This window comes from Streptomyces sp. PH10-H1, from assembly GCF_030063355.1.
In the GTDB taxonomy this organism is placed as follows: Bacteria; Actinomycetota; Actinomycetes; order Streptomycetales; family Streptomycetaceae; genus Actinacidiphila.
In genome coordinates this window covers 1-97,932 of the sequence record NZ_JASISZ010000021.1, presented here as the reverse complement: position 1 = coordinate 97,932, position 97,932 = coordinate 1, and the positions used below count along the sequence as shown (strand labels likewise).

Genomic DNA, 97,932 nt, shown 5'->3' with positions numbered 1-97,932 from the left:
TCGCAACCCGGTACGACAAGACCCCGGAAAGCTACCTCGCCGGCGTCCACCTCCGCGCCTCGATGATCTGGATCAAAGACCTCACCCGGACTGCCAATTGATCACAACCAAATACGCGCCCTAGGCGCGGCTCTGGCGCGTGCGGCCCGCCGGCCGGGGGCCTGGGACCGGCCCCCGGTGGAGGGGCTGACCGCGCTGCGGACCTGGTTCGCCCGCGAGGCGGGCGTCGGGCCGGCCCAAGTGCTGATCACGGCGGGCGGGCAGGCCGCGCTCACCACCGCGCTGCGGGCACTCGCCCCGCCCGGTTCCGCGCTGCTCGTCGAGTCGCCGACCTACCCAGGGGTGCTCGCCGTGGCCCGCGCGGCCGGCCTGCGGCCGGTACCGGTGCCGACCGACGCCGACGGCGTACGCCCGGAACTGCTCGCCGACGCCTTCGGAGCCACGGGGGCGCGGGTGTTCTTCTGCCAGCCGCTCTTCCAGAACCCGACCGGCGCCGTCCTCGCCCCGGGGCGGCGCGCGCAGGTGACCGAGATCGCCCGCGCGGCCGGGGCGTTCGTCATCGAGGACGACTTCGCCCGGCGGCTGGGCCACGGCGGTCCGCTGCCCGCGCCGCTCGTCGCCGATGATCCGTACGGCACGGTCGTGCACGTCACCTCGCTGACCAAGCCCACCTCGCCCAGCCTGCGGGTCGGCGCGCTCATCGCCCGCGGCCCGGTCGTGGAACGCCTGCGCGCCATCCAGGTCGTCGACAGCTTCTTCGTCCCGCGCCCCCTCCAGGAAGCGACCCTGGAACTCGTCGGCGCGCCCGCCTGGCCGCGCCATCTGCGGGCCGTCGCGACGGGTCTTCGGGAGCGGCGCGACGCCATGCTGGCCGCCCTGCGGCGCGAGCTGCCGGACCTCGTTCCCGACCGGATCCCCGCCGGCGGCTATCAGTTGTGGCTGCGGCTGCCCGACGGCACGGACGAGACGGCGCTGGGCACCGCCGCCCTGCGCGCCTCGGTCGCCGTCGCGGCCGGACGCGCCTATTTCGCGGCCGAGGCCCCGGCACCGTACATCCGCGTCAGCTTCGCCGACACCAGCGGCACCGAGGAGATCGACGAGGGCATCAGGCGGCTCGCGACCGCCTGTGCCGAGGTCAGGGCCGGTATCTGATCGGATGGTCCGCCGGCACCTCCACCACGACGATCTCCAGCCCGTCGGGATCCACGATCCACATCTCGACCAGCCCCCACGGCTCCTTCACGGGCGGCCGGAGCACCGTGACGCCGCGGCCCGCCAGCTCCGTGTGCGCCGCCGCGATGTCCGGGACCTGCAGCCAGATGCGGAGCGCCGAGCTCATCGGCGCCCCGGAGCGCCCGGAGACCTCCAGATAGCCGCCGCCGAGGAAGAACACGGTGCCGCGCTCCGGTCCCGTGCCGAACTCCCGGTAGACCGCCAGCCCGAGATCATCCCGGTAGAAGGCCCGGGAGCGCTCCAGGTCGGTCGGCTGCAACAGGATCCGGCTGCTCACCACATTCACCATGAGGTGAAGCTACCCAGCCCCGGCCACGGCGCACGGGAAGGCACCCCGGGTAGCCTCGGCCCCATGGACACCAGCGAGCGCACCGCGCAGCCGATCTTCCGCACCGCCACGGCGGCCGACGTTCCCGCCCTCGTCGCCCTCATCGAGTCCGCGTACCGGGGCGACGCGAGCCGGGCCGGCTGGACGACGGAGGCGGACATCCTTGAGGGGCGGCGTACGGATCCCGAAGGAGTCGTCGCGGTCATCGAGGGCGCGGACAGCCGGCTCGTCGCGGTGGAGCGCGCGGGCGAGCTGATCGCGTGCTGCCAGCTCGAACGCCGCGGGGACAACGCGTACTTCGGGATGTTCGCCGTCCGCCCCCAGGCGCAGGGCGGCGGCCTCGGCAAGACGGTCCTCGCGGAGGCCGAGCGCTTCGCGGCCGGCGAGTGGAACGCGTCCGAGATGCACATGACAGTGATCACGGCACGTGATGACCTCATCGCCTGGTACGAGCGCCGCGGCTACGTCCGTACCGGCGAGAAGCACCCCTTCCCCTACGGGGACGAGCGGTTCGGGCTGCCGCAGCGCGACGACCTGGAGTTCGAGCTGCTGGTGAAGAAGCTCGGCTGAAGAAGCTCAGCGGCGACCGGAACCGCTGAGAGCCGAGCGGCGCTAGAGCCGTCCGGCCTCCACGAAGCGCCGCAGGAACCGCTGGGTGCGCTCCTGTGCCGGCGCGCCGAACACCTCCTTGGGCGTCCCGCGCTCCAGCACCACCCCGCCGTCGAGGAAGCACACCTGATCGGCGACCTCGCGGGCGAAGCCCATCTCATGGGTGGCGATGACCATCGTCATGCCCTGTTCCTTGAGATCGCGGACGACGCCCAGCACCTCGCCGACCAGCTCCGGGTCGAGCGCCGCGGTGATCTCGTCGAGCAGCAGCAGCCGCGGCTGTCCCGCCAGTGCCCGGACGATCGCGACGCGCTGCTGCTGGCCGCCGCTGAGCCGGTCGGGGTACTCCCCGGCCTTGTCGCCGAGGCCGAGCCGGCCGAGCAGTTCGCGGGCCCGCTCCTGCGCCTCGGCCCGCGCGACCTTGTGCACCCGGCGGGGCGCCAGGGTGATGTTGTCGAGCACGGTCATGTGCGGGAACAGGTTGTACGCCTGGAAGACGACACCGATGCGGCGGCGCACCGCGTCCGGGTCGACGCGCGGATCGGTGATGTCCTCACCGTCCAGCAGGATCGCCCCGTCGTCGATCTCCTCCAGCAGGTTGGCGCAGCGCAGCAGCGTGGACTTTCCGGAGCCGGAGGCGCCGATGAGCGCGGTGACGGTGTGCGGGGGGACGACGAGGTCGACGTCGCGGAGCACGACCGAGGAGCCGAACGTCTTGCGTACGGAGTCCAGCCGCAGCACCGGTGTCGTGGCCGTGCCGGCACTCATACGGTTCCTCCCTGGGACTGGCGGCGGTTCATCCGGGCGGTGATCCAGTCGGTGAAGCGCGTCATCGGGATGGTGAGCGCGACGAAGATCAGGCCGGCCACGACGTACGAGGTGTAGTTGAAGGTCTTGCCCGCGAAGATCTGCGCCGCGTACACCGCGTCGACCGCGCCGGCGATCGACACCAGGCCGGTGTCCTTCTGCAGCGAGACCAGGTCGTTGAGCAGCGGGGGCACCACCCGCCGGACGGCCTGCGGCAGCACCACGTGCCGCATGGTCTGCGCGCTGCTCAGCCCCAGGGAACGGGCGGCGGCGCGCTGGCTGGGATGGACGGTCTCGATGCCGGCCCGGAACACCTCGGCGACATACGCGGAGTAGGTGAGGACCAGCGCCACCCCGCCCAGCACCACCGGATCGGAGGTGACGCCCTGCAGTCGCAGCGCGGGGACGCCGAAGACCACGCCGAGCAGGCAGATGATCAGCGGCAGGCCGCGGAAGAAGTCGACATAGGCGGTGGCGAGCGCGCGCAGCGGGAAGAACACGGGACCGCGCAGAGTGCGGGTGATGGCGAGCAGCAGTCCGATGACGAGAACGACCGCGCCGCACACCACCATCAGCTGGAGGTTCAGCCAGAGCCCGTCGAGGATCTTCGGCAGCGACTGGCGCGCGTAGTGCGCGTTGAAGAACGTCTCGCGGGTGCGCGGCCAGCCGGGGGAGCCGACGATGAGCCCGATGAGCAGTGCGGCGGTGGCCAGCGAGCTAACGGTGGCGATGGTCACCGCGCGGCGGGTGCGGGTGCGCCGGAAGCGCTCCCGTTCGATCCGCCGCGCGGACGGCCGGTAGGTGTCCGGCCGGGCGTCCTCCAGGGTCACTTCAGCACCGGCGCGTCGACGGCCTCGGACAGCCACTTCTTCTCCAGCCCGGCCAGCGTGCCGTCCTTGCGCAGGGCGTCGACAGCCTTGCTGACGCACGGCGTGAGCTTGCTGCCCTTGTCCAGGACCAGGCCGAACTGCTCCTGCTTGGCGCCGCCGGTCTCGAACTGGCCGACGACCTTGGCCTCGGGCACCTCGGCGCCGGTGATGTAGAACGCGGTGGGCAGGTCGACGATGATGCCGTCCACCTGGCCGTTCTTCAGGGCGCTCTTGGCGAGGTCGTTCTTCTGGTAGACGGCGGGCGGCTGGGTGGGCTTGATGACGTCGTTCAGCACGTCGAGGCTGGTGGTGCCGACCTGGGCGCCGAGCTTGGCGTTCTTCAGGTCCGCGATGGTCTTCGCGTTCGCGATCTTCGAGGTCTTGAGCGCGATGACGGCCTGGCGTACGTCGTAGTAGCCGGACGAGAAGTCGACGGCCTTCTTGCGGTCGTCGTTGATGGAGACCTGGTTGATGTCGAAGTCGAAGCTCTTCACGCCGGGGGCGAAGGCGTTGTTGAAGGCCACGGTCTGCCAGACGACATCGGCGGGGGCGTATCCGAGCTGCTTGGCGACGGCGTAGGTGACGGCCGATTCGAAGCCCTTGCCGTTGGCGGGCTTGTCGTCGGAGAACCAGGGGTCGTACGCGGGGGTGTCCGTGCCCACGGTCAGCCGGCCCGCCGTGCGGGTGGCCAGGCCGGCGGGGGCGCAGCTCGCGGCGGACGTCCCCGACGGGGACGCGGTGCTGCCCGTGGAGGTGTTCTCCTGGGGGGCGCAGCCGGCGGCGGCGAGGGTGAGCAGGGCGGCCGCGGCGATGGCGGCGAGGCGCGGGGACAGCAGATTCGCGGAACGCATGGCCGGACATTGGCACCGGCCGGGGGAATCTGTCCAGGCCCGGGGCGTATACGTCCGAATGCCGGACGTTTGTGGCCGGAGTGTTGCCGCCGGTTGTCCCGACCAGGCCTGGTGAAGGAAGCAACCGGGCCTGCGCCCCGCTTCGCGGCCGGCCCTGCCGGCCTCTTCTCAGGCCCGCCCGGCGAGCTCGGGCATCGTCCGCCCGTCGATCGAGGGCAGGTCCGTCACGATGCCGTCCAGTTCGAACGCGCGCGCAAGGGCCAGTTCCTGCGGGGTGTTGACGGTCCACGCGATCACGTCGATGCCCGCGGCCCGGCACTGTCGCACCACGCCGAGGCTGATCCGCGGCAGTTCCAGGCTCACCATCCGGGCCCCCACCGCCCGTGCGCGGGAGACCAGGTGCCGGCCCGGGTCGTCGGCGACCAGCACTCTGTGTGACTCCGGCAGCAGCTGGTGGATCTCGCGGAGCGCCTCGTCATGGAAGGACAGCACGCTCACCCGGCCCACCGCGGCCCGCTCGCGCAGTACCCGCGCGAGCACCCGCGCGGCGGCCACGTCCTTGATCTCGGCCTGGACCGGGCGGGTCACCGCGTCCAGTACCTCTTCGAAGACCGGCACACGTTCGCCCAGGCCCGCGTCCAGTTCCCGCAGTTCGTCCAGGGTGAGGTCGCCGATGCGGCCGCTGCCGTCCGTGGTGCGGTCGACCTCGGCGTCGTGCATGACGACGAGCGCGCCGTCCTTGCTCAGATGCAGGTCAAGCTCGATCTGGTCCAGTCCCTCGCGCTCGGCGCGAGCGAAGGAGCGCAGGGTGTTCTCGGGCTCCACGCCCATGACGCCCCGATGGCCGACGGTGAGGAAGCTCATGGACGCCACCTTAGCGACGGGCGGTGACAGCGGGTGGAACGTGGTGTGACGGCACGGAGTGCGGGGAGCGGACACCGGCCGTGCCGAGGACGAATCCGGTGATCAGGGCGGCGACGAGGACAGCGCGGGTGCTCGCGACCCTCTCTCCTACCGCCGCCGGACGCCCGCCGGACGGCTCCGTCACTCGTGCGAGGGCGGGCCGTCCGCCAAGGTGCCGTCCATGCCGCCGCACGGCCGGCCGGCGAAGCGATCGCGCGGGCCGGGAAGCTGAGCGAGACTGAAGCGAGGCTGTTTTGGAGCAATTCGGCTGAATTGTTCGCACGCTCTGCACCGGCATGACGCAACTAACAAAAGTCATCGTGAAAATGGCGCATGGCAGGAAAATGACCGGTCTCATCGGGGGTCGAGCAGGATAATCTGCTCCGACCCCCCTTGAGCGGAGGAAGCCCGTATGGATACGCTTCCTTAGCGGATCAAGCGAGTTTCTTCTGTGAAGGAGGGGTCATGAGTGAAAATCTTTCAGCTGTAGTGGCTGACGGGACCGGGATATCCGGCGACAGCATCGCCTCACATCCGGCGTGGGTCGTACTGAAGCAAGCCGTGGAAGCCATCAGGCCCTGGCAGCAGAAGGACGGCTCGATCGACTTCTCCGCCGAGGTCGTACCGCCCCTGGCCGAGGTGGAACGCACCCTGGAGAGCGTCGTCGAGGCGATCGAGCGGCTCTCCCCGCTGGTCCCGCACGACACCGCCTACCACCAGGCGCTCGTCGCGGACCTGCGCCGCTGGGCCGACGGCGGCTTCGGCGTCCCGGACTTCCTTGACTCGCTGCTGGCCTTCCAGCCCGCCGCCGACCGGCGCGACGGCCTGCAGCACCTGGTCGTCTTCCCCATGTACACCCAGAACGGCAACCCGGACCGGAACCTGGAAGCCGTCGCGCTGCGCGTCGTCTGGCCGGACTGGCTCGCCGAACTGGAGCGCACCCGCTACGACAACCCGCTGTTCGTGCCGATCACCTTCCAGGACTTCACCCCCGGCTACGACACGAACTCCGCCGTGCTGTTCCCGGAGACCGTGGCCGTCCGCAAGGCGCCCGAGCGCTGGACCTGGGGCGGCATCTTCTGTGACCGCGAGGCCGCCCGCTTCCGGGCCGTGACCGCCGCCGCCGTGGACACCCTCGGCGTGGAACTGCCCGGGGACGCCGCCCGGCTCATCGCGGACCAGGAGCTCTCCCAGCAGACGTTCGTGCTGTGGGACATGATCCACGACCGCACCCACAGCCACGGCGACCTGCCGTTCGACCCCTTCATGATCAAGCAGCGGGCGCCGTTCTGGATGTACGGCCTCGAAGAGCTGCGCTGCGACCTGACGACGTTCAAGGAGGCCGTGAAGCTGCAGGCCGAGGGCCACCCGATGGGCCTGGGCGTGCAGTACGCGATCCTCTTCGACCGGCTGTTCCGCTTCCCCGTCACCGGCGAGCGGGTCCGCAACTACGACGGCCTGGGCGGCCAGCTGCTCTTCTCCTACCTGCACAAGCACGACGCCGTACGCTGGACGGACAACACGCTGCACATCGACTGGGAGCTGGCCCCCCAGGTCACCAACCAGCTGTGTGCCGAGATCGAGAAGCTGTACCGCGACGGCATCGACCGGCCCAAGCTCGTGCACTGGTTCGCCGCCTACGACCTGGTCGCGACCTATCTCTCGCCCCACCCCGGATCGGTATGGGCCAAGGGCCCGGACGCCCTCGACCTCTCGCTGCCGCCGCGCAAGCTCGTGGACGAAGTTCTCGTCGACGAGTTCCCGCTGAGCATGTTCTATGAGGCACTCGCGAAGAAGCTGCGCGATGTGATCGCCTCCACCAAGGGGATCACCGGCCACGGCGCCGTCAGGACGGCGGCGTGAGCGCCTCGGCCGAGGAGGCGAAGATGACGAACGGGACCGATACCCAGGGGTCGCTCCAAGGAGCGGTCATAGCGGTGGCGGGGGCCGGCGGACCGGCCGGCCGCGCCACCCTCCAGCGGCTCGCGAAGGCCGGCGCGCATGTCATCGCCGCCGACGCGAACCCCGAACGGCTCGCACAGGCCGTGGACCAGGCCCGTTACGACGCGGGCGGCGCGGACATCACCGGCGACATCGTGGACCTGCTGGATCCCGCAGCGACCCGCGAATGGGCCGAGCGGATCGAGAAGGACCACGGTCCGGTCGACGGCCTGGTGCACCTGGTCGGCGGCTGGCGCGGTTCTGCGTCCTTCATCGAGACCGATCTGGCCGACTGGGACTTCCTGCACAATCTGCTGGTCCGCACCGTCCAGCACACCTCGCTGGCCTTCCACGACCCGCTGTTGCGCAGCACCCGCGGCCGCTATGTGCTGATCAGCGCCGCCGGCGCGAGCAGCCCCACCTCCGGCAACGCCGCCTATGCCGCGTCCAAGGCCGCGGCCGAGGCATGGACGCTCGCCATGGGCGACTCCTTCCGCAAGCTGGCGGGCGCGGACCCGCTGACCGCGGCGGCCACCGTCGTCGTCATCAAGGCGCTGGTGCACGATGAGATGCGGGCACAGCGCCCGAACGCGAAATTCGCCGGTTTCACCGATGTGACGGACCTCGCCGAGGCCATCGCCGACATCTGGAACCGGCCCGCCGAGGAAGTGAACGGAACCCGACTGTGGCTGACGCCCCAACCGTGACCGAGCAGCTCGCCACCGACGCCGTCCGGCGCCACGACCCGGACGTACGCGGCTTCGCCAGCGACAACTACGCCGGCGTGCACCCCGAGGTGCTGACCGCTCTCGCCCTCGCCAACGGCGGCCATCAGGTCGCATACGGCGAGGACGACTACACCGCCCATCTGCAGGACATCTTCCGCGGCCACTTCGGCCCGCGCGCTGAGGTCTTCCCGGTCTTCAACGGCACCGGCGCCAATGTCACGGCGCTGCAGTCCGTCACCGAGCGCTGGGGCGCTGTCATCTGCGCGGCGTCCGCACACATCAACGTGGACGAGTGCGGCGCTCCGGAGCGCGTCGGCGGCCTCAAGCTGCTGGCCGTCCCGACGCCCGACGGCAAGCTCACCCCCGAGCTGATCGACCGCGAGGCGTACGGCTTCGACGACGAGCACCGGGCCCAGCCCCAGGTCGTCTCGATCACCCAGACGACCGAGCTGGGCACCTGCTACACCCCCGACGAGATCCGGGCGATCTGCGACCACGCCCATCAGCACGGCATGGCCGTCCACCTGGACGGTGCGCGGATCTCCAATGCCGCCGCCACCCTCGGTGTGCCGCTCGCCGCGTTCACCACCGACGCCGGGGTCGACATCCTCTCCTTCGGCGGCACCAAGAACGGCCTGCTGATGGGGGAGTGCATCGTCGTGCTCAGCCCCGAGCGGGTGCGCGCCATGAAGTATCTGCGCAAGCTGTCCATGCAGCTCGCCTCCAAGATGCGCTTCGTGTCGGTGCAGTTCGAGGCGCTGCTCGCCGGTGATCTGTGGTTGCGGGGCGCGCGCCACGCCAATGCGATGGCGCGTCGGCTGGAAGCAGCCGTCCAGTGCGTCGACGGCGTGACGATCGTCCGTCCCGTCCAGGCCAACGCCGTCTTCGCGATCCTGCCGCGCGAGGTCAGCGAGCGGCTGCAGAAGCACTACCGCTTCTATTTCTGGAACGAAGGCACGGGCGAGGTGCGCTGGATGTGCTCCTTCGACACGACGGAGGACGACGTCGACTCGTTCGCGGCGGCCATCACCGCGGAGATGGCCGGACGGTAGGCCGGCGCCAGGCCCGGAACCAGCCAACTTCCGCTGCTGTCACAACCGTTGACTTCATTGCACACCGGCGGGTATGACACGTACACATGCGCATCGGCGCACGCCTCATCACCGGGAGTGGGGGGCCTGCTATGTACGACGATCAGCCCGCCTTCGGCGCCAGCCGGCGATCGGTGGCCGGGACCACCGTGGTCGAGCTGTCGGGAGAACTGGACCTCCTCGCTTCGGCGGGGCTGTCCCCCTATCTCGATGCGCTCGCCCGGGTGAGCCACTCCGACTTCATCATCGACCTGCGAGCCGTGACGTTCATCGACTGCAGCGGTCTGTCGCTGCTCTGCCGGTTCCGGATGCGCGCCCTGGAGAACGGGGGGCGCGTCCGGATCGTCAGCGCCGATCCGTCCTTCGCGCGGCTGTTGCGGCTCACCCGGCTGGCCCGGGTCTTCGAGGTCCATCCCGATCTGGCGTCCGCGCTCGCCCGGCATGCGGGTGAGGCCGGGCCTGGCGCCACGAACGGTGCGATCGCCTAGCCCGCAGCCTGCATGAATATGCGTCGTATCGTATTTAGATTGATCGACGGCGTGATCGTGCCTAGGCTCCTGTACATGGAACTCATCCAGGACGTACCCGGTCCAGCGGCCTATCTCGCCGTCGGCGACGCCATCGACCACGGGCATCCGCTGGTGCGCGAGACGGCGGACCGGCTGCGTGCCACCACCACCGGACCGTATGACTATGCCCGGACGGCCTTCGAGTTCGTCCGCGACACCATCCCCCACTCCCACGACGCCGATGACCCGCGGGTCACCTGGCGGGCCTCGGACGTTCTCGCCCAGCGCACCGGCATCTGCTACGCCAAGTCCCACGCGCTCACCGCGCTGCTGCGCGCCGAGGGCATCCCGGCCGGCCTGTGCTACCAGCGCCTGGCCGACGAGGACGGGGGGAATCCGGTGATCCACGGCCTGATCGCCGTCCTGCTCCCGGGGGAGTCGCGCTGGGCGCGCCAGGACCCGCGCGGCAACAAGCCGGGCGTGGACGCGCAATTCTCCACCGACGGGGAGCGGCTTGCCTGGCCGGTCCGCCCAGGGGCCGGGGAGACCGACTACCCGACGCTCTACGCGGCGCCGCCGCCATCCGTGCTGGAATCGCTCCAGCGGGCCACCGACCGCTCGCAGTTGTGGCGGCTGCTGCCCACCGCACTGTGAACGCCGTCCGCTCCCCGGTTCCGGTCCCGTCCCCGGTTCGGGTCCAAGGTCTCCGATCCCAAGGTCTCCCATGCCCGCACTGAACGCCGCACCGCCCCTGAAGATCACTGTCGCCCCGGAGGTGCACGACCTCGCGCCCGGTTTCGTCCCGCTCGTGGTGGAGGCCCGCGGCCTCACCAACGGGCCGAGCGACGAACGCAGCTCCGCGCTGCTGGACGACGCCGTACGCCGGCTCACCGGGCGGCTCGCCGGCCGCGCGCCGCACGAGGACCCGCACCTCATCGCCTGGCGGGAGGCGTACACCGCCTTCGGCGCCAAGCCGTCCCGTACCCGCAACTCCGCCGAGGCACTGGCCAGACGCGCCGTCGCGGACGGCGGCCTGCCGAGGATCAATCTCCTCGTCGACCTCTACAACGCCGTCAGCGTGGCCCATCTCCTCCCGGTCGGCGGGGAGGACACCGACCACATCCACGGCGGCATGCGGCTGGTGCGGGCGAACGGCGCCGAGACGTTCGAGACCGCGGCCGGCGGTGAGCCCGTCATCGAGCACCCCGAGCCCGGCGAGGTCGTCTGGCAGGACGACACGGGGGTCACCTGCCGCCGCTGGAACTGGCGTCAGGGCGTCCGCACCCGGCTGACCGGGGATTCCGTCAACGCCGTCTTCCTGCTCGAACGGCTCGCGCCGATGCCGCTCGACGCGCTGCACGCCGCCGGGAACGAACTCGCCGAGGGCCTGCGCCAGCTGTGCCCCGCCGCGAAGGTGACGGTCCGCGACGCCGGCTGACGACCCGATCCGCTCCCTACCGCACACCAGGTCATGAGGACGGCCGGGCGGCGCCGCGGGTCAGCGCTTCGCCGCCCGCTCGTCCCGGTCCGCGCGGTCCAGCTGCGCGGCCTCTTCGGGGGTGGGTGCCGTGCCGCCGAGGTGGGTGGGCAGCCACCACTTGTCGTCAGGTCCGCTGGGCTTGCCCGGGTACGCGCGCTGCGCGTCCTCCAGCAGCTCCTGGACGCGGAGCCGCAGCCGCCGGGTGAGCGCGCCCGGCTTCTCGCCGTCGTTGGCCCGCATCGGCTCGCCCACCCGCATCGTGATGGGGAACTTGTGGCGGCCGAGATGGCGCGGGTGGCCCTTGGTCCACAGCCGCTGGGTGCCCCACAGGGCCATCGGCAGCAGCGGTACGCCGGCTTCCTCGGCGAGCCGTGCCGCGCCGGACTTGAACGACTTCAAGGTGAACGACTGGGAGATCGTGGCCTCCGGAAAGACCCCGATGATCTCGCCGGCCCGCAGTGCGTCCAGCGCGTGGGCGTACGCGTGCATGCCTTCCGAGCGGTCCACCGGGATGTGCTTCATCGCCCGCATCAGCGGACCCGACACCTTGTGCCGGAAGACCGACTCCTTGGCCATGAAGCGGACCAGCCGCTTGGACGGGAGAGCCGTCAGGCCGGCGAAGACGAAGTCCAGGTAGCCGATGTGGTTGGAGACCAGCAGCGCCCCGCCCTTGCGCGGTACGTTCTCCGTGCCACCGATGTCGAAGCTCAGCCCCTGCACTCGGAACATGGTGCGGGCGACGCCGATGACCGGCGGGTAGACGAGTTCAGCCATGTCCGGGTACCTGCTCTCTCCGGGGGTGGCTCTCCCGGCGGAAGTTACGCGCCCGTAGGTTCCGGTCGCTGATGGATCGTGCACCGACAACGTGCCCCGTGTCACCTTGCGTGCCCACGATCCCGGGAGATTCTCGTCACGTCATCCCGTCGCGCGCCGGAACAAGAGGTACATCTCGCATCCCAGGCAGTACCCGAACGCCGCGTTGAGAAACGCCGCGGCCAGCGCGCAGCCGGTCGCCGCCATGCCCAGCCACAGCGGTCCGGCGAAGTAGCCTGTCAGGCCGATGAGGGCGAAGGCCAGGCCCACCGCCTGCGCGAAGCGCGGTGGCGCCGGGTCCTCGGTCTCCGCCGGCGGTCCGAGCCGGGGCCGGACGAAGGTGGCGAACAGCCAGCCGTAGGGTGAGCGGCGCATCCCGGCGGCGGCGCCGACCGCGAAGACCGCGGCCTGCGCGGCGAGCGGCCAGCCACTCCCGGTGACGAGTACGGCGGCCAGCACGATGGTGGTGAGGACGGCGCCGAACCGGGGTCCTCGTACGTCCAGGCCCTGGATTTGCGCGGGGTTCGCGGCATTCATGGCGTTCATGGACCAGATGATCCCGGACCGTGGCGCACCCAGCTCCACGGGAATCATTGCGGTCGCGTGAACGCTGCAGCGCTGCGGGAGGAAAAACATGACCGGATTGATGGTGTGCCTCGCTGTCCTCGCGGCGGCGGGCGCGTTCGGCCTGGTGCACCAGCGCCGGAACGGGAGAGTACGCGTGCGGACGAAGGACGGCCAGGAGCGGCTGACGGCTGCAGAGATCGGCGGGCCGCTCGGCGCGCGCGCCACGCTGGTGCAGTTCTCCAGCGCGTTCTGCGCCCCATGCCGGGCCACCCGGCGGACGCTCGAGGAAATCGCCGCCATGGTCGACGGGGTGGCCCATGTCGAGATCGACGCGGAGGCCCATCTGGACCTGGTCCGCCGGCTGGCGATCCTCAAGACGCCGACCGTCCTGGTGCTCGATGCGAGCGGCTCGGTGGTCCGCAGGGCGGCCGGCCAGCCGCGCAAGGCGGATGTGATCGCCGCACTCGGCGCCGCGGTATGACGGCCGGCGGCGCGGCCGTCGATCTTGTGACGGGGATCCCAAATCCTGGGCCGCTCTTGACGAGGCGCACCCGCCATCGTCACTCTGACGTTATGTCGCGAGACCCCCTTCTGCACACGCGCGCGGATGTCGACCTCGGTCGTCATCCGAGTGCGCGCTGTCCGAGTTGTTGAGTGCCCCAGACGACCATTCGCCTCCGGCCCGACCGCTCCAGAAGGACAACTCCATGACTGCCCTGACCGACCTCGGCACGCCCGCCGGAACCGCCGCCGGCTTCGATCCGGCCGTGTTCGATCCATTCGATCCAGCTGTCTTCCGCTCGGTGTTCCGCCGCCACGCGGCGGGCGTCGCGGTGATCACCGCGGCCGGCGACCGGCCGGTGGGTTTCACGGCCACCTCGCTCACCTCCGTATCGGCCGAACCCCCGCTGCTCTCGTTCGGCATCAGCACCGGATCCTCCAGCTGGCCGACCCTCGCCGAGGTGCCGTTCGTCGGCGTGCATGTGCTCGGCGAGCACCAGGAAACGCTGGCGGCGACCTTCGCGCGCAGCGGCGCCGACCGTTTCGGCCCTGCCACCGACTGGCGCGAGGGGCCGCACGGCGTACCGGTGCTCGGCGAGGTCTCCGCCTGGCTGGTGTGCCGCGTGCTGGCGCGGATACCCGCGGGCGACCACCGGATCGTGGTGGCGCAGGCCGTCGCGGGCGATCCGGCGGGCCCCGGCAGCCCCCTGCTCTACCACCAGGGCGGCTTCAAGGGCCTGCGCCACTGAGCCGCTCCCGCTCGTGGCGTCGGCAACGTCACAGCTCATCACCCTTGCATACGGGTGATGAGCTGGGTGTACTGGCGAGTAACCTTCTGGTGGAGCGCTGACGCGTGCCGGTGGGGGGCCGCCCCGTTGAGGCGCCTATGCTGCCTGCAAGGGCAGTTGACGAGACTAAGCAGTAGGAGAGCAGGCGTGAGCTTGAGGATCGTTGTCTGTGTGAAGTACGTGCCCGACGCCACGGGCGACCGTCACTTCGCCGAGGACCTGACCACTGACCGCGACGCCGTTGACGGTCTGCTGTCCGAGCTCGACGAGTACGCGGTCGAGCAGGCGCTGCAGATCGCCGACGCCGCTGACGATGCCGAGATCACGGTGCTGACCGTCGGTCCCGAGGACGCCAAGGACGCGCTGCGCAAGGCGCTGTCGATGGGCGCCCACAAGGCCATCCACGTCGAGGACGACGCACTGCACGGCACCGACGTGTTCGGTACCTCGCTGGTGCTCGCCAAGGCCATCGAGCACGCCGGTTTCGACCTGGTCGTGTGCGGTATGGCCTCCACCGACGGCACCATGGGCGTCCTGCCGGCGATCCTCGCGGAGCGCCTCGGCGTCCCGCAGGTGACCCAGCTGTCCGAGGTGTCCGTCGCGGACGGCAAGGTGACCGGCCGCCGTGACGGCGACGCGGCGAGCGAGCAGCTCGAGGCGTCCCTCCCGGCCGTGATCTCCGTGACCGACCAGTCGGGCGAGGCCCGCTACCCGTCGTTCAAGGGCATCATGGCCGCCAAGAAGAAGCCGGTGGAGTCCCTGGACCTGTCGGACCTGGACATCGACGAGGCCACGGTCGGCCTCGAAGGCGCCTGGTCCGCGGTGAACGAGGCCACGCAGCGCCCGGCGCGCACCGCCGGCACGATCGTCAAGGACGAGGGCGAGGGCGGCAAGCAGCTGGCCGAGTTCCTCGCGAGCCAGAAGTTCATCTAGCGGGGGTACGGGGGTCGCCCCCGGAAAGCCACCGCATCTGAGCCGCGAACCCGCTGCCCCCGCCCCTTCAGAATTCGCAGGAGACCAGATCCATGGGTGAAGTCCTCGTCCTCGTCGACCACGTGGACGGTGCCGTCCGCAAGCCGACTCTCGAACTGCTGACCCTGGCCCGCCGGATCGGCGAGCCCGTCGCCGTCTTCCTCGGCGCCGGCGTCGACACCGCCGCCCCCGTGCTCGCCGAGTACGGCGCGGTCAAGGTGCTGGCCGCCGACGCGGCCGAGTTCGCCGACTACCTCGTCGTACCGAAGGTGGACGCGCTGCAGGCCGCCGCCAAGGCCGTGGAGCCGGTGGCCGTCCTGGTGCCGTCCTCCGCGGAGGGCAAGGAGATCGCGGCCCGCCTCGCGCTGCGCCTCGGCTCCGGCATCATCACCGACGCCACCGACGTCGAGCCCGGCGACGACGGCCCGGTCGCCACGCAGGCGGTGTTCGCCGCGTCGTTCACCACCAAGTCACGGATCACCACCGGCGTGCCGGTCATCACCGTCAAGCCGAACTCCGCCGCCCCGGAGGCCGCCCCGGCCGCCGGCACGGTCGAGCAGCTCGCCGTCTCCTTCGGTGAGCTGGCCACCGGCACCAAGGTCCTCGCGCGCACCCCGCGCGAGTCCACCGGCCGCCCGGAGCTGACCGAGGCCGCGATCGTGGTCTCGGGTGGACGCGGCGTCAACGGCGCCGAGAACTTCCACATCATCGAGGCGCTCGCCGACTCGCTCGGTGCCGCCGTCGGCGCCTCCCGCGCCGCGGTGGACGCGGGCTGGTACCCGCACACCAACCAGGTCGGCCAGACCGGCAAGTCGGTCTCGCCGCAGCTCTACATCGCCAATGGCATCTCCGGCGCGATCCAGCACCGGGCCGGCATGCAGACCTCGAAGACGATCGTCGCCGTCAACAAGGACGCCGAGGCTCCGATCTTCGACCTGGTCGACTACGGCGTGGTCGGCGACCTGTTCCAGGTCGTCCCGCAGCTGACCGAAGAGGTCATCGCCCGCAAGGGCTGACCGACGGGTCCGGCTTCCGACGGCCCCCGCACGCCTCAGGCGCGCGGGGGCCGTCGTGCGTTCCGGCGAGGACCGGGACCCGTTCGGGGGCACCGGGAGACCCGTCCCATGTCCCGTTTTCCCGCGACATCGAGCCGCTGGGGTGTTGACCCGGTCCGGCGGCGCGGATAGCTTCCCTTCAACGGTTTGTTGAAGTTCGGGAGGCTGGCACATGACGCAGGGTGAGACGGTCGGCACGACGTGGGCGGACGCGGTACGAGAGAGCATCGGTGCCTCGCTCGCCGCGACCGACGCGGAGCTGGCCCGCCGCTACCCCGGGGACCCGGGCACCCGGCAGCCGGTGCACACCGTCTACGTCCCCGCCGACGCCTTCGCCGCCGACACCGTGAGCAGCTGGGGCCGGCAGGCGCTGGCCGCGCTCGACGAGCACGCCCCGGACGCGGAGGCCCTCGCGCGGGTGCTGGGTCTGAGCGACGACCTCGCGCAGCCGGTCCACGACCGGGTGCGCGCCAAGCTGGAGCGCGAGCCCGTCGAAGACCTGCGGATCGACTTCGAGGACGGCTACGGGCCGCGCCCGGACGCCGAGGAGGACGCCGCGGCCGTGGCCGCCGCGCGGATCGTCTCGGCCGCCGTCGCTGGGGGCACCTCCGGGCCGGAGGTTCGGGGAGGCAGCACGCCCCCGTACATCGGCATCCGCATGAAGTGCATGGAGGCCGCGGTCCGCGACCGCGGCATTCGCACCCTGGACATCTTCCTCAGCACCCTCATGGATACCGGCGGCCTGCCGGACGGCCTGGTGCTGACGCTGCCGAAGGTGACGTTCCCCGCGCAGGTCTCGGCGATGGTCCGGCTGTGCGAGGAGTTCGAGAAGGCCCGCGGCCTGGAGTCCGGCCGCATCGGCTTCGAGATCCAGATCGAGACGACCCAGTCGATCCTGGGCCCCGACGGCACCGCCACCGTGCCCCGGCTCATCGACGCCGCCGAGGGCCGCGCCACCGGGCTGCACTACGGCACCTTCGACTACAGCGCCTCCTGCGGGGTCAGCGCCGCCTACCAGTCGATGGACCACCCGGTCGCCGACTACGCCAAGGCCGTCATGCAGGTCGCCGCTGCGGGCACCGGCGTCCGGCTCTCCGACGGTTCCACGAACGTGCTGCCCGTCGGCCCGACCGCCCAGGTGCACGACGCCTGGCGGCTCCACTACGGCCTCGTCCGCCGCTCGCTGGCCCGCGCCTACTACCAGGGCTGGGACATGCACCCCGGCCACCTGCCCACCCGCTACGCCGCCGTCTACGCCTTCTACCGCGAGGGCCTGGACGCCGCCGCGGCCCGGCTCGCGGCCTACGTGGCCAAGGCCGGCGGCGATGTGATGGACGAGCCCGCCACCGCCAAGGCGCTCAGCGGCTATCTGCTGCGCGGCCTGGACTGCGGTGCGGTCGACCTCGAAGAGGTCACCGCCCGCACCGCGCTCGGCCGTACGGAACTGGACGCCCTGGCCGGCCGCTGAGCCCCGGGGGCGGGCCGTGACAGGCCCGCCCCCGCCTCGACCGCGCCCGGCCGGCGCGCCGTGACCGCGCCCCGGCCGGGCGCTACAGCGCCGGCGGGATCTCGCCCGAGCCGCGCACGATCAGCCGGGCGGGCAACTCGATCCGGCGCGGCCGGTCCGACCCGCCGTCCAGCCGGCGGAAGAGCAGCTTCGCCGCCGCCCGCCCGAGCCCGGCCGCGTCCTGTGCGATCACCGTCACCGCGGGGCGCAGCAGGTCGGCGAGCTCGAAATCGTCGAACCCCACCAGGGCGACCGGGCGCAGCTCGCCGTTCAGGACCCGCACCGCGGTGACGGTGACCCGGTTGTTGCCGGCGAACAGCGCCGTGACCGGCTCAGGCCCCGAGAGCATCGCCGTCAGCACGGCGCCTACCCGCTCGGGCGCGGTGGACCCCATCGAGATCCACTCCGCGCGCACCGGCAGCCCCGCGGCGGCCATCGCCTCCCGGTAGCCGCGCAGCCGCTCGGTCGCGGTGTGGATCCGCGGCTGGTCGCCGATGAAGCCGATCCGGCGGTGGCCGTGCGCGATCAGGTGGGCGACGCCCGCACGGGTGCCGCCCGCGCTGTCGGTGAGGACGACATCGGCGTCGATCCCGCCGGCCGGCCGGTCCACGAAGACGGTCGAGACGCCGGCGTCGATCTCCGGTTCCAGATAGCGGTGGTCGTCGCTGGCGGGCACCACGACCAGACCGTCCACCCGGCGTGCGCAGAAGGCGAGGACCAGCTCCTGCTCGCGCTCGGCGTTCTCGGCGCTCGAACCGGTGAACAGCAGGGTGGAGTGCGCGCGGGCGACCTCCTCCACGGCCCGGCTCAGCGGCGAGTAGAAGGGATCGGCGAGGTCCTCGAGCACCAGCCCGATGCTGGCCGTCCGCCCGGTGCGCAGCAGCCGGGCGCTGTCGTTGCGCCGGAAGCCGAGGGCGTCGATCGCCTCCCGCACCCGCTGGACGGTGTCCGGGGTCACGCCCGGTTCCTCGTTGACCACCCGCGAGACCGTCTTGAGACCGACTCCGGCCCGCGCCGCTACGTCCTTCATGGTGGGGCGGGGGGTATGCCCCGGGGTGTGGGTCACTGTCGCGATATTCCTTGCCGCAATGAATGGACAACGTTGTCAGAGAAAGGAAACACTACTCCTGACCCCGTGCGACGTGCGGGTATCCGGCCAATGAGAGGGAGAACGGAACCCGATGCACTCCGACCGCGCCGCAGGCTCGCTGATTGCCGCTCTGGACATCGGTGGAACGAAGATCGCCGGCGCCCTGGTCGACGCGAGCGGCCGACTGCTCGTGCGCGCGCTGCGGCCGACCCCCGCCAAGCAGGACGGGGCGACCGTGATGCGCGCCGTCGCGGAGGTCCTCGGCGAGCTGCGCGAGGACGGCCGGTGGCAGCGGGTGGTGGCCGTCGGCATCGGCAGCGCGGGACCGGTGGACGCTTCCCGCGGGACCGTCAGCCCGGTCAACGTCCCCGGCTGGCGCGACTTCCCGCTGGTCGGGCAGGTGTCCCTGGCGGTGGACGGGCTCCCGGTCGTCCTGACCGGCGACGGCGTCGCGATGACGGCGGCGGAGCACTGGCGGGGCGCCGCCCGGGGCTATGACAACGCGCTGTGCATGGTCGTCTCCACGGGTGTCGGAGGCGGGCTCGTGCTCGGCGGCACGCTGCTGCCGGGCCCTACCGGCAACGCGGGCCACATCGGCCACATCAGCGTCGACCTCGACGGCGACTCCTGCCCCTGCGGGTCGCGCGGCTGTGTGGAGCGGCTGGCCAGCGGACCGAACATCGTCCGCCGGGCGCTGGAGAACGGCTGGCTCCCGGAGGGCGGCGCCGAGCCGACGGCCGCCGCGGTGGCGCAGTCCGCACGCGCCGGTGACCCGATCGCGCTGGCGTCGTTCGACCGGGCCGCGCAGGCGCTTGCGGCCGGGATCGCCGCCACCGCGACGCTGGTCGAAGTGCGGGTCGTGGTGATCGGCGGGGGCGTGGCGGGCGCGGGGGACGTGCTCTTCGGGCCACTGCGCGAGCACTTGAGCCGCTACGCGACCCTGTCGTTCGCCGCGGGGATCGAGGTGGTTCCGGCGCTGCTGGGCACCGACGCGGGCCTGGTCGGCGCCGCGGCCGCCGCCGCGCAGGTCCTCGGTCTCACGGAGTTCTCGCCCGAGTTCGCACGGGAGGGCTGAACGGGAGGGCTGAACAGCGCTCCGATCACTGGTCGTTGCGGGGGTACGGGTGGCATGGCGGCAGGTGCGCCCCGGGCTCGCGCGCGACCGGTGTCACGCAGCGTTATGCCCTGATGGGGGCGGTCGTTTACGTTAGAAGCTGTTGAAGGTTGTTGGAAGAGATCCGGTAACTGTTGTTCGTTATCTCGTCAGAAACCTTGACACCGCCCCCGCCTGGAGGTGAGATCGCACCGCTCGCGTTCGGTTGTGTTCAGTTTCACCCACGAGGAGGGGGACATGGCGCAGTCATCGTTCAGTGGTCGGCCCGCATTCAGGGAATCGGCCGGACATCGGATCTCCCGCCGAAGTCTGCTGCGAGGTGCAGCGATCAGTGCGGGAGCGGTAACCCTTCCCTCGCTGCTCGCCGCCTGCAGTAGCGGCCCTTCCGGGGACAGCAAGACGGTTACTCTCGGTTCCAACGCCTCGGACGCCGTGCCGAAGGCGGCGTTCCAGAAGGCGTTCGACGCCTATCAGACGCAGTCGGCGAAGACGGTGAAAGTCAACGCCGTCGATCACAACACCTTCCAGGAGAACATCAACCGCTATCTGCAGGGCAGCCCGGACGACGTCTTCATGTGGTTCGCCGGCAACCGGATGCAGTTCTTCGCGGAGAAGGGCCTGCTGACCGACATCAGCGATGTGTGGTCGGGGTTCAAGGGCTTCTCCGACGCGCTGAAGGCCCAGTCCAGCGGGCACGACGGCAAGCAGTACTTCGTGCCCTACTACTACTATCCGTGGGCCGTCTTCCACCGGAAGAGCGTGTTCCAGCAGCACGGCTACCAAGCGCCGAAGACGTTCGACGAGTACACCGCGCTCGCCAAGCAGATGCAGAAGGACGGCCTGACCCCGATCGCCTTCGGCGACAAGGACGGCTGGCCCGCCATGGGCACGTTCGACTACATCAACATGCGGGCCAACGGGTACGACTTCCACGCCTCGCTGATGGCCGGCAAGGAGTCCTGGACGGACACCAAGGTCAAGCACGTCTTCGACCTCTGGCGCAGCCTGATGCCCTATCACCAGAAGGGCGCCAACGGCCGCACCTGGGAGGAGGCCGGGCAGAGCCTGCAGCAGCGCAAGACCGGTATGGCGGTCTTCGGGCTGCCGCACCCCGGCACCCAGTTCCCCGAGGCCGAACACGCGGACCTGGACTTCTTCCCCTTCCCGGAAATCGACCCGGCGCACGGGCAGGACTCGGTCGAGGCCCCCATCGATGGCTTCCTGATGTCGAAGAAGGCCAAGAACAAGGACGCGGCGCGCGACTTCCTGAAGTACCTCGCCACCCCGGCGGCCGAGGACGCCTACCTCGCCGGCGACCCGAACAACGTCGGCGTGAACTCCGGTGCCTCCACCGCCAAGTACACCGAGCTGCAGAAGAAGTCCGCGGAACTGGTCTCCGGAGCCAAGCACATATCCCAGTTCCTGGACCGCGACACCCGCCCCGACTTCGCCTCGACCGTCATGATCCCGGCGCTGCAGACGTTCATCAACAAGCCGGACGACATCGACGGGCTGGTCAACAGCATCGAGAGGCAGAAGAAGACCATCTTCGCCGCCGCCGACTAGGAGTACACGCTGTGCCGCAGATCATCACGCGGCGCGCCGGACGGCGGGGCCCGCGGAGGTTCACCCCCCGCGACCTCGCCGTCCTCGGTGTGCTGCTCGGGATACCCATCCTTCTCGAAATCGCCCTCATCTGGGGTCCCACACTGGCCTCCATCGGGCTGTCGTTCACCAGCTGGGACGGTGTCGGCAGTATCCACTGGGTCGGTACCCGCAACTACGACAACCTGTTCACCGGCTATCCGCCGTTCTGGCGGGCCGCCCGCAACAACCTTCTCTGGCTGGGCTTCCTGGGCCTGATCGCCACGCCCTTCGGGCTGCTGCTCGCCGTACTCCTCGACAAGAACATCCGCTTCAGCCGCTTCTACCAGAGCACCCTCTACATGCCGGTCGTGCTCTCGCTGGCGGTGGTCGGTTTCATCGCGCAGCTGGTCTTCTCCCGGGACCAGGGCGCTCTCAACGCCGTCCTGTCGAACACCGACAATCCGACCGACTGGCTGGGCGACCCCTCGCTGAACATCTGGGCGATCCTGCTCGCCGCGGGCTGGCGGCACACCGGCTATGTGATGATCCTCTTCCTCGCCGGACTGAAATCCGTGGATCCCGCCCTCAAGGAGGCCGCGGCGATCGACGGGGCCAGCGAGGTGCAGGCGTTCTTCAAGGTCGTGCTGCCCACGCTGCGCCCGGTGAACGTCATCGTCGCGGTGATCACCGTCATCGAGGCGCTCAGAGCGTTCGACATCGTCTACGCCGTCAACCACGGGCGCAACGGCCTGGAACTGCTCAGTGTGCTGGTCACGGACAACATCATCGGCGAGGCCAGCCGGATCGGCTTCGGATCGGCGATCGCCGTCGTACTGCTCACCATCTCGCTGGGATTCATCGTGACGTATCTGGTCCAGGAGATGCGCGAGGAGAAGAAGACATGACATCCGCCGTTTCCGCCCGGCCCTCCCAGCACGCGAGCGCCGCCGCCGGAGGCCCGCCGGCGCGGCGCCGGGTCCGGCCCGCGCGGCTGGGACTCCACACGTTCCTGATGGTCGTGTCGCTGGCCTTCCTCGCCCCGCTGCTGCTCGCGGTCTACGCCTCCTTGCGGCCCTACCAGGAGACCGCCAAGTACGGGTACTTCTCCCTGCCCCGGCACCTGTCGTTCGACTACTACAAGCAGGCGTTCACCCAGGGGGAGATGAGCAAGTACTTCATCAACTCCCTGATCATCGCGGTGCCGGCGCTGCTGCTCACACTGTTCTTCGCGTCGTTCGTCGCGTTCGCGGCGTCGCGGATCCAGCTCCGGGGCCGGGTCTTCCTGCTGATCATGTTCACCGCGGGCAACCTGCTGCCCCAGCAGGTGATCGTGACCCCGCTGTACGTCCTCTTCAACCGGATTCCGCTGCCCTACTGGATGTCCGACTCGTTGACGATGTACGACTCGTACTGGGCCGTCATCGCCGTGCAGGTGGCCTTCCAGACCGGCTTCTGTGTATTCGTTCTCGCCAACTTCATGCGCACCCTGCCGATGGAGATCATCGAGGCGGCGATCGTCGACGGCGCGGGGGTGTGGACCCAGTACTGGCGCATCACGCTCCCGCTGTGCCGGCCGGCCATCGCCGCGCTCGCCACGCTGCAGTTCACGTGGATGTACAACGACTTCCTGTGGGCGCTGGTGTTCATGTCCTCCGGGGACAAGCTGCCGATCACCTCGGCGCTGAACAACCTCCGCGGCCAGTTCTTCACGGACTACAACCTGCTAGCGGCCGGATCGGTCCTCGTCGCGCTGCCCACGATCCTGGTCTTCATGATCCTGCAGCGGCAGTTCATCGCCGGGCTCACCCTCGGCGCGAGCAAGGGGTAGGGGGCAGGGCGGCGAGGGGTCCCGCCGCCGCTTCGGCTGTGGGACCGGCTGTGGGACCGGCTGTGGGACCGGCGGTGGCTGTTGGGGGCCGGCACCGGGTGTCAGCGGGCGGACCGGCGCAGGACCGGCACGAGGACCGCGGCGACGGCGCCGTGGACCAGGCAGAGGGCGATCCTGGTCGCCGTGGTGGCCTGCTCGGCGAAGATCGGAAGCACCGACAGCAGCAGCACCGTGATGGCGAGCGTGGTCCACGCGGTGCGGGCGTGCCGGGTGAAGCGCTCCAGCAGGGCCAGGGTGCCCCAGCCGAGGAGAGCGAACAGCAGGCTGAAGACTGCCACGACCGGCAGGTTGATGACCGCCTCGCCCATCGAGTCGGCGAGCCTGAAGTCGGCGCCCAGCGCGCGGCCGGCCGCCCAGACCGCGCAGGCGGCGAGTACCGAGCCGGCCACGCCGGCAGCCCTGACACGCTGCCGCCGGACGGCGGTGAGGGCGGGCCGGCGCCGGGCCACGGACGGGCGGGACGCGGCCGGGGACACGGGGTGGGTCGTGGTCATGACGTACTCCTGTGGTGTGAGAGAGGCGGGCGGCCCGCGTGTTCCGGCGCTTCGATCCGGCCGGACCTTGCCTCTACTCATGCGTCGAACGGCAGGGAGCCGGATCGACACAGCGGGAAAGCTTTCTTCCGGCCGGGCCGCCGAGGCGGCGAGTACGAGCCGATGGCGGTCGGTTCGCGTTTGCCGGTGGCGATGATCCGGGCAATTCGTAGGGGGCTACGGAGAAGGGGGCACCGTGATCGTCTGGGTGAACGGGGCATTCGGCGCGGGCAAGACAAGCGCCGCGCGCGAACTGCTGGATCTGCTGCCGGGCAGCACTCTCTACGATCCGGAGGTCGTCGGCGCGGGGCTGGGGCAGCTGCTTCCCGAGAAACGGCTCCAGGAGGTGAGCGACCTCCAGGACCTGCAGATCTGGCGGCGGCTCGTGGTCGACACCGCTGCCGCGCTGCTCCAGGAGGTCGGGGGAGTGCTGATCGTTCCGATGACGCTGCTGCGGCAGGAGTACCGCGACGAGTTGTTCGGCGGTCTGGCCTCGCGCGGGATCGCGGTGCGGCATGTGCTTCTGGACCCGGGGGAAACGATCCTGCTGGAACGTCTCGCCAGGCGGGAGGAGATGGCTGAGGACGCGGCGGACCACCTTACGGCCTACCTGGACGCGCTGTACTGGCTCAGCACGGACGCGTACGTGATCGGGACCGCGGGGCTGACCCCCCGGCAGACCGCGGAGCGGATCGCCGAAGCGCTGCGCCAGGGGGTGGGGCGGTGCGACATCGTGCAGACCCCGGAGCCCGCGGCGGAGACGGTCGCGTCCGGAGTGCTGCTCTTCGACGAGCAGGACCGGGTGCTGCTCGTCGATCCGACCTACAAGCCGGGCTGGGAGTTTCCCGGCGGGGTCGTGGAGCGCGGCGAGGCGCCCGCGCAGGCGGGGCTGCGGGAGGTCGCCGAGGAACTGGGGATCGAGCTCGCCGTGGTGCCCAGGCTGCTGGTCGTCGACTGGGAGCCACCGGCGCCACCCGGCTTCGGGGGGATGCGGCTGCTCTTCGACGGCGGACGAATACCCGCCGCCGACGCGGACCGGCTGGTGCTCCCGGGGGCCGAACTGCGCGGCTGGCGCTTCGTCACCGAGGACGAGGCCGCCGGACTCCTTCCGCCGGTCCGGCTGAACCGGCTGCGCTGGGCGCTGCGGGCCCGGGAGCGGGGCGTCCCGCTGAACCTGGAAGCAGGCCGGCCCGTCGAATGACCCGGCGGGCGGGGGCCCGCCGACAGGGCGGGACCCCGCCGGCTCACACGGACTTGGACGCGGCGTAGTTGCCCAGGAACAGCGCCTCGGCCAGTGCCAGGCGTTCCAGCTCCTGCGGGGAGACGCTCTCGTTCACCGCGTGGATCTGGGCGTCGGGCTCGCTCAGGCCGATCAGCAGGATCTCCGCCTCGGGGTAGATCGTGGCCAGGGTGTTGCACAGCGGGATCGAGCCGCCCATCCCCGCGATCTCCAGCTCCTGGCCGTACGCCACGCGCATGGCATCCGCCATCGCGGAGTACGCCGGGCTGGAGGTGTCCGCGCGGAACGGCTGGCCGCTGCCGCGCTGGGTGACCTCGACCCGGGCGCCCCAGGGGGCGGCGGCCTTCAGGTGCTCGATGAGAGCGTCGGCGGCCTGCTGGGCATCGGCGCCCGGCGGCACCCGCAGACTGACCACCGCACCGGCGCTCGCCTGGACGGACGGGGTCGCGCCCACGACCGGCGGGCAGTCGATGCCCAGTACGGTCACGGACGGCCGGGCCCAGAGCCGGTCCGAGATCGTGCCGGTGCCGACGATGGCGACGCCGTCGAGCACCTTGGCGTCCTTGCGGAAGTCGCCTTCCGGATACTGCAGGCCCTCCCACTGACCGCCGGAGTCCAGCCCGTCGATGGTGGTGGTGCCGTTCTCGTCGCGCAGGGTGCCGAGCATGTGGATGAGCGCGGCGAGCGCGTCGGGGGCCGCGCCGCCGAACTGGCCCGAGTGGAGGTTGCCCCCGAGGGTGTCGACCTTCACCTCGACCATCGCCATGCCGCGCAGGGTCGCGGTGACCGTCGGCAGCCCGACCCGGAAGTTGCCCGCGTCACCGATGACGATCGCGTCGGAGGTCAGCAGCTCGGGGTGCGCCTCGACATAGCGCTCCAGGCCGCCGGTGCCCTGCTCCTCGGACCCCTCGACGATGACCTTGATGTGCACCGGGGAGCCGCCGTGCTCGCGCAGCGCGCGCAGTGCGGTGAGGTGCATCAGGATGCCGCCCTTGCAGTCCGCGGCGCCGCGCCCGTACCAACGGCCGTCCCGCTCGGTCAGCTCGAACGGCGGGGAGATCCAGGCGGCTTCGTCCAGTGGCGGCTGCACGTCGTAGTGCGCGTACAGCAGCACGGTCGGCGCGCCCTGCGGCCCGGGGAGATATCCGTAGACCGACTGGGTGCCGTCCGGGGTGTCCAGCAGCGCCACGTCCTGGAAGCCGTCGGCACGCAGTGCGTCGGCGACCCAGCCGGCGGCCTTCTCGCACCCGGCCTTCGGGAACTGGCGCTCGTCGGCGACCGACGCGTACGACACGAGTTCGGCGAGTTCTGCGCGGGCGCGCGGCATGAGCGAGGCGACGGTTTCGGAGAGTGGTACGGCCGGCATGGGCGCTCCTAGCGGGTGCGGTGGTGTGTTCGTGCGCACAACTGGACGTTGCCGATGGTGCCACAGCGGTCCTGCCGGGCTTCGCGCCATAGGATGCGGCTGAGCAGGGGCGACGAGAGTCGGCGGGTCGAGCGGGAGCGGAATCACACGTGAGCAGCGAGCAAGCGGCGCAGGGCAGCGGTTCGGCGGACGACGGAGCGGACGACACGGTCTGGGATGTCGTAGTGGTCGGTGCCGGCCCTGGTGGTGCCTCGGCCGCCTACGCGGCGGCCGCCGCCGGCCGCCGGGTGCTGCTGCTGGAGAAGGCCGAACTGCCGCGTTACAAGACATGCGGCGGCGGCATCATCGGCCCGTCCCGCGACTCGCTGCCGCCCGGCTTCGAGCTTCCGCTGCGCGACCGCGTGCACGCGGTGACGTTCAGCCTCAACGGCAAGCTGTCCCGCACCAAGCGCTCGCGGCAGATGCTGTTCGGTCTGATCAACCGCCCCGAGTTCGATGCCGCGCTGGTCCGCACGGCGCAGGACGCGGGCGCCGTGCTGCGTACCGGCGTGACCGTCTCGCGCGTGGAGCAGCACGGGCCGGCCGTGCCCGACCGGCGGACGGTCGCCGTCGTGCTGAGCGGCGGGGCGACCGTGCTCGCCCGCGCCGTGGTCGGCGCCGATGGCAGCGCCAGCCGGATAGGAGCCCATGTCGGGGTCAAGCTGGACCAGGTCGACCTCGGTCTGGAGGCCGAGATCCCGGTACCGGAGGCGGTGGCCGAGGACTGGGCCGGCCGGGTGCTCATCGACTGGGGCCCGCTGCCCGGCAGTTACGGCTGGGTGTTTCCCAAGGGCGACTCGCTCACCGTCGGGGTGATCTCCGCGCGCGGAGACGGCGGTGCGACCAAGCGCTACCTCGAGGACTTCATCGCGCGGCTCGGGCTGGCCGGCTTCGAGCCGAGCATCTCCTCCGGGCACCTCACCCGCTGCCGGTCCGACGACTCCCCGCTGTCCCGGGGCCGGGTCCTGGTGTGCGGCGACGCGGCGGGGCTGCTGGAGCCGTGGACCCGTGAGGGAATCTCCTTCGCGCTGCGTTCCGGACGGCTCGCGGGGGAGTGGGCGGTCCGGATCTCCGAGGCGCACGACGCGGTCGACGCCCGCCGGCAGGCGTTGAACTACGCCTTCGCCGTCAAGGCGGGACTCGGCGTGGAGATGGGAGTGGGGCGGCGGATGCTGGCCCTGTTCGAGAAGCGTCCCGGTCTGCTGCACGCGGTCCTCACCACCTTCCCGCCCGCCTGGCACGCCTTCGCGGGGATCACCCGCGGTAAGGGCACACTCGCGGACCTGGTCCGCAACCACCCGCTGGCCCGCCGCGCGCTGTGGGCCCTGGACCGTTCGTAACCACGCCTCGTACATTCGTAACCACGCCTCATACAACGGCACTTCAGGGGAAGACGGCTTCTCAGGAGGTGGCGTCGACATGGTGTTGCGCGACAATGCGGGCCGGATGCCGTGGTGGGCAAAACTGACCGCCACGGTGGTGGTCCTGGCCGGAATGTTCTTTCTGTTCGCGAAGGCCAATCTGCTGCCGGGACTCCCCAATCCGTTCGGTGAGAAGACCAAGGACCGCAGCGGTCCGGTGGTGCTGAAGTCGATCCAGGACATGAGCCGCTTCCAGGGCGCCACCGGGAACTTCCAGGTGGTGGTCGATCTGCAGAAAGACGCGGCCTTTCTCCCCGCCTCGGTGAAGGGCAAGCGGACGTTGTACGTCGGCGCGGGCAGCGTGGACTCCTATGTGGACCTGGGCAAGGTCGGCAAGGACGCGGTCACTGTCTCCGCCGACCGCACCTCGGCGACCATCCGGCTGCCCCGCGCGGAGCTGGAACGCACCGCCCTCGACCCGAAGAACTCCTATGTCGTCTCCCAGCAGCGCGGGTTCTTCGACCGGCTCGGCGACTTCCTGGGCAACAACCCGGGCAACGAGAAGCAGCTGAACGAACTGGCCGCGCAGAAGATCCAGGACGCGGCCAAGGCGACCGAGCTGGGCAAGCGCGCGGAGGCCAACACCCAGTCCATGCTGCAGCGGTTGCTGACCTCGCTCGGTTTCACTCAGGTCGAGGTGACCTTCAGCCCGTCATCGTGACCCGGAAGACGGGGTGCTTGGGCGCTATCGCGCGCAGCTCCTCGTCGGTCGAATCGGGGCCGACACCGTCGAAGAAGACACCGACCTCGGCCTTCCAGCGCTTGAGGTAGGCGCGCAGCAGCACCGGCTTGTCGTCATCGGCGATCTCGCTCGCGGTGAACTCCTCGGTGTTCTTGCCGAGGATCAGCTGCCCGCCGCCGGCGGCGCGCATGTTGTGCGTCCACTGGACGTGGCCGCGCGGTGCGACGAGGTACTGCTCCCCGCCGACGGTCAGCAGATTGACCGGGGTGCGCCGCCATTCGCCGCTCTTGCGGCCGCGCACGGCCAGCACCCGCGATCCCCAGATGCTCACGCCCCGCCGCGTCAGCCACGCGACCGTGCGGTTGAAGACGTTGACGGTGAACCAGCCGGGCTTCTTGACGTGGTCGCGGTCGGACATGGTCGATGCTCCCTGGAGAATGTGGAGAGCGGTGCTCTCGCTTGAGATCAGCCTGCCATCCACGGCGGAAAAAAACAAGAGCGCTGCTCTCGTTGTTGGCCGATGCTCCGGAAGATGGCAGACTGGACGCCATGAGTGTGATCCGTGGAGCCAGGGAACGGGCCCGAATCGAAGTAACCGCCGCCATAAAAGAGGAAGCCAGGCGGCAGCTGGCCGCCGAAGGCGCGGCCCGGCTCTCCCTGCGTGCCGTGGCGCGCGAACTGGGCATGGTCTCCTCCGCCCTCTACCGCTACTTCCCGAGCCGGGACGATCTGCTCACCGCGCTCATCGTCGACGCCTACGACGCGATAGGGGCCGAGGCCGAGGACGCGCTGGCCCGCACGGCCGGCGATCCCCCGCACGCGCGCTGGGTGACCGTCTGCCGCTCCGTGCGCGACTGGGCCCTCGCGCGCCCACATGAGTACGCCCTCATCTACGGTTCGCCGGTGCCCGGCTACGCCGCGCCGCAGGACACCGTGGGTCCCGCCCAGCGCGTCCCGTTCGCCCTGATCGCCGTGGTCAGGCAGGCGCATGCGGCCGGCCTCCTCGGCGAGCCGTAGGGCTCGGCGCTGGCGGCGCCCGTCCGGGCGGATGCCGCCCGGCTCGCGGCGGAGCTGGCCCCGGAGCTCCCGGTGCCGGTGATCGCCGCCCTGGTCAGCGGATGGGCCCAGCTCTTCGGGCTGGTCAGCTTTGAGATCTTCGGCCAGTTCAACCGCGTGGTGCACGCCCGCGGCGAGTTCTTCGACCAGGCCGCGGGCGCGCTCGCCCGCCAAGTCGGCCTGCAGCCGGCCGCCGTACTCCCCACGGAGTAGCCGTGATGACCACGGACAGCGGACGACGGTCACCCGGTCACCGGTCTAGCGTTGCGGCATGACGCACCAGGAGTCGCCCGCGGCATCCCGGGCCCATGCCATCGCCGCCCGCTTTCCCTGGATCTCCTCGCTGGCCGTGGCGTTCGTGCAAGTGGTCGGCTCCAACGGGGCGGCGCACAACCAGTCGGGCCGGGTGCACCTGGACGCGGCGGCCTATGTCCTGCTGCTGGCCGGCCCGGCACTGCTGCCGCTGCGCCACCGCGCGCCCGTGCTCGTCGCCGCCGGCACCGCGGCCATCGCCATGGGGTATCTCGCCCTCGGCTATCCGTACGGACCGGTCATCCTCAGCATGGTCGTGGCCTTCTTCGCCGCCATCGGAGCGGGCCGCCGCCGGGCCGTACTGACCATCGCGGGCGTGGTGTACGCCGTCGAGCTGCTGGTCGGCCAGTGGCTGTACCGCTGGCTGCCGCCGGAGGGCGACGGGCCGTCGCCCTGGATGGCCGCGTCCGGCATCGCCGCGTGGCTGCTGGCGATCCTGGCCGGCGCGGAGCTGTACCGGGCCCGCCGCGAGCGGATCGCGCGCGAGCGGCGCGATCACGAGGAGGCGGAGAGCCGGCGCGCCGACGAGGAACGGCTGCGGATCGCCCGGGAGCTCCACGATGTCCTCGCGCACAGCATCTCGGTGATCAATGTGCAGGCGGGTGTCGCGCTCGCGCTCATGGACGAGCGCCCCGAGCAGGCGCGTTCGGCCTTGATCACCATCAAGGCCGCGAGCAAGGAGGCGCTGGGCGAGGTCCGGCAGGTGCTGAGCACCCTGCGGGCGCCCGGTGACGCGCCGCGCTCGCCCGCCCCCGGTCTGGACCGGCTGTCCGAACTCGCCGAGCAGGCGGCCGGCGCCGGTCTGAAGGTGGACATCACCACCGAGGGAGCTCGCTTCCCGCTGTCGCCCGGCGCGGATCTCGCGGCCTTCCGCATCATCCAGGAGGCGCTCACCAACATCGTCCGGCACTCGGGCGCCCGCACCGCGCGCGTGCGGCTGGAATACGGGCCGGAGGGCGTCGAGCTGAGCGTGGACGACGACGGACCGTCGTCGCTGCGAGCCGAGGGCGCCGCCGAGACCGGTGGTGGCAACGGCCTTCTCGGGATGCGGGAGCGGGCCGCGGCGCTTGGCGGCTCGGTCGAGGCCGGACCGCGCCCCGGGGGAGGCTTCCGCGTGCTGGCCCGGCTGCCGCGCAGCACGGCCGGTACCGTGGCGGGCGCCACTGAGGGAGAAGGCCGATGATCCGCGTACTGCTTGCCGATGACCAGGTCCTGGTAAGGGCCGGATTCCGGGCGCTGCTCGACGCCCAGAGCGACATCGAGGTGGTCGGCGAGGCCGGTGACGGGGAGGCGGCGCTCCGCCTGGTGCGCGAACTCTCCCCGGACGCCGTGCTGATGGACATCCGTATGCCGCGCATGGACGGCCTCGAGGCCACCAGGCACATCACCGGGGATCCGGCGCTCGCCAAAGTCAAGGTGGTCATACTGACCACCTTCGAGCTGGACGAGTACGTCTTCGAGGCGATCCGCGCCGGGGCCTCCGGATTCCTGGTCAAGGACACGGAACCGGAGGAACTGCTGCGGGCCGTGCGGGCGGTGGTGGAGGGGGACGCGCTCCTGTCGCCCGGTGTGACCCGCCGGCTGATCGTGGAGTTCGCGGCCCGGTCGAAGGAACCGACGACCGTCGCGGGCCTGGAACACCTCACCGACCGCGAGCGTGAGGTGATGGCGCTGGTGGGCATCGGCCTGTCGAACGACGAGATCGCCCGCAGGCTCGTCGTCAGCCCGCTCACCGCCAAGACGCATGTCAGCCGCGCCATGATCAAACTGGCGGCCCGCGACCGGGCCCAACTCGTCGTCCTGGCCTATGAGTCCGGCCTGGTACGGCCCGGCTGGCTCGGCTGACCGGACCCGCTAGCGGGGATCCTCCCGGCCGGGCGCTCCCCGGCCGGTTCGCGTTCCGCGCTCGTGGTGGCGCAGCACGCCGATGACCCGGCCGCGGAAGGCCACCACTGCCACGACGGCGGCCGCGGTGAGCCAGCTGTCGCGGGCGGCTCCATGGGCCCGCCCCGCGAGCACCGGGCTCACCACGACGGCGAAGGCGAGTGCGGCGAGGAGCACCCCGGTCACCGCCGCGTACATCATCTCGACGGTGGCGGCGTCCCGTTCCGCCTGTGTGCGGGCCCGGCGCATCCGGCCGCTCCGCCCCTGGACGGCAGCAGTGCGGTCAGTCTGGCACGGGGCCCTGAACGACGGTCCGATTCCCGGGTGGTGCGGGTTCTGCGGCTGTACGCGTGCGGCTGTGCGGCTGTACGGGTCCGCGGGTGGGGTGCCGCGGGGTTCGGTCAGTCGCGTACCGCCACCGGCTGCGCCTCCTTGGCGGCCGGCTGGACGTCGGCCGAGGGCACCGACGAGGCGACGATGATCTCGGTGGCGGGACGGCGCTCGCGCAGCCCGGTCAGCGTGAGCAGCAGTCCCACCAGTCCGATGACGGTGACGACCACCAGGCCGGGCCGGTAGGTGTCCAGGACTGCCTGCGGTGTGCGGGGGCCGTCGGTGCCACTCGCGGTCACCACCGCGGTCACGATGGCCAGGAAGATCGCCCCGCCCACCTGGAAGGAGCTGTTCAGCAGGCCGGAGACCATGCCCTGCTCATGGTCGCCGACCCCGTTGGTGGCCTGGATGTTGAGCGACGAGTAGGCGAGGGTGAAGGCGGTGCCGAGCAGCAGCATCGACGGCAGGATGTCGAGGGCGTAGTTCGGCGACAGATCGACGCGGAGGAAGAGCGTGTAGCCGATGACGAGCGAGGCGAAGCCCGCCGTGATCACCCGCGGTGTGCCGAACCGGTCGACCACCGGCCCCATCCGGGGCGACGCGACGGCCACCAGCGCGCCGGCCGGCAGGAAGGCGAGTGCGGTGTGCAGCGCGGACCAGCCGAGCAGCGACTGCATGTACTGGGTGACGAGGAACTGGAACCCGATGTACGAACCCATGAAGGTTGCGCCGCCCAGATTGGCGCGGATCTGGTTGGGAGAGCGCAGGATGCCGAGCCGGATCAGCGGGTGCGCGGAGCGCCGTTCGATCGCGATGAAGCCGGCCAGCAGCGCGGCGACGGCGGCGAACGAGACCAGGGTGCGGGCGGATGCCCAGCCGGCCTGTCCGGCTTCGACCACGGTGAAGACCAGCAGCAGCATCGCGGCGGTGCCGGTGAGGGCGCCCGGCAGGTCGTAACCGCGGCCCGCGCCGTCCTCGCGGGGGCTCTTGGGGATGAGCTTGAGACCGATGACGAGGGCGATCAGGGCGACCGGGGCGGGCAGCAGCATCGTCCAGCGCCAGCCCACCTCGGTGAGCAGTCCGGAGAGCACGAGGCCCATCGAGAAGCCCGTCGCGCCGCAGGAGGCGTAGATCGTGAGCGCCCGGTTCCGGACCGGGCCCTCGGCGAACGAGGTGGTGATGATCGACAGTCCGGCGGGCGCGGTGAAGGCGGCGCTCAGGCCCTTGATGAACCGGGTGGCGATGAGCAGCTCGCCCGAGTCGACGATGCCGGCGAGCAGCGAGGCGGCGGCGAAGACGCCGAGTGCGATCAGGAAGACGCGGCGGCGTCCCAGCAGGTCGGCGGCGCGGCCGCCGAGCAGCAGCAGACCGCCGTAGCCGAGGATGTAGCCGCTGACGACCCACTGCAGGGAGGCGGTCGTCAGGTCGAGGTCGTGGGCGATCGACGGCAGGGCGACACCGACCATCGATACGTCGAGCGCGTCGAGGAACAGCGCCGCGCAGAGCACCAGCAGGGTGCCCCACTGCCGGGCGTTCCAACTCGTTTCGGTACTGGGGACGGTGGAGGACGGAGAGGTCATACGCAGCAGAATACATGCGCATGCATTCAATGTAAGAGCATTTAATGCCCGTGCATGAAGGTCGGTTTCTCTGCTACCGTGCAGATATGACCGGCGACAAAGGTGAGCGGACGCTCGTGGACGAATGGCGGGGGATCCTCGCCGTACACGCGCGAACGGCGTGCGAACTCGACCGTGAACTGCATCAGCACGGTCTCGGGGCCAGCGACTTCGAAGTCCTCGACGTGCTCACCGGCGAGGATCCGCAGGACGGCGGCTGCACCTTCCGTGTCCAGGAGCTGGCCGACCGCGTGCATCTGAGCCAGAGCGCGCTGTCCCGGCTGGTGGCCCGGCTCGAGAAGGACGGCCTGGTCCTCCGCGGGATCTGCGACGAGGACCGGCGCGGCGTACGGGTCGGGATCACCGACCTCGGCCGCGCCCGGTACGAGGCGGCCAGGCCCGGCCAGCGCGCCGTACTGGAGCGCATGCTCGGCGGCGGCGCGTAACCGCCGTCCCTTCCCGCGCCGGACCCGGCACCTCGCCCCGTCCCATCTCGTCAAACCTCGCCTCGCCTGCTAAAATCTCGCCTCACACGATGGGGGAGGCGCGCTTCCACAGCTCCACCAGCTCCGCGTCCCCGGACACCTCGAGCCGGTCGTACGGCCCGCGGTTCCACAGCGCGAGGTACAGGTCGGCGGCGGATCCGCGCACGGTGCAGTCGGCGTCGCCGCGCGCGGCGCGTTCCACCCGGGGGGCCTCTCGCGAGATGTGGACCTGCCAGTCGGCCGTCCCGTCGGGCGCGTCCAGCGCCTGGACGCGCAGGGTGCGCGGCAGTTCACTGCGCACCCTGCTGCGGGAACGGGTGTGGAAGCCGGCCAGCAGTTCGTCCACACCGTCGGTCGCGAAAGCGGCGGTCACGGGGGAGGGTGCCCTGCCGAGCGCGGTCTCGGCGTCCACCCGGTGGACCGCCGTCTCGTGCGCCTGGCGCCGCGCCCAGAACTCCAGTGATGAGGGGGCGGAGAAGAAGTGCCAGCACCGCAGGTCCGCCGGGGCGGCGGTGAGCGCGTCCACAAGGCGGGCGTGCGACTCGCGGTACCAGTCGAGCAGCGAGCCGTCGTCCGGCACTTTGCCCTCTATCGGCGCGGGCTCCATACGGCCTTCGACGATGAATCCGGTCGCCCATCGGTGGACGGTGCCGGTGTGCTGTACAAGGTCTCGCACCTGCCAGTCGGGACAGGGGGGCACCGGTGCGTCCAGGCCGGCCTGTTCGGCGGCGGTGGCCAGCAGTGTTCCGTCGTGACGCAGGTTCTCAATGAACTCATCCGTCTCCATGGCGGGATTGTGACATCCCGTCGCGGCGCTCGGTACGTCCTCGCAGAACGCGTGCGCACACTCCGAGCAGCAAGGCGTTGACCGGCGCCGACACCAGTGCCGCCGCGAGGGCGATCGCGTACCCGGCCCAGCCGAACTCGACGTCGGAGCCGCTGGTCCCCGCGACCGCCGCGAGGAGCGACGCGAACAGCGGCGACCAGGGGAGGGTGAGCAGCATCAGCCACACCCGGGAGAACGAGGCGTCCTGGTGGGAGAAGAAGGCCGTGTCGGCCAGCAGGAGGACGAGGGCCGCCGCCACCAGGAGAAGGTAGACGCGCGAGACCCGCTCGCGCAGGACGGCGCGGACGGCGGCCGGGATCCAGGGCGGCAGGCGGTGCATGGTGGCTCCTCGCGGGTGGGCGGCTCGGGACCATGATGGCCCCGGGCGGCGGGTATCCGGAGGTCTGTGCGTCACAAGTTCGTACGGGTGCCCATGTTCCGTACCGCATACGCGATGGCGGAGGCCGCGGCCGCCAGGAGCGCGACCGTGGTCAGTGCGGCCGGCAGTCCGAAGGAGTCGGCCAGGAAGCCGATGGAAGGCGGGCCGAGCAGCATGCCGCCGTAGCCGAGGGTGGAGGCCGCCGCGACCCCGCTGGGCCCGGCGAGTTCGCCCGCGCGGGCGATGGCGACCGGGAACAGGTTGGCCAGCCCGAGGCCGGTCACGGCGAATCCGGCGACCGCCAGCCACACAGACGGGGCGAGCGCGCCGAGCAGCATGCCCGTGCAAGCGGTCAGTCCGCCCAGTACCAGGGCCCGGGTCTGGCCGAGGCGCTCCAGCAGCGCCGTGCCGGACAGCCGCCCGAGTGTCATCGCGAATGCGACCGCCGCATATCCGGCCGCCGCGATCCCCTGGCCTCCGCCGAGGTCCTGCTGGATGTGCAGCGGTCCCCACTCCGCGAGCGCCCCTTCGCCGTAGGCGGTGCACAGCGCGATCAGACCGAAGACGGCCACCAGCGGGGCGGTCCGGCGCACGGGCGGTACAGGCGGTTCGGCGGACCGTCCGGCGGGCCGGTCCGCGCGCACGTCATGGTCCGCAGGGACGAGAACCTCCGCAGGGACGAAGGCGTCCGCCGGCGGGGTGACCCGGTGTGCGAGGAGTGTCCGGCCGGCGACGGCCGGGACCAGCAGGCCGACCGGCGTGAGCAGCAGGAGGTGGGTGGTGGGCGACAGATGGGGGGCAAGCAGGCCGCCGAGGCCCGCGCCGAGCAGCCCGCCGAGGCTGTACGCGGCATGGAAGCCGGACATGACGGGACGGCGCAGCGCCGCGACCAGATCGACGGCGACGCTGTTGATCGCTACGTTCATCCCGCCGTACGCCGTTCCGAACACCAGCAGCACCAGGCCGAGGGCGAGAGCCGAATGGGTGAGCGGCGGAAGCGCGATACTCAGCGACATCAGTACACCGGTCACGACCGTGATCCGGCGGCTGCCGAAGCGCCGGCACAGCCCTCCGGTCAGCACCATCGTGGCGACGGCGCCTGCCGAGACGCCGAGCAGGGCGAGCCCCAGCTCGCTTGCGGAGGCGCCCACTTGCGCCTTGATGGCCGGAATGCGGACCACCCAGCCCGCGAAGATGAAGCCGTCGAGGGCGAAGAAGGTGGTGAGGGCGACACGAAGCGGGGTGAGTGAGGGGTCGGGCGGGTCGCGGCGGGACGCCGTCAGGGCCATCCCTATTTTGTTTAGCGTCGGCACAAAGTCAGAATAGGGGGGTGACCCAGATTCGGACAAGGCTCGAGCGGGGCCGAGGCGCACTCGGCCCGGCCCTCGCACTCGTGCACACCGGCCGCGCGCCGACCCGCGCCCTGCTCACCTCGGAACTCGGTGTGACCCGCGCCACGGCGGGCGCGGTCGCCGCCGAGCTCGAGGCGCTGGGCCTCATCCGGGTGGACACCCGGCCCAATGGCGCCTCGGGGGCCCAGGGCAGGCCCTCGCACGGGCTCACCGTCGACCCCGGGGGCCCGGTGGTCCTCGCCGCCCAGGTGCACTCCGACGGATTCCGCGCGGCGCTCGTCGGGCTCGGCGGACGGATCGTCGCCACCGTTCCCGGCTGTATGACCGTGCCGGCCGATCCTGCGCACGTCCTGGGCGCGGTCGTCGAGGCCGGGGCGGAGCTGCTGCGCGCCTCGGGACGAGTCTGCCTGGGCGCGGGGCTCGCCGTACCGTCCGCCGTCGCGGAACCCGAGGGCACGGCACTGAACCCGCTGCACGTCGCCTGGCCCGCCGGCTCCCCCGTACGCGAGGTCTTCGCCGAGCAGATCGCCCGGGCCGGCATCACTCGCCCCGGCGGTGCGCCGATGGCCTCCTTCCTGGGCAATGACGTCAACGTCGCCGCCCTCGCCGAACACCGGCACGGCGCAGGACGCGGCGCCGACCAGCTGCTGGTCGTCGCCACCGGCCACCGCGGCGTCGGCGGAGCGCTCGTGCTGGGCGGACGGCTGCACACCGGGAGCTCCGGACTGGCCCTCGAAGTGGGCCACTTGACGGTCAACCCCGACGGCCGCCCCTGCCACTGCGGCAGCCGCGGCTGCCTGGACGTCGAGGTCGATCCGCTCGCCTTCCTCGAAGCCGCGGGACGCCCGCCGGGACCGGAGGTCTCCCTTCTGGAACAGGCCCGCGACCTGCTCCGCGATGAGTACGCCGACCCCGGCGTCCGCGCCGCCGCCCACACCCTCATCGACCGCCTCGGCCTCGGGCTCGCCGGCCTCGTCAACGTCCTCAACCCCGACCGCATCCTCCTCGGCGGACTGCACCGCCACCTCCTGGACGCCGATCCGGAGCGGCTGCGCGCGGTCGTCGCCGACCGCAGCCTGTGGGGGCGCAGCGGCAGCGTGCCGCTGCTGGGCTGCGCCCTCGACCACAACAGCCTGGTCGGCGCCGCCGAACTGGCCTGGCAGCCGGTGCTCGACGACCCCCTGACGGCACTCGGCGGCTGACGGACGGGCGGCCCCAGCGGGTGGTGTGAAGCGGGCGGTGGCCCTCCGGGACGCGCCGCCCGCCGATGCTCCGCGACCCGCGAAACGGTGACCTGACGCTGAACAGTGCGGGGCGGGCGGCGGAATTTCCGCCGCCCGCCTACCGCCTCCCCGGGCCTCCCAGCCACCGGCCGCACCCGTGTGCGAACTCGCCGCAACCCCCGTGTGAGCAGGCGATATCCCGGAATGCGCGAGCACCGCCCGGGGGTGGTTCCCGGGCGCGGCGAGGGGGTGATTCCGTGGAACCAGAACGTCAGGTCGCGCGTATATGGTGCGCCTCAATTGATGGCGCGACCGTCGGCGGGACGGGGTTCCGTGCGGGCGTCGGGGTCGGAAGAAGTGGAGCCCAACGGTGGCCGGTTGGCTGCGGAAGCGGGTGTCGGCGTGGGCCGGTGCCCGTACGGTCTGGACGCTGGCCTTCGCCACGTTCCTCACGCTCATGAGCGCGTGGGCCCTGGCCACACCCATCACCGCGCCCCCCGACGAAGCCGCCCACATGGTCAAGGCCGCCGCCGTCGTACGGGGTGGGCTCGGCGGTGAGCAGCGGATCACGGAGACCCACCACGTCGGGGTCAATGTCTCGGTCGGCTACACCGCGGTCCGGGTGCCCGCCGGATACCGTGACCTGGACGTCACCAACGGCGCCTACCGGTGTTTCCGCAATGACGACAAGCTCTCCGTCGCCTGCCGCGGCACCGTCGCCACGTCCGGCGACACCGCGATGGTCCTCACCAGCGCGGGCACGTACGGCCCGGGGTACTACCTGCTGGTCGGCTGGCCGAGCCTGTGGCTCACCGGCGAGGCCGGCCTGTACGCGATGCGCCTGATGAGCGCGCTGCTGTGTGCCGCGCTGCTGGCGAGCGCCGTCGTGGCGGTTCACGAGGGAGCGACCGGGGGGTACAGCGGCCGGATCGCGCTGACCGGCGTGCTGACCGCCGCCACCCCGACGACCGTCTACTTCGGCGCCGTGGTCAATCCGAACGGCCCGGAAATCGCGGCGGCGGTGCTGGCCTGGGCCGTCGTCGTACGGCTGGCGACCGACCGGGACGGCCTGCCGCACCTGCGCAGACGGCTGGTGCGGCTCGGCGCCGCCTGCGTCCTGCTCGCCTCCATGCGGGCGCTGGGTCCGCTGTGGATCGCGCTGATCCTGGCCGCGGGACTGCTCCTGGCGCGCCCGGGACGGCTGCGGCGACTGGCCCGGCTGCGCCCGGTGTGGCTGTGCCTGGCGGTGACGGGCGCCGCGGGACTGGCCGCCGTGGTCTGGACCCTGACCGCCGACACCCTCGCGCTCCCCGACGAGACCCTGTCGCGGTACGCACCGCTGGCGTCCGCCCTCAAGGCGGTCTTCGACCTCCTCCCGTCCTATCTCCACCAGATGATCGCGATATTCGGATCGCTGAACGTCGACGCCCCCGAACTCACCTATGTGCTGTGGTGGGTGATGACCGGCTGCCTCGTCGTGCTGTCCCTGGCGGTGGGAAGAAGGCGCGAGATCCTCGTCCTGGCGGCGCTGATGGCGGGCAGCGCCTTCGGCCCGATGGCGCTCATGGCACCGCAGGCCGCGCACCTGGGACTCATCTGGCAGGGCCGCTATCTGCTGGCCGTCGCCGTCGGCGTCCCGGTACTGGCGGCGGTGGTACTCGGCGACCGCTGGAACGCTCTACCGGAACGGCTGCGGACGCGGGTGCCCCGGCTGTTGACCGGCTGCTGGGCGCTGGCGCAGGCCGGCGCGTTCTGCTGGGCCGCGCTGCGGTACGCGTTCGGCAGGTCCCGCCAGTTCTCCGGAGGCGCGCTGGAATGGGGGCCGCCCGTCGTGGGCTGGCCGACCGCCCTCTGCCTGCTGCTCCTTTCCTGCTTCTTCCTGCTCCTCCTGGCGGTCAAGTCCGGTGAAGGGGAAGGGGCGGCAGGGGATTCGCCGGCCGGCACCGTACTGCGGGCCGATGCGCGGGAGGAGACCAGCGGGACGGAGAGCAATGGGACGGAGAGCATGCGGCCTGAGGCCAGGGAGCCCGAGCCCAGCCACGGGTGATCGGGGTCCCTGTCGGGCCCGGGTGATCCCGGACGGGCCGCGGGATCCGGGGAGTTCAGAAGTGCGGCTCGGAAACGTCCCCGGACAGGGATCCGGGGAGTTCAGAACAGTGGCTCGGGAACGTCCCCGGGCCGGAGCACGGGAGCGGTGGGAGCCGCGGCCTGCGATCCGGGGGCGGGACCGGTCAGCGGCCAGCCGGAGACGAGGCGGGCGTCGAGCAGGAGCCGGCCGCCCGGCCCATCCAGGTACAGATCGCTCCCGGCTACCGCCCGCACGGTGCCGGTGACCGACGTTCCCGGCGCCAGGGCGGTGATCCGGGCCACCGGTCGGGGCGGATCCGGCTCCAGACCGAAGAGTTCGGCATGATCGACCAGGGCGTACGGCAGCCGTTCCAAGGTGTCCGGCACCTCGGTCACGGCCTCGTACAGGGCGCGGAGTTCGGCCGCCCGCTCCCCGGCGGACGGCAGCGCCCAGCGCGCCGCCCGCTTGGCGCCCGCCGACACGCGGTCGGGAATCCCCAGCGCGGCCCCGAGGGAGGCCTCGGTGCGCCGGGCGGCCATCAGCGGCCCGCGCCCGAGAAAGCTGAAGCAGACCGCCGCCTGCTCCACGAGCCGGGTCGCGCCCCGTTCCACCGCGGTGATGCCGACCTTGGTCAGACCCGGCCCGAAGTACGCCAAGTACACCGAGTACGGCCGGGGATCGTCGGCCATGGTGTCGGCGGCGACGGAGGAGAGCTGGTCCAGCGCGGCGCAGTCGTCGCACTGGTCCCGGCGGGCCGTGGCGCTCAGCTCCGTGGCGCGCGGGCACACGATGTGACGGCCGGCACGCCGTACGCCCGCACAGCGCCGTACCGCACCGGCGCCCACCGCCAGGGCCAGCGACCGGCCGATCCGGACCGGGCTGCTCCGGTCGCCGTACCGGGGATGCGACCACTCCCAGGAGGGCTCCCACACGGTGGGACCGCCCCTCCAGCGCAGTCCGGTGCACCGCCATGTCTCCACAGTTCCCCATGTTATTGCGGTGACCGCATCGGTTCGCCGGGCCCGCCCGGCAGCCGGTTCGTCCGGTGGCGGAGGCCGGCGTGGCCTGAGAGACACGCAACCCGGTGAGCCCTGCCGGTCACGGCACCGGGCGGCGCCGAGTACTCTCCGCTTTCATGGTGCCCGACGAGATCGCCCGCAGCCCGTACGTCAGTCTGACCACCTATCGCCGCAGCGGCGACGCGGTGTCCACCCCCGTGTGGGCGGTCAGGGACGGGGACGACCTGCTCGTGTGGACGAAGGACGACACCGGCAAGGTCAAGCGGATCCGTAACAGCGGCCGGGTGACCGTCACCGTGTGCGACGCGCGCGGCCGGGTCGCCGACGGGGCCGCGACCGCAGGGGGAACGGCGCGGTTGCTGGACGCGTCGGGACTCGACCGGGTCCGCAAGGCCATGACGGGCAAGTACGGCCTGCGCTTCCGGTTCCTGGACGTGGGCGGCGCGCTCGTGCGGCTCGGCAAGCGGCCGCAGGTGGGTATCGCGATCACCTTCTGACCGCAGCGCCTTCTGGCCGCGGGACCGCGGCGCCGGACGTATCCGCGGCAGGCTCCCGTACTCCCCACGTGGTACGCGGAGTGCCGCTGGCCGTACGACGACCTGGCGGCGCTTTCGGACCAGGCTCGGTGATGTCGGGATGCATCTCGCATCGCGGCATCACCGAGGAGACGATTCGGATGAACGTCATCGCATGGCACGACGGCGGGCCCGGCCCGTGGATCCTGTTCTTCCCGCTCATCTGGGCGGTCATCGTGGTCGGCGTCGTGCTGCTGCTGCGCCGCACCGTATGGCGCGGCCGTGGCTGCGGCCGCGGACCATGGCAGTGGCGCGCCGCGAACGGCGAGCATTCGCCGGTGGCGATGCTCGGCCGCCGGTATGCCTCGGGCGAGATCGACGAGGCCGAGTACCGCAGCAGGCTCGCCGTCCTGAACGAACAGTTCGGACCGCACGGGCAGGACGAGAAGAAGTCCGGCACCAAGGGCGGTGCCCGATGACCACCCTGACCCCTGTCAGCACCTCCGCCGCCCGCGTCGTGGACGCCTACAAGGTCTACGGCGCGGGGGACGCGGAGGTCCGCGCGCTCGACGGCGTCACCGTCGAGTTCCCGGCGGCGCGCTTCACCGCGATCATGGGCCCGTCCGGCTCCGGCAAGTCCACCCTGATGCACTGCGCCGCGGGCCTGGACACGCTCAGTTCGGGCTCCGCCTTCATCGGCGCCACGGACCTGGGCGCGCTCGGCGACCGCGACCTGACGCTGCTGCGCCGGGAGCGGATCGGGTTCGTCTTCCAGTCCTTCAACCTGGTGGGGACGCTGACCGTCGCCGAGAACATCACCCTGCCCCTCGACCTGGCGGGCACCCGCCCTGACACCGAGTGGGTGGACGCGCTCATCGACGTCGTCGGCCTCGGCGACCGGCTGCTGCACCGCCCGAGCGAACTGTCCGGCGGCCAGCAGCAGCGGGTCGCGGTGGCCCGCGCGCTGGCGGGCCGGCCGGATGTGGTCTTCGCCGACGAGCCGACCGGCAACCTCGATTCGCGGTCCGGCGCCGAGGTACTGAACCTGCTGGGGCGCGCGGTCCACGAGATGGGCCGCACCGTGGTCATGGTCACCCACGACCCGGTGGCCGCCGCCCACGCCGACGAGGTCGTCTTCCTCGCCGACGGTCGGCTGGAGGACCGGATGACCGGCCCCACCGCGGAGAGCTCGACCGGATGAAGGCGTTCGACGGCCTCGCCGCCGCAGGAGCGCGTTCCGCGGCGGGCTCCGGCGCGGGCAGGGGGGCGACGTCATGAGCGATGCGCGCACATCGCTGCGACTCAGCCTCGCCTCGCTGCGGGCCCACAAGCGGCGCTTCGCCGGCACCTTCCTCGCGGTCTTCCTCGGGGTGTCCTTCCTGGCCGGCACGATGGTCATGGGCGACACCCTCAAGGCCAGCTTCGACACCCTGTTCACCGACGCCAACCGCGGTACGGACGCGGTCGTCCGCAGCGCCGACGTCATCACCGTGCCGGGCGGCGGGCAGGGTACCCGCCAGCCCGTCGACACTTCCCTCGTCCAGCGGATCGAGGCGGTTCCCGGCGTGGCCGCGGCCGCCCCGAACGTCCAGGGGGTCGGCCAGCTCGTCGGCGGTGACGGCAAGCCGGTCGGCGGGAAGGGTCCGCCCACGATCGCGGGCAACTGGATCGACGACGCGAAGCTCAACCCGTACACGCTCACCGAGGGCCGCGCTCCGAAGGCGTCCGGCGAGGCTGTCATCAACAGGGGCGCGGCCAAGGCCGGGAGCCTGCACATCGGTGACACGGCGGTGCTGCGCACTCCCGATCCGGTCAAGGTGACGATCGTCGGCGTGGCCGCCTTCGGCGGCGAGGACGGTATGGGCCAGACGACGTTCACCGGTCTCACCCGCGCCGACGCGGAGCGGTATCTCACCCCGAAGCCGGGTCAGGCGTCGTCCATCCAGGTGCGCGCGGGACCTGGCGTCAGCCAGCGGGAACTCACCCAGCGGCTCGCTCCCGTCCTGCCGAGGAGCGTCGAGGCCATCACCGGACAGCAGGCCACCGACGAGAACATCACTATGGTCTCCGGCACCTTCCTGAAGATCTTCACCTCGCTGCTGATGGTCTTCGCGGGCATCGCCCTGCTGGTGGCGACCTTCAGCATCCACAACACCTTCGCGATCGTGGTCGCCCAACGGACCCGGGAGAACGCGCTGCTGCGGGCGCTCGGCGCGTCGCGCCGCCAGGTGCTCGGCTCGACGCTCGTCGAGTCCGCGGTGGTCGCGGCTGTCGCCTCGCTCGCCGGACTCCTCGGCGGTATCGGCGTCGCGGCCGGACTCCAGGCGCTGTTCCCGGTGGTCGGCTTCCCGTTCCCCAACGGACCCCTGGTGATCGGGGCGACCGCGCTGGTACTGCCCTTCGCCGTCGGCCTGGTGGTGTGCGTGGGCTCCGCGCTGCTGCCCGCCGTACGGGCAGGGCGCACGGCGCCGCTGGCCGCGCTGCGGGAGACGGCGGTGGACACGTCGGGCGCCTCGCGCAATCGGGCCGCACTGGGCCTGGCCGGGGCGGTGGCGGGCATCGCCCTGACCGTGACGGGCGCGGCCGGCGCGCCGAACGTCTGGCTGACGAGCGGCGGCGCGGTCCTCACCCTGGCCGCGTTCGTCGTCCTCGGCCCGGTCGCGTCCTCGTACGCCGTACGCCTGCTCGGCGCGCCGCTGGCCCGGCTGCGCGGGGTGACCGGGGGACTGGCCCGGCGCAACGCGCTGCGCAGCCCGAAGCGGACGGCCGCCACCGCGACCGCGCTGATGATCGGCGTGGCGGTCGTGTCCCTGTTCACGGTCTTCGGTGCCTCGCTCAAGGCGACCATGGACCAGACGGTGTCCCGGTCCTTCGCGGGCGATGTCGCGATCAGCATCCCCAAGTTCGGCGGCAGCGGGCTCAGCCCGAGGCTGGCCCCCGCCGTCGCGGGGCTGCCCGAGGTGCGGACGGCGGTGGGGCTCGGGAAGGGCGTCGCGAAGGTCGACGGCGGCGGACGCCAGCTGACCGTCACCGACCCGGCGGCGCTCTCCTCCGTTCTCGACCTCGGCACCGTCGACGGCTCGCTCACCGGCCTCGGCGCCCACGGCATCGCTGTGGCCAGGGGCGAGGCGGACAAGCACGGATGGAAGGTCGGCAGCACGGCGGCGCTGGTCTTCGCCGACGGGAAGCGGCTGCCGTTCACCGTGGCGGCGGTGTACGAGCGGGCGGATCTGGCGGGCGACTACGTGATCACCCGTGAGGCGTGGGCCCCGCACCGGGTGCAGGACGCCGACACCCTCATCGCGATCGCGTTCAAGGACGGTGTGCCGGCCGGTGATGGCAAGGCGGCTGTCAGCAAGGTGGCGGCGGCGTACGGCAATCCGGAGGTGCAGACCCGCGCCGAGTACGCCAAGTCCTCCGCGTCGGCGATCGACATGATGCTGACCCTGGTCTACGCGCTGCTGGCGCTCGCCGTGGTCATCGCGCTGCTGGGGATCGCCAACACCCTCACCCTGGCGGTGCACGAGCGCACCCGGGAGCTGGGACTGCTGCGCGCGGTCGGCCAGACCCGGTCGCAGCTGCGGGCGATGGTGCGCTGGGAGTCGGTGCTGGTCGCCGCCTTCGGTACGGTCGGCGGCCTCGGCCTGGGCGCGTTCCTCGGCTGGGCGCTGGTGAAGGCCACCGACAGCGCGGGAACCAGCGCGTTCGCGGTGCCGCCGGTGCAACTCGGGGTGGTCCTGCTGGTCGGGCTGATCGCGGGGGTCCTCGCGGGATGGCGGCCGGCCCGCCGGGCGGCCCGGCTGGACGTGCTGCGCGCCATCGCCACCGAGTGAGCCCGGAAGGCCCGGACCGCTGATTCCGGACCGGACATGACCCGGCCGCCGCGTCCCGCACGGGGGGACACGGCGGCCGGGGTTGTGGGGACCGGGCTGCGGGGGTCAGGCGACGGCGACGGCGGGGGCCCGTCTCGCCGGGCGTCTTCGCGGTGCCGGTGCCGGGGCCTCGACGTGCAGGCTGAACCAGACGATCTTGCCGCCACCCGGTACCGGGTCGGCTCCCCAACTGTCGCTGAGCGCCGCCACCATGGCGAGCCCGCGCCCGCAGGTGGCCATCGGCTCGGAGGGCCGGACCTGGGGCAGATGGGGATCGCTGTCCAGCACGGAGACGGTCAGCCGGCCCGAGACGAGGGTCAGTTCCACCGCGCAGTGCTTGTCGGCCCCGGCATGCCGGTGAACGTTCGCCAGCAATTCGGTGATGCCCAGCAGGGCGGTATCGAGGAGCGGGTCGAGATGCCAGTAGCGCAGCTGCGCTGAAACGATTCTGCGGACCTGCTGGATGCGGGACGGCAGTGCGTCGAGTTCCAGGGTGCACTGTCTGTCGGCTTGCATGATCACGGCTGCGACTCCCTCCGCGGCGAGGGCCGGCCGCCGTTCGGAAGCCGGGTCCTGCACCGCTCGGAATGGGAACACCTGAGCGAAAATGCGTAGAGTGACTGCTGCAGTACTCCGTGATGTGACTTCAGGGTCACCCCGCGTGGCGGGATCCGCAACCCGCATGGCGGGGCGCACTGTCCGTCGCGCCGCCCGATCCGCTGTCCGTCGCCCTGAACTCCGGCTCCAGCGGCCCGACTGCGGCCAGTCTGCTCCGCCCGGGGATCGCACACCAGGGGGCATTTGAGCGCGTTCATCTGCTATCGGCCGCTTATGATCGGAAACGGCTCCGGCGTGCCGCCGGAGGTCCGGCATGAGCGGGAGGCTGGCGCGGTGGGCACGATCGAGCAGGCGGAGAACAGCGGCTGTACCCGCACGGTGGACGTGGACCGTACCGACCACGCCTACCGGGACTGGCTCAAGGAAGCGGTACGCAAGGTCCAGGCGGACTCCAACCGCTCGGCCGACACCCATCTGCTGCGCTTCCCGCTGCCCCTGGAATGGGGCATCGATCTGTATCTCAAGGACGAGTCCACGCATCCGACGGGTTCGCTCAAGCACCGGCTGGCCCGGTCGCTGTTCCTGTACGGGCTCTGCAATGGCTGGATCCGGCCGGGCAAACCGGTGATCGAGGCGTCCAGTGGCTCGACGGCGGTCTCCGAGGCGTACTTCGCGACGCTCATCGGCGTCCCGTTCATCGCGGTGATCCCGCGGACCACCAGTCATGAGAAGCAGCGGCTGATCGAATTCCACGGCGGGCAGTGCCACTTGGTGGACGATCCGCGCACCGTGTACGAGGTCTCCGCGCGGCTCGCCGCCGAGACCGGCGGGCATTACATGGACCAGTTCACCTACGCCGAACGAGCCACCGACTGGCGCGGTAACAACAACATCGCCGAGTCGATGTTCGAGCAGCTGTGCCTGGAGCGGTATCCCGAGCCGGCCTGGATCGTCGCCACCGCGGGGACCGGCGGCACCTCCGCCACCATCGCCCGCTATGTGCACTACACCCAGCGCGACACCCGGCTGTGCGTCGCCGACCCGGAGAACTCCTGCTTCTTCGACGGCTGGGTGACCGGCGACCCGGGCGTGACCAGCGACGTGGCCTCGCGCATCGAGGGCATCGGCCGGCCGCGGATGGAGCCGAGCTTCGTGCCGGGCGCCATCGACCGGATGATGAAGGTGCCGGACGCCGCCTCGGTGGCGGCGGTGCGGGCGCTGGACGGGGCGATCGGCCGCAAGGCCGGCGGCTCGACGGGCACCGGCCTGTGGAGCGCCTTCAAGATCATCGCGGAGATGGTCGAGGCCGGGGAGACCGGCAGCGTCGTCACCCTGATCTGCGACCCCGGCGACCGCTACCTCGACAAGTACTACTCCGACGACTGGCTCGCCCAACAGCGCCTGGACATCGGCCCGTACGCGGCCGCCATCAAGGGCTTTCTGGCCACCGGCAGCTGGCCGCACTGAACGCACTGGGTGTCGCAGGTGTGCCGAGTGCGCCGAGTGTGCCGAGTGCGCCGAGTGCGCCGAGTGCGCCGAGCGCCTCGGGCGCTTCGGGCGTGGCGATGAGGGTCAGTCCACCATGGCGTCGTCCGGAGAGCCGGCGGCGATCTCCGCGAGGGTGCCGAGCGCCGAGGACAGCGTGCCGGGCGGCGGCGAGGCGAGTCCGATGCGTACCGCGTTGGGCGCGCGGTGCGGACCCACGGCGAATGCCGCGGCCGGGGTGACCGAGATGCCCCGCCGGGCCGCGGCGGCGACGAACGTGTCGGCGCGCCAGGGCTCCGGCAGCTCCCACCAGGCGAAGTAGCAGGACGGGTCGGTGCGCACCGAGAACCCGGCGAGCCGTCGGCCCGCGATCTCCTGGCGCAGCGTCACATCCTCGCGCTTGGCCCGGCCGATGGCAGCCACGGTCCCGTCCGTGATCCAGCAGGTCGCCGCGTCGAGGGCGAAACCGGCCGACGTCCAGGCGCCGGAGCGCAGCGCGGCCGCGACGCGGTCGCTGAGCCCCGGGGGCGTCACGGCGAAGCCGGCGGTGAGGCCCGGCGCGAGACGCTTGGACAGGCTGTCCACCACGATGGTGTGCTCCGGAGCCCAGGCGGCCAGCGGGGCCGGCCCGTCGCTCAGGAAGGCCCAGATGGCGTCCTCGACCGCGTGCACCCCGGTGCTGTGCAGCGCGGCGGCGAGTTCGGCGCGGCGGCGCTCCGGCATCGTCGTCGTCAGCGGATTGTGCAGCGTCGGCTGGAGGTAGACGGCGGCCAGCGGGGCACTGCGATGAGCGGCCAGCAGGGCGTCGGGCAGCAGCCCGTCCTCGTCCTGGGCGAGCGGGACGAGGGTGACGCCGAGCCGGGTGGCGATGGCCTTCACCACCGGATAGGTGAGCGCTTCGACGCCGAGCCGGCCGCCGGTGGGCACCAGCGCGGCGACGGCGGCGGCGATCGCCTGCCGGCCGTTGCCGGCGAAGAGCACCCGCGCCGGATCCGGTGCCCAGCCGGCCCGCGTGAGCAGTGCGGCCGCCGCCTCGCGCGCCGCGGGAGTTCCCGCGACGCCTGCCGGCCGCAGGGAGCCCTCCAGCACATCGGGCCGCAGCAGCCGGCCGAGGCCTTCGCCCAGCAGGGCGGTCTGCCCCGCCACCACCGGGTAGTTCAGCTCCAGGTCGACCCGCGCGACGGCCGGCTCGGCGAGCGCGGGCCCCGGCCGTTCCGGGGCGGCGCGCACGAAGGTGCCCCGGCCGACCTCACCCACCACCAGGCCGCGCCGGGCCAGCTCGCGGTAGACCCGGTTCGCCGTCGAGTTCGCGATGCCGCGGTGGCGGGCGAAGGCGCGCTGGGTGGCGAGCCGGTCGCCCGGCCGCAGCCGCCCGGCCTCGATGTCCGCCGCGACCGCGTCGGCGACCGCCCGGTAGTCCTCCACCACTCGGTGGACCTCCCTCGTACTTCTCGCCCATCCAGATATTGCACCGAGTGCAATATAAAGATTGCACTCGCCATTGTCCAGCCATAACATCGCGGAGAGAACCCGGCACGGGGACCGGGTGTGAGGGACAAATCAAGGGGATGGCACTGGTGGGGACCGCGAAAGTCAACGGAATCGCAATCGGGTACGACGATGCGGGCGACGGCGATCCGCTCGTCCTCATCCACGGCCACCCCTTCGACCGCTCGATGTGGGCACCCCAGGTCAGTGCATTCGCCGTGCAGGGATGGCGTGTCGTCTCCCCCGATCTTCGTGGCTACGGCGAGACCACCGTCGTCCCCGGCACGACCCCGCTGGAGACCTTCGCCCGCGACATCGCCGCCCTGCTCGACCACCTCGGTCTCGACCGGGTCGTCATCGGGGGCCTGTCGATGGGCGGCCAGATCGTCATGGAGTTCTGCCGGCTCTTCCCCGACCGGGTCCGCGGCCTGCTGCTCGCCGACACCTTCCCGGCGGCCGAGACCCAGGACGGCAAGCGCGTACGGCGCGACATGGCCGACCGGCTGGTGCGCGAGGGGCTGAAGGGGTACACCGACGAGGCGCTGTCCAAGATGGTCGCGCCGTACAACCTCGAGGCGCTGCCCGCCGTCGCCGATCATGTGCGGGGCATGATGTACGGCGCGCCGCGCGAGGGCGCGGCCGCGGCCCTGCGGGGGCGCGCCGAACGTCCCGACTATGTGGAGCTGCTCGGCCGGATCACCGTGCCCGCGCTCGTCGTGGTCGGCCGGGACGACGAGTACACCCCGGTCGCCGACGCGGAAGCCATGCACCGGCGGATCGCGGGATCCGAGCTGGTCGTCATCGAGGGCGCCGCCCACCTGCCGAACCTCGAACGGCCGGCAGAATTCAACGCGGCCGTCACCCGCTTTCTGTCCAGAGTTATGACGAAAGCCTGACGTCCGGGCTCCGTCCCTGGCCAGGCGCCGCCGGGCGTGCTCGAATCGTCTCATGCAAGAGCCCCGTGATGACGACCCCCTCAGGGACCCGAGGAAGGACAGCGAGCCGCGCGGTGCGCCGGTGGGACGGCGTGTCGTGCTGGGAATGCTGGGGCTGGGCGCCGCGGGGGTCGCCCTGGGCGGTTCCGTGCAGGACCGCCTCGACTCGGTGCTCGCCGAGGCGAGCGCCAAGGACCCCACCGGACTGACCGGGCTGCTGCCCGGCGGCGGGGGTTTCCGCTACTACTCGGTCACCTCCTCCGTGCCCAAGCGCAATGCCGATGACTACCGGCTGACGGTCGGCGGGCTCGTCGACCGTCCCGCGACGTACACGCTCGCCGATCTGCAGGCCATGCCGCAGCAGCGGCTGGTGCACGACGTGCAGTGCGTCACGGGCTGGCGGGTGCCCAAGACCGCCTTCGCCGGAGTGCGGCTTTCCGCGCTCCTCGCCGCCTCGGGGGTGCGGCCGGAGGCGACCGCCATCCGGTTCGACTGCTTCGACGGCGCCTACACCGAGAGCCTCACGCTGCAGCAGGCCCGCCGCGATGACGTCATGGTGGCGCTGCGGATGCAGGACAAGCCCGTCACCCACGCCCACGGCGGCCCGGTGCGGCTCTACGCGGCGCCGATGTACTTCTACAAGTCCGCGAAGTGGCTGTCGGGGATCACCCTCACCAAGAACGTCGAGCCCGGCTACTGGGAGAAACTCGGCTACGACGTCGACGCCTGGGTCGGAAAGTCGAACGGACGGTCCGATGACCCGACTTCCTGACGGGGCGGCCGCCCGCACGGCCCCGCGGCCCCCGGCGCGGCGGCTGCGCCGCTTCAGCCGCGCCGAACGCTGGGTGCACCGCTGCACCGCCTGGCTGATGGGCATCTGCGTCTTCACCGCCGCCTGCCTGTATCTGCCGCCGCTGGCCGAACTCGTCGGCAGACGGCGGCTGATGGTGACCGTCCACGAATGGTCGGGCCTGGTGCTCCTGGCGCCCCTGCTGGCGGGCATGTTCTTCCGCGCGCTCCGTGCCGACCTGCGCCTGCTCAACCGCTTCGCACCGTACGACTGGAAGTGGCTGCGCACCGTGGTGCGCAAGCGCAGCAAGGAGGGAGTGCCCGCGGGCAAGTTCAACGCGGGGCAGAAGCTGTACGCGGCGTTCACCGCCGGAGCGGTGCTGGTGATGACCGGCACGGGGCTGATGATGTGGTTCACCCATCTCGCCCCGGTGCTCTGGCGGACCGGCGCCACCTTCGTCCATGACTGGCTGGCGCTGCTGCTCGCCGCCGCCATCACCGGGCACGTCTGGATGGCCGCCAAGGACCCCGAGGCGCGGCTGGGCATGCGGACGGGGAGCGTGGCCCCGTGGTGGGCGCGGCGCGAACACTCGCTGTGGAAGCCGGACGACAAGGACTGACGGCGGCGACGCATTTCGCCGGCTGCTCGCCCTGATCACCGCGCAGCAGCGCCGTGCCGAGGTCAGCGGCCTGGTGCGACAGCTCGGCGCCGACCCCGGCCAGGGCGACCGGGTGCGGTCCCTGCTCGACGCGCTCGGCCGTTATGACGACGCCAGCGCCCGCTCGTCCCACGTGGACGAGAGCCAGCCCGGCCGTGCGGCGGGAAACCCGCTGCTCGCCGCCACGGGCGCCGCCGTCGCCATCACCCTGTCCGGCTCCCTGGCTTTCGCCTCGGCAGCGGCCGACATCAGTGCCGCGGGACAGGAGGGCCTGCGTCCCTGGTCCCGGCTGGCCGAGGCCCGCGAGGTCGCAGCGGACTCCGCCGCCACGCAGACGCTGGTTCGTCCACGACGCGGACTCCGCCACCATCCAGCGTGACCGTTTCGACGCCCTCACCCACCGCCTGGACGAACTCCTCGCCCCCGCCTCGTACGCGACGCCCGCCGAACGCCCCGCCTACCAGGACGTCCTCACCCGCTACGGCCACTTCCGCGCCGACGACGGCCATCTGCGCGCCCTGCGCGCCGCCGGGCGGGTCGACGAGGCCGTCGTCGTCCTCACCGAAGTCGGCCGCGACCAGGTCGCCTTCGACTTCTGGGACTTCGCCACCACGCTCGACGCGCTGGCGGCCCACCAGCGGGGCGACTTCGTCCTGCACACCGACAGCGCCTGCTCGGCACTCGCCGGCTGGCCCGCCGTCCCCGCGTCCGCCCTGGCATCCGCGGCGGCCCTCGTCCTGCTGGGCGTCCGCCCGCGACTGGCCGAATACCGCTGACGAAGGCGCCGCCGATTACCCGGCCGGCGGACCGGTGCTGGCGCGGGCCACGAGGCGGGGCAGGTCGTCCTGGATCTCGCGGGCGGGGTTGCCGTCGAGCAGGCTGAGGAGCTGCTCGGCGGCGTGCCGGCCGAAGCTGCTGGTGTCGCGGACCAGGGCGGTGAGGGCGGGATGGGCGCTGCGGCACAGGACGGAGTCGTCCCAGGCGACGAGGGAGAGGTCGCCGGGGACGGCGAGGCCGCGTTCGTTGGCGACAGCCAGGCCGGCCATGGCGAGGACGTCGTTGTCGTAGACGATCGCGGTGGGCGGCCGGGGGCGGGCGAGGGCGCGGCGGGTGGCTTCGGCGCCCTCGGTGTCGGAGTAGTCGGTGCTGATGGAGTGGACGTCGGGCAGCCCGCGGCGGTCGGCCTCGGCGCGCAGTGAGCGCACCCGGCGCTGGGTGTGGGCGAGATGGGGGAGACCGGCGATGTGCAGGATCCGGCGGTGGCCCAGACCGTGGAGGTGGTCGACGATGGAGGCCATGGCGCCCGCGTCGTCGGCCCACACGGTGGAGATGCCGGGGTGGCCGGGCGCGCCCGGCGCGAGGGCGCCGATGATGACGGCGGGCAGGCCGAGTTCGTCGAGCAGTTCCGGGCGGGGGTCGTCGAGACGGGGGTCGACGACGAGCAGGCCGTCGACCCGGCGTTCGGCCCACCAGCGGCGGTAGACCGCGCACTCCTCGTCCAGATCCCCGACGACCTGGAAGAGCAGCCCGAGATGACGCTGCGCCAGCACCTCCTGTATGCCCGAGACGAGTTGCAGGAAGAACGATTCGACGCCGAGCGTGTGCGCGGGCCGGGCGAGCACCAGGCCGACGGTGGCGGCTCCTTCGCCGGACAGCGCGCGGGCCGCGGTGCTGGGGCGCCAGCCGAGCTGCTCCGCGACGCGGCGGACCCGGTCGCGGGTGGCGGGGGAGACACCGGGGCGGTCGTTGAGCGCGAAGGACACGGCGCTCTCGGAGACGCCCGCGCGCTGCGCGATGTCCTTCATCGTCGGTCGGCGGGCCGGAGTGCGGCGCACGGGATCCATGGCTGGATTATGTCCTACTCCACGGCGCGCTGCGCCTCCAGCTACTAATGCGCTTGAGTCAATCAACACTAAAGCGCATTAGTTTTTCTGTCGAAACCGATCTGACCTGCAGGTATATGAGGACTCTTGAATTCATTGCGCGAGAACCGTTGACGATGCGGCGGACGCGGGTGCAGCCTTACCCAGCCCCCCCTCCTGGCCCGAGCGAAGGAGCTTGTCAGCCATGTCCGTATCCCGTGGAAGATTCCGTGGCACCGCCCGTGGAACCACTCGTAGAACGGCCATCACGGTCCTGCCCCTCCTGTTGTCCGCGCTGACGCTGACCGCCTGCGGCTCCGGCGGTGACAGCGGCGGGAGCAGCGCCGACGGCAAGATCGAGGGCGACATCAGCTTCCAGACCTGGAACCTGCGGGCGAACTACAAGGACTACTTCGAGGGCCTGGCCAAGGACTTCGAGAAGCAGAACCCCGGCGTCCATGTGAAGTGGCTCGACCAGCCCGCCGAGAACTACGCGGACAAGCTCAGCGCGGACGCGGCCGGCGGAACGCTCCCCGACGTCGTCAACGTCTCGCCCGACCTGTCGTACCCGCTGGCCAAGGCGGGCGTGATCATGAGTCTGGACAAGGAGCCCGCCAGCGCCAAGTTCAAGGGCGACTACACGCCGGAGGCGTGGAAGGGCAATGAACTGCCGGGCCTGGAGGGCTCGTACGCCTTCCCCTGGTACCTCAACACCGGCCCGCTGTTCTACAATAAGACGCTGTTCCAGCAGGCCGGACTCGACCCGAACAAGCCGCCGAAGACCTACGACGAGCTCTTCGCGGACGCCAACACCATCGCGGTGAAGTCCGGCGGGAAGACCGCCACCCTCGCGGGCACCCCGTCCATCGAGGACTTCGGCCGCTACGGCGTCCCGCTGATGAACGCGGACGCGACCAAGTTCACGTACAACGACGCCAAGGGCGTGGAGCTGCTCACCAAGTACCAGGAGCTGTTCAAGAACGGCGGTCTCGACTCCCAGGCGCTGACCAGCGGACCGGACGCCGTGGGCCAGAAGTTCCTGCAGCAGAAGGTCGCGATGAACCCGGGCAGCGCGCACGACCTGGGCACCTTCAAGCAGAACGCGCCCGACCTGTACAAGAACCTCGGCATCACCGACGCGCCCAACAACACCGGCCACCCCAACATGTATGTGATGGGTATGGCGGTGAACAGCCAGAGCAAGCACAAGGCGGCCGCCATCGCCTTCGCGCACTTCATCACGGATAAGCAGAACCAGGAGTCCTTCGCGCACAAGGTCGCGATCTTCCCGAGCACCGCCGGATCGCTGGACCAGGAGTACTGGACGAAGGACGACGGCACCGACGAGGGCCGGGTCCGGGTCGCCTCCGCGCGGCTGCTCAAGGGCGCGGTGAACTACACGCCGGTGGTGATGACCGACGAGATGAAGACCATCCTCAAGAACGAGGTGGCCAAGACGCTGCAGGGCAAGAAGTCGCCGCAGCAGGCTCTGGACGACGCCGTCAGCCAGAGCGACAAGCTGCTCAAGCAGAGCTGAGCGGGCGGAACCGACATGAGTGCACGGACCCACCGGGCCGCCAGCCCCTGGCTGTTCCTGCTGCCCGGCCTGGTGATCATCGCCGCGTTCAGCCTCTACCCGTTCATCAGCACGGTCGGCACGGCCTTCACCGACGCCCGCACCCTGACCCCCGGCCACTGGGTGGGGCTGCGGAACTTCCAGGACATGCTGGACGACGAGCAGTTCTGGACGGGGCTGCGCAACAGCGGTCTGTATGTGCTGCTCGTGGTGCCCTGCACCGTGCTGCTACCGCTCCTGCTGGCCCTGCTCGTCCAGAAGCAGGTCCCCGGCATCGCGTTCTTCCGCTCCTCCTTCTACACCCCGGTCGTCGCCTCGGTCGTCGTGGTCGCGCTGATCTGGGTGTGGATGCTGGACGACCGCGGGCTGGTCAACGGGATCCTCGGCTACTTCGGGACCGGCCCGGTGGAGTTCCTCAGCAACCAGTGGCTGCTGCTGTTCAGCGCGATGGCGCTGACGGTGTGGAAGGGCCTCGGCTACTACATGATCATTTACCTGGCGGCGCTGACCAACGTGCCGAAGGAGCTGCACGAGGCGGCCGCCGTGGACGGCGCGGGAGCGGTCCGCCGTTTCCTCAGCATCACCGTCCCGGCGGTCCGCTCCACCATGGTGCTGGTCGGCGCGCTGTCGTCGGTGGCGGCCTTCAAGGTCTTCACCGAGGTGTATCTGATGGCCGGTCCGACCGGCGGACCGGCCGGCGAGGACACCACGATCGTCATGCTGGTCCAGCGGGTCGGCACCGGGCTGTCGGGGCGTACCGGATACGCCTCCGCACTCTCCGTGGTGATCTTCGCGGTCACCCTGGTCCTGATGCTGCTGGTGCTGCGCGCCGACCGCAAGGACGGTGAGTGACATGGGCAGCCGCATGCGCCGCTGGGAGATCGTGCTCCGGTACCTCCTGCTGCTCGGGGTACTGGCCGCCACCGTCGGCCCGTTCCTGTGGCAGCTGAGCACCTCGCTCAAGGGCCCGACCGAGGACATGTACAGCTACCCGCCGAAGCTGCTCCCCGAGCATCCGACGCTGGACAACTACTCGGGCGTCGCCGACATCATCCCCGTCTGGGACTACGCCCTGAACTCGCTCAAGGTCGCGGTCGCCAGCGTCGTCACCAACTGCGTGGGCGCCTCACTCGCCGGCTACGCGCTCGCCCGGCTGCGCTTCCGGGGGCGGAAACTCGCCGGCACCGCCTTCGTCATGGCGCTGCTCGTGCCGTTCGAGTCCATCTTCATCGCGCAGTTCACCACCATGCGTGATCTGCAGCTGAACAACACCCTCGTCGCCGTCGTGCTGCCCGGCTGCATCGGCGCGATGAATGTGCTGCTGATGCGGAACGCCTTCAGCCACCTCCCGTACGAGATCGAGGAGGCCGCCGTCATCGACGGAGCCAATGTCTGGCAGCGCTTCGTACGGATCGCGCTGCCCTCGGTCAAGGGCACGCTGGCGGTCGTGGCGATCTTCTCGTTCATGGGCGCCTGGGACGACTTCCTGTGGCCGCTGATCGTGCTGTCCGACCCGGACAAATACACGCTGACCGTCGGGCTCAACTTCCTGCACGGCACGTTCGCCAACAACCCCAGGCTCGTCGCCGCCGGGACCATCATCGCTGTAGCCCCGCTCATCGTCATGTTCGCCTGCCTGCAGCGGTACTTCTTCCGCGGCGTGGGCGAAGGCGCCGTCAAGGGCTGAGCCCCGCTCCCCATCACGAGGACACCGCACCGGATGAACGCAATGCGCTTCGGCGTCAATTACACGCCCACGCACGGCTGGTTCCACCACTGGCTCGACTTCGACCTCGACGAAGTCCGCGCCGACCTGGACTCCATCGCCGCCCTCGGCCTCGACCACATCCGGGTCTTCCCGCTCTGGCCGGTCTTCCAGCCGAACCGCACCTTGATCCGGCCGCGCGCCGTCGAGCAGCTGGTCCAGCTCGTGGACGCGGCAGCCGAGCGCGGACTCGACACCGCCGTGGACGGACTCCAGGGCCATCTGTCCAGCTTCGACTTCATCCCCTCCTGGACCACCACCTGGCACCGCCGCAATCTCTTCACCGACCCCGACGTCATCGACGGCGAGGCCGACTACCTGCGCACCCTCGCCGCGGCGCTCGCCGGCCGGCCCGGTTTCCTGGGCATGACCATCGGCAACGAGATCAACCAGTTCTCCTCGGGTCCGCACCCCGACCCCGACCGGATCACCCCCGCCCAGGCCGAGTCCTGGCTGCGGCGGGTGCTGGGCGCGTGCGAGGAGGGCGCGCCGGGCAAGTTCCATCTCCACGCGTCCTACGACGCCGCCTGGTACCAGGACGACCACCCCTTCACCCCCGGCCACTCCGCCCGGCTGGGTGCCGCGACCGCCGTTCACTCCTGGGTGTTCAACGGCACCGCGCAGCGCCACGGCCGTACCGGCACCGCCACCGAGCAGCACGCCGCCTACCTGATCGAGCTGTCGAAGGCCTGGGCCACCGAACCGCACCGCCCGGTGTGGCTGCAGGAAGTGGGCGCGCCCGCCCCGCACATCCCGGCCGGGCACGCCGCCGAGTTCACCACGGCCACCATCGAGGCAGCGCTGGACTGCCCGGACGTCTGGGGCATCACCTGGTGGTGCTCCCACGACGTGGACCGCGCGCTCGCCGACTTCCCCGAGCTGGAGTACAGCCTGGGCCTGCTCACCACCGACCGGAAGGTCAAGCCCGCGGGCGAGGCCGTCGCCCGCGCCGTCGAGCACTGGCGGGGGCGCGAGCACCGCCCGGCGCCGCGCACCACCGCGCTGGTGGTGGACGTGGGGGACAGCGTGAGCGCGCCGGCCCGGTCGGTGTGCGCGCCCGGCGGGGCCTTCTTCGAGGCATGGATGCGACTGGCGGCCGACGGCGCCCGCCCCACCGCCGTACTCGCCGAACTCGCCGGTGACGCCGCTCACCTGGCGGCCCGCGGCATCACCGATGTCTTCACCGTCGAGCAGGTCGAACACCTTTAGGGAGCGCACGATGACCGAGCACAGCAGCTCTGCCGACTCCGCCTCCGGCCCCCTCACGTCCGACCGCCCGGGCCCGACACGGCGCCGGGTCCTGATCGCCGGGGCGGGCACCGTGGGCCTCCTGCTGGCACCCGGTGGCCTGCCGGGGGCGGCCGCCGCGGCCGGCGCGGCCCGGAACCTGCAGCCCTACGCCTCCTACTGGTTTCCCGACAGCCTGCCCTCCGGAACCCCCGGTGACGGCATCACCTGGCGCAGCCTCAAGGCCTGGACGCCCGAGACCGACCCCGATCTGGCGTTCAACACATCGAGTGTCCCGCTCGCCGGGCGCTTCGCGCCCACGCCCGCCAACACGACCGCGCGCACCGGCCAGGCGCGGGTCTCGGGCCTGGCCGCGTTCGACCACACCGCGGGCAACCCCTCCCAGGGCTCCGCCACCGCCGACTACTACGCGCTGACGCACTGGGCGTACCTGGACGAGCTCGTGTTCTGGGGCGGCTCCTCGGGCGAGGGCCTGATCCTCGCGCCCAACGCGCCCGTGGTGGACGCCGCGCACCGCAATGGGGTCCCCGTACTCGGCACCGTCTTCCTGCCCCCGGCCGCGTACGGCGGCGACCTGCGCTGGACCCGTGACCTCGTCCAGCGCGACGCCGACGGGCGCTTCCCCATCGCGGACCAGCTGATCCGGGTCGCGCGGGTCTACGGCTTCGACGGCTGGTTCCTCAACGCCGAGACCGGAGGCGGGGACGCACCGCTCGCCGCCGCCATGCGGGACTTCGTCGAGTACCTGCGCGACCACGGCCACGGCCTGCGCGTCACCTGGTACGACGCGATGACCGACACCGGAGCCGTCGACTGGCAGAACGAACTCAACCCCCGCAACCAGGAGTTCTTCAGCGCCGCCGACTCGATGTTCGTCAACTTCGACTGGAGCCGGGCAGGCCTCGCCGCCTCCGGCAGCCTCGCCGGACAGCTGGACCGCAGCCGCTACGAGGTGTGGGCGGGCATCGATGTGGAGTCGCGCGGCTGGGACACACCGGCCGACTGGGACGCGATCGTCCCCGCCGGCCGGCCGCATGTCACCTCGTACGGCTTCTACCGCCCCGAATGGACCTGGACCAGCCTTCCGGCGGACCGGCGCGCACCCGGCGACTTCCATCTGCGCGACGACCGGTTCTGGACCGGGCCGTCACTGGATCCCTCGGCGCCGCAGAGCGGCACGGGGGACTGGCGGGCCCCCGCCGAATCCGTCGCCGACCGCTCCACCCTCACCGCGCTGCCCTTCGCCACCACGTTCAACACCGGTCACGGACTGCGCTGGTACGAACGGGGCGCACCCGTCTCGGACACCGCCTGGAACCACCTCGGGCTGCAGGACCGGCTGCCCGGACGCCGCTGGGTGGTGCGCAGCACCGGCACCCGCCCACGGGCGGGCTTCGACTTCGCCGACGCCTGGCGCGGCGGCAGCAGCCTGCTGGTGGACGGCGTGCTCGACGCCCCGGCCACCGTCGAGCTGTTCGGTGCCAGGCTGCCGCTGACCGGCGGCGCCGTGGCGGAGCTGACCCACCGCACCGACCCCGGCTCCGGCCCGGTCCGGGTGGACGTGGCCGTCGCCCTGGACGAGCCCGGCGCGCCGGGGAAGCCGCCGCGCTTCACCTACCTCCCCGCCGGCGCCCTCCCGGCGGGCGGCTGTGGCTGGACCACGGCGACCGTGCGCTTGCGGCAGCCGCGCGGCAGCGTCATCCACGTCCTGGGAGTGCGGCTGACCGGATCCGGTGGCACGGCGGTCCGCTGGCGGCTCGGCGGTCTCGCGGTGCGTGACGCGGCCGCGAAGGCGCCCGGCCGCCCCGGCGCGCTCACCGTGACCGGCGCGCTCCCCGCCGCGGACGGTGCCACGGCCGCCCTGCGCATCCGCTGGGGCCGCTCGCCCGGTCCGGTCCGCCACTACGAGGTGCACCAGGTGCTGCCCGGAGGCGGCCGGCGCTTCCTCGGCGGGACGTGCGGTACGGCGTAGTACGTGCCGGCGCTGCGGCGCACGGCGGGCGAGCCCGCCACCCGCCTCGAAGTCCGCGCCGTCAGCGAGCTGTTCACCTCCTCGAACCCGTCCGCTGCCGCGTTCACCTGGAACTAAGGAAACCCACCCTCATGCACAGCAACCGCACCGTCACCGAGGACCGGCTCAAGCGGGTCCTCGACGAACGCATCCGCCCCGCCGTCTACCCGCAGTCGGTTCCGCTGGACATCGGGATCTGGAACGCCCCCGGCGAGCCGGTCCCGGTGGCCGAGGGCCTGGTGGCGCCGCGTACGCCCATCGAGACCGGCGAGCCGTGGGGCCCGCCGTGGGGCACCAGCTGGATCACCGTGACCGGAGTCGTGCCGGACGAGTGGGCCGGCCGGACCGTCGAGGCGCTGCTGGACCTCGGGTTCGACGAGAACATGCCCGGCTTCCAGTGCGAGGGCCTGGTGTACCGGGCGGACGGCTCGCCGGTGAAGGGGCTCAACCCGCGCAACCAGTGGATCCGGATCGGTGCGCCCGTCGCGGGCGGCGAGAGCGTGGAACTGCACATCGAGGCCTCGTCGAACCCCGTGCTGCTCGACTACCACCCCTTCCTGCCCACCGACCTCGGCGACACGGACACCGCGGGCGACGAGCCGCAGTACAAGCTCGCCCGGATGGATCTCGCGGTCTTCGACCCGACGGTGTGGGAGCTGGTCCAGGATCTGGAGGTGCTCGGCGGGCTGATGGCGGAGCTGTCCACCGACTCACCGCGCCGCTGGGAGATCCTGCGGGCCGTGGAGCGGTCGCTGGACGCCGTGGACCTGCAGGATGTCGGCGGCACGGCGGCCGCCGCCCGCGAGCGGCTGGCGGAGGTCCTCGCCGCGCCCGCCCACCAATCCGCGCACCGCATCAGCGCGGTGGGCCACGCGCACATCGACTCGGCGTGGCTGTGGCCACTGCGGGAGACCGTGCGCAAGGTCGCGCGCACCATCTCCAACATGACGGCGCTGCTGGAGGAGGAGCCGGAGTTCGTCTACGCCATGTCGCAGGCGCAGCAGTACGCCTGGATCAAGGAGCACCGGCCCGAGGTGTACGCACGGGTCAAGAAGGCCGTCGCGGAAGGCCGGTTCGTACCGGTCGGCGGCATGTGGGTGGAGTCCGACACCAACATGCCCGGATCCGAGGCGCTCGCACGGCAGTTCGTGCACGGCAAGCGGTTCTTCCTGGAGGAGTTCGGCATCGACACCGAAGAGGTGTGGCTGCCCGACACGTTCGGCTACTCGGCCGCGCTCCCGCAGATCGTCAAGCAAGCCGGCGCCAAGTGGTTCCTGACCCAGAAGATCTCCTGGAGCGAGACCAACAAGTTCCCGCACCACACCTTCTGGTGGGAGGGCCTGGACGGCACACGGGTCTTCACCCACTTCCCGCCCATCGACACCTACAACGCCCAGCTGTCGGGCAAGGAGGTCGCCCACGCCGTCCGCAACTTCCAGGAGAAGGGCTCCGCGACCCGGTCGCTGGCCCCGACCGGCTGGGGCGACGGCGGTGGCGGCACCACCCGCGAGATGCTCGCGCACGGCAAGCGGCTGGCGGACCTTGAGGGCTCGGCGAGGGTCGTCTTCGAGACTCCGTCGGCGTTCTTCGAGAAGGCCCACGCCGAGTACCCGGACGCCCCGGTGTGGGTGGGGGAGCTGTACCTGGAACTCCACCGGGCCACGCTCACCAGTCAGGCCCGTACCAAGCAGGGCAACCGCCGCAGCGAACACCTGCTGAAGGAGGCCGAGTTGTGGGCGGCCACCGCGGCCGTGCGGGTCGGATTCCGCTATCCGTACGAGGATCTGGACCGGATCTGGAAGACGGTGCTGCTGCTGCAGTTCCACGACATCCTCCCCGGCTCGTCCATCGCCTGGGTGCACCGTGAGGCGGAGGCGAAGTACGCGGCCGTCGCCGGGGAACTGGAGCGGATCATCGGTGACGCGCAGGCCGCGCTCGCCGGGGACCCGGCCGCCGGCACCTCCGTGCTGTTCAACGCGGCTCCGCACACCCGCTCCGGCGTCCCGGCGGGCGGCGCCGTCGTCGCGGTGCCCTACACCGGTGCTCCGGTCACGGCCGCGCCGCGCGAGGGCGGCGGTTTCGTGCTCGACAACGGGCTGCTGCGGGTCGCCGTCGACCAACGCGGACTCGTCGTCTCGGTCTACGACACCGCGGCCGGCCGGGAGACCATCGCGCCGGGCTCCGCCGCCAATCTCCTGCAGCTGCACCCCGACTTCCCCAACCGCTGGGATGCCTGGGATGTCGACACGTTCTACCGCAACACGGTCACCGACCTCACCGATGTCGACATTCTGGAGCTGGACGCGGTCGGCGGTGCCGCGGCCGCCGTCCGGGTGACCCGCGGCTTCGGGTCCTCCCGGGTGGAGCAGGTGCTCACCCTGCGGGCGGGAGAACGCCGGCTGGACATCGCCACCGAGGTGGACTGGCACGAGACCGAGAAGTTCCTCAAGGCCGCGTTCCCGCTCGATCTGCACGCCGACCGGACCGCCGCCGAGACCCAGTTCGGCCACCTCTACCGGGCTACCCACACCAACACCAGCTGGGACGCAGCGAAGTTCGAGGCATGCGCCCACCGGTTCGTCCATCTGGAGGAGCCCGGCTGGGGAGTCGCCGTCGTCAACGACTCGACGTACGGCTACGACGTGACCCGCACCGTGCGCCCGGATGCCGAGACCTCGCTGACCGGCGGTACCACCACCACCGTCCGGCTCTCCCTGCTGCGCGCCCCGCGCTTCCCCGACCCCCACACCGACCAGGGCACCCACCGCTTCCGCTACGCACTGGTGCCCGGCGCCGCGATCGGCGACGCGGTGCGCGAGGGCTACCGGATCAACCTGCCCGAGCGCCGGGTGCCGGGCGGCACGGCGGTCGCGCCGCTGGTGTCCGTCGACCATGACGCGGTCGTGGTGACGGCCGTGAAGCTCGCCGACGACGGCAGCGGTGATGTGGTGGTGCGGCTGTACGAGTCCGGCGGCGGCCGGGCCAGGGCCCGTCTCACCACGGGGTTCGCGATGGCGTCGGCCACGGTGTGCGACCTGCTGGAACGTCCCACCGGTGAGGCCGCCACCCGTGGCTCCGACGTCGAACTGGCGCTGCGCCCCTTCGAGATCAGGACCCTGCGGCTGTCGCGCGAGGCGTAGATCCCGGGTCTGAACCGGAGCCTGAGCCCGGGAAGGGGCCCGGACTCGGGCTCGGGTTCAGGCTGGGTTCAGGCCGTAGCGAGCCGTCTGTCGAGGGTCTGGACCGCGCCGCGGAAGGCGCGGCCCAGACCCGGACGCAGGACGCGCAGCATCAGCCGCAGCGGCGCGGGGCCGTCCATGGCGAAGGTCCACTGGACGAGGCTGCCGGCGGCGGCCGGCTCCACCCGCCACTCCTCCAGCAGGGCCCGCAGCCCGGGCGCGTTGCAGGTGTCGGCCCGGTAGACATAGCGCCTCGGCGCGTCGGCGACCAGCACCGTCTCCTCGAAGCGGACGCCTCCGGCGAGCGCGATGTCACGGCCCGCCTCGGTCGGCCGGGCGGACTTCACCGCGTCGAACCAGGCCGGCCAGTCCCCGGTGTCCTCGGCCAGGGCGCGGTACACCGCCTCGGGCGGCGCCGTGATGGCGTGGGCGAAGACCAGGCGTACGGGCGCGGTGTCGAGGAAGTCCGTGTCGACGGGGCGCAGGGGGCGCGATCGGCGGGCCATGCGCGCACCCTACGTGACGACGCGTCAGCTGTCTGCGGAGGAGCCCGTCTCACCCGCGACGACCAGGTCCGACAGATACTCGGAGATCTCCGCGCGCAGCACCTCGGGGATGCCCGCGTCCGTCACCAGCGTGTCCACGTCCTCTAGCGAGGCGAACGAACTCAGCCCCACCGTTCCCCACTTGGTGTGGTCGGCGATCACCACGACCCGGCGGGCCGACCGCACGAACTGCCGGTTGGTCTCCGCCTCCGCCAGGTTCGGCGTCGACAGTCCGGCCTCGACCGAGATCCCGTGCACACCCAGGAACAGCATGTCGAAATGGAGCGAGCCGATCGCCCGGTCCGCGACCGGACCCACCAGGGAGTCCGACGGCGTTCGCACACCGCCGGTGAGCACCACCGTCGCCGCGCCGTCCCGGCTCTGCGCGCCCGGGCGCCGCTGCGCCGTGTGAAAGACATCGGCGACCCGCACCGAATTGGTCACCACGGTCAGGTCCGGCACATCCAGCAGGCGGTGGGCGAGTGAGTACGTCGTCGTGCCGCCCGACAGGGCGATGGCGCTGCCCGGCGTCACCAGCCTGGCGGCGGCCCGTGCGATGGCCTCCTTCGCGCCCAGTTCCAGGCTCGACTTGGCCTCGAAGCCCGGCTCATGGCTGCTCGCCTCGATCACCGGCACCGCGCCGCCGTGCACCTTCTCCACGACCCCTTGCCGGGCCAGCGCGTCCAGATCGCGGCGAACCGTCATATCCGAGACGTTCAGCTTCCGGGTGAGTTCATTGACCCGCACCCCGCCGCGTCGCCTGACCTCGTCGAGAATCAGGGCGCGCCGCTGCTCCGCGAGGAGATTCTGGTTGTCGCTCACCCGAGGCCCTTTCCCATCGTCTCATCCGTCTCGTTGACCGCCATCGAACCACGGTCATCCTTCCATGCGGGAGGGCCAAGGGTGTGCGGCGGGTGACTGATACCGCACCGTGCGTTCTTGTCACGATTTCGGGTCACCTTCCGCACGGAGGGCTGCGCCCGCCCGCCGGGACCCCGATCCTGGGACGGCAGGGCAGCACGGCAGCACGCAGCACGGTACGACGGGGGGACATGTGAACCTGCACCCTGGACCTGAGGCCGCGGACACGCGGGCACTCGCACTCGAACTGCTCGTTCACGGCGTCGGCGGCGCCACGCCCGAGCGGATGCTCGGCGATCCGCGCACCGTGCGGGTGGCGGGCGACGACACGGCCGGGATCTACCGCCGCACCGTGGACGCCGACGCCGAGCTCCACCCCGGCGCCCACCAGGAAGCGCCGGTACCGGAGGCGTACACCTGGTGCAATTTGACCTCGGGCAACGGCAGCCGGGCCATGTGGCTGCTCCTGCTGCCCTTCATGGTCGCCAACCTCGCCCACTGGATGCGGCCGCCGACCGGCCGGGCGGGTCTGAACCGCGCCTATGACGTGCTGGTGCGGCTCATCGCGCTCACCTTGACGCTGGCGCTGGTCGCGGCCGTCTGCGAGGTCGCGATGGACCTGGTCGGCTGGCAGTGCGCGGGCACCGCCGGCTGTGTCCGGGGCAAGTACTGGCTCGGCTTCGCCGCCGCGTACGGGGGCGGCTGGTGGTCAGAGCCGGGCCGCCGCCTCGCCCTCTCCGCGCTGGTGCCCGGCGCGCTCACCGCACTGCTGTGGTGGCTGTCCCACCGGACCTGGTACGCCTACGAGTCGCAGCGCCCGGCCGCCGACAACCGGCCCCGGCCCGGCGCGCCCGCCCTCGCGCTGCCCGGCTTCTGGTACGGCCGCCGCCTGGTCGCCCGGCTCCGTTCCGCGCACACGGCCGCAGGCGCCCTCACCGCCGCGACGGCGCTGCTGGTGCCCACGCTCCACTACGACCACGAGCGCGGGCAGGGCGCGCTCGGCGTCATCGGCTGGGCCCTCGCCGGGCTGCTCGCCGTCCTCGCCGCCGCCACGGTCACCGAGATCTGCCGCGCAGGGCGCAGCGAGACGGAACGGGACGAGGCCACGGACCACCACACCGCCCACCTTCTGCTGGGCGGCGGCCCGGCCGCCCTGGTCGCCGCCGCCCTCTACGCCGGCTGGCACCGCCCCGGATGGACCTCCACCGGCCGCCTCCCGGCCGCCGCCACCTTCACCGCCCTCACCCTCCTCCAGGGCGCCCTGATCGCCGCCCTGGCCGTGACAGCGGCTCTCATGCACCGCGCGGCCGACAGCCCGCGCGCGGCAGCCCCGGCGGTCCCGCACCAGACCGCCGGGTCATCGACGAACGGGCTGCCGACCGGCCGGGGCGAAGGGGAGGGTCCCGCCGAGCACGTGGAGGACGGCCATGCCCCCGGTGGGCACCCGGGGCGGGCGGTGCTCCACGGGCTCGGCGGGCCCGCGGTGGCGCTGCTCGCGTGCGCGCTGGGCGGGGTGCTGTCGGGCGGTGCCTGCCAGCGGATAGCGGACTGGCTGGACCGGGGGGCGACGCCGGGGCAGGACGGCGGACCACTGCAGGGGCCGCCGGTGCTGCTGACGTGGCAGGCGTCGATCATTCCCGTACTGCTGGTCGTCCTGGCGGGAGTGGTGGCCGTCGGGGCGTGGCGGCTGTGGCGGGAGCGGGTGGCCATCGGCAAGGAGATGGCCGGGCTGTACCCGGGGGAGAGCCGGCAGCCGGCCCGTACCCGGCAGATCGCCGGGGCGATCGCACGCGCCGGGCTGACCGACTCCCTCGCGCTGCTGGTCGCGGTGGTCTGCACGGTGGCGTTCCTGCTCGGCGCGGGCGCGGTCGTGGGTGCGTGGACCGGCGGGGCCGGTCCCGGGGAGGCGGCGAAGGGGACTCCGGGGCCGCTGCCGGACGTGGCACAGCAGGCGCAGGCGCTGGGGTCATGGCTGGTCGGTGCGGGCGTGGTCGCCCTGCTGGCGCTCGGGCGGCGCGCCTACCGGGACGCCTCCGCGCGCCGGACCGTCGGCATCCTGTGGGACGTGGGCACGTTCTGGCCGCGCGCCGCCCACCCGTTCGCCCCGCCCTGTTACGCGGAACGGGCCGTGCCCGACCTCACCTGGCGGATGGCCACCTGGACCGCCCGCACCGGCGGCCGGATCATCCTGTCGGGTCACTCCCAGGGCAGCGTCCTCGCGGCGGCCGCCGTCTGGCAGCTGGACCCGGCGACCCGGCGCCGTATCGCGCTGCTCACCTACGGCTGTCCGCTGGAGCGGCTCTACGGCCGGTGGTTCCCCGCGTACTTCGGCCCGCCGCAGTTACGGTCGCTGCACCGTGAGCTGAGCGCGTGGCGCAATCTGTGGCGCCGTACCGACCCGATCGGCGGCGCGGTGCGGGTCGCGGAGGGCCCGGTGGTGGACTGCGGGCCGCTCAAGGACCCGGTCGCGTACGGCCGTACCCCGGAGCATCCGCTGCCCGAGCCGGTCCTGGGCCACTCCGGATTCCAGGCGGACCCGGCGTTCGCCGCCGAACGGACCGCCCTGCTGCGCCGGCTGCTGGAGGCGGAACTCCCGGTGCTGCCTGCCTCGTCCTGTCAGCCCGTATCGCCCACGCCACCCGGCCTGCCCGTTCAGGGCAGTTCGGGCAGGTCCTCCGGGTAGAGCAGCTGCAGTTCGTCATGGCTCGGCTCGGTGACGTGCGCGAGGCGTCCCGCGTGCCGTTCGACCATGGCCTCGAACGTCTGGCGCGCCGTGCGGCCGTTGCCGAAGCCAGGTCCCCGGGGGAGCGCGTTGAAGTACTTGAGGATCGCGTCGCCCGCGTCGTCGCCGAGCTGGTACTCGTGCTCGATCGCCTGCGCCTCCACGATCCGCAGCAGCTCCTCGGCCGTGTAGTCGCCGAAGGTGATGGTGCGTGAGAAACGCGATGCCACACCGGGGTTGGAGGCCAGGAAGCGCTCCATCTCGGCGGTGTACCCGGCCACGATGACCACCACCGCGTCGCGGTGGTCCTCCATGAGCTTCACCAGCGTGTCGATCGCCTCGCGGCCGAAGTCCCGCCCGGAGTCCTCGGGCGACAGCGCGTACGCCTCGTCGATGAACAGCACCCCGCCGCGCGCCCGGTCGAACGCCTCCTGGGTGCGGATGGCGGTCGAGCCGATGTGCTCGCCGACCAGGTCCACCCGGGCCACCTCGACCAGATGCCCGCGCTGCAGCACCCCCAGCGCGGCGAGGATCTCGCCGTACAGCCGCGCCACCGTGGTCTTGCCGGTGCCGGGGGAGCCGGTGAAGACCAGATGTCTGCGCAGCGACGGGGCCTTGAGCCCGGCCTCCTGCCGGCGCCGGCCGACGGCGATCAGGTCGATGAGGGTGCGCACCTCGCGCTTGACGCTGTCCAGGCCGACGAGCGCGTCGAGTTCGCCCAGCACGTCGTCCGAGGCACGGATCGACGGCGCGGGCTCCGGTTCCGCGGGCTCCGCGGGACCCTGCTTGGGCACCCCGCCCAGCAGCCCGAACGACTGCACGCCGGCCACCGCGGTCACCTGCTGCCCGGCGTCGGGGGTGTACTCGGCGGCCTTGTCGCTGGTGCAGTCCTTGGTGACCGGGCCCGGCTCGGCGAACTCGTAGCCCCCGCGCGCGCAGCGCTCGGTGCGGCAGCGGGTCAGGGTGGTGCGGCAGCCGTCGATGACATGGAAGCCGTAGCCGCGGCTGCCGGTGACCCGGCAGCCGGTGAAGGTGCCGCGGCCCTCGGCCGAGACATAGAAACCGGCCTCCGCGGGATTGGTGACCGTGCAGTTCTCCAGCGCCGGATCGGCGCCCTTGGTGACGATGACACCGGTCGCCGTGTCGTCGATCGTGACCTGCGCCAGCGTGCCGCCGCTGCCGTGGTCGCGGAACCAGGCGCCGGTGGCGGCCTCACGGATCCGGCAGTCGTCGAGCTGGACGGTCGCGCCGTCGCTCACCGACACCGCCGTGTTGCGGACCTGGGAGAAGTCGCTGTCCACCACATCGGCCCGGGAGCCGCGGTCGAGCACGAACAGGGCGTCGGGCACGTCGTGCACCCGGCAGGAGTCCAGTACGGCCGCGGCCCCGTCGCTCACCCAGACCGCCGGGTAGTCGCCCGTACTGTCGTGGATCTCGCACTGGTTGGCGTCCACCCGGGTACCGGGGTCCCACACCGAGAGGCCGTTGCGGCCGAAGCGGCGCACCGTGGAGCGGGTGAGGGTGAGCACCGAACGGGCCCGCAGGTCGATCGCGTTCTCGGGGATGTCGTGGATGTCGCAGTCGGACAGGGTGAGCACCGCGTCGGTGTCGAGGGTGATCCCGTCGCCGGTGGTGCGGTGCACCTGGCAGTCGGTGAAGCGCCCGGTGGCGCGCGAGGCGACCTGCACGCCGGTGCCCTTGATCTCGTAGACCTCGCAGCCGACGGCCTCGGCGGAGGTGCCCTCGTCGGTGAGCGCCAGGCCCGCGCCGGAGGTGTGGTGGATGCGGCAGCGCTCCAGCCGGGGCGAGGCGCCACCGCGTACCGAGACGCCGGTCTGCCCCGCGCAGACCACTTCGCAGTCCTCGAACAGCCCGCCGGCCGACTCCAGGACGCTGATCCCCAGGCCCGCCGGATTGTCCACGGTGCAGTGCCGGACGGTGGGCCGGGCGCTGTCGCGCACCTCTATCCCGACGGCCGATCTGGTGCTGACCCGAAGCCCGGTCAGTTCCGGCGCGCAGCCCTCGATGAGCAGGGCGGCCACCGAGGTGTCCTGCCCCTCGACGGTCAGGTGCTGCAGGAGTGCTGCCGCGCGTATGGTCAGCGCCACCCCGCCGGCGGGGGCGATGCGCACCGAGCCCAGGCCTTCCGCGGCGCGCAGCGTGACGGCCCGGCTGACGACGAGATTCTCCCGGTAGGTGCCCGGCGCGATCGAGAGGACGTCCCCGTCACCGGCCGCTTCCAGGGCCGCGGCCAGAGTCTCGTACTCTCCCGTTCGGCGGCGCCACCGCGAGCTGCTCGTGCTGGTCACCTGCACCACGCCATGTGCCATCGGGCTGCCCTGCCCCCACCTCTTGCGTATAGCCGACCGGGGGCTCCACCGTAGCGTGCGTGGGGCGCACTCCATGACGAGTCAGGCTGACGACCACCCACTCCCCATCGAGGGCAGGCCGTCAGCCGCCGGCCCCGGCCCGCCCCCAGTCCTGGCCGACGCGTGCCCATTCGCGCTCCCATTCGAGCAGCCGGCGGCGCATCAGCCGCCGCAGCAGCAACTGCCGTGCTGCCACCACCCCCACGCCCGCCACGGCCGCCGAGCCGAATCCGGCCAGCGCCGCGTGGGCGGCGGCGGTGGCGTGGTCCAGCGGCGGATCGACCGGCTGCCCACTGCGGTCGGTCCAGATGTGCAGCCGGCCGCCGACGCGCTGCTGGGCCTCCACCCGGACGGTGCCGCTCCGCGCGGAGCCGTCCGGCGCCGTCCAGCTCAGTACGGCGCCGTGCCGGCGGTCGCGCCCCCGTCCGGAGTCGGCGTCCGCTCCCGCCGCCGACCGGGGTGCGGTCCCGAGCACGGCGGCGGGCACCAGGCCGCGCTCGGCCAGCTGGTGGCGAACGGTGCGCTGCAGCCCGCGGTTCGTGGCCTGGCCGGTCAGCCAGCCGGCCGCGGCCACGGCACAGAGCAGCAGGATCACGGTGGCCAGGCCGATCCACGCCTCGGCCAGATCGGATCTCCGGCGCAGCGGATTGCGCCGCCATCGCCACAGCCGCACCTTGGAGCCCATGGAGCAGCACCCCCTTCCACCGTCCAAATACCTCAAACGGCGCGACACATGCGCGGAGTCATCCGTGCGGGGTCGCAGGAGCGATGCCTTGACGCCTCACTCCAGGATGGTCAACGGGTCGCCGACCCGCAGGGTTCCGGGGTGCTCCGGTATCAGGTTCTGGCCGAAGATCGTCGCGCCGTCGATCCGGTGGTGCCTGGCCAGGCTGCGCAGCGGCTCCCTGCCGCGTTCCGCCGTCTCCTGGTTCGTGGTCGGTACGGCGCAGCGCGCGCAGGACCTGGCGACGCGGAAGGAGACCTCGCCGATCCTGATCCGCCGCCAGCCGTCCTCGGCCCACGCCTCGGTGCCGTCCACGACCGCGTTCGGCCGGAAGCGGTTCATCGGCACGGGCCCCTCGGACGAGTGGTCGCCGCGCGCGATATGGGAGTTGAGGGCGTCGAGGGAGGCGGTGGTGGTGACGAGCAGCGGATAGCCGTCGGCGAACGTCACGGTGTCGCCGGGGATGGAGTATTCGGGGTTGACCGGGCGGCGCACCGACGGGTCGTCCATGTGCATCAGCCGCGACCGCGCGCCGAGGTAGTCGCTGAACCAGGAGTCGGCCGCGGTGTCCGCGTGCACGGCCTCGACCTTGTCCTTGAAGATCAGCACCGGTTCCGTCGTCCCGGGTCGGGGCACGGCCACCCGCAGGGCCTGCCGGCCGGGCGCGGTGAACCGCAGCGAACCGCCCCCCGACGGTTCTGCGGTCACCAGTGCCAGGCGCGGCTGCTGCCGCTGGGTGACGACACGCCCGTCCGCGTCCACCAGCATCCACCTGCGGTCTCCGGCAAGCCCCCACGGCTCCACGTCCGCCACCTCGGGGGTGAGGCCCCGAAGTGATTTGACCGGGTAGATGTGCAGGGCGCTGAGCAGGGCGTTCGTCGACATAACGGCATCCTGCCAGGACAGGCTGACATCGGTACAGCGACCATCCACAGGCGGCGCCGACGGTCAGCCCTGGTAGTAGCCCTGGTTCCCCTGGCCGAGCGGCCGGCGCTGGTAGGGATCCTCCGCATAGCCGTTCGGCACCTGGCGGGGAGGCACGGGGCGCGCCGGCACCGGGCGCGCGGACTCGTAGCCCGTGCCCTGCTGCGGAGCCTGGGCCTGCGGCGGCTGCTGCACCGGGTAGCTCCCGGTCCCACCGCCGTTGTACCCGTTGGCGCCGTTGTTGAAGGTGTTCGCGCCGTTGAAGCCGTTGTACGAGCCGTTCGCGCGCGCCGCCCCCGACTGCTGCGGGATGTACGGCGCGGGAGCGTGCTGTACCGGCGCGGGCTGGGGCTGGTAACCCGCCGACGGGTAGCCGTTGTACCCCCCCTGCGCGGGCGCGTACTGCCCGTACTGGGACGGGCCGGACGTCAGCGCGGGCAGATTCGACAAGGCCGGGAGGTTACTGCCCGTGTCATACACGGCGTACTCGGCGGGGACCCTGATCGGGGCGATCTGGGGGGTGCCGCGCTCAGCGACGAGGCTGTCGTAGATCGGCGTGTCCGGGAAGGACGGCGCTGCGTAGTAGCCGCCGCCATAGGTGCCGCGGGGGGAGCTCATGGCACTTAAGTTAAGCCCACGATGTGCTGGTTGGGGAGACCGATTAGAGGGTTGTTTTGTGTGCTGTGAGTGACGCCTGACCCCCAATACGAGCGAATCAACGAAAATCGGTCATCATTGAGCGTTGAGATCGCGTAAAAGGCGTGCCCGCGGGGCGTTACCGGCGGTCGCCCGCGCCGCGGAGCGGCAGCATGGGTTCCTCACCACGACGATGGGTCCCGCTACCTTGGGCGGCACCGTGCAGAGGGGGAGAGCATGACGATGCGCAAGGGCATGAACGTGCTGGTGTCCGTGCCGACGGTCCGCGTGGAGCTGGGATGGCGGACGGGCCCCGGAGTCCCGGACGCGGACGCCTCCGCCCTGCTGCTGGTGGGAGGCAAGGTCCGGTCCGACGCGGACTTCGTCTTCTACAACCAGCCCGTGCACGCGTCCGGTGCCGTACGCCACGAGGGCAAGCGCACCGCGGGTGACGCGGTGACGGACGCCCTGTCGGTCGACCTCGGCGGCGTCGAACCCGCCATCGAGACGATCGTGCTCGCCGCCTCCTGCGACGGTGGCACCTTCGGGCGGATCCCCGGTCTGCACATCCGCCTCACGGATCCGGCCACCGGCGCGGAGCTGGCCCGCTTCGACAGCACCGACGCGTCCGTCGAGACGGCGTTCGTACTCGGCGAGCTCTACCGGCGGCAGGGCGCGTGGAAGTTCCGCGCGGTGGGGCAGGGCTACGGCAGCGGACTCGGCGGACTCGCCACGGACTTCGGGATCTCCGTCGACGAGCCGCCCGCCGCCGCGCCCGTACCCCCTGCTCCTGCCCCCGCTCCCGTTCCCGTGGTGCAGCCGCCGCAGCCGTACCAGGTCCCGCCGTCGCCGTACCAGTCGCAGCCGCAGCAGCCGCCCTTCCAGACCCAGCCGCAGCCGCAGTCGTACCAGGCTCCGCCCCCGCCGATGCAGCCGCCGTCCGCGCCGCAGCCCGTCCGGCTCACGAAGGTGACGCTCACCAAGGAGGCGCCGTCGGTCTCCCTCACCAAACAGGGCGGCACCTCCGGCGCGATGCGCGTCAATCTGAGCTGGCAGGTGCACAAGCAGTTCAAGGGCTGGGGGCTCAAGAGCGGGATGGCCTCGGCCTTCCACTCCGACCTCGATCTCGACCTGTGCGCCCTGTTCGAACTCACCGACGGCAGCAAGGGCGTGGTCCAAGCGCTCGGCAACTCCTTCGGGTCCCTCCACCAGCCGCCGTATCTGCATCTCGACGGAGACGACAGAACCGGCGGCTCGGAGTCCGGCGAGAACCTCACCATCAACCTCGACCACAAGGCGGCCTTCCGCCGGATCCTGATCTTCGTGACGATCTACGAAGGTGCCCGGAGCTTCGCCGGTCTGCACGCGACCGTCACCCTGCAGCCACTGAACGGTGCCCCGATCGACTTCTCGCTCGACGAGTGCACCGTGCCGTCGACCGTCTGCGCCCTGGCGCTGATCACCAACCAGGGCGGTGACCTGATGGTCCAGCGCGAGGCGCGCTACCTGGTGCCGCAGCGCGGGGTGAGCCCGCAGCGCACCGTCGACTACGCCTACGGATGGGGCATGAACTGGACACCGGGCCGTAAGTGACCCGGAGCGCGCCAAACCTGCCCTCACGGCTCTGACGCTGTGCCAGAGTGACTCCCGGAGCGGGGGATTCCGGTGGATTCCACGGGATTCCGCGAGGTCGTCGAGGGTCGCTGAGGGTCGCGAGGGGTGAGGCCGTGCGGGTCGCCATGCTGTCCGGGCCCGACGGGCCGCAGCGGCCGGACGTCTGGCGCACGGCCGCGGGCACGGTGGCCGATGTCGTCGAACTGGTCACCGTCGGGTCGTTGAGCACACCGCCGCTGCCGGGGCTCCCCTTCGCCGGGCGCGACGAGCGGCGGCCGCACCGCTACGAGATCGAGTCCGCGGACCGGGACCGGAGCCACGTGCCCGGCGGTGCGCTCGGGCACCGCATCACCGCAGGCCGCATCGAGGCGGTCCTGCAGGTCGAGAGCGCGGAGTGCGGTGCGGTCGACGTCCTGCACGCCCATGCCCCCGGCGCGGCCGGCCACCTGCCGTGGCTGTCCCGGGTCACGGGCATCCCGTACGTCGTCTCCGAGCACGACCGCCGCTGGCTCGGGCACCCGACGCGGCCGCTCCCGGGCCTTCTCGACCGGCGGCGCGCGGCGCGCCTGTACCGGGAGGCGGCCGCGGTCCTGCCGGTCAGCGACATGCTGCTCGCCCGGCTCGGTGAACTCGGGCTCCCCGGCCGCCACCGGCTGGTGCCGCACCCCGTGGACACCGAGGCGCTGCCGGCCGTACCCGCCCGGGCGCGGATCAGCCAGGACCCGGTGCGCATCGTGGCCGCCGGCCCGGTCGTGGAGAACGAGGGATGGGACGTCCTGGTCGATGCGTTCGCCGAGGCCTTCGGCAAGGATCCGCGGCTGCGGCTGCGGATCATCGGCGACGGACCGGGGATCGACGCCCTGCAGGAACGCATCGAGCGCACGGAGACCAACGGCGCCGCCGTCCTTGTCGGCGATCTCGGCCGCGAGGGGACCCTGCACGCCCTCGCGCACGCGGACCTCTACGCCGACGCGCGCCACGTCAGCGGCTTCGGCACCGGCGCGCTGGACGCGCTGTGCTGCGGGACCCCGGTAGTCGGCACCCGCACCGGAGCACTGCCCGAACTCGTCGGCCACGACGGCGGCATCCTCGTACCGCCCTCCGATCCGCGGGCCCTCGCCCGCGCGCTCGTCGAAGCCGCCGCGGAACTGCGCCTGCGGCAGCCCGCCGCACTCGCGGAGCGGACCCGGCGGCTCTTCGGCCCGGCCGCCGTCGGCGCCCGGCTGGCTGCGGTCTACGCCGAGGCGTCGGGGCGCGCGTAGGTCCGGCCCTTCCACGCGGCGCCCCGGCCGCGGTAGTGCTGGACCGCGGAATCGACCGTCATCAGCAGATACAGCGCCGCCGTGAACGGGAGCAGCGGCGCGAGCCACAGCGGCTGCCGGTAGTAGCGCAGCATCGGCAGATAGGTGCCCGCCATCACCGCCCATGCGGCCGCGCCCAGAGCGCACAGCGGCCGGGCGCCCGCCGCCGCGCCGCCCAATGCCGCCAGCGGCGGCACCAGGTAGACGAGGACGAGCCCGGCCACCGTCGCCGCCAGCACCGCCGGATTGTGCCGCAGCTGCGCGTAGGCGCTGCGCGACACCATCCGCCACAGCTCACCCAGGTCCGGATAGGGGCGCACGCTGTCCACCCGGTCCGCCAGGCCGAGCCAGATCCGGCCGCCGCTGTTCTTGACCGCGCGGGCCAGCGCGACATCGTCGATCACCGCGTGCCGGATCGACTCCGGCACCCCCGCCGCCTCGACCGCCGTGCGGCGGATGAGAACGCAGCCGCCGGCCGCGGCCGCGGTCCTGCCGCCCGGCCGGTTGATCCAGCGGAACGGATACAGCTGGGCGAAGAAGTAGACGAACGCCGGGACGATCAGCCGTTCCCACGCCGTCTCCACGCGCAGCCTGGCCATCAGCGACACCATGTCGAGTTCCGCCGCCCGCGCCGCCGCCACCAGTGCGCGCAGCGAGTCCGGTTCATGCGCGATGTCCGCGTCCGTGAGCAGCAGATACTCCGCGCGGATCCGCTCGCCGGCCAGCGCGATGCCGTGCCGCACGCCCCACAGTTTCCCGGTCCAGCCCGCCGGAAGCTCGCCGGGCGAGGCCACCGTCAGGGGCAGCCCGCCGTGCCGCGCGCCGAGCGACCTGGCCGTGTCGCCCGTCCCGTCCGAGCTGCCGTCGTCGATCAGGAAGACCTCGGCCCGGCCCGGATAGTCCTGCGCCAGCAGCGACGGCAGGCTCCGCGGCAGCACCGCTGCCTCATCCCGCGCGGGCACCACGACGGCCACCGTCGGCCACATCGCCGGCTCCGCGGGCATGTCGCCCACCGGCAGCCGGACGTCCGTCCGCCAGAAGAACCCCTGTGCCAGCAGCAGCCACACCCACGCCAGCAGCGACACCCCAGCGACCCACGTCAGCACCGTCACCCGCCGCAGTCTGCCGCAACGACGGCGCGGCGTTGCCAGGCACGGCCGGGTGTCGTCCGGGCACGGGCCGGTCCGGACGACACCCGCATCGCCGGCGACCGGCCCATGACCGACCCGTGTCCCGTTCGCCAGGCCCTGCGCCGCCGGGCACGGGCCCGTACGGACGACGCCCGGACCGCCCGCGATCGGCCCCCGCCGTACCCGCGTCTCGCCTCCGGTCCGTGTCCCGTGGCTGTCCCCGTCCGCTTTGCCGCGGCGGAACCCGTGTGCCCGCGCGGGCGGCGGCCGGTCGTCGCATAAGGTGACCGGGTGAAGATCGCGCTCGTGGACTCCGGAATCGGCCTCCTGGCGGCGGCCGCCGCACTGCGCCGGCTGCGGCCCGACGCCGATCTCGTGCTGTCCTCGGATCCCGACGGGATGCCCTGGGGTCCGCGTACGCCCGAGGAGGTCACGGCGCGCGCGTTGGCGTGCGCGCGAGCGGCGGCGGCGACACGCCCCGACGCGCTGATCGTGGCGTGCAATACGGCGTCCGTGCACGCGCTGGCCGCGCTGCGGACGGAGCTGGAGCCCGCCGTGCCGGTGATCGGCACGGTGCCCGCCATCAAACCCGCTTCCGCGGCCGGCGGGGCGGTGGCCATCTGGGCCACGCCCGCGACGACCGGCAGTGCCTATCAGCGCGGGCTCATCGGGGAATTCGGCAACGGCGCGGTAGTGACGGAGGTGCCGTGCCCCGGCCTGGCGGACGCCGTGCAGCACGCCGACGACGCGGCGATCAACGCGGCCATCGCCGCCGCGGCGGCCCGTACACCGCGTGATGTGCGCGCCGTGGTGCTGGGCTGTACCCACTACGAGCTGGTGACGGACCGTATCCGCGCCGCCGTCCAGCAGGCCGGGGCACCGGCAGTCACCCTGCACGGCTCCGCCGAGGCGGTCGCCGCCCAGGCGCTGCGCCGGATCGGCTCGCGTCCCGAACCCGCCGCCGGGCCGTCCGGGGAACTCACCGTGATCCTCAGCGGCCGGCTGTCCGCACTCCCCGCGACCGCTCTGGCCTACGCCGAAGGCGCGGCGCTCGGGGCGGCGGCTTCCGCCTGAGCCCGTGCGGTGCCGACCCGCCGGTAGCTGAGTAGGCTGCGCAGCATGACGGATGCTCCTCAGGGAGACGTAGCCGCGCCCCAGGTCTGGACGGGGCGGGCCAGCAATCGCATGCAGTGGCTGCCCGCCGCCGCCGGAGCCGCCTGCATGGCGCTGGGTATCGAGCTGGCCGTGGACGGCCCGTACGCCTCAGGCCTCGCGCCCCTGGTCATGTCGGTGGTGGGCTGCGTGGCGGTCGGGCTGCTCGTGCTGTTCGGCACGGTCGCGTTCACCCACGTGCGGGTCACGGTGGACCGTGAAGGGCTCGATGTGCGCTGTGGCCACATCGGTGTGCCCCGCCGCCACATCCCCATGGATCAGGTCAGCTCCGCGGCTCTCGAGCCGCTCGTCAGCCCGCGCACCTGGGGCGGCTGGGGCTACCGCTGGCGGCCCGAGATGGGCACCGCCGTCGTCGTACGCCGCGGTCCCGGTGTGGTGCTCGTCCTGGGCACCGGCCATGTGTTCACCGTGACGGTGGACGACGCCGAGGGCGCCGTACAGGCGATCCGGCAGTGGGTGGGCCTGCGCTCGCGGTCGGCCGGCGGGTGACCGTATTGGATCGCCGGGCCCGGCAGCCGGTTCGTCCTCCATCGCCGGACGGGGGAAATCAGCCCGTCCAGGGGGCACCTCCCAGCGGTAGGCGGGGGGGCTTGAGGACGCGCGGTCGAAGGACGCGTAACCCGGTGGACCTTGCCGGTCACGGCACTACTCGGGCAGCGGGCGGGCGGCGGCGAGGCCGGCGAGGATGCCGGCGGCGGCGGTGACCACGGCGTAGCTGAGCACATGGTCGACGGCGGCGAGCATGGCGAGGCCGGTCAGCGCGGCCCCCGCGCTGAGGACGACGGGGGTGGCGCGCGGCGAGCGCCACAGCGTGCACAGCACCCACGCGAACGCCGCGGCGAGGAGGGCGACGCCGGGCAGCCCCTGCTCCGCGGCCACCTGGAAGGCGGCGGACTGCGGCGTCGGCGGCCCTTCGACGGAGGTCAGCGCGCTGGACCTCGCCACGCGGAACCGGTCGGGGCCGACCCCCCGCACCGGATGGTCCCGGGCCATCCCTACGGCGTCGTGCCACAACGCGACCCGGGGCGCGGTCAGCTGCCCGGTGAGCGAGGCGGACAGCCCGGGCGGCAACGCGTCGGCCGCCACCGCGTACGTCCCGCCGACCGCGATGGCGGCCGCCAGTGCGAACCCCACCAGAGCCAGCAGCCGCCGCCGCATGCGCGCGGCGGCCAGCGAGCACAGCATCACGCCGACGGACGCGGCGAATCCGGCCGTCGATCCGATGGCCAGCGCCAGCCCGCCGGCCCCGGCCCCGAGCAGGCGCAGTGCCAGGCGCAGCGGCGGAGCGGTCGCGCTCCAGGCAGCGCAGCAGGCGGCTCCGGTGGCCAGCACCAGCAGCGCGGCGTCGGCGTTCGGGTAACCCAGCGGCGGGGTCGTGCCGTCACCGGACAGCCGCCCGGGCATCACCAGAGTGGCGCCGACGATCGCGAGTGCCACGCCCGCCGGGGCCGCGACGGGCAGCAGGGCCCCCGCGATCCGTCCCGTCGCGTATCCGGCGGTCACCGCGAGCAGCGCCAGCAGCAGACCCTCCGGGCGGGCGGGGCGGCCCGCCGCCGCTATCAGCGACCAGGTGGCGCAGCCGACGAGCACGGCGATGCCGAGAGCATCGGTCCTGCTGCCGCGCGCATGTTCCTCCGCGCCGTCCCGTCCGTCCGCCTGCATGGCTCCTGACGCCCCGCCGGTCGCCGTTTCCATCCCCCGGTACCCCCTGACGCCACCCGGACGCGACGGGGTACCGTCGCCGTCCCGTCCCCGCGGGCGCTGTCTCGGGCCACCGTAACGGCTGAGACGGTGTGTTGTGGATATGTCATGCAGGAACGATGCACCACTTGGGAGCCGTGGTGCTGATGTTGCGTTCAACGGGCTCTCGTAGGCTCGGGGGATGCCGATTCCCGAGTTCATCCGCGATATCCGCGCCAAGGCGGGCAACACTCTGCTGTTCATGCCCGGCGTTGTCATGGTGGTCTTCGACGACAGCGGCAGAGTGCTGCTGAACCGCCGGTCGGACACCGGCAACTGGGCGCTGATCGCCGGAATCCCCGAGCCGGGGGAGCAGCCGGCCGAGGCTGCCGTGCGGGAGATCTCCGAGGAGACCGCGGTGATCGCCGTCGTGGAGCGGATCCTCAGCGTCTTCACCAACCGGGAGATCGAGTACGCCAACGGGCACCGCGCCCAGTACATGGACGTCGTGATGCTGTGCCGCGCCGTCGGCGGCACGGCGAAGGTCAATGACGACGAATCCCTCGACGTCGGCTGGTTCGCCCTCGACGCGCTGCCCGAGCTGGCGCCGCTGCACCATGAGCGCATCGCGCTCGCCCTCAAGGACGAACCGGCCTGGTTCGTGCCGGCCCCGGCCCCTGAACTCCGCGGTTCCTGAACTCGTAACCCCGGGGTTCCTGAGGTCCCCGCTTCGCGCTCATGGCGCCGCACCACACCCGGCAGCGCCGAAGTGTGGGCGCGGCCGCCATCGGTCAGGGGCCGATCGCTGCTTAGCCTGCGAGCATGACGCTGACCTCGCCTTCCGCCGCTGACCTCGGCGGTCGCACCGCACTCGTCACCGGGGCCGCCGGGGGCATCGGCCGGGCCTGCGCGCTGCGGCTGGCCGCCGCCGGAGCCAAGGTGCGGGCGGTGGACCGGGACGCCGAAGGGCTCGCCGCCCTGTACGACGAGGCCGCGGGGGCGGGACGGCCGGGCACCGTGGAGACCCTGGTGCTGGACCTGACCGACCTCGACGCCGCCGAGCAGGCCGCGGCGGGCACCGACATCCTCGTCAACAACGCCGGACTGCAGCTCGTCCGCCCCATCGAGGACTTCCCGCCCGAGGTCTTCTCCACCGTCCTGCGCGTGATGCTGGAGGCCCCCTTCCGGCTGATCCGCGGGGCGCTGCCGCACATGTACGGGCAGGGCTGGGGCCGCATCGTCAACGTCTCCTCCGTGCACGGGCTGCGGGCCTCCCCATACAAGTCCGCGTACGTCTCCGCCAAGCACGGGCTCGAAGGGCTGTCCAAGACCGCCGCCCTGGAAGGCGCGCGGCACGGCGTCACCTCCAACTGCCTCTGCCCCGGCTACGTCCGCACCCCGCTCGTCGAACGGCAGATTGCCGACCAGGCCGCCGCGCACGGCATCGGCCCCGAGCGCGTCGTGACCGAGATCCTGCTGGCGGACTCGGCCGTCAAGCGTCTGGTGGAGCCGGAGGAGATCGCGGAACTGGCCGTCTATCTCTGCACGGAGCAGGCTTCCTTCATCACCGGAGCCTCGCTCACCATGGACGGCGGATGGACCGCCCACTGAGCGCCGCTGGCGCCGGGACCGGGCATGCCGGTAAGCCTGTCCCCATGAACGGCGATCACGAGGCCCGGGACGAACCATCCGAGGCTCCCTACCTGCGGCTCCTGGCACGCGGCGCGCCCGCCGAGGAGTACGAGCGCCCGGCGCTGCGCGCCCGTGCCGACGGCGCGCCGGCCACCCGGCTCGCGGAACTCGAAAACGCCAAGCAGCTCGCGCTGCGGGTCCGGGACGAGCTGGAGGGGCGGCGGCGCCGCGAGGCGGAGCTGTCGGCGCTCTTCGCGACCGCCAACGACCTGGCGGGGCTGCGCGACCTGGACGCCGTACTGCAGGCCATCGTGCAGCGCGCCCGCTCCCTGCTGGGCACCGATGTCGCCTACCTCACCCTCAACGACCCCCGGGCCGGTGACACCTACATGCGCGTCACCGAGGGGTCGGTCTCCGCCCGCTTCCAGAGCCTGCGGCTCGCGATGGGCGCGGGGCTCGGCGGACTCGTCGCCCAGACCGCCATGCCGTACGTCACCGAGAGCTATTTCGACGACGAGCGCTTCCGGCACACCCACACCATCGACTCCGGGGTGCGCGACGAGGGGCTGGTCGCGATCCTCGGCGTGCCGCTCGCGCTGGGCAGCGGCGTCATCGGCGTGCTGTTCGCCGCCGACCGGCGGATCAGGGTCTTCGAACGCGAACAGATCGCGCTGCTCGCCTCCCTCGCCTCCCTCGCGGCCGTCGCCATCGACACCGCCAACCTGCTGGAGGAGACCCGCTCCGCGCTCGACGAACTCGGCGCCGCCAACGACACCATCCGCAGCCACAGCGCGGTCCTGGAACGGGCCTCCGACGTCCACGACCGGCTCACCGAGCTGGTGCTGCGCGGCGGCGGGGTCGACGATGTCGCCGCCGTCGTCGCCGAAGTGCTCTCCGGAACGGTCCAGGTCACCGGAACCGGCGCCGGTACGGGCAGCGAGCCGGTGCCCGCCACGCTCGCGGCCGCCGTCGCCCGCTCCCGGGCCGACGGCCACGCGGTGCGTGACGGCGACAGCTGGACCGCGGCCGTCACCGCCAGCGGCGAACTCCTCGGCGCGCTCGTCCTGCACGGCCACCCCGGCCTCGACCCCGTCGACCAGCGCACCCTGGAACGCGCCGCGATGGTCACCGCGCTGCTGCTCCTCGCCAGGCGCACCGCCGGCGAGGCCGAGCAGCGCTTCCGCGGCGAGCTGCTGGACGACCTGCTGGACGCCCCCCACCGCGACCCCCGGCTGCTGCGCGAACGGGCCGGCCGGCTCCGTGCCGACCTGGACGTACCGCATGTGGTCCTCGCCGCCCGGCTGGCGGCGGGCGCCACCGCCGACCGCCAGCGGCTGTGGTCCGCCGCCTCGCACCTCGCCGCCACCCGGCACGGCCTCGCGGCCGCCCGCGACGGCGGCACCGTACTGCTGCTGCCCCTGGCCGATGGCGCCGACGCGTCCGCGACCGCCCGCCGGCTCGCCAAGCAGCTCGGCGCGGCCGTCCACGCCGAGGTCACCGTCGGCGCGTCCACCCGCGTCGAGGCCCCTGCCGCACAGCCCGAGGCGGTCGCCGCCGGCTACGCCGAGGCGCAGCGCTGCGTGGACGCGCTGCGGGTGCTCGGGCGTGGCGGTGAGGGAGCCGCCGCCGAGGACTTCGGCTTCCTCGGCCTGCTCCTGGCCGACTCCCGCGATGTCATGGGTTTCGTGCGGCGGACCATCGGCCCCGTCACCGACTACGACACCCGCCGCGGCACCGACCTGGTCCGCACGCTCGACGCCTACTTCGCCAGCGGCATGAGCCCGGCCCGCACCAAGGACGCGCTGCACGTCCACGTCAACACCGTCGCCCAGCGCCTGGAGCGCATCGCCCACCTCCTGGGCCCCGACTGGCAGAGTCCGGAACGCTCTCTCGAACTCCAACTCGCCCTGCGGCTGCACCGGTTGGGTGGCCTGGACTGAACCCGATGCGGGGGCCCCGCCACGGTGGCGGGACCCCCGGCTACGGATTCCGGCGCGCGGTCAGTGCGGGGTCAGTGCGGGGCAGTGGCGGCAGCCGCGGCGGGTGCCGGGTCGGCGGCCCGCCCCGGCAGCGGTCCCTCCGCGGTGAGATCGCGTCCCCGGGTCTCCTTGGCGACCGCCACGGCGACCAGCGTGACGACCGCGGCGAGGACCACGTACAGGGAGATCGGCGTGGAACTCCCGTAGTCCTTGAGCAGCGCGGTCGCGATGAGCGGCGCGGGGGCGCCGGCCGCCACCGAGGCGAACTGCGCGCCGATCGAGGCCCCGGAGTACCGCATCCGGGTTGAGAACATCTCCGAGAAGAAGGCTGCCTGCGGTGCGTACATCGCCCCGTGGAAGATCAGTCCGACGGTGATCGCCAGCACCAGCGAACCGAAGTCCTTGCGGTCGATCAGCGCGAAGAACGGGAACGCCCACAACCCGACCCCCGCCGCGCCGAGCAGATACACGGGCTTGCGGCCGACCCGGTCCGACAGCGCGCCCCAGGCCGGGATGACCGCGAAGTGCACGGCGGAGCCGATGAGTACGGCGTTGAGCGCGGTCTGCTTGCCCAGCGCCGCGTGGGTGGTCGCGTAGACCAGCACGAACGCCGTGATCACGTAGTAGCTGATGTTCTCGGCCATCCTGGCGCCCATCGCGACCAGTACATCGCGCCAGTGGTCCCGGAACACCGCCACCAGCGGCATCCGCTCCACCACGTCCTTCGACGCGCGCGCCTCGGCCTTCGCCAGCGCGGCCTTGAACACCGGCGACTCGTCGACCGACAGCCGGACCCACAGCCCCACCATCACCAGCACGCCCGACAGCAGGAACGGTATCCGCCACCCCCACGCCAGGAACGCGGAATCCGACATGAGCGCGGTCAGCGCCGACAGCACCCCCGTCGCCAGCAACTGCCCGGCCGGCGCCCCCGTCTGCGGCCACGACGCCCAGAACCCGCGCCGCTTGGCGTCCCCGTGCTCCGACACCAGCAGCACCGCTCCGCCCCACTCGCCCCCGAGCGCGAATCCCTGCACCAGCCGCAGCGCGGTGAGCAGCACCGGCGCGGCCGAGCCGACTGTGGAATGCGTCGGCAGCAACCCGATGCAGAACGTGGCACCCCCCATCATCAGCAGACTGATGACCAGCAGCTTCTTCCGCCCGAGCCGGTCACCGAAGTGCCCGAACACCAACGCCCCGACCGGCCGCGCGGCAAAGCCGATCGCGTAGGTCAGGAACGACAACAACGTGCCGACCAGCGGATCCGAGCCGGGGAAGAACAGCTTGTTGAACACCAGGGCGGCGGCGGACCCGTAGAGGAAGAAGTCGTACCACTCGATGGTGGTGCCGATCAGGCTCGCGGCGACGATGCGCCGCAGGGACGAAGGTGTGGGCAGAGCGGATGCCGAGGCAGCCATGGTCACCACTTCCGGGCAGGGACGGGGACGATTCGATGTCGCCACACCGTAGGAAGCCGCAGGTCAGGCGCACATGTGGTGGGACACCACACTTTCGGGGCCGGGTGTCCGCGCGGCAGCCATGCGCGGCATCGGATGCCAGGCCGGCGCCTTCCGGTGGCGTCAGACGCCCTGCTGCGGAGACGAGGCTTTTGGCACAATTTGACGGCGCGGTGCTGACTCCCGTGCTGGTTCGGTGCTGACTAAAATCCCCTGTCAGCACCCCTGATCACCTCTCCCGTGCTGGTTTGGTGCTGACTACGGAGCGTTGAAACCGGCGGGCCGGTCAGAGTGGACGCTGCAGCGGGGCACAGTCGACTCTTCGCTGCGCCCCCGGTTTTGGTCCGGATCTCGGTCCGCTGACGGTTTGTGTTCCGCGGGCTGCGGGGCCCTTCCGGCGCTCGGCATGCCCAGCCGCATCGATGGGAAGTCGACGTTGTTCTCTGCGTGCCTTGCGAGTGCAGGTCTTGGGCGGGTGCTGGCTCGCCGCCGCATCGCCTCATCAGGGTGCTATGGGGCATCTCGACATCTTTCCGCTCACCCACCACGTGGAGTGCGTCGCGATCCTGGAGCCCATCGCGAAGGCCGTCTGACCTGCGGGTTTGGATGGTGTGCGTTATGTGGTGTGTGCGTTACGGGCGATATCTTGACGCTGAAATGACGCTCTACGAGCCATCGTGACGCTCATTTGACGCTCGTTCTGATGGGTCATTAGATGCGTTGCCTCGCTGGTCAGGCGCCTCCTGGCTGAGCGGAAATGGCAGGATGCCGGGAATTTCGTGGGTGCAGAGCGGCCCCACTCGGTCACCCGCGCAGAGTAGCGGTAGGTTCTTCGTCTGCTGGCGATGCACGGCTTCCACCGCTTCTGAGCTGCAGAGACAGAGGGAAATGCTAGGCAAAAACCCGTGTGGGGCCGTCCTTGATCCGGATCTTGCCCTTCGGCGCTGACAGGGGTACCGGTCTCACATGGCACAGGTTGTAGGGGCCGTCCAGAGGCGTCCACTGGGTACAAGGAAGTGGCGTAGTGCCAGGTCGGGGTCTTGTGGTCCAGGGGCGTCGGTGTTGTTGGTGAGACGTCTGTGAGAGGTGAGGGCCCCGCCGGTTGCATCTGGCGGGGCTCCGCCGTCAGGCGTGGGGGGCTGCAGTGGGGGTGGTGCTGGCGGGTTCTGTGTCTGGCGGCAGGTTGTGCTCCGGGGTGATTGACGCGGTTTGGTGATGCCCCGGCTCGCCCATCCCGCTTCTGCTGTGGGGCGGGCGGTGACGACACTGCGTGGTATCCGGCGGGGGTACCTTCTGCGGAGATCGGGAAGGGCGGATCGTCCCAAACGGGGCGTTCAGTGACCGCCGAATTCAAAAAGGCGCAGGGGTCCATAATGTCCGATTCGATGGAAGTGCTCGAAATCCGAGTTCCTGAGGCTGACTTCGCAGGTCACCAGCCTGCTCCCCGCTCGCGCGGGATGGACCCGTCATAGAGACGACGGGCCTGGGCCGGCCACCCTGCTCCCCGCTCGCGCGGGGATGGACCCAACCACGTGACGTCTGGGTTCGTGCCGCTCCACTGCTCCACTGCTCCCCGCACCCGCGGGGATGGACCCTGGATCCTGGACGATCTCCTGGACGAGGCGAACTGCTCCCCGCACCCGCGGGGATGGACCCGTGGCCTGCCCCGACATGCTGTGGGACGCGCCCTGCTCCCCGCATCCGCGGGGATGGACCCGTCATCCAGGGCGGCGCGATGGTCATGCTCCGCTGCTCCCCGCACCCGCGGGGATGGACCCACGGACTGTTGACCTGTTCTAGGTCAGGCGTACTGCTCCCCGCACCTGCGGGGATGGACCCCCGCCGATGGACCTGGCCGAGCAGGTCGCCGACTGCTCCCCGCATCCGCGGGATGGACCCTGCTTCGCAGGCGCATACGTAGTGGGCGTCGGCTGCTCCTCGCACCCCCGGGGATGGACCCCCTGGCGACAAACCAAGAAGCCCGCGCCACGCATGCTCCCCGCCCGCGCGGGGATGGATCCCAGCCCAAGCCCGTGGGGAGCCGGTCCTCGCCCTGCTCCCCGCCCGCGCGGGGATGGACCCGCAGCTTCGGGAGACCCGACGCGAAATCGTCCGGTGCATCAAGCGCCACGCTGCCCGGGAGGTGTTCCATCTGGTCAGGGCCATACAGTCGTGACCCCCGCCATAGGGGCTGTGTGAGAGCGAGTGAGAGGTGAGGAGCCCCCGCCGGATGATGTCGATGGGGGTTCTGCGTGTGGTGTGGCTTCGGGTTTCCGTCGCGCTGGTCCGTTTCGACGAGGCGGGAATGCTCGACTGCTCACGGCCCCTGGGTCTGCTCGCCACCCTCATAGGCAAGGATCCGCACCACACCCGCATACCCGCGTCATAGGGGCATCTTGTGAGACCGGGGGTCCCGCCGAAACACTCCGGCGGGGCGGCGGATTGGCCATGACTGCTTTGGCAGTGACTTGTGTGTGGGCATCTTGCGCCGATGGTCGACGCAAGGGCAGGAGTTCGACGAGTTCACGGGCAGCTCCGCCGCCTGCTCCCCACGTCCAGGGCTGTTCGACCGCGTTCGATGGGAGCCAGCAAGATGTCTGCTCATCCCTTGGTTCCGGAGCCGGAGGCGAGGACGGCGGCGCATGCTGAGGCGCATGCCAGGACGGCGAGTAGGCGCGGGTAGCCGCCCAGTGGTGCGGCGAGTGCCGCTCCGGCGAAAGGGGCGAGGGCGCCGGCGACCGTGACGGGGGCCGCGAGGGTGGCGGAGAGGCGTCCGTGGGCGGCGGTGCCCCAGCGGTCTGTTGCTGCGGTGGCCTGGAGGAGGGTGAGGTTGCCGCGGACCATGCCGGCGACGATGGCCAGGGCGATGAGGAGGGGGAGGGGGCCGGAGACGGCTGCAAGGAGGGCGGTGGTGGCGCCGCCCGTCGCGATGAGGACGACGGTGCGAGTGGTGGCCCCGGAGCGGCGGGCGAGTTGGCGTACAGGGTGCGGCCGAGTGTCTGGCCGAGGCACGCCGGGAAACAGGGTGGCGGCGCCGAGGGGTCGCGCTGCCGCCCTTACCTGCCGGATCTCGTTGGGGCCGGGAGCGGTCCTAGACCCGTTCGGCCGTCCGCTGCGGCGTCAGTTCGGCGCCTGGCGGGCGCAGGAACAGGCAGAGGGTGTGGGCGGGCTCGGCCGTCCCTCGGATCCAGCGGGTATCGACGACGGTGCAGGCGGGCCCGTCCCCCAGCCAGTCCGCGGCGGCTTGGAACAGGGCTGTGGGGTCCTGGCCCGCGAGGATCAGCGTCCCGTCGTCCTCCACGGTGACCCATAGGTCGACGTGCGAGTTCACGAACGCCCCCGCGCGCTCGCGCAGCTCTTCGACCAGCGTCGCAGTACCGGAATCAGTCGTCATCGTTCTACCTTCCGCGCACATGTATCAGTGACTGTTCGTGTGCCCCGCTTACCTTCCGTCACTCCCTGGAGTTCCTCGGGATCGCGTGAACGCCTAAGTCGGCCCAGGCGCCGAGAGCCGTCCCATCCCCGGGCATCGGGATGGGACGGCTCTCGGAAGGTCGGCCGAAGGTGTTACGCAGCGAGGGTCACGCGGGGCGCCGGGCGCTCGCCCGGGGCGGAGCGGCGGGCCTGGGCGAAGCGGCTGCGCCGGCCGCGGGTGGCGGAGGCGCTGCGCTTGGCGCGTTCCACGACCGGTGCGGCGATGACGCACGGGACGCCGCTGGGGGCCTGGGCGCCGGTGATCCGGGTCAGTTCGGCCTCGTCGGGGCGGACCTGCGCGGTCTGCGGGGTGATGCCGGCGTCCCGCATCAAGCGGATCATGTCGCGGCGCTGGTTGGGCAGCACCAGGGTGACGACACTGCCGGACTCACCGGCGCGCGCGGTGCGGCCGCCGCGGTGCAGGTAGTCCTTGTGGTCGCTCGGCGGGTCGATGTTGACGACCAGATCGAGGTTGTCGACGTGGATGCCGCGAGCGGCGACATTCGTGGCGACCAGCACGGTGACGTGTCCGGTCTTGAACTGCTCCAGGGTGCGGGTCCGCTGCGGCTGGGACTTGCCGCCGTGCAGTGCCGCGGCGCGCACTCCGCTGTTCAGCAGGTGGTCGGTGAGCTTGTCCACGGCGTGCTTGGTGTCGAGGAACATGATGACCCGGCCGTCACGGGCGGCGATCTGCGTCGTCACCGCGTTCTTGTCCCCGCCGTGCACGTGCAGCACGTGGTGCTCCATCGTGGTGACCGCGCCGGCCGACGGGTCGACGGAGTGCACGACCGGGTCGTGCAGGTAGCGGCGCACCAGAAGGTCGACGTTGCGGTCCAAGGTGGCGGAGAACAGCATGCGCTGCCCGTCCGGGCGCACCTGGTCCAGCAGGGCGGTGACCTGCGGCATGAAGCCCATGTCGGCCATCTGGTCGGCCTCGTCGAGGACCGTGATGCCGACCTGGTCTAGGCGGCAGGAGCCCCGGTCGATGAGGTCCTTGAGCCGGCCCGGCGTGGCGACGACGACTTCGGCGCCACCGCGCAGCAGGTGGATCTGCCGTCCGATGGACATGCCACCGACCACGGTGGCCATCCGCAGCCGCAGCGAGCGGGCGTACGGGGTCAACGCGTCGGTGACCTGCTGGGCGAGCTCACGGGTCGGGACCAGGACCAGAGCCAGCGGCTGCAGCGGTTCGGCGCGCTGACCGGCGGTCCTGGCAAGCAGCGCCAGACCGAAGGCGAGCGTCTTGCCGGAACCGGTACGGCCGCGGCCCAGCACGTTGCGTCCCGCCAGGGCGTTGGGCAGCGTCGCGCCCTGGATGGGGAACGGCACCGCCATGCCCTCGTGCGCCAGCGTCGCCAGCAGCGCGGCCGGCATGTCCAGCGCGGCGAAGCTCTCCACCGCGGGCAACGCCGGGGTGAGAGTGACCGGCAGGGCGAACTCGCCCTGAACGGACGGGCGTCGGCTGGAACCGCCGGACCGGCCCGATCCCGCGTCGCGACCGGAGCGACCGGAGCCACCGGAGCCCGCGTAACCGCCGGAACGACTCGGCGCACCAGAGCGACTCGGGGCCGAACGGCTGTAACCGCCAGCGCCGGAGGCACCACTGCGACTGGTCGAACTGGAACTGGAATATGAACGGTTGGAACGAACGGGGTTCAAGGAGAACCTTCCTGAACACGGGACGCTCAGGAGGCCACAGCAGCGAACACGCCGCGCGAAGGCATCGCAAGAACGAACCGAAAGAATGAGAAAGAACGAGGCGGGACCGAAGCGGCGCGGAAAACCGCGCGAACACACTTCGCCACGAGCGGCACTGCCAAAGATGCAGGCCGGGAGCGGGACCCGTACAGGGCGGGGCCGGGGCAGTGAGCAGAGCGCGGTCGTGGACCGCGGAGCCGCCTGCAGTGCGGCATGGGTACTGATGTCCGCAGCCGCCCCGCCCCGCGATGAGCGGAGCGAGGGGCCTGCGGGCGACGGTCAGGGCCCGCAACCTTGCGGAGCGGGCCCTGACCGTATGACGCGCGTCAGCGTCAGGCGGGAACGATGTTCTCCGCCTGCGGGCCCTTCTGGCCCTGCGTGACGTCGAAGGAGACCTTCTGGCCTTCCTGCAGCTCGCGGAAGCCCTGGGCGGCGATGTTCGAGTAGTGGGCGAAGACGTCAGCGCCGCCGCCGTCCTGCTCGATGAAGCCGAAGCCCTTTTCCGCGTTGAACCACTTCACGATGCCAGTAGCCATGTGTGTCTCCTTAAGACAGGGGGCAGAACCGAAAACCGCACTGTGCGGAGTCCGCGTCGCCGCGATGAGCCCATCCGGAGATGACCGGCCAAACAAAAAATGCACCCGCGGGTCACGCCCGTCGAGTGCACACAAAGTTCATGGGTACCACAACTGCAACTGGCAACAACTTAGCACGAACACCGGCCCTCGTGCCGGATTTCCCATCGGCGGGTTGATCTTCCCGCCGTAGGTCCGGGTGTGGGAGTCTGAGAAATCCGACCGCCCCCTCCCTTTGTTGAGGTCCTATGCGTTGCATCATCGCCGGCTTCCCGTTCGACCTGGTCAAGGCCGAAGTGCAGGACAGGATGCGGGGCGTCAAGCCCGAACCGGTCACCGGAGAGTGCGTGATCATCAGTCGCCGCACCTACCCCGTGAAACAGGTCGGCCAGGTCCTCACCCGACAGGACCGGCGTGACTTCACCGCCGAGCAGATCACTCGGGCCATGACCCGACTCGGCTTCACCTGCCGCCCCACACCCCACGTTGCTGCTGTGACTGCCGCCGCTGTTCTCGGCCCACTCCAGGCCGCGGCAGCGATGCTGGGTACACCCGCCTACGGCTGACCGGCCCACCGCACTCCATGTGACCTCAGCAGCCGTGGCCCCACCCAATTCATGACCGGCCCTGGGCCACGTGGCCATCACCTTCCGTGATGCCGCCGCACCGTGGCCTGCTACCCGACCACCCGACTTCACCGAGCGTCTGCCAAAAGGTAGCTCCGGACCCACGTCAGCTGCCTGCCGACAGCCCGTCCGTCGTCTCCACACCCGTCCGACGATCCGGCAGGGCTGCGGAATCAGCCGGCAGGCCATGCGGGCGGGCGACCCGGCACGCCAGCGCCCGCCTAGCAGGCTCTGGTCGGGGAATCGAGGTGTCCTCCAGCGCGAACCTTGTGCGCCGGTAGGGGAGTTGGGAGTCTGTGGTGCTCCGGGGTGGAGCGGGAACTGCTGTGCGGATGGCGGTGGTCGTGGTGGAGCGGTGGTCGGGGTTACGCCGGGTCAGCCAGGCGGCGGCGGGCGATACCGCGGGGTTGCCAGGGCGTTTGTGTCACGCGTTGCGCGAGGCGCTGGAGGCGGACTGGGCGGTGATGTCCCTGCACAGTGATACGCTCGGCCGCCAGCTGCTCGCGGTGAGCGGCATACCGGCGCTGCGGCTGGAGGAGCTGGAGTTTCTGGTGGGGGAGGGGCCGTGCCACAGCGCCAGTCTCACCGGACACTCCACGATCATCGGAGACCTCCGCCACCAGGTCACCCCCTGGCCCTTCTTCGGAACGATCGCACGCGAGGTACTGCCACGCATCGGCGCGATCCACGCGTTCCCGCTGCGCTGGGCCGATGAGCGCTTCGGGTCGGCCGCCGTGCTCTACGCCCGGCCCCGCGCCACCGCCTGGGCGCAGACCCAACAGGCGGCTGCGGCCGTGGACACCGCGGCCGCGGCGCTCGTGGACAGTTACCGGACGGTGTTTCTCCGGGGGGCGGACCTGCCGTGGGAGCCGGCCGGCCTCCTGGACACCCATTGGGGCGCCACCCACCGGGCCGCGGGAGCCCTGGCACTGCGCCTGGGGATCCCCTTCGACGAAGCCCTCGCCCGCATGCGGGCCCTGGCCTTTCGCACCGGACACTCCCTGCGCGACATCACCACCCACCTGCCCTGACCACCGCACCCCACCGGTCGAGACTGTCACCCGGCATCGGGGGAGTGCAGGTGGTGCTCGCAGGACTGCGGGCGGTGCTGAGCCCGATGCTGCTCCCACTCCATGGCGCGTCGGATCTGTAGATCATCCAGCCCCGTGGCCGCGCATAGGGCTTCGGCAGCCAGTCCGTCGGGCTGCTGAGCCAGGGCACGCAGGATCTGCCCGGCCCCAACTCCTCATGGACGAAGGGCCGCTCGCGATACTCCCGCTGCAGCGCCACGAGGTGCTCGGGAGAGCAGGCGGCGATCAGGCGCCGCCCGTCACGTGCCCGGTGGCGGGGGTGGATCGCGGAGGAGTCCCGGACGACGCCCAGGTGGCACCCGTCGGTCAGCGGCCGGGCGCACGCATCGCAGATGTCCGTCTGCGGGACGGACGGTGACTGGTCGTCTCTCATGCGGTTCTCCTACCCCTTCCATGCCTCCCGTTGCCACCGGTGCCTGCCGAGCGGGAGACAGGATGCCTATCGGTTCGTGCCACAAAAATCTATCCCAGGTGAAGTAGACATTCGCTTCCGGGTGTGGGTAGTGTTCCTCTCGTAGCCAAGAAGGAAGCAGGGTGCGGTAGACACGAACTGCCGTGCAAAGTAGGTGGCACGGTGATGGAATTCGGCGGCCAGTGCAGTGCTGGTGGGTCGCAGGGTTGATTGCCGGGCCGGGTCGCCCCGGGAGGGGCAGCCGCGCAGGACCGCATTACTGCAAGTGCAGGTCTGACACGCAGTACCCGCAGTTCAGCAGGACCGCATCATGCAGTTTCAGCAGTATCGGATGCGGTTGCAGTACCAGCAGTGCAGTACCCATTGGTTCCTCGGTGAAGGCGTCGGCTGCGGGCGCGCGCGCCGGGAGGTTCGGCAGTGGGGTTCTAAGCCAGAGCAGACGCAGGACAGGCGACGGGGCTGGCTGCCGAAAGTGTGGCGCTAGTGCAGGCCACCGAGCAGTACGTATCACCAGCGGTATGCAGCAGTGGAGTGTGAGCAGTTCCTCGGTGAAGGCGTCGGCTGCGGGCGCGCGCATCGGGAGGTTCGGCAGTGGGGTTCTAAGCCAGAGCGGTTGCAGGACGGGCGACGGGGCTGGCTGCCGGAGGGTGGTGCGGTGAAGGCCACCAGCAGTTCGCAGTACGGGTTGGGTAAGTGATTCATCTAGAGGGAGCGGAGGGGTTGAGCGCCATCAGGATCGCCCGGGCCGAACGCTTGAGTCCGGGTACCGCAGGACATCGATAGTGAGGTGGTCTCCGGTCACGCATCCGCGATCCCCGCGCCCCCGACCACGGTCGGTCGTGCGGACACAGTAGGCCGGCGCAGTACCAGGGCCGGCAGGTGGTGTTTTCCGTCCTTCGGGGCCCTGGCGCTGCAAGCGCCAGGGCCCCTCCACGCGTTCCCTTCGTCCGTTTCCCAGTGAGGTGAGATGACAGCAGAGGTCTCCTTCGGCCGTCTCGATGACGAGGACTACCCCGCCTACACCATCGGCCGCGCCGCCGAAATGATCGGCACCAACCCCGGTTTCCTGCGCGCGATCGGTGACGCCCGCCTGATCACCCCCCTGCGCTCCCAGGGCGGCCACCGCCGCTACTCCCGCTTCCAACTGCGCGTCGCCGCCCGGGTCCGTGAACTCGTCGACCAGGGCACCGCCATCGACACCGCCTGCCGCATCGTCGCCCTGCAGGACCAGCTCGAAGAAGCCCTCGCACGCAACGCCCAGCTCCGCACCCACCACCCCGCCGCCTGATCGCAGTAGCCGCGCGGCAGGCAACCTGCTCGCCGCCGCATCACATGCCCGGTGCGCAAGCAGGCCGCCGGTCATCCTCCACCCTCGACCCCTCGCGCCCTGAGGACTCAGTTCTGCCTCCTGCGGGCGGGGCTGCCCCGAGATGTGTGTACCGGGGGCGGTGCGGGCCGGCTGCGGCCGGGACGATCAGCGCAAAGGCACAGGAGGAGTCGCAGAAGTGTTGGCGCGGCCCGGCGGTCTCTGTGCTGCTCGCTCCCTTCCCGTGGCGGGCATCAGTCCACGCCACCAGCAGGAGCGTTGTCCGACACGCACCGGCGGCGCCGCCGGCAGACCCGAAAGGCCCGCTGACCCGCAGTCGCTGAGGCATCCGGACCAGTCGAGTCCTTCAGCCGACTTCGGGTGTTTGCGGATCCTGTTCGTACCGTCGCCGGTCGCGGTTCTTCCAGGCCAGAGCGCGCTGGACTTCCAGGAGGCTCAGGCCCGCGGCCGCCGACAGCGCATCCCTGCTGAGCACCTTGGGTTGAAGCGCCTGCGCGCGGTCGATCTGCCCGGCCCACAGTTCCTCGGGCACGTACGGGCGGGTGCGGTACTCCTGCTGCAGGGCGGCCAGGTGTTCGGGGGAGCAGGCGACGACCAGTCGCCGGCCGTCGCGCGCCGGGCTGCGGGCGTGGATCGCGGAGGAGTCCGGGACGACGCCCATCTGGCATCCGTCGGTGAGCCGTCGGGCGCACAGGTCGCAGATGTCCGTCTCCGGAACGGGCGAGCGGTCGGTTCGCATGCCGTTCTCCTGCCCCGTCTGTGCTCTGGCGCACTCTTTGGTCGTGGTGGACGGGAGCAGTATGCCTCCCTCCTGCCGACACGGAAATCTATCCTGGCTGCAGTAGACATTCCTGCCGGGGTGTGGGTAGTGTTCCTGTCGTAGCCAAGAAGACAGCAGGGCGCGGCAGACACGAACTGGCGCGCAGAGTGTGTGGCACGGTGATGGAATCCGGCGGCCGTTCAGTGCACGTGGCCGCAGGGTTGGTTGCCGGGCCAGGTGACCCACTGAGGGGTCGCCGTGCAGGACCGCAGTAGGTACAAACGCAGTACAGCAAGTGCAGTTCTGACAGCAGGACCAGCAGTACCAGCAGTACCAGCAGTACCAGCAGTGGATGAGTGGTCTCTTGGTGAAGGCGCCGGCTGCGGGCGCGCGCGCCAGGAGGTTCGGCAGTGGGGTTCTAAGCCAGAGCAGTTGCGGGACAGGCGACGGGGCTGGCTGTCGGACGGTGGTGCGGTGAAGGCCACCAGCAGTGGTGATCGCAGGACCGCAGTATCTGAAGTACCAGCAGGTCAGTAGTTCTCGTCGTTCAGGTACGAGCAGGAAAGGTTCGGAGCGACACCATCAGGATCGCCCGCACGGCAGGTGTGTGTGGGCACTCGCAAGGCCCCGGATTGGAAGGTGGTCCCCGGTCAAGCATTCAAGATCCCCGCATTCCGTGTTCCCCCGACGCGGCGATGCGAATACGGCAGGACCGGCACGCACAAGCCGGTAGATGTAGATGGTGTTTGATCCGCCCCATGGGGCCCCGGAAGCCAGGTACGGCTCCGGGGCCCCTCCACGCGTTCCCCCAGGAGGCCAGATGACCACCAGACACGAAGAGGCGTAATGACCGAACAACCCCCCGCCAGCCCGGCCGACCGGTTCGATGACGAGGACTACCCCGCCTACACCATGGGCCGGGCCGCCGAGATGATCGGCACCAACGCCGCGTTCCTGCGCGCGATCGGCGAAGCCCGCCTGATCACCCCCCTGCGGTCCGAGGGCGGCCACCGCCGCTACTCCCGCTACCAACTGCGCATCGCCGCCCGAGCCCGCGAACTCGTCGACCAGGGCACCGCCATCGAAACCGCCTGCCGCATCGTGGCGCTGGAAGACCAGCTCGAAGAAGCTCTGGCCCTCAACGAACAGCTGCGCAACCGCCCCAGCAACCCCACCGCCTGAGCACAGAACCCGAGATCGTGAACCGGCCGTGTGTGCAGGTGACGGCGGAGCGGGTGCCGGTGCAAGCGCGTGTGGGCCACCTTGCGCGTTCCTGACGCCCCGTAACGGCCGCTGTCAGCACTGATCGTTTTCGGTGCCCCTTCCGGTAGGCACTCAACCAAGTCGGGGCGCCCGTGGGGCCGGGTACGGGGTTGCCGAGGGCGCGCACCATCAAACGGTCTCCTGCGAACGGGGCACGCGAGGGGAGCCGGCGGGGGGAGGGGGCCAGCAGATAGCTCTGGCCGGCTGGGAGGGTCGAACGTAAGGCTGTTCCTGAAACATTCTGCTCCGGATGGATCAATATCTATGTCCGTGAGGGAAGGATTTAACGCGCCATATGGGGAGTCTTTTTACCGCAATGAACACAACGTAATTGTTTAACGTATGCGGGCTGCGGCGGCATGTTACTCTCGATCTCAGCTGCGGTTGTGATTCCCAAAATTCCAAGTGCCTTCGTCGGTAGGTCAAGCCGCTGGAAGCGCTTTTGCATTTCCGCTCATTTTTCGGGCAGGGCATTATCGCGGCGACCTGGTATCCGCGCATTGCGGATTCCGGCGTACTGCCCGAAGGAGATATGGCAATGGCGTCCGGCACCGTGAAATGGTTCAACGCAGCAAAGGGGTTCGGCTTCATCGAGCAGGACAGTGGCGGCGCTGACGTGTACGCCCACTTCTCGAACATCGCCGCCCAGGGCTTCCGTGAGCTGCTCGAGGGTCAGAGGGTCACCTTTGACATCGCGCCGGGCCGGAAGAGCCCGACGGCCGAGAACATCGTTCCCGCCTGACTCCCAAGCGCACGTCATAGCTGGGGCCCGCACCTCTCGGGGTTGCGAGCCTCGGCTACGGGCATTTCCCGCGTTGGGTCAGCTGTGGCACGAGCATCGTCCGCGGAGCTGCGGGTCCGGTCGGAGCTGTACCCGTCGAAGTGCTGGATTCCACGCCCGATTGACGTTGCCCGTCCCATCGCCGGGAAACGCATCAGATCGACTGCAGGTCAGATTCATTTTCGCATTCCATTCGGCCCGTTCTTGTGAGTCCCGGCGCTACTATTCTGCTGCGGGAATTGCTTGATGCGTGCTTTAGGGCTCGCAACGCGATCTTGCTGAGACGTATTGGTCGGGCGTGACCGACAGACGATTCCGCTGTTCGTGAGGTATGAGGAATCGGCCGTGGATCGGGGATGGCGAACTGTGGGCGCTGATCGAGCCGTTGCTGCCGCCCTGGCCGCAGAAGGCTCCCGGCCCGAAGCCGGTGGATGACCGGCTGTGCTGCGGGTCATCTTGTTCGTGCTCTGAGCGGCGTCAGCTGGCAACTGCTGCCGCTGGAGGTCGGGACGTGGTCGAGGGCTTCGCGGCGTACGGTTCCGATCACCCGCTCGCAGAGGGCTCCCGCTCCCGCCCTTGAAGGGACGTGAGATGTGGGTGCGGGAGAGGGTGGGTGAGATGACGTCTAAGCCCCTGCGATACCACTCTGACCAGCAAGAACGCAACCGGTCCTGATCTTGGGTTGTGCTCTCGGTACTACACGGTACAGGTTGTAGATCGCGTCTTGTGTGGTCCAGGCGGTCCAGGTGAAGCGCTTAAGCGCAGGTCAGGTCACTGTGGTCCAGGAGCGTCCGTGGTGTTGGTGATAGCCATGTGAGAGATGCGTACCCCCGTCGGCTGGTGCTGGCGGGGGTACTGCGTGTGGCGGCGGATCTTAATATGGGGCGCTCGATGCGATCTTGTCAGACTGCGGGGCGCCCACATCTCCTGTGCTCGGGGCATCGGTGAGGATGCTTCGGGTGCGTTCAGGGAGGGTCCTAACCGCGGATGGGGAGGACGCTCATGGCCATGACGGTGCCGTCGTCGTGGAAGGAAATCGGCCCGTTCCATCTGCCGGTTTCGTGGGTGTCGCGCGCGGTCGAGCGGCTCTGAAACGCGGCCTGGCGGTACTCCTCCACGCGGCCCTTCTTGATGAGTTCGTACAGGTTCTCGGCCATACCGGAGAATGCCTCGATCCGTACGGACCCCATACGGAAGACGTGGTCCGTGCCGACGAATTTCGTTCCGCCGACTTGGATGTCCGCGTCGTCAACGCTTGATGTGGCGGCGAAGGTGGGCACGTCGTAGTGCTGTCGTCCCTGGCGTGGGGTGAGGTATTGGGCGATTCGGGGACCTCCGCCGGCCAGAGCGGTCAGGTTGGCAGTGCCGGTACGGGTCAGGAGCTGGCCGAACCAGCCGAGGTCGCGTTCGGCTACTTGGAAGCCGTCGACAGTCCGCGCCCGCTTTCCGTCGTGGGCGGGTATGTGAATGGCGTTGGGGTAGGGGATGCCCGGCTTGTCTCTGATCTCCTCGTCAGCGTTTCCCGGGGCACGCGGTGTGCGGACGGGAAGACGGGCTTCGCCGGGCGCCTGCAGGGCATTGACCACGACTCCGCCCTGTCCCAGGAGTTCAGTGGACAGCATCAGGCAGGGCGTCGTGTTCCATGGGCCGATGTGCATGCCTTCGGTCAGCTCGGCGCCTTTTACCAGTTGCTGGACGGTGGTGCTGCGTGTCCGGCCGCCCCGCTTGCTCGGCTTTTGGTGGTTTCCCCGGCAGGCTACGAGCGTGACTTTCGACGGCTCGCCCGGTTTCCACGCTTCGATGAGGTAGTCGGGGCGGGGCCGTGAGCTCTTGTTCCGTTGTGAGACGTTCAGGGGCCAGCCGGCTCGCAGGACCGTACTGGTGTCCACGATCGAGATGACGTGGTCCGGGTAGCGCTTTTGCACAATGTGCTCTGCCACGGCTAGTCCGAAGCCAACGGCCAATTCCCGGGCCTGCATGGCCTTGTACCAGCGCTCGGGAGTGCGGCCCTTGTCGGTGAGATCCATGGCGCCGCCGCGATTGTGGGTCTTCGAATTTATCCGGGCAACGCCTGTCGTCGGCTGCGTCGAGTGGTTGCGCAGCGTGAGCGGAGGCGTTGGTTCTCTCGGTTGCGGAAGCCGAAGGCGTTGCGGGCTTCGAGCTTGATGAGG

At 71.3% G+C, this 97,932-nt stretch carries 86 protein-coding genes, 5 pseudogenes and 1 CRISPR repeat array; of the genes and pseudogenes, 55 read left to right on the top strand and 36 right to left on the bottom strand.

The genetic code is table 11. The features are described 5' to 3' along the window. Positions 1-114 precede the first annotated feature (114 nt). Positions 115-1,152: pseudogene (locus QMK24_RS15685) on the top strand (aminotransferase-like domain-containing protein); the annotation flags it as partial. Here QMK24_RS15685 and QMK24_RS15680 read toward each other — a convergent pair. Continuing rightward, on the bottom strand, positions 1,136-1,522 hold the full coding sequence (locus tag QMK24_RS15680; protein ID WP_283466532.1) for a VOC family protein: 387 nt from the start codon (positions 1,520-1,522) through the stop codon (positions 1,136-1,138). The pseudogene QMK24_RS15685 and the gene QMK24_RS15680 overlap by 17 nt on opposite strands. A 63-nt stretch (positions 1,523-1,585) precedes the next feature. On the opposite strand from QMK24_RS15680, the gene QMK24_RS15675 reads away from it, so the two are divergent. Further along, positions 1,586-2,131, top strand: a complete 546-nt coding sequence (locus tag QMK24_RS15675) for a GNAT family N-acetyltransferase (protein WP_283466530.1) — start codon at positions 1,586-1,588, stop codon at positions 2,129-2,131. A gap of 42 nt (positions 2,132-2,173) precedes the next feature. On the opposite strand, the gene QMK24_RS15670 is transcribed toward QMK24_RS15675, so the two are convergent. The 4 genes from QMK24_RS15670 to QMK24_RS15655 all read right to left on the bottom strand — a co-directional run bounded on the left by QMK24_RS15670 (position 2,174) and on the right by QMK24_RS15655 (position 5,561). Continuing rightward, positions 2,174-2,938: an amino acid ABC transporter ATP-binding protein gene (locus QMK24_RS15670; protein ID WP_283466528.1), complete on the bottom strand. Its 765-nt coding sequence runs from the start codon at positions 2,936-2,938 to the stop codon at positions 2,174-2,176. Further along, positions 2,935-3,807 (bottom strand): amino acid ABC transporter permease, encoded by an 873-nt coding sequence (locus QMK24_RS15665; RefSeq protein WP_283466526.1) that lies wholly within the window; start codon positions 3,805-3,807, stop codon positions 2,935-2,937. The genes QMK24_RS15670 and QMK24_RS15665 overlap by 4 nt, the downstream gene beginning before the upstream one ends. Beyond that, the gene (locus QMK24_RS15660; protein WP_283466524.1) at positions 3,804-4,697 is read right to left on the bottom strand and encodes an ABC transporter substrate-binding protein; all 894 of its coding nucleotides are present in this window, start codon (positions 4,695-4,697) and stop codon (positions 3,804-3,806) included. The genes QMK24_RS15665 and QMK24_RS15660 overlap by 4 nt, the downstream gene beginning before the upstream one ends. A gap of 168 nt (positions 4,698-4,865) precedes the next feature. After that, positions 4,866-5,561 carry a glycerophosphodiester phosphodiesterase gene (locus tag QMK24_RS15655; protein ID WP_283466523.1) on the bottom strand — a complete coding sequence of 232 codons (696 nt, stop codon included), beginning with the start codon at positions 5,559-5,561 and terminating at the stop codon, positions 4,866-4,868. 504 nt (positions 5,562-6,065) lie between these two features. Between QMK24_RS15655 and QMK24_RS15650 the strand changes: the two genes are divergently transcribed. The 6 genes from QMK24_RS15650 (at position 6,066) to QMK24_RS15625 (ending at position 11,307) form a co-directional block, all read left to right on the top strand. Next, on the top strand, positions 6,066-7,463 hold the full coding sequence (locus QMK24_RS15650) for a DUF6421 family protein (RefSeq protein ID WP_283466522.1): 1,398 nt from the start codon (positions 6,066-6,068) through the stop codon (positions 7,461-7,463). A gap of 23 nt (positions 7,464-7,486) precedes the next feature. After that, the gene (locus QMK24_RS15645) at positions 7,487-8,248 is read left to right on the top strand and encodes an SDR family NAD(P)-dependent oxidoreductase (RefSeq protein WP_283466520.1); all 762 of its coding nucleotides are present in this window, start codon (positions 7,487-7,489) and stop codon (positions 8,246-8,248) included. Further along, on the top strand, positions 8,227-9,321 hold the full coding sequence (locus tag QMK24_RS15640) for a threonine aldolase family protein (protein ID WP_283466517.1): 1,095 nt from the start codon (positions 8,227-8,229) through the stop codon (positions 9,319-9,321). The genes QMK24_RS15645 and QMK24_RS15640 overlap by 22 nt, the downstream gene beginning before the upstream one ends. 131 nt (positions 9,322-9,452) lie before the next feature. After that, positions 9,453-9,848, top strand: a complete 396-nt coding sequence (locus QMK24_RS15635; protein WP_283466516.1) for an STAS domain-containing protein — start codon at positions 9,453-9,455, stop codon at positions 9,846-9,848. 75 nt (positions 9,849-9,923) lie between these two features. After that, the gene (locus tag QMK24_RS15630) at positions 9,924-10,523 is read left to right on the top strand and encodes a transglutaminase-like domain-containing protein (RefSeq protein ID WP_283466515.1); all 600 of its coding nucleotides are present in this window, start codon (positions 9,924-9,926) and stop codon (positions 10,521-10,523) included. Positions 10,524-10,593: 70 nt separating this feature from the next. After that, on the top strand, positions 10,594-11,307 hold the full coding sequence (locus QMK24_RS15625) for a B3/B4 domain-containing protein (protein WP_283466513.1): 714 nt from the start codon (positions 10,594-10,596) through the stop codon (positions 11,305-11,307). A gap of 60 nt (positions 11,308-11,367) precedes the next feature. Here QMK24_RS15625 and QMK24_RS15620 read toward each other — a convergent pair whose 3' ends face one another. After that, a complete protein-coding gene (locus QMK24_RS15620; RefSeq protein ID WP_283466512.1) occupies positions 11,368-12,123 on the bottom strand; it encodes a lysophospholipid acyltransferase family protein in 756 nt (251 codons plus the stop codon). A 141-nt stretch (positions 12,124-12,264) separates the two neighbouring features. After that, complete coding sequence (locus tag QMK24_RS15615) at positions 12,265-12,708, bottom strand: DUF4395 domain-containing protein (RefSeq protein WP_283466511.1); 444 nt, start codon at positions 12,706-12,708, stop codon at positions 12,265-12,267. An 88-nt stretch (positions 12,709-12,796) separates the two neighbouring features. Here QMK24_RS15615 and QMK24_RS15610 point away from each other — a divergent pair, with 88 nt between their 5' ends. From QMK24_RS15610 to QMK24_RS15590, 5 genes are all read left to right on the top strand, one after another. Next, positions 12,797-13,210 carry a thioredoxin family protein gene (locus tag QMK24_RS15610; protein ID WP_283466510.1) on the top strand — a complete coding sequence of 138 codons (414 nt, stop codon included), beginning with the start codon at positions 12,797-12,799 and terminating at the stop codon, positions 13,208-13,210. Between the two features lie 226 nt (positions 13,211-13,436). Beyond that, positions 13,437-13,979, top strand: coding sequence for a flavin reductase family protein (locus QMK24_RS15605; RefSeq protein ID WP_283466509.1), 543 nt, complete (start codon positions 13,437-13,439; stop codon positions 13,977-13,979). A 186-nt stretch (positions 13,980-14,165) separates the two neighbouring features. Beyond that, positions 14,166-14,951, top strand: coding sequence for an electron transfer flavoprotein subunit beta/FixA family protein (locus QMK24_RS15600; protein WP_283466508.1), 786 nt, complete (start codon positions 14,166-14,168; stop codon positions 14,949-14,951). Positions 14,952-15,043: 92 nt separating this feature from the next. After that, positions 15,044-16,006 carry an electron transfer flavoprotein subunit alpha/FixB family protein gene (locus QMK24_RS15595; protein WP_283466506.1) on the top strand — a complete coding sequence of 321 codons (963 nt, stop codon included), beginning with the start codon at positions 15,044-15,046 and terminating at the stop codon, positions 16,004-16,006. 211 nt (positions 16,007-16,217) lie between these two features. After that, on the top strand, positions 16,218-17,513 hold the full coding sequence (locus QMK24_RS15590) for a DUF6986 family protein (RefSeq protein ID WP_283466504.1): 1,296 nt from the start codon (positions 16,218-16,220) through the stop codon (positions 17,511-17,513). 82 nt (positions 17,514-17,595) lie between these two features. On the opposite strand, the gene QMK24_RS15585 is transcribed toward QMK24_RS15590, so the two are convergent. Further along, a complete protein-coding gene (locus QMK24_RS15585) occupies positions 17,596-18,582 on the bottom strand; it encodes a LacI family DNA-binding transcriptional regulator (protein WP_283466502.1) in 987 nt (328 codons plus the stop codon). A 151-nt stretch (positions 18,583-18,733) separates the two neighbouring features. Between QMK24_RS15585 and QMK24_RS15580 the strand changes: the two genes are divergently transcribed. From QMK24_RS15580 to QMK24_RS15565, 4 genes are all read left to right on the top strand, one after another. Next, positions 18,734-19,717 carry an ROK family protein gene (locus tag QMK24_RS15580; RefSeq protein WP_283466500.1) on the top strand — a complete coding sequence of 328 codons (984 nt, stop codon included), beginning with the start codon at positions 18,734-18,736 and terminating at the stop codon, positions 19,715-19,717. 276 nt (positions 19,718-19,993) lie between these two features. After that, positions 19,994-21,322, top strand: a complete 1,329-nt coding sequence (locus QMK24_RS15575; protein WP_283466498.1) for an ABC transporter substrate-binding protein — start codon at positions 19,994-19,996, stop codon at positions 21,320-21,322. A gap of 11 nt (positions 21,323-21,333) precedes the next feature. Then, positions 21,334-22,248 (top strand): carbohydrate ABC transporter permease, encoded by a 915-nt coding sequence (locus QMK24_RS15570; RefSeq protein WP_283466495.1) that lies wholly within the window; start codon positions 21,334-21,336, stop codon positions 22,246-22,248. Beyond that, positions 22,245-23,171, top strand: coding sequence for a carbohydrate ABC transporter permease (locus QMK24_RS15565; RefSeq protein ID WP_283466492.1), 927 nt, complete (start codon positions 22,245-22,247; stop codon positions 23,169-23,171). The genes QMK24_RS15570 and QMK24_RS15565 overlap by 4 nt, the downstream gene beginning before the upstream one ends. A gap of 101 nt (positions 23,172-23,272) precedes the next feature. Here QMK24_RS15565 and QMK24_RS15560 read toward each other — a convergent pair whose 3' ends face one another. Then, positions 23,273-23,725 (bottom strand): DUF6069 family protein, encoded by a 453-nt coding sequence (locus QMK24_RS15560; RefSeq protein WP_283466491.1) that lies wholly within the window; start codon positions 23,723-23,725, stop codon positions 23,273-23,275. A gap of 235 nt (positions 23,726-23,960) precedes the next feature. Between QMK24_RS15560 and QMK24_RS15555 the strand changes: the two genes are divergently transcribed. Beyond that, on the top strand, positions 23,961-24,965 hold the full coding sequence (locus QMK24_RS15555; protein ID WP_283466489.1) for an NUDIX hydrolase: 1,005 nt from the start codon (positions 23,961-23,963) through the stop codon (positions 24,963-24,965). Between the two features lie 43 nt (positions 24,966-25,008). On the opposite strand, the gene QMK24_RS15550 is transcribed toward QMK24_RS15555, so the two are convergent. Then, positions 25,009-26,370, bottom strand: coding sequence for a dipeptidase (locus QMK24_RS15550; RefSeq protein ID WP_283466488.1), 1,362 nt, complete (start codon positions 26,368-26,370; stop codon positions 25,009-25,011). Positions 26,371-26,519: 149 nt separating this feature from the next. Here QMK24_RS15550 and QMK24_RS15545 point away from each other — a divergent pair, with 149 nt between their 5' ends. Together QMK24_RS15545 and QMK24_RS15540 are read left to right on the top strand one after the other, a co-directional pair. After that, the gene (locus QMK24_RS15545; protein ID WP_283466486.1) at positions 26,520-27,749 is read left to right on the top strand and encodes a geranylgeranyl reductase family protein; all 1,230 of its coding nucleotides are present in this window, start codon (positions 26,520-26,522) and stop codon (positions 27,747-27,749) included. 79 nt (positions 27,750-27,828) lie between these two features. After that, a complete protein-coding gene (locus QMK24_RS15540) occupies positions 27,829-28,491 on the top strand; it encodes a DUF4230 domain-containing protein (protein WP_283466484.1) in 663 nt (220 codons plus the stop codon). Here QMK24_RS15540 and QMK24_RS15535 read toward each other — a convergent pair. Next, complete coding sequence (locus QMK24_RS15535) at positions 28,475-28,930, bottom strand: nitroreductase family deazaflavin-dependent oxidoreductase (protein ID WP_283466483.1); 456 nt, start codon at positions 28,928-28,930, stop codon at positions 28,475-28,477. The genes QMK24_RS15540 and QMK24_RS15535 overlap by 17 nt on opposite strands. A gap of 131 nt (positions 28,931-29,061) precedes the next feature. On the opposite strand from QMK24_RS15535, the pseudogene QMK24_RS15530 reads away from it, so the two are divergent. The 3 genes and pseudogenes from QMK24_RS15530 (at position 29,062) to QMK24_RS15520 (ending at position 31,725) form a co-directional block, all read left to right on the top strand. After that, a pseudogene (locus QMK24_RS15530) lies at positions 29,062-29,781 on the top strand (TetR/AcrR family transcriptional regulator). A 58-nt stretch (positions 29,782-29,839) separates the two neighbouring features. Beyond that, complete coding sequence (locus tag QMK24_RS15525) at positions 29,840-31,063, top strand: sensor histidine kinase (protein ID WP_283466479.1); 1,224 nt, start codon at positions 29,840-29,842, stop codon at positions 31,061-31,063. After that, complete coding sequence (locus QMK24_RS15520) at positions 31,060-31,725, top strand: response regulator transcription factor (protein ID WP_283466477.1); 666 nt, start codon at positions 31,060-31,062, stop codon at positions 31,723-31,725. Before QMK24_RS15525 ends, QMK24_RS15520 begins: the two co-directional genes overlap by 4 nt. 9 nt (positions 31,726-31,734) lie before the next feature. On the opposite strand, the gene QMK24_RS15515 is transcribed toward QMK24_RS15520, so the two are convergent. Beyond that, positions 31,735-32,013, bottom strand: a complete 279-nt coding sequence (locus QMK24_RS15515) for a DUF6332 family protein (RefSeq protein WP_283466475.1) — start codon at positions 32,011-32,013, stop codon at positions 31,735-31,737. A gap of 152 nt (positions 32,014-32,165) precedes the next feature. Continuing rightward, entirely contained in the window at positions 32,166-33,674 is a 1,509-nt protein-coding gene (locus tag QMK24_RS15510; protein ID WP_283466473.1) for an MFS transporter, read from the bottom strand. Between the two features lie 86 nt (positions 33,675-33,760). Between QMK24_RS15510 and QMK24_RS15505 the strand changes: the two genes are divergently transcribed. Then, the gene (locus QMK24_RS15505; RefSeq protein ID WP_283466471.1) at positions 33,761-34,159 is read left to right on the top strand and encodes a MarR family winged helix-turn-helix transcriptional regulator; all 399 of its coding nucleotides are present in this window, start codon (positions 33,761-33,763) and stop codon (positions 34,157-34,159) included. 82 nt (positions 34,160-34,241) lie between these two features. Here the strand turns inward: QMK24_RS15505 and QMK24_RS15500 are convergent, their stop codons facing one another. The 3 genes from QMK24_RS15500 to QMK24_RS15490 form a co-directional block, all read right to left on the bottom strand. Continuing rightward, entirely contained in the window at positions 34,242-34,985 is a 744-nt protein-coding gene (locus tag QMK24_RS15500) for a maleylpyruvate isomerase family mycothiol-dependent enzyme (RefSeq protein WP_283466469.1), read from the bottom strand. After that, complete coding sequence (locus tag QMK24_RS15495; protein ID WP_283466468.1) at positions 34,972-35,364, bottom strand: SCO4225 family membrane protein; 393 nt, start codon at positions 35,362-35,364, stop codon at positions 34,972-34,974. The genes QMK24_RS15500 and QMK24_RS15495 overlap by 14 nt, the downstream gene beginning before the upstream one ends. A 71-nt stretch (positions 35,365-35,435) precedes the next feature. Then, the gene (locus QMK24_RS15490) at positions 35,436-36,716 is read right to left on the bottom strand and encodes an MFS transporter (RefSeq protein WP_502962597.1); all 1,281 of its coding nucleotides are present in this window, start codon (positions 36,714-36,716) and stop codon (positions 35,436-35,438) included. A 17-nt stretch (positions 36,717-36,733) separates the two neighbouring features. On the opposite strand from QMK24_RS15490, the gene QMK24_RS15485 reads away from it, so the two are divergent. Together QMK24_RS15485 and QMK24_RS15480 are read left to right on the top strand one after the other, a co-directional pair. Further along, complete coding sequence (locus QMK24_RS15485) at positions 36,734-37,957, top strand: ROK family protein (protein ID WP_283466464.1); 1,224 nt, start codon at positions 36,734-36,736, stop codon at positions 37,955-37,957. A gap of 391 nt (positions 37,958-38,348) precedes the next feature. After that, complete coding sequence (locus QMK24_RS15480; protein WP_283466463.1) at positions 38,349-40,025, top strand: DUF2142 domain-containing protein; 1,677 nt, start codon at positions 38,349-38,351, stop codon at positions 40,023-40,025. A gap of 101 nt (positions 40,026-40,126) precedes the next feature. Here QMK24_RS15480 and QMK24_RS15475 read toward each other — a convergent pair whose 3' ends face one another. Beyond that, on the bottom strand, positions 40,127-40,978 hold the full coding sequence (locus QMK24_RS15475) for a DUF2797 domain-containing protein (RefSeq protein ID WP_283466462.1): 852 nt from the start codon (positions 40,976-40,978) through the stop codon (positions 40,127-40,129). A 203-nt stretch (positions 40,979-41,181) separates the two neighbouring features. On the opposite strand from QMK24_RS15475, the gene QMK24_RS15470 reads away from it, so the two are divergent. The 4 genes and pseudogenes from QMK24_RS15470 (at position 41,182) to QMK24_RS15455 (ending at position 45,413) form a co-directional block, all read left to right on the top strand. Beyond that, positions 41,182-41,562: a PPOX class F420-dependent oxidoreductase gene (locus QMK24_RS15470; RefSeq protein WP_283466461.1), complete on the top strand. Its 381-nt coding sequence runs from the start codon at positions 41,182-41,184 to the stop codon at positions 41,560-41,562. 179 nt (positions 41,563-41,741) lie between these two features. Next, positions 41,742-42,059 carry an SHOCT domain-containing protein gene (locus QMK24_RS15465; RefSeq protein WP_283466460.1) on the top strand — a complete coding sequence of 106 codons (318 nt, stop codon included), beginning with the start codon at positions 41,742-41,744 and terminating at the stop codon, positions 42,057-42,059. Beyond that, a pseudogene (locus QMK24_RS15460) lies at positions 42,056-42,858 on the top strand (ABC transporter ATP-binding protein). Before QMK24_RS15465 ends, QMK24_RS15460 begins: the two are co-directional and overlap by 4 nt. Then, positions 42,855-45,413 (top strand): ABC transporter permease, encoded by a 2,559-nt coding sequence (locus QMK24_RS15455; protein WP_283466458.1) that lies wholly within the window; start codon positions 42,855-42,857, stop codon positions 45,411-45,413. The pseudogene QMK24_RS15460 and the gene QMK24_RS15455 overlap by 4 nt, the downstream one beginning before the upstream one ends. A gap of 105 nt (positions 45,414-45,518) precedes the next feature. Here QMK24_RS15455 and QMK24_RS15450 read toward each other — a convergent pair whose 3' ends face one another. After that, the gene (locus tag QMK24_RS15450; protein ID WP_283466536.1) at positions 45,519-45,968 is read right to left on the bottom strand and encodes an ATP-binding protein; all 450 of its coding nucleotides are present in this window, start codon (positions 45,966-45,968) and stop codon (positions 45,519-45,521) included. Positions 45,969-46,283: 315 nt separating this feature from the next. On the opposite strand from QMK24_RS15450, the gene QMK24_RS15445 reads away from it, so the two are divergent. After that, the gene (locus tag QMK24_RS15445) at positions 46,284-47,477 is read left to right on the top strand and encodes a PLP-dependent cysteine synthase family protein (RefSeq protein WP_283466455.1); all 1,194 of its coding nucleotides are present in this window, start codon (positions 46,284-46,286) and stop codon (positions 47,475-47,477) included. A gap of 105 nt (positions 47,478-47,582) precedes the next feature. Here QMK24_RS15445 and QMK24_RS15440 read toward each other — a convergent pair whose 3' ends face one another. Next, positions 47,583-48,920, bottom strand: coding sequence for an aminotransferase-like domain-containing protein (locus QMK24_RS15440; RefSeq protein ID WP_283466535.1), 1,338 nt, complete (start codon positions 48,918-48,920; stop codon positions 47,583-47,585). A 143-nt stretch (positions 48,921-49,063) separates the two neighbouring features. Between QMK24_RS15440 and QMK24_RS15435 the strand changes: the two genes are divergently transcribed. The 4 genes from QMK24_RS15435 to QMK24_RS15420 all read left to right on the top strand — a co-directional run bounded on the left by QMK24_RS15435 (position 49,064) and on the right by QMK24_RS15420 (position 52,142). After that, on the top strand, positions 49,064-49,879 hold the full coding sequence (locus QMK24_RS15435) for an alpha/beta fold hydrolase (RefSeq protein WP_283466454.1): 816 nt from the start codon (positions 49,064-49,066) through the stop codon (positions 49,877-49,879). A 52-nt stretch (positions 49,880-49,931) separates the two neighbouring features. Beyond that, on the top strand, positions 49,932-50,690 hold the full coding sequence (locus QMK24_RS15430; protein ID WP_283466452.1) for a molybdopterin-dependent oxidoreductase: 759 nt from the start codon (positions 49,932-49,934) through the stop codon (positions 50,688-50,690). Further along, positions 50,674-51,327 carry a cytochrome b/b6 domain-containing protein gene (locus QMK24_RS15425; RefSeq protein ID WP_283466451.1) on the top strand — a complete coding sequence of 218 codons (654 nt, stop codon included), beginning with the start codon at positions 50,674-50,676 and terminating at the stop codon, positions 51,325-51,327. Before QMK24_RS15430 ends, QMK24_RS15425 begins: the two co-directional genes overlap by 17 nt. 290 nt (positions 51,328-51,617) lie before the next feature. Next, positions 51,618-52,142: an MCP four helix bundle domain-containing protein gene (locus QMK24_RS15420; protein WP_283466450.1), complete on the top strand. Its 525-nt coding sequence runs from the start codon at positions 51,618-51,620 to the stop codon at positions 52,140-52,142. A 15-nt stretch (positions 52,143-52,157) separates the two neighbouring features. Here the strand turns inward: QMK24_RS15420 and QMK24_RS15415 are convergent, their stop codons facing one another. Continuing rightward, entirely contained in the window at positions 52,158-53,210 is a 1,053-nt protein-coding gene (locus tag QMK24_RS15415; protein WP_283466449.1) for a LacI family DNA-binding transcriptional regulator, read from the bottom strand. 223 nt (positions 53,211-53,433) lie between these two features. On the opposite strand from QMK24_RS15415, the gene QMK24_RS15410 reads away from it, so the two are divergent. The 6 genes and pseudogenes from QMK24_RS15410 (at position 53,434) to QMK24_RS15385 (ending at position 62,968) form a co-directional block, all read left to right on the top strand. Beyond that, positions 53,434-54,765, top strand: coding sequence for an ABC transporter substrate-binding protein (locus QMK24_RS15410; protein ID WP_283466447.1), 1,332 nt, complete (start codon positions 53,434-53,436; stop codon positions 54,763-54,765). A gap of 15 nt (positions 54,766-54,780) precedes the next feature. Continuing rightward, positions 54,781-55,656: a carbohydrate ABC transporter permease gene (locus QMK24_RS15405; protein WP_283466446.1), complete on the top strand. Its 876-nt coding sequence runs from the start codon at positions 54,781-54,783 to the stop codon at positions 55,654-55,656. A gap of 1 nt (position 55,657) precedes the next feature. Beyond that, positions 55,658-56,491: a carbohydrate ABC transporter permease gene (locus QMK24_RS15400; protein WP_283466445.1), complete on the top strand. Its 834-nt coding sequence runs from the start codon at positions 55,658-55,660 to the stop codon at positions 56,489-56,491. 42 nt (positions 56,492-56,533) lie between these two features. Next, on the top strand, positions 56,534-57,778 hold the full coding sequence (locus QMK24_RS15395) for a glycoside hydrolase 5 family protein (protein ID WP_502962598.1): 1,245 nt from the start codon (positions 56,534-56,536) through the stop codon (positions 57,776-57,778). 10 nt (positions 57,779-57,788) lie between these two features. Beyond that, positions 57,789-59,906: pseudogene (locus QMK24_RS15390) on the top strand (endo-beta-N-acetylglucosaminidase). 14 nt (positions 59,907-59,920) lie between these two features. Beyond that, the gene (locus tag QMK24_RS15385; RefSeq protein ID WP_283466442.1) at positions 59,921-62,968 is read left to right on the top strand and encodes an alpha-mannosidase; all 3,048 of its coding nucleotides are present in this window, start codon (positions 59,921-59,923) and stop codon (positions 62,966-62,968) included. A 68-nt stretch (positions 62,969-63,036) separates the two neighbouring features. On the opposite strand, the gene QMK24_RS15380 is transcribed toward QMK24_RS15385, so the two are convergent. Together QMK24_RS15380 and QMK24_RS15375 are read right to left on the bottom strand one after the other, a co-directional pair. Further along, positions 63,037-63,513, bottom strand: coding sequence for an SRPBCC family protein (locus QMK24_RS15380; RefSeq protein ID WP_283466441.1), 477 nt, complete (start codon positions 63,511-63,513; stop codon positions 63,037-63,039). 24 nt (positions 63,514-63,537) lie between these two features. Beyond that, positions 63,538-64,374 carry a DeoR/GlpR family DNA-binding transcription regulator gene (locus QMK24_RS15375; RefSeq protein WP_283466440.1) on the bottom strand — a complete coding sequence of 279 codons (837 nt, stop codon included), beginning with the start codon at positions 64,372-64,374 and terminating at the stop codon, positions 63,538-63,540. 232 nt (positions 64,375-64,606) lie between these two features. Here QMK24_RS15375 and QMK24_RS15370 point away from each other — a divergent pair, with 232 nt between their 5' ends. Further along, positions 64,607-67,096: a hypothetical protein gene (locus QMK24_RS15370; RefSeq protein ID WP_502962596.1), complete on the top strand. Its 2,490-nt coding sequence runs from the start codon at positions 64,607-64,609 to the stop codon at positions 67,094-67,096. Here QMK24_RS15370 and QMK24_RS15365 read toward each other — a convergent pair. The 4 genes from QMK24_RS15365 to QMK24_RS15350 all read right to left on the bottom strand — a co-directional run bounded on the left by QMK24_RS15365 (position 67,066) and on the right by QMK24_RS15350 (position 71,770). Next, on the bottom strand, positions 67,066-69,465 hold the full coding sequence (locus tag QMK24_RS15365) for a right-handed parallel beta-helix repeat-containing protein (protein WP_283466439.1): 2,400 nt from the start codon (positions 69,463-69,465) through the stop codon (positions 67,066-67,068). The two genes, QMK24_RS15370 and QMK24_RS15365, sit on opposite strands and share 31 nt — an antisense overlap. A gap of 121 nt (positions 69,466-69,586) precedes the next feature. Next, positions 69,587-70,189 (bottom strand): Rv1733c family protein, encoded by a 603-nt coding sequence (locus tag QMK24_RS15360; RefSeq protein WP_283466438.1) that lies wholly within the window; start codon positions 70,187-70,189, stop codon positions 69,587-69,589. Between the two features lie 96 nt (positions 70,190-70,285). Further along, complete coding sequence (locus tag QMK24_RS15355; protein ID WP_283466437.1) at positions 70,286-71,113, bottom strand: MOSC domain-containing protein; 828 nt, start codon at positions 71,111-71,113, stop codon at positions 70,286-70,288. A 63-nt stretch (positions 71,114-71,176) separates the two neighbouring features. Continuing rightward, positions 71,177-71,770, bottom strand: a complete 594-nt coding sequence (locus tag QMK24_RS15350) for a DUF6643 family protein (protein ID WP_283466435.1) — start codon at positions 71,768-71,770, stop codon at positions 71,177-71,179. A gap of 261 nt (positions 71,771-72,031) precedes the next feature. On the opposite strand from QMK24_RS15350, the gene QMK24_RS15345 reads away from it, so the two are divergent. Together QMK24_RS15345 and QMK24_RS15340 are read left to right on the top strand one after the other, a co-directional pair. Then, entirely contained in the window at positions 72,032-73,381 is a 1,350-nt protein-coding gene (locus QMK24_RS15345; RefSeq protein ID WP_283466533.1) for a TerD family protein, read from the top strand. Positions 73,382-73,515: 134 nt separating this feature from the next. Continuing rightward, complete coding sequence (locus tag QMK24_RS15340; protein ID WP_349307892.1) at positions 73,516-74,664, top strand: glycosyltransferase family 4 protein; 1,149 nt, start codon at positions 73,516-73,518, stop codon at positions 74,662-74,664. Here QMK24_RS15340 and QMK24_RS15335 read toward each other — a convergent pair. Continuing rightward, complete coding sequence (locus tag QMK24_RS15335) at positions 74,637-75,815, bottom strand: glycosyltransferase (protein ID WP_283466433.1); 1,179 nt, start codon at positions 75,813-75,815, stop codon at positions 74,637-74,639. The genes QMK24_RS15340 and QMK24_RS15335 overlap by 28 nt on opposite strands. A gap of 309 nt (positions 75,816-76,124) precedes the next feature. Here QMK24_RS15335 and QMK24_RS15330 point away from each other — a divergent pair, with 309 nt between their 5' ends. Together QMK24_RS15330 and QMK24_RS15325 are read left to right on the top strand one after the other, a co-directional pair. After that, the gene (locus QMK24_RS15330; RefSeq protein WP_283466432.1) at positions 76,125-76,907 is read left to right on the top strand and encodes a glutamate racemase; all 783 of its coding nucleotides are present in this window, start codon (positions 76,125-76,127) and stop codon (positions 76,905-76,907) included. A 45-nt stretch (positions 76,908-76,952) separates the two neighbouring features. Further along, positions 76,953-77,495: a hypothetical protein gene (locus QMK24_RS15325; protein ID WP_283466431.1), complete on the top strand. Its 543-nt coding sequence runs from the start codon at positions 76,953-76,955 to the stop codon at positions 77,493-77,495. A gap of 156 nt (positions 77,496-77,651) precedes the next feature. Here the strand turns inward: QMK24_RS15325 and QMK24_RS15320 are convergent, their stop codons facing one another. Continuing rightward, positions 77,652-78,668 carry an O-antigen ligase family protein gene (locus QMK24_RS15320; protein ID WP_283466430.1) on the bottom strand — a complete coding sequence of 339 codons (1,017 nt, stop codon included), beginning with the start codon at positions 78,666-78,668 and terminating at the stop codon, positions 77,652-77,654. A gap of 220 nt (positions 78,669-78,888) precedes the next feature. Here QMK24_RS15320 and QMK24_RS15315 point away from each other — a divergent pair, with 220 nt between their 5' ends. The 3 genes from QMK24_RS15315 (at position 78,889) to QMK24_RS15305 (ending at position 82,258) form a co-directional block, all read left to right on the top strand. Beyond that, complete coding sequence (locus QMK24_RS15315) at positions 78,889-79,383, top strand: NUDIX hydrolase (RefSeq protein WP_283466429.1); 495 nt, start codon at positions 78,889-78,891, stop codon at positions 79,381-79,383. A 125-nt stretch (positions 79,384-79,508) separates the two neighbouring features. Continuing rightward, positions 79,509-80,297, top strand: coding sequence for a 3-hydroxybutyrate dehydrogenase (locus QMK24_RS15310; RefSeq protein WP_283466427.1), 789 nt, complete (start codon positions 79,509-79,511; stop codon positions 80,295-80,297). Between the two features lie 44 nt (positions 80,298-80,341). After that, positions 80,342-82,258 carry a helix-turn-helix domain-containing protein gene (locus QMK24_RS15305; RefSeq protein WP_283466423.1) on the top strand — a complete coding sequence of 639 codons (1,917 nt, stop codon included), beginning with the start codon at positions 80,342-80,344 and terminating at the stop codon, positions 82,256-82,258. Between the two features lie 71 nt (positions 82,259-82,329). Here the strand turns inward: QMK24_RS15305 and QMK24_RS15300 are convergent, their stop codons facing one another. Further along, positions 82,330-83,715, bottom strand: a complete 1,386-nt coding sequence (locus QMK24_RS15300; protein WP_283466422.1) for an MFS transporter — start codon at positions 83,713-83,715, stop codon at positions 82,330-82,332. A gap of 1,535 nt (positions 83,716-85,250) precedes the next feature. Then, positions 85,251-85,593: a CRISPR direct-repeat array (repeat unit 30 nt; unit sequence ACTGCTCCCCGCACCCGCGGGGATGGACCC). Positions 85,594-85,993: 400 nt separating this feature from the next. On the opposite strand from QMK24_RS15300, the gene QMK24_RS15295 reads away from it, so the two are divergent. After that, entirely contained in the window at positions 85,994-86,143 is a 150-nt protein-coding gene (locus QMK24_RS15295) for a hypothetical protein (RefSeq protein ID WP_164299605.1), read from the top strand. A 212-nt stretch (positions 86,144-86,355) separates the two neighbouring features. On the opposite strand, the pseudogene QMK24_RS15290 reads toward QMK24_RS15295, so the two are convergent. The 4 genes and pseudogenes from QMK24_RS15290 to QMK24_RS15275 all read right to left on the bottom strand — a co-directional run. Then, positions 86,356-86,759, bottom strand: a pseudogene (locus tag QMK24_RS15290) (MFS transporter); the annotation flags it as partial. Positions 86,760-86,845: 86 nt separating this feature from the next. Further along, a complete protein-coding gene (locus QMK24_RS15285; protein WP_269285755.1) occupies positions 86,846-87,148 on the bottom strand; it encodes a hypothetical protein in 303 nt (100 codons plus the stop codon). A 173-nt stretch (positions 87,149-87,321) separates the two neighbouring features. Continuing rightward, positions 87,322-88,887, bottom strand: coding sequence for a DEAD/DEAH box helicase (locus tag QMK24_RS15280; protein WP_283466420.1), 1,566 nt, complete (start codon positions 88,885-88,887; stop codon positions 87,322-87,324). A 371-nt stretch (positions 88,888-89,258) separates the two neighbouring features. Then, entirely contained in the window at positions 89,259-89,462 is a 204-nt protein-coding gene (locus tag QMK24_RS15275; RefSeq protein ID WP_145801666.1) for a cold-shock protein, read from the bottom strand. A gap of 287 nt (positions 89,463-89,749) precedes the next feature. On the opposite strand from QMK24_RS15275, the gene QMK24_RS15270 reads away from it, so the two are divergent. Both QMK24_RS15270 and QMK24_RS15265 read left to right on the top strand, forming a co-directional pair. Beyond that, entirely contained in the window at positions 89,750-90,067 is a 318-nt protein-coding gene (locus QMK24_RS15270; protein WP_269289625.1) for an SCO5918 family protein, read from the top strand. A gap of 386 nt (positions 90,068-90,453) precedes the next feature. Beyond that, complete coding sequence (locus tag QMK24_RS15265; RefSeq protein WP_283466417.1) at positions 90,454-91,158, top strand: hypothetical protein; 705 nt, start codon at positions 90,454-90,456, stop codon at positions 91,156-91,158. Here QMK24_RS15265 and QMK24_RS15260 read toward each other — a convergent pair. Then, positions 91,139-91,591: a hypothetical protein gene (locus QMK24_RS15260; RefSeq protein ID WP_283466415.1), complete on the bottom strand. Its 453-nt coding sequence runs from the start codon at positions 91,589-91,591 to the stop codon at positions 91,139-91,141. The genes QMK24_RS15265 and QMK24_RS15260 overlap by 20 nt on opposite strands. Positions 91,592-92,597: 1,006 nt before the next feature. Here QMK24_RS15260 and QMK24_RS15255 point away from each other — a divergent pair. Beyond that, the gene (locus QMK24_RS15255) at positions 92,598-92,918 is read left to right on the top strand and encodes a MerR family transcriptional regulator (protein ID WP_269289618.1); all 321 of its coding nucleotides are present in this window, start codon (positions 92,598-92,600) and stop codon (positions 92,916-92,918) included. A 385-nt stretch (positions 92,919-93,303) separates the two neighbouring features. On the opposite strand, the gene QMK24_RS15250 is transcribed toward QMK24_RS15255, so the two are convergent. Then, a complete protein-coding gene (locus QMK24_RS15250) occupies positions 93,304-93,696 on the bottom strand; it encodes a hypothetical protein (protein ID WP_269289616.1) in 393 nt (130 codons plus the stop codon). A gap of 867 nt (positions 93,697-94,563) precedes the next feature. Here QMK24_RS15250 and QMK24_RS15245 point away from each other — a divergent pair. Next, positions 94,564-94,899: a MerR family transcriptional regulator gene (locus tag QMK24_RS15245; RefSeq protein ID WP_283466414.1), complete on the top strand. Its 336-nt coding sequence runs from the start codon at positions 94,564-94,566 to the stop codon at positions 94,897-94,899. 619 nt (positions 94,900-95,518) lie between these two features. Then, a complete protein-coding gene (locus QMK24_RS15240) occupies positions 95,519-95,722 on the top strand; it encodes a cold-shock protein (protein WP_269289610.1) in 204 nt (67 codons plus the stop codon). Between the two features lie 1,016 nt (positions 95,723-96,738). On the opposite strand, the gene QMK24_RS15235 is transcribed toward QMK24_RS15240, so the two are convergent. Further along, positions 96,739-97,788: a hypothetical protein gene (locus QMK24_RS15235; RefSeq protein WP_283466413.1), complete on the bottom strand. Its 1,050-nt coding sequence runs from the start codon at positions 97,786-97,788 to the stop codon at positions 96,739-96,741. Positions 97,789-97,932: the final 144 nt, after the last annotated feature.

What these genes read in the sequence shown, in the direction of transcription:
- QMK24_RS15365 (WP_283466439.1), bottom strand. Translation starts at nt 69,465, where the DNA reads ATGGCACATGGCGTGGTGCAGGTGACCAGCACGAGCAGCTCGCGGTGG.
- QMK24_RS15245 (WP_283466414.1), top strand. Translation starts at nt 94,564, where the DNA reads ATGACCGAACAACCCCCCGCCAGCCCGGCCGACCGGTTCGATGACGAG.
- QMK24_RS15325 (WP_283466431.1), top strand. Translation starts at nt 76,953, where the DNA reads ATGACGGATGCTCCTCAGGGAGACGTAGCCGCGCCCCAGGTCTGGACG.
- QMK24_RS15415 (WP_283466449.1), bottom strand. Translation starts at nt 53,210, where the DNA reads ATGGATCCCGTGCGCCGCACTCCGGCCCGCCGACCGACGATGAAGGAC.
- QMK24_RS15250 (WP_269289616.1), bottom strand. Translation starts at nt 93,696, where the DNA reads ATGCGAACCGACCGCTCGCCCGTTCCGGAGACGGACATCTGCGACCTG.
- QMK24_RS15395 (WP_502962598.1), top strand. Translation starts at nt 56,534, where the DNA reads ATGCGCTTCGGCGTCAATTACACGCCCACGCACGGCTGGTTCCACCAC.
- QMK24_RS15590 (WP_283466504.1), top strand. Translation starts at nt 16,218, where the DNA reads ATGACGCAGGGTGAGACGGTCGGCACGACGTGGGCGGACGCGGTACGA.
- QMK24_RS15630 (WP_283466515.1), top strand. Translation starts at nt 9,924, where the DNA reads ATGGAACTCATCCAGGACGTACCCGGTCCAGCGGCCTATCTCGCCGTC.
- QMK24_RS15670 (WP_283466528.1), bottom strand. Translation starts at nt 2,938, where the DNA reads ATGAGTGCCGGCACGGCCACGACACCGGTGCTGCGGCTGGACTCCGTA.
- QMK24_RS15625 (WP_283466513.1), top strand. Translation starts at nt 10,594, where the DNA reads ATGCCCGCACTGAACGCCGCACCGCCCCTGAAGATCACTGTCGCCCCG.
- QMK24_RS15405 (WP_283466446.1), top strand. Translation starts at nt 54,781, where the DNA reads ATGAGTGCACGGACCCACCGGGCCGCCAGCCCCTGGCTGTTCCTGCTG.
- QMK24_RS15315 (WP_283466429.1), top strand. Translation starts at nt 78,889, where the DNA reads ATGCCGATTCCCGAGTTCATCCGCGATATCCGCGCCAAGGCGGGCAAC.
- QMK24_RS15465 (WP_283466460.1), top strand. Translation starts at nt 41,742, where the DNA reads ATGAACGTCATCGCATGGCACGACGGCGGGCCCGGCCCGTGGATCCTG.
- QMK24_RS15535 (WP_283466483.1), bottom strand. Translation starts at nt 28,930, where the DNA reads ATGTCCGACCGCGACCACGTCAAGAAGCCCGGCTGGTTCACCGTCAAC.
- QMK24_RS15380 (WP_283466441.1), bottom strand. Translation starts at nt 63,513, where the DNA reads ATGGCCCGCCGATCGCGCCCCCTGCGCCCCGTCGACACGGACTTCCTC.
- QMK24_RS15605 (WP_283466509.1), top strand. Translation starts at nt 13,437, where the DNA reads ATGACTGCCCTGACCGACCTCGGCACGCCCGCCGGAACCGCCGCCGGC.
- QMK24_RS15575 (WP_283466498.1), top strand. Translation starts at nt 19,994, where the DNA reads ATGGCGCAGTCATCGTTCAGTGGTCGGCCCGCATTCAGGGAATCGGCC.
- QMK24_RS15435 (WP_283466454.1), top strand. Translation starts at nt 49,064, where the DNA reads ATGGCACTGGTGGGGACCGCGAAAGTCAACGGAATCGCAATCGGGTAC.
- QMK24_RS15610 (WP_283466510.1), top strand. Translation starts at nt 12,797, where the DNA reads ATGACCGGATTGATGGTGTGCCTCGCTGTCCTCGCGGCGGCGGGCGCG.
- QMK24_RS15615 (WP_283466511.1), bottom strand. Translation starts at nt 12,708, where the DNA reads ATGAACGCCATGAATGCCGCGAACCCCGCGCAAATCCAGGGCCTGGAC.
- QMK24_RS15385 (WP_283466442.1), top strand. Translation starts at nt 59,921, where the DNA reads ATGCACAGCAACCGCACCGTCACCGAGGACCGGCTCAAGCGGGTCCTC.
- QMK24_RS15565 (WP_283466492.1), top strand. Translation starts at nt 22,245, where the DNA reads ATGACATCCGCCGTTTCCGCCCGGCCCTCCCAGCACGCGAGCGCCGCC.
- QMK24_RS15515 (WP_283466475.1), bottom strand. Translation starts at nt 32,013, where the DNA reads ATGCGCCGGGCCCGCACACAGGCGGAACGGGACGCCGCCACCGTCGAG.
- QMK24_RS15400 (WP_283466445.1), top strand. Translation starts at nt 55,658, where the DNA reads ATGGGCAGCCGCATGCGCCGCTGGGAGATCGTGCTCCGGTACCTCCTG.
- QMK24_RS15635 (WP_283466516.1), top strand. Translation starts at nt 9,453, where the DNA reads ATGTACGACGATCAGCCCGCCTTCGGCGCCAGCCGGCGATCGGTGGCC.
- QMK24_RS15655 (WP_283466523.1), bottom strand. Translation starts at nt 5,561, where the DNA reads ATGAGCTTCCTCACCGTCGGCCATCGGGGCGTCATGGGCGTGGAGCCC.
- QMK24_RS15320 (WP_283466430.1), bottom strand. Translation starts at nt 78,668, where the DNA reads ATGCAGGCGGACGGACGGGACGGCGCGGAGGAACATGCGCGCGGCAGC.
- QMK24_RS15255 (WP_269289618.1), top strand. Translation starts at nt 92,598, where the DNA reads ATGACAGCAGAGGTCTCCTTCGGCCGTCTCGATGACGAGGACTACCCC.
- QMK24_RS15645 (WP_283466520.1), top strand. Translation starts at nt 7,487, where the DNA reads ATGACGAACGGGACCGATACCCAGGGGTCGCTCCAAGGAGCGGTCATA.
- QMK24_RS15410 (WP_283466447.1), top strand. Translation starts at nt 53,434, where the DNA reads ATGTCCGTATCCCGTGGAAGATTCCGTGGCACCGCCCGTGGAACCACT.
- QMK24_RS15520 (WP_283466477.1), top strand. Translation starts at nt 31,060, where the DNA reads ATGATCCGCGTACTGCTTGCCGATGACCAGGTCCTGGTAAGGGCCGGA.
- QMK24_RS15470 (WP_283466461.1), top strand. Translation starts at nt 41,182, where the DNA reads ATGGTGCCCGACGAGATCGCCCGCAGCCCGTACGTCAGTCTGACCACC.
- QMK24_RS15500 (WP_283466469.1), bottom strand. Translation starts at nt 34,985, where the DNA reads ATGGAGACGGATGAGTTCATTGAGAACCTGCGTCACGACGGAACACTG.
- QMK24_RS15285 (WP_269285755.1), bottom strand. Translation starts at nt 87,148, where the DNA reads ATGACGACTGATTCCGGTACTGCGACGCTGGTCGAAGAGCTGCGCGAG.
- QMK24_RS15270 (WP_269289625.1), top strand. Translation starts at nt 89,750, where the DNA reads ATGCGTTGCATCATCGCCGGCTTCCCGTTCGACCTGGTCAAGGCCGAA.
- QMK24_RS15295 (WP_164299605.1), top strand. Translation starts at nt 85,994, where the DNA reads ATGGGGGTTCTGCGTGTGGTGTGGCTTCGGGTTTCCGTCGCGCTGGTC.
- QMK24_RS15675 (WP_283466530.1), top strand. Translation starts at nt 1,586, where the DNA reads ATGGACACCAGCGAGCGCACCGCGCAGCCGATCTTCCGCACCGCCACG.
- QMK24_RS15275 (WP_145801666.1), bottom strand. Translation starts at nt 89,462, where the DNA reads ATGGCTACTGGCATCGTGAAGTGGTTCAACGCGGAAAAGGGCTTCGGC.
- QMK24_RS15260 (WP_283466415.1), bottom strand. Translation starts at nt 91,591, where the DNA reads ATGAGAGACGACCAGTCACCGTCCGTCCCGCAGACGGACATCTGCGAT.
- QMK24_RS15450 (WP_283466536.1), bottom strand. Translation starts at nt 45,968, where the DNA reads ATGCAAGCCGACAGACAGTGCACCCTGGAACTCGACGCACTGCCGTCC.
- QMK24_RS15310 (WP_283466427.1), top strand. Translation starts at nt 79,509, where the DNA reads ATGACGCTGACCTCGCCTTCCGCCGCTGACCTCGGCGGTCGCACCGCA.
- QMK24_RS15240 (WP_269289610.1), top strand. Translation starts at nt 95,519, where the DNA reads ATGGCGTCCGGCACCGTGAAATGGTTCAACGCAGCAAAGGGGTTCGGC.
- QMK24_RS15595 (WP_283466506.1), top strand. Translation starts at nt 15,044, where the DNA reads ATGGGTGAAGTCCTCGTCCTCGTCGACCACGTGGACGGTGCCGTCCGC.
- QMK24_RS15300 (WP_283466422.1), bottom strand. Translation starts at nt 83,715, where the DNA reads ATGGCTGCCTCGGCATCCGCTCTGCCCACACCTTCGTCCCTGCGGCGC.
- QMK24_RS15495 (WP_283466468.1), bottom strand. Translation starts at nt 35,364, where the DNA reads ATGCACCGCCTGCCGCCCTGGATCCCGGCCGCCGTCCGCGCCGTCCTG.
- QMK24_RS15620 (WP_283466512.1), bottom strand. Translation starts at nt 12,123, where the DNA reads ATGGCTGAACTCGTCTACCCGCCGGTCATCGGCGTCGCCCGCACCATG.
- QMK24_RS15355 (WP_283466437.1), bottom strand. Translation starts at nt 71,113, where the DNA reads ATGTCGACGAACGCCCTGCTCAGCGCCCTGCACATCTACCCGGTCAAA.
- QMK24_RS15235 (WP_283466413.1), bottom strand. Translation starts at nt 97,788, where the DNA reads ATGGATCTCACCGACAAGGGCCGCACTCCCGAGCGCTGGTACAAGGCC.
- QMK24_RS15525 (WP_283466479.1), top strand. Translation starts at nt 29,840, where the DNA reads ATGACGCACCAGGAGTCGCCCGCGGCATCCCGGGCCCATGCCATCGCC.
- QMK24_RS15430 (WP_283466452.1), top strand. Translation starts at nt 49,932, where the DNA reads ATGCAAGAGCCCCGTGATGACGACCCCCTCAGGGACCCGAGGAAGGAC.
- QMK24_RS15455 (WP_283466458.1), top strand. Translation starts at nt 42,855, where the DNA reads ATGAGCGATGCGCGCACATCGCTGCGACTCAGCCTCGCCTCGCTGCGG.
- QMK24_RS15585 (WP_283466502.1), bottom strand. Translation starts at nt 18,582, where the DNA reads ATGAAGGACGTAGCGGCGCGGGCCGGAGTCGGTCTCAAGACGGTCTCG.
- QMK24_RS15505 (WP_283466471.1), top strand. Translation starts at nt 33,761, where the DNA reads ATGACCGGCGACAAAGGTGAGCGGACGCTCGTGGACGAATGGCGGGGG.
- QMK24_RS15680 (WP_283466532.1), bottom strand. Translation starts at nt 1,522, where the DNA reads ATGGTGAATGTGGTGAGCAGCCGGATCCTGTTGCAGCCGACCGACCTG.
- QMK24_RS15345 (WP_283466533.1), top strand. Translation starts at nt 72,032, where the DNA reads ATGCGCAAGGGCATGAACGTGCTGGTGTCCGTGCCGACGGTCCGCGTG.
- QMK24_RS15360 (WP_283466438.1), bottom strand. Translation starts at nt 70,189, where the DNA reads ATGGGCTCCAAGGTGCGGCTGTGGCGATGGCGGCGCAATCCGCTGCGC.
- QMK24_RS15540 (WP_283466484.1), top strand. Translation starts at nt 27,829, where the DNA reads ATGGTGTTGCGCGACAATGCGGGCCGGATGCCGTGGTGGGCAAAACTG.
- QMK24_RS15350 (WP_283466435.1), bottom strand. Translation starts at nt 71,770, where the DNA reads ATGAGCTCCCCCCGCGGCACCTATGGCGGCGGCTACTACGCAGCGCCG.
- QMK24_RS15550 (WP_283466488.1), bottom strand. Translation starts at nt 26,370, where the DNA reads ATGCCGGCCGTACCACTCTCCGAAACCGTCGCCTCGCTCATGCCGCGC.
- QMK24_RS15425 (WP_283466451.1), top strand. Translation starts at nt 50,674, where the DNA reads ATGACCCGACTTCCTGACGGGGCGGCCGCCCGCACGGCCCCGCGGCCC.
- QMK24_RS15560 (WP_283466491.1), bottom strand. Translation starts at nt 23,725, where the DNA reads ATGACCACGACCCACCCCGTGTCCCCGGCCGCGTCCCGCCCGTCCGTG.
- QMK24_RS15305 (WP_283466423.1), top strand. Translation starts at nt 80,342, where the DNA reads ATGAACGGCGATCACGAGGCCCGGGACGAACCATCCGAGGCTCCCTAC.
- QMK24_RS15510 (WP_283466473.1), bottom strand. Translation starts at nt 33,674, where the DNA reads ATGACCTCTCCGTCCTCCACCGTCCCCAGTACCGAAACGAGTTGGAAC.
- QMK24_RS15650 (WP_283466522.1), top strand. Translation starts at nt 6,066, where the DNA reads ATGAGTGAAAATCTTTCAGCTGTAGTGGCTGACGGGACCGGGATATCC.
- QMK24_RS15580 (WP_283466500.1), top strand. Translation starts at nt 18,734, where the DNA reads ATGCACTCCGACCGCGCCGCAGGCTCGCTGATTGCCGCTCTGGACATC.
- QMK24_RS15660 (WP_283466524.1), bottom strand. Translation starts at nt 4,697, where the DNA reads ATGCGTTCCGCGAATCTGCTGTCCCCGCGCCTCGCCGCCATCGCCGCG.
- QMK24_RS15445 (WP_283466455.1), top strand. Translation starts at nt 46,284, where the DNA reads ATGATCGGAAACGGCTCCGGCGTGCCGCCGGAGGTCCGGCATGAGCGG.